The organism is Puniceicoccus vermicola, assembly GCF_014230055.1.
Taxonomy (GTDB): Bacteria; Verrucomicrobiota; Verrucomicrobiia; order Opitutales; family Puniceicoccaceae; genus Puniceicoccus; species Puniceicoccus vermicola.
Genome location: NZ_JACHVA010000139.1, coordinates 1 through 96,552 on the forward strand (window position 1 = coordinate 1; position 96,552 = coordinate 96,552).

Annotated in this window: 89 protein-coding genes, 3 tRNA genes, 1 other RNA gene and 2 pseudogenes; 45 read left to right on the top strand and 50 right to left on the bottom strand. The window is 56.1% G+C overall.

Translation table 11 applies throughout. From position 1 onward, the window contains the following. Together H5P30_RS20300 and H5P30_RS20305 are read right to left on the bottom strand one after the other, a co-directional pair. Positions 1–509, bottom strand: a 509-nt coding sequence (locus H5P30_RS20300; RefSeq protein ID WP_185693661.1) for a transposase, incomplete at its 3' end; no start/stop codon positions are given. A 75-nt stretch (positions 510–584) separates the two neighbouring features. After that, positions 585–1,076 (bottom strand): hypothetical protein, encoded by a 492-nt coding sequence (locus H5P30_RS20305; RefSeq protein WP_185694751.1) that lies wholly within the window; start codon positions 1,074–1,076, stop codon positions 585–587. A 47-nt stretch (positions 1,077–1,123) separates the two neighbouring features. On the opposite strand from H5P30_RS20305, the gene pyrE reads away from it, so the two are divergent. The 5 genes from pyrE (at position 1,124) to H5P30_RS20330 (ending at position 5,071) form a co-directional block, all read left to right on the top strand. Further along, on the top strand, positions 1,124–1,690 hold the full coding sequence (gene pyrE / locus H5P30_RS20310; protein WP_185694752.1) for an orotate phosphoribosyltransferase: 567 nt from the start codon (positions 1,124–1,126) through the stop codon (positions 1,688–1,690). Between the two features lie 85 nt (positions 1,691–1,775). Further along, positions 1,776–2,816, top strand: coding sequence for a polyprenyl synthetase family protein (locus H5P30_RS20315; protein WP_185694753.1), 1,041 nt, complete (start codon positions 1,776–1,778; stop codon positions 2,814–2,816). An 87-nt stretch (positions 2,817–2,903) separates the two neighbouring features. Next, complete coding sequence (locus H5P30_RS20320) at positions 2,904–3,530, top strand: RNA polymerase sigma factor (RefSeq protein ID WP_221774422.1); 627 nt, start codon at positions 2,904–2,906, stop codon at positions 3,528–3,530. A gap of 9 nt (positions 3,531–3,539) precedes the next feature. After that, positions 3,540–4,076, top strand: coding sequence for a hypothetical protein (locus tag H5P30_RS20325; protein ID WP_185694754.1), 537 nt, complete (start codon positions 3,540–3,542; stop codon positions 4,074–4,076). Between the two features lie 11 nt (positions 4,077–4,087). After that, positions 4,088–5,071 carry a S1C family serine protease gene (locus H5P30_RS20330; RefSeq protein WP_185694755.1) on the top strand — a complete coding sequence of 328 codons (984 nt, stop codon included), beginning with the start codon at positions 4,088–4,090 and terminating at the stop codon, positions 5,069–5,071. A 44-nt stretch (positions 5,072–5,115) separates the two neighbouring features. On the opposite strand, the gene ade is transcribed toward H5P30_RS20330, so the two are convergent. The 3 genes from ade to H5P30_RS22145 all read right to left on the bottom strand — a co-directional run bounded on the left by ade (position 5,116) and on the right by H5P30_RS22145 (position 8,205). Continuing rightward, positions 5,116–6,747: an adenine deaminase gene (gene ade, locus H5P30_RS20335; protein WP_185694756.1), complete on the bottom strand. Its 1,632-nt coding sequence runs from the start codon at positions 6,745–6,747 to the stop codon at positions 5,116–5,118. Positions 6,748–6,757: 10 nt separating this feature from the next. After that, positions 6,758–7,648 (bottom strand): 4-hydroxy-3-methylbut-2-enyl diphosphate reductase, encoded by an 891-nt coding sequence (gene ispH, locus H5P30_RS20340; RefSeq protein WP_185694757.1) that lies wholly within the window; start codon positions 7,646–7,648, stop codon positions 6,758–6,760. Positions 7,649–7,752: 104 nt separating this feature from the next. Next, a complete protein-coding gene (locus tag H5P30_RS22145) occupies positions 7,753–8,205 on the bottom strand; it encodes a hypothetical protein (protein WP_185694758.1) in 453 nt (150 codons plus the stop codon). Between H5P30_RS22145 and H5P30_RS22790 the strand changes: the two genes are divergently transcribed. Then, on the top strand, positions 8,158–9,252 hold the full coding sequence (locus tag H5P30_RS22790; RefSeq protein WP_425504940.1) for an endonuclease/exonuclease/phosphatase family protein: 1,095 nt from the start codon (positions 8,158–8,160) through the stop codon (positions 9,250–9,252). The two genes, H5P30_RS22145 and H5P30_RS22790, sit on opposite strands and share 48 nt — an antisense overlap. Here H5P30_RS22790 and H5P30_RS20360 read toward each other — a convergent pair. Beyond that, a tRNA-Lys gene (locus H5P30_RS20360) sits at positions 9,215–9,290 on the bottom strand. The two genes, H5P30_RS22790 and H5P30_RS20360, sit on opposite strands and share 38 nt — an antisense overlap. A 210-nt stretch (positions 9,291–9,500) precedes the next feature. On the opposite strand from H5P30_RS20360, the gene H5P30_RS20365 reads away from it, so the two are divergent. Further along, entirely contained in the window at positions 9,501–10,253 is a 753-nt protein-coding gene (locus H5P30_RS20365; protein WP_185694761.1) for a hypothetical protein, read from the top strand. 1 nt (position 10,254) lies between these two features. Here the strand turns inward: H5P30_RS20365 and H5P30_RS20370 are convergent, their stop codons facing one another. Both H5P30_RS20370 and xylA read right to left on the bottom strand, forming a co-directional pair. Then, positions 10,255–11,823, bottom strand: a complete 1,569-nt coding sequence (locus H5P30_RS20370) for a xylulokinase (RefSeq protein WP_185694762.1) — start codon at positions 11,821–11,823, stop codon at positions 10,255–10,257. After that, positions 11,823–13,130, bottom strand: coding sequence for a xylose isomerase (gene xylA, locus H5P30_RS20375; protein ID WP_185694763.1), 1,308 nt, complete (start codon positions 13,128–13,130; stop codon positions 11,823–11,825). Before xylA ends, H5P30_RS20370 begins: the two co-directional genes overlap by 1 nt. Positions 13,131–13,265: 135 nt before the next feature. On the opposite strand from xylA, the gene H5P30_RS20380 reads away from it, so the two are divergent. After that, positions 13,266–14,378, top strand: coding sequence for a substrate-binding domain-containing protein (locus H5P30_RS20380; protein ID WP_185694764.1), 1,113 nt, complete (start codon positions 13,266–13,268; stop codon positions 14,376–14,378). A gap of 27 nt (positions 14,379–14,405) precedes the next feature. On the opposite strand, the gene H5P30_RS20385 is transcribed toward H5P30_RS20380, so the two are convergent. The 10 genes from H5P30_RS20385 to H5P30_RS20430 all read right to left on the bottom strand — a co-directional run bounded on the left by H5P30_RS20385 (position 14,406) and on the right by H5P30_RS20430 (position 26,739). Further along, positions 14,406–16,067, bottom strand: coding sequence for an AarF/UbiB family protein (locus H5P30_RS20385; RefSeq protein ID WP_185694765.1), 1,662 nt, complete (start codon positions 16,065–16,067; stop codon positions 14,406–14,408). Between the two features lie 94 nt (positions 16,068–16,161). Beyond that, complete coding sequence (locus H5P30_RS20390) at positions 16,162–16,482, bottom strand: phasin family protein (RefSeq protein WP_185694766.1); 321 nt, start codon at positions 16,480–16,482, stop codon at positions 16,162–16,164. Positions 16,483–16,574: 92 nt separating this feature from the next. Then, positions 16,575–17,597, bottom strand: coding sequence for an undecaprenyl-diphosphate phosphatase (locus H5P30_RS20395; protein ID WP_221774423.1), 1,023 nt, complete (start codon positions 17,595–17,597; stop codon positions 16,575–16,577). 22 nt (positions 17,598–17,619) lie between these two features. Further along, a complete protein-coding gene (locus tag H5P30_RS20400) occupies positions 17,620–19,641 on the bottom strand; it encodes an alpha-1,4-glucan--maltose-1-phosphate maltosyltransferase (RefSeq protein ID WP_185694767.1) in 2,022 nt (673 codons plus the stop codon). Further along, on the bottom strand, positions 19,638–20,846 hold the full coding sequence (glgA, locus tag H5P30_RS20405) for a glycogen synthase (protein WP_185694768.1): 1,209 nt from the start codon (positions 20,844–20,846) through the stop codon (positions 19,638–19,640). Before glgA ends, H5P30_RS20400 begins: the two co-directional genes overlap by 4 nt. Before the next feature lie 18 nt (positions 20,847–20,864). Beyond that, the gene (locus H5P30_RS20410; RefSeq protein ID WP_185694769.1) at positions 20,865–21,830 is read right to left on the bottom strand and encodes an acetyl-CoA carboxylase carboxyltransferase subunit alpha; all 966 of its coding nucleotides are present in this window, start codon (positions 21,828–21,830) and stop codon (positions 20,865–20,867) included. A gap of 69 nt (positions 21,831–21,899) precedes the next feature. Continuing rightward, complete coding sequence (locus tag H5P30_RS20415; RefSeq protein ID WP_185694770.1) at positions 21,900–23,123, bottom strand: DUF1015 domain-containing protein; 1,224 nt, start codon at positions 23,121–23,123, stop codon at positions 21,900–21,902. Positions 23,124–23,432: 309 nt separating this feature from the next. Continuing rightward, positions 23,433–24,188 carry a YdcF family protein gene (locus tag H5P30_RS20420; protein WP_185694771.1) on the bottom strand — a complete coding sequence of 252 codons (756 nt, stop codon included), beginning with the start codon at positions 24,186–24,188 and terminating at the stop codon, positions 23,433–23,435. A 21-nt stretch (positions 24,189–24,209) separates the two neighbouring features. Beyond that, positions 24,210–25,640 carry an FAD-binding oxidoreductase gene (locus H5P30_RS20425; RefSeq protein WP_185694772.1) on the bottom strand — a complete coding sequence of 477 codons (1,431 nt, stop codon included), beginning with the start codon at positions 25,638–25,640 and terminating at the stop codon, positions 24,210–24,212. 100 nt (positions 25,641–25,740) lie between these two features. After that, positions 25,741–26,739, bottom strand: coding sequence for a DUF481 domain-containing protein (locus H5P30_RS20430; protein WP_185694773.1), 999 nt, complete (start codon positions 26,737–26,739; stop codon positions 25,741–25,743). Positions 26,740–26,884: 145 nt separating this feature from the next. Here H5P30_RS20430 and H5P30_RS20435 point away from each other — a divergent pair, with 145 nt between their 5' ends. The 6 genes from H5P30_RS20435 to H5P30_RS20460 all read left to right on the top strand — a co-directional run bounded on the left by H5P30_RS20435 (position 26,885) and on the right by H5P30_RS20460 (position 33,374). Next, positions 26,885–28,114, top strand: a complete 1,230-nt coding sequence (locus H5P30_RS20435; protein ID WP_185694774.1) for an ABC transporter permease — start codon at positions 26,885–26,887, stop codon at positions 28,112–28,114. Further along, a complete protein-coding gene (locus H5P30_RS20440; RefSeq protein ID WP_343075457.1) occupies positions 28,107–28,799 on the top strand; it encodes an ABC transporter ATP-binding protein in 693 nt (230 codons plus the stop codon). Before H5P30_RS20435 ends, H5P30_RS20440 begins: the two co-directional genes overlap by 8 nt. A gap of 332 nt (positions 28,800–29,131) precedes the next feature. Further along, entirely contained in the window at positions 29,132–29,611 is a 480-nt protein-coding gene (locus H5P30_RS20445) for a hypothetical protein (RefSeq protein ID WP_185694775.1), read from the top strand. A gap of 404 nt (positions 29,612–30,015) precedes the next feature. After that, on the top strand, positions 30,016–31,311 hold the full coding sequence (murA, locus tag H5P30_RS20450; RefSeq protein WP_185694776.1) for a UDP-N-acetylglucosamine 1-carboxyvinyltransferase: 1,296 nt from the start codon (positions 30,016–30,018) through the stop codon (positions 31,309–31,311). Between the two features lie 59 nt (positions 31,312–31,370). Next, positions 31,371–32,417 (top strand): GDP-mannose 4,6-dehydratase, encoded by a 1,047-nt coding sequence (gene gmd, locus H5P30_RS20455; RefSeq protein ID WP_185694777.1) that lies wholly within the window; start codon positions 31,371–31,373, stop codon positions 32,415–32,417. A gap of 9 nt (positions 32,418–32,426) precedes the next feature. Next, positions 32,427–33,374, top strand: a complete 948-nt coding sequence (locus tag H5P30_RS20460) for a GDP-L-fucose synthase family protein (RefSeq protein WP_185694778.1) — start codon at positions 32,427–32,429, stop codon at positions 33,372–33,374. Between the two features lie 378 nt (positions 33,375–33,752). On the opposite strand, the gene H5P30_RS21925 is transcribed toward H5P30_RS20460, so the two are convergent. The 6 genes from H5P30_RS21925 to H5P30_RS20490 all read right to left on the bottom strand — a co-directional run bounded on the left by H5P30_RS21925 (position 33,753) and on the right by H5P30_RS20490 (position 41,108). Continuing rightward, positions 33,753–34,337: an OmpA family protein gene (locus H5P30_RS21925; protein WP_221774424.1), complete on the bottom strand. Its 585-nt coding sequence runs from the start codon at positions 34,335–34,337 to the stop codon at positions 33,753–33,755. Between the two features lie 194 nt (positions 34,338–34,531). Then, positions 34,532–35,725 (bottom strand): tRNA guanosine(34) transglycosylase Tgt, encoded by a 1,194-nt coding sequence (gene tgt, locus H5P30_RS20470; protein ID WP_185694779.1) that lies wholly within the window; start codon positions 35,723–35,725, stop codon positions 34,532–34,534. Then, positions 35,722–36,486 carry a queuosine precursor transporter gene (locus H5P30_RS20475; protein ID WP_185694780.1) on the bottom strand — a complete coding sequence of 255 codons (765 nt, stop codon included), beginning with the start codon at positions 36,484–36,486 and terminating at the stop codon, positions 35,722–35,724. Before H5P30_RS20475 ends, tgt begins: the two co-directional genes overlap by 4 nt. 39 nt (positions 36,487–36,525) lie before the next feature. Next, on the bottom strand, positions 36,526–37,518 hold the full coding sequence (locus H5P30_RS20480) for a peptidylprolyl isomerase (RefSeq protein WP_185694781.1): 993 nt from the start codon (positions 37,516–37,518) through the stop codon (positions 36,526–36,528). Then, positions 37,515–40,892, bottom strand: coding sequence for a transcription-repair coupling factor (mfd, locus tag H5P30_RS20485; RefSeq protein WP_185694782.1), 3,378 nt, complete (start codon positions 40,890–40,892; stop codon positions 37,515–37,517). The genes H5P30_RS20480 and mfd overlap by 4 nt, the downstream gene beginning before the upstream one ends. A gap of 3 nt (positions 40,893–40,895) precedes the next feature. After that, on the bottom strand, positions 40,896–41,108 hold the full coding sequence (locus H5P30_RS20490; RefSeq protein ID WP_185694783.1) for a hypothetical protein: 213 nt from the start codon (positions 41,106–41,108) through the stop codon (positions 40,896–40,898). 130 nt (positions 41,109–41,238) lie between these two features. Here H5P30_RS20490 and H5P30_RS20495 point away from each other — a divergent pair, with 130 nt between their 5' ends. Further along, positions 41,239–41,823, top strand: coding sequence for a hypothetical protein (locus H5P30_RS20495; RefSeq protein ID WP_185694784.1), 585 nt, complete (start codon positions 41,239–41,241; stop codon positions 41,821–41,823). Positions 41,824–41,929: 106 nt separating this feature from the next. Here the strand turns inward: H5P30_RS20495 and H5P30_RS20500 are convergent, their stop codons facing one another. The 6 genes and pseudogenes from H5P30_RS20500 to ffs form a co-directional block, all read right to left on the bottom strand. Next, positions 41,930–42,790: a mechanosensitive ion channel family protein gene (locus H5P30_RS20500; protein WP_185694785.1), complete on the bottom strand. Its 861-nt coding sequence runs from the start codon at positions 42,788–42,790 to the stop codon at positions 41,930–41,932. A gap of 153 nt (positions 42,791–42,943) precedes the next feature. Next, a pseudogene (locus H5P30_RS22795) lies at positions 42,944–43,615 on the bottom strand (ABC transporter permease); the annotation flags it as partial. A gap of 515 nt (positions 43,616–44,130) precedes the next feature. After that, positions 44,131–45,087, bottom strand: a complete 957-nt coding sequence (locus tag H5P30_RS20510; RefSeq protein ID WP_185694787.1) for an ABC transporter permease subunit — start codon at positions 45,085–45,087, stop codon at positions 44,131–44,133. Positions 45,088–45,306: 219 nt separating this feature from the next. Next, positions 45,307–45,525, bottom strand: a complete 219-nt coding sequence (locus H5P30_RS20515; protein WP_185694788.1) for a hypothetical protein — start codon at positions 45,523–45,525, stop codon at positions 45,307–45,309. A gap of 42 nt (positions 45,526–45,567) precedes the next feature. Further along, positions 45,568–46,938 carry a ribonuclease Y gene (gene rny, locus H5P30_RS20520; RefSeq protein ID WP_185694789.1) on the bottom strand — a complete coding sequence of 457 codons (1,371 nt, stop codon included), beginning with the start codon at positions 46,936–46,938 and terminating at the stop codon, positions 45,568–45,570. Positions 46,939–47,029: 91 nt separating this feature from the next. Further along, positions 47,030–47,128: signal recognition particle sRNA small type (ffs, locus tag H5P30_RS20525), an RNA gene on the bottom strand. 146 nt (positions 47,129–47,274) lie between these two features. Between ffs and aroC the strand changes: the two genes are divergently transcribed. The 3 genes from aroC (at position 47,275) to H5P30_RS20540 (ending at position 49,364) form a co-directional block, all read left to right on the top strand. Beyond that, entirely contained in the window at positions 47,275–48,381 is a 1,107-nt protein-coding gene (gene aroC / locus H5P30_RS20530; RefSeq protein ID WP_185694790.1) for a chorismate synthase, read from the top strand. Positions 48,382–48,482: 101 nt separating this feature from the next. After that, the gene (locus H5P30_RS20535; RefSeq protein ID WP_185694791.1) at positions 48,483–49,259 is read left to right on the top strand and encodes a hypothetical protein; all 777 of its coding nucleotides are present in this window, start codon (positions 48,483–48,485) and stop codon (positions 49,257–49,259) included. 18 nt (positions 49,260–49,277) lie between these two features. After that, positions 49,278–49,364: transfer RNA gene (locus H5P30_RS20540), tRNA-Leu, on the top strand. Positions 49,365–49,753: 389 nt separating this feature from the next. On the opposite strand, the gene H5P30_RS20545 is transcribed toward H5P30_RS20540, so the two are convergent. The 3 genes and pseudogenes from H5P30_RS20545 to amiF form a co-directional block, all read right to left on the bottom strand. Beyond that, positions 49,754–49,978, bottom strand: a complete 225-nt coding sequence (locus tag H5P30_RS20545) for a type II toxin-antitoxin system PemK/MazF family toxin (protein ID WP_185694792.1) — start codon at positions 49,976–49,978, stop codon at positions 49,754–49,756. Between the two features lie 119 nt (positions 49,979–50,097). Beyond that, a complete protein-coding gene (locus tag H5P30_RS21930; protein WP_221774425.1) occupies positions 50,098–50,454 on the bottom strand; it encodes a hypothetical protein in 357 nt (118 codons plus the stop codon). Positions 50,455–50,729: 275 nt separating this feature from the next. Further along, positions 50,730–51,056 (bottom strand): annotated as a pseudogene (gene amiF, locus H5P30_RS20555) (formamidase); the annotation flags it as partial. 158 nt (positions 51,057–51,214) lie between these two features. Between amiF and H5P30_RS20560 the strand changes: the two are divergent. The 6 genes from H5P30_RS20560 to H5P30_RS20585 all read left to right on the top strand — a co-directional run bounded on the left by H5P30_RS20560 (position 51,215) and on the right by H5P30_RS20585 (position 56,002). Beyond that, a complete protein-coding gene (locus H5P30_RS20560) occupies positions 51,215–51,547 on the top strand; it encodes a hypothetical protein (protein WP_185694793.1) in 333 nt (110 codons plus the stop codon). 182 nt (positions 51,548–51,729) lie between these two features. Next, on the top strand, positions 51,730–52,929 hold the full coding sequence (locus tag H5P30_RS20565; RefSeq protein WP_185694794.1) for a nucleoside monophosphate kinase: 1,200 nt from the start codon (positions 51,730–51,732) through the stop codon (positions 52,927–52,929). Positions 52,930–53,059: 130 nt separating this feature from the next. Beyond that, positions 53,060–53,611, top strand: a complete 552-nt coding sequence (gene hpt / locus H5P30_RS20570) for a hypoxanthine phosphoribosyltransferase (RefSeq protein ID WP_185694795.1) — start codon at positions 53,060–53,062, stop codon at positions 53,609–53,611. Between the two features lie 217 nt (positions 53,612–53,828). Beyond that, positions 53,829–54,494, top strand: a complete 666-nt coding sequence (locus H5P30_RS20575; protein ID WP_185694796.1) for a prepilin-type N-terminal cleavage/methylation domain-containing protein — start codon at positions 53,829–53,831, stop codon at positions 54,492–54,494. Between the two features lie 36 nt (positions 54,495–54,530). Continuing rightward, positions 54,531–55,085 carry a type IV pilus modification PilV family protein gene (locus H5P30_RS20580; RefSeq protein ID WP_185694797.1) on the top strand — a complete coding sequence of 185 codons (555 nt, stop codon included), beginning with the start codon at positions 54,531–54,533 and terminating at the stop codon, positions 55,083–55,085. Further along, positions 55,085–56,002 carry a PulJ/GspJ family protein gene (locus tag H5P30_RS20585; protein ID WP_185694798.1) on the top strand — a complete coding sequence of 306 codons (918 nt, stop codon included), beginning with the start codon at positions 55,085–55,087 and terminating at the stop codon, positions 56,000–56,002. Before H5P30_RS20580 ends, H5P30_RS20585 begins: the two co-directional genes overlap by 1 nt. 99 nt (positions 56,003–56,101) lie before the next feature. Here H5P30_RS20585 and H5P30_RS22585 read toward each other — a convergent pair whose 3' ends face one another. From H5P30_RS22585 to H5P30_RS20620, 7 genes are all read right to left on the bottom strand, one after another. Beyond that, entirely contained in the window at positions 56,102–56,356 is a 255-nt protein-coding gene (locus tag H5P30_RS22585; protein WP_185694799.1) for a GIY-YIG nuclease family protein, read from the bottom strand. Positions 56,357–56,464: 108 nt separating this feature from the next. Then, entirely contained in the window at positions 56,465–56,719 is a 255-nt protein-coding gene (locus H5P30_RS22590; protein ID WP_185694800.1) for a GIY-YIG nuclease family protein, read from the bottom strand. Between the two features lie 109 nt (positions 56,720–56,828). Further along, positions 56,829–56,903, bottom strand: a tRNA-Cys gene (locus tag H5P30_RS20600). Between the two features lie 122 nt (positions 56,904–57,025). After that, positions 57,026–57,574: a fasciclin domain-containing protein gene (locus H5P30_RS20605; RefSeq protein ID WP_185694801.1), complete on the bottom strand. Its 549-nt coding sequence runs from the start codon at positions 57,572–57,574 to the stop codon at positions 57,026–57,028. 128 nt (positions 57,575–57,702) lie between these two features. After that, positions 57,703–58,560 carry an energy transducer TonB gene (locus tag H5P30_RS20610; RefSeq protein WP_185694802.1) on the bottom strand — a complete coding sequence of 286 codons (858 nt, stop codon included), beginning with the start codon at positions 58,558–58,560 and terminating at the stop codon, positions 57,703–57,705. Positions 58,561–58,592: 32 nt separating this feature from the next. Next, positions 58,593–59,003, bottom strand: coding sequence for a biopolymer transporter ExbD (locus tag H5P30_RS20615; RefSeq protein WP_185694803.1), 411 nt, complete (start codon positions 59,001–59,003; stop codon positions 58,593–58,595). A gap of 12 nt (positions 59,004–59,015) precedes the next feature. Then, a complete protein-coding gene (locus H5P30_RS20620; protein ID WP_185694804.1) occupies positions 59,016–59,702 on the bottom strand; it encodes a MotA/TolQ/ExbB proton channel family protein in 687 nt (228 codons plus the stop codon). 274 nt (positions 59,703–59,976) lie between these two features. Here H5P30_RS20620 and H5P30_RS20625 point away from each other — a divergent pair, with 274 nt between their 5' ends. The 8 genes from H5P30_RS20625 to H5P30_RS20660 all read left to right on the top strand — a co-directional run bounded on the left by H5P30_RS20625 (position 59,977) and on the right by H5P30_RS20660 (position 67,256). Continuing rightward, entirely contained in the window at positions 59,977–61,107 is a 1,131-nt protein-coding gene (locus H5P30_RS20625; RefSeq protein ID WP_185694805.1) for a carbohydrate kinase family protein, read from the top strand. A 194-nt stretch (positions 61,108–61,301) separates the two neighbouring features. Then, positions 61,302–61,961, top strand: coding sequence for a dTMP kinase (tmk, locus tag H5P30_RS20630; RefSeq protein WP_185694806.1), 660 nt, complete (start codon positions 61,302–61,304; stop codon positions 61,959–61,961). Continuing rightward, positions 61,954–62,886, top strand: a complete 933-nt coding sequence (locus H5P30_RS20635; RefSeq protein ID WP_185694807.1) for a DNA polymerase III subunit gamma/tau — start codon at positions 61,954–61,956, stop codon at positions 62,884–62,886. The genes tmk and H5P30_RS20635 overlap by 8 nt, the downstream gene beginning before the upstream one ends. Before the next feature lie 48 nt (positions 62,887–62,934). Beyond that, the gene (locus H5P30_RS20640; RefSeq protein WP_185694808.1) at positions 62,935–63,318 is read left to right on the top strand and encodes a VOC family protein; all 384 of its coding nucleotides are present in this window, start codon (positions 62,935–62,937) and stop codon (positions 63,316–63,318) included. Further along, positions 63,315–64,217: an alpha/beta fold hydrolase gene (locus H5P30_RS20645; protein WP_185694809.1), complete on the top strand. Its 903-nt coding sequence runs from the start codon at positions 63,315–63,317 to the stop codon at positions 64,215–64,217. Before H5P30_RS20640 ends, H5P30_RS20645 begins: the two co-directional genes overlap by 4 nt. Before the next feature lie 167 nt (positions 64,218–64,384). Continuing rightward, the gene (locus H5P30_RS20650; RefSeq protein WP_185694810.1) at positions 64,385–65,869 is read left to right on the top strand and encodes a sodium:solute symporter family transporter; all 1,485 of its coding nucleotides are present in this window, start codon (positions 64,385–64,387) and stop codon (positions 65,867–65,869) included. Positions 65,870–65,875: 6 nt separating this feature from the next. Next, positions 65,876–66,763: an NAD-dependent epimerase/dehydratase family protein gene (locus H5P30_RS20655; RefSeq protein WP_185694811.1), complete on the top strand. Its 888-nt coding sequence runs from the start codon at positions 65,876–65,878 to the stop codon at positions 66,761–66,763. A gap of 25 nt (positions 66,764–66,788) precedes the next feature. After that, positions 66,789–67,256 (top strand): EVE domain-containing protein, encoded by a 468-nt coding sequence (locus H5P30_RS20660; RefSeq protein WP_185694812.1) that lies wholly within the window; start codon positions 66,789–66,791, stop codon positions 67,254–67,256. Positions 67,257–67,314: 58 nt separating this feature from the next. Here the strand turns inward: H5P30_RS20660 and H5P30_RS20665 are convergent, their stop codons facing one another. Together H5P30_RS20665 and H5P30_RS20670 are read right to left on the bottom strand one after the other, a co-directional pair. Continuing rightward, the gene (locus tag H5P30_RS20665) at positions 67,315–68,613 is read right to left on the bottom strand and encodes a YcjX family protein (RefSeq protein ID WP_185694813.1); all 1,299 of its coding nucleotides are present in this window, start codon (positions 68,611–68,613) and stop codon (positions 67,315–67,317) included. A gap of 81 nt (positions 68,614–68,694) precedes the next feature. Next, positions 68,695–69,774 carry a potassium channel family protein gene (locus H5P30_RS20670; RefSeq protein WP_185694814.1) on the bottom strand — a complete coding sequence of 360 codons (1,080 nt, stop codon included), beginning with the start codon at positions 69,772–69,774 and terminating at the stop codon, positions 68,695–68,697. 118 nt (positions 69,775–69,892) lie between these two features. Between H5P30_RS20670 and H5P30_RS20675 the strand changes: the two genes are divergently transcribed. The 4 genes from H5P30_RS20675 to H5P30_RS20690 all read left to right on the top strand — a co-directional run bounded on the left by H5P30_RS20675 (position 69,893) and on the right by H5P30_RS20690 (position 75,816). Further along, positions 69,893–70,843, top strand: a complete 951-nt coding sequence (locus H5P30_RS20675) for a transposase (protein ID WP_185694815.1) — start codon at positions 69,893–69,895, stop codon at positions 70,841–70,843. A gap of 69 nt (positions 70,844–70,912) precedes the next feature. Beyond that, the gene (gene gdhA, locus H5P30_RS20680; protein ID WP_185694816.1) at positions 70,913–72,250 is read left to right on the top strand and encodes an NADP-specific glutamate dehydrogenase; all 1,338 of its coding nucleotides are present in this window, start codon (positions 70,913–70,915) and stop codon (positions 72,248–72,250) included. 58 nt (positions 72,251–72,308) lie between these two features. Then, positions 72,309–74,498: an ATP-binding protein gene (locus H5P30_RS20685; RefSeq protein WP_185694817.1), complete on the top strand. Its 2,190-nt coding sequence runs from the start codon at positions 72,309–72,311 to the stop codon at positions 74,496–74,498. A 76-nt stretch (positions 74,499–74,574) separates the two neighbouring features. Further along, positions 74,575–75,816 carry an aminotransferase class V-fold PLP-dependent enzyme gene (locus tag H5P30_RS20690; RefSeq protein WP_185694818.1) on the top strand — a complete coding sequence of 414 codons (1,242 nt, stop codon included), beginning with the start codon at positions 74,575–74,577 and terminating at the stop codon, positions 75,814–75,816. Here H5P30_RS20690 and H5P30_RS20695 read toward each other — a convergent pair. The 3 genes from H5P30_RS20695 to H5P30_RS20705 form a co-directional block, all read right to left on the bottom strand. Further along, positions 75,813–76,379 (bottom strand): hypothetical protein, encoded by a 567-nt coding sequence (locus tag H5P30_RS20695; protein ID WP_185694819.1) that lies wholly within the window; start codon positions 76,377–76,379, stop codon positions 75,813–75,815. The genes H5P30_RS20690 and H5P30_RS20695 overlap by 4 nt on opposite strands. Then, positions 76,333–76,653, bottom strand: coding sequence for a DUF983 domain-containing protein (locus H5P30_RS20700; protein ID WP_185694820.1), 321 nt, complete (start codon positions 76,651–76,653; stop codon positions 76,333–76,335). Before H5P30_RS20700 ends, H5P30_RS20695 begins: the two co-directional genes overlap by 47 nt. Before the next feature lie 83 nt (positions 76,654–76,736). Beyond that, positions 76,737–77,549 (bottom strand): cytochrome c oxidase assembly protein, encoded by an 813-nt coding sequence (locus H5P30_RS20705; protein ID WP_185694821.1) that lies wholly within the window; start codon positions 77,547–77,549, stop codon positions 76,737–76,739. Positions 77,550–77,714: 165 nt separating this feature from the next. Between H5P30_RS20705 and H5P30_RS20710 the strand changes: the two genes are divergently transcribed. Then, on the top strand, positions 77,715–78,449 hold the full coding sequence (locus H5P30_RS20710) for an N-acetylmuramoyl-L-alanine amidase (protein ID WP_185694822.1): 735 nt from the start codon (positions 77,715–77,717) through the stop codon (positions 78,447–78,449). A gap of 55 nt (positions 78,450–78,504) precedes the next feature. On the opposite strand, the gene H5P30_RS20715 is transcribed toward H5P30_RS20710, so the two are convergent. Continuing rightward, positions 78,505–78,999: a response regulator gene (locus H5P30_RS20715; protein ID WP_185694823.1), complete on the bottom strand. Its 495-nt coding sequence runs from the start codon at positions 78,997–78,999 to the stop codon at positions 78,505–78,507. Positions 79,000–79,208: 209 nt separating this feature from the next. Here H5P30_RS20715 and H5P30_RS20720 point away from each other — a divergent pair, with 209 nt between their 5' ends. The 3 genes from H5P30_RS20720 to dxr all read left to right on the top strand — a co-directional run bounded on the left by H5P30_RS20720 (position 79,209) and on the right by dxr (position 83,518). Further along, positions 79,209–80,642, top strand: a complete 1,434-nt coding sequence (locus tag H5P30_RS20720; RefSeq protein ID WP_185694824.1) for a cryptochrome/photolyase family protein — start codon at positions 79,209–79,211, stop codon at positions 80,640–80,642. Between the two features lie 5 nt (positions 80,643–80,647). Further along, positions 80,648–82,195, top strand: a complete 1,548-nt coding sequence (locus H5P30_RS20725; RefSeq protein ID WP_185694839.1) for a cryptochrome/photolyase family protein — start codon at positions 80,648–80,650, stop codon at positions 82,193–82,195. A gap of 174 nt (positions 82,196–82,369) precedes the next feature. Then, complete coding sequence (gene dxr, locus H5P30_RS20730) at positions 82,370–83,518, top strand: 1-deoxy-D-xylulose-5-phosphate reductoisomerase (RefSeq protein ID WP_185694825.1); 1,149 nt, start codon at positions 82,370–82,372, stop codon at positions 83,516–83,518. Between the two features lie 807 nt (positions 83,519–84,325). Here dxr and H5P30_RS20735 read toward each other — a convergent pair. Further along, a complete protein-coding gene (locus H5P30_RS20735) occupies positions 84,326–85,828 on the bottom strand; it encodes a PEP-CTERM sorting domain-containing protein (protein WP_185694826.1) in 1,503 nt (500 codons plus the stop codon). A 255-nt stretch (positions 85,829–86,083) separates the two neighbouring features. Between H5P30_RS20735 and H5P30_RS20740 the strand changes: the two genes are divergently transcribed. The 3 genes from H5P30_RS20740 to H5P30_RS20750 all read left to right on the top strand — a co-directional run bounded on the left by H5P30_RS20740 (position 86,084) and on the right by H5P30_RS20750 (position 90,291). Continuing rightward, a complete protein-coding gene (locus tag H5P30_RS20740; RefSeq protein WP_185694827.1) occupies positions 86,084–87,445 on the top strand; it encodes a TIGR02597 family protein in 1,362 nt (453 codons plus the stop codon). A gap of 62 nt (positions 87,446–87,507) precedes the next feature. Next, a complete protein-coding gene (locus H5P30_RS20745; RefSeq protein ID WP_185694828.1) occupies positions 87,508–88,104 on the top strand; it encodes a hypothetical protein in 597 nt (198 codons plus the stop codon). Positions 88,105–88,368: 264 nt separating this feature from the next. Continuing rightward, the gene (locus H5P30_RS20750; protein WP_185694829.1) at positions 88,369–90,291 is read left to right on the top strand and encodes an ATP-binding cassette domain-containing protein; all 1,923 of its coding nucleotides are present in this window, start codon (positions 88,369–88,371) and stop codon (positions 90,289–90,291) included. A 41-nt stretch (positions 90,292–90,332) separates the two neighbouring features. Here the strand turns inward: H5P30_RS20750 and H5P30_RS20755 are convergent, their stop codons facing one another. Next, the gene (locus H5P30_RS20755; protein ID WP_185694830.1) at positions 90,333–90,476 is read right to left on the bottom strand and encodes a hypothetical protein; all 144 of its coding nucleotides are present in this window, start codon (positions 90,474–90,476) and stop codon (positions 90,333–90,335) included. A 150-nt stretch (positions 90,477–90,626) separates the two neighbouring features. Further along, the gene (locus H5P30_RS20760; protein WP_185694831.1) at positions 90,627–91,244 is read right to left on the bottom strand and encodes a transposase; all 618 of its coding nucleotides are present in this window, start codon (positions 91,242–91,244) and stop codon (positions 90,627–90,629) included. A gap of 327 nt (positions 91,245–91,571) precedes the next feature. Here H5P30_RS20760 and H5P30_RS20765 point away from each other — a divergent pair, with 327 nt between their 5' ends. Together H5P30_RS20765 and mgtE are read left to right on the top strand one after the other, a co-directional pair. Then, on the top strand, positions 91,572–94,433 hold the full coding sequence (locus H5P30_RS20765) for a bifunctional fucokinase/fucose-1-phosphate guanylyltransferase (protein ID WP_185694832.1): 2,862 nt from the start codon (positions 91,572–91,574) through the stop codon (positions 94,431–94,433). A 227-nt stretch (positions 94,434–94,660) separates the two neighbouring features. Beyond that, positions 94,661–96,022, top strand: coding sequence for a magnesium transporter (gene mgtE / locus H5P30_RS20770; protein WP_185694833.1), 1,362 nt, complete (start codon positions 94,661–94,663; stop codon positions 96,020–96,022). A gap of 236 nt (positions 96,023–96,258) precedes the next feature. On the opposite strand, the gene H5P30_RS21935 is transcribed toward mgtE, so the two are convergent. Beyond that, a partial coding sequence (locus tag H5P30_RS21935; RefSeq protein WP_221774427.1) for a hypothetical protein occupies positions 96,259–96,552 on the bottom strand: 294 nt, incomplete at its 5' end.

The window sequence follows — 96,552 nt, forward strand, 5'->3', positions numbered from 1 at the left end:
ACCGTCCGCAGCGCCCAACGATCCCCTTCCACCAGAACACTCTTAAACCGCTCACACCAAAGCGGTCCAAAACGATCCCGCGACCGATTAAACCAAAGCGTGAATCGTTGCTTGAGGGTCTTCATCATCCAGGAAACATCCCCCATCCGTCGCAACAGACTCTTCCGCAAGTCCATCCCTTCCAAAGTATGATCCCGAAGGTGCCCCTCCAAAACCTCAGCCCGCATCGGATTCCAAGGCGTAGGCTTCGGATAGAGCCGACGATACCGACGCACCAACTCCTCATCCGAAATACTCACCTCCGCCGGCACCTCCACCAAAACATGGAAGTGGTTCTTCATCACCGCATAGGTAACCACCCGAATCCCCGAGAAATCAGCCACCTGCCAAATCATCTTCCGCAAAACCTCCCTCTCCCGATCCCCAAAGAGAGCCTCCCCATTCACCGTTCGACTCATCACATGGTAGTAGGCTGTTTGCCCATCAAGACGCATCCGTTTTCTTCTCATGGTCTCCAGTTAAAGCAGATACTTAGATATTGAACAAGAATAATCAACCAGGTTACTAAAAAAGATATTTTAAAATTAGATCTCCTGTGAGAACCTCTCAAACTTCCAATTCCCTTCGGAGTCTTTCCCTAGGGTGATGTATAGGGTTTGAGATTCGTTCTGCTTGGTTCCGCTGCTGCGGGTCAGGGTGGCCTCCACGGTGGTTTTTACTCTAGCTTCTTTTTCGTTGGGGAACGATATGGATGGGGAGCGGAATTGTAGGTCTACGGTTTGGCCGGATTGGATTAGGCCTAGGTAGCCTATCGCGAGTTCTTTGGGGCTCCGGACGCCTTGGGCGTTGGGGTAGCGGCTTTCTAGGACTACTGGGTTGGCGAGTAGGTCTTGGAAGGTGCTGATCAGTTTTGCTTTTCCGAGAAGGCCTTCGGAGGAGGAGTTTGAAATGGTGTTGGAGAGTTCTTCTAGCTTTTCGCGGATGATGTCTTCTTCTGATGATCTGAAGCCGAAGTACCAGATCGCGGTTCCGATGAGAAGAGCCAGGAAGGCAAGGAGGGGGCGAGGAATTTTCATGAAGATCGTGGCTTGCAGATTTTTCGCTGGTCAGGCTAACCTGAGAAATGAGCGTAAACGAGACAGTTCTGCAAATTTTTCGGGACAGCGGTGCCCTTCTGGACGGGCATTTTATTCTGCGGTCTGGGCTCCGCAGTCGTCAGTTTTTCCAATGCGCTCAGGTCTGTCAGTATATGGACAAGGTTACGGCCTTGGCGGAAATGCTCTTGAAGAAGCTTGAGGGATATTCTTTTGAAACGGTCATTGCTCCGGCGATGGGTGGTTTGGTGATTGGTCAAGAGGTGGCCCGTCAGGCCGGAGTGCGATTTATTTTTGTGGAGAAAGAGAACGATCAACTCGTTCTGCGTCGGAATTTCAAAGTTTCTCCGGGGGAGAAGGTTCTTATCGTTGAAGATGTTGTTACCCGTGGGGGACGGGCAAATGAGGCCATTGCGATTGCGCAGGAGTTGGGTGCAGAAGTCGCCGCTCTCTCTGTTCTTGTGGACCGTAGCAGTGGTAAGGCGGATTTTGCGGTGCCGTTCGTTCCGTTGATCTCGATGAACGTTGAAACCTTTGATCCGAACAACCTTCCAGAAGACTTGGAGAAGATTCCGGCGGTGAAGCCGGGGTCTTGAAGCTTGGGGAGCGGGGAAATTTGGTGTCTGATCCTGTCAGCCTCAGCTTGCCTTTCGAGGGGTTTGTTCTAGCTTCTTATAGGTAATGCCAGTGTTCGCCACAGCAAAGGCCGGGGGGTCGCCAAAATCTGCCGCGAGATTTTTCTCGGCGGCGGCACCATTTTTGGAGGCACTCGACCAGTTTTTTTCAGATCAACGCAGCGAGTTTGAGCCGGAGTTGAGAGAGTTGGTGCAGTATGCGCTGTCCCATAGCGGGAAGCGTTTGCGTCCCATTTCTCTTTACCTGACCGGTGCCTCTGCAGATGGGGGATTCAATGCCGACATGGTTCGGGCTGCGGCGGTGGTGGAAATGGTTCATTTGGCGACCTTGGTCCACGACGATATTCTCGACGGGGCGGATTTACGGCATAAGCAGGAGACTGTTTCCCGCAAGTATGGGGTGCCTGCAGCGGTTTTGCTGGGCGATGCTCTCTTTGCTCAGGCCTTACAGTTGGCCAGCGGATTTGCGACCACGGAAGTGTGCCGTCTGGTTTCGGAGGCGACCCGAAAAGTGTGTGCCGGAGAGATTGAGCAGACCTTGGACGGCAAGGCTCCCGACGATGACACGCAGCGGTATTTTCGAATCATTGAACGCAAGACGGCCGTTCTTTTTCAGGTTTCCTGCCGATTGGGGGCTCTCCTTGGGGCTCCGGGGCCCGATATGGCCGAGACGGCTGGAGAATTTGGGCGCCATGTCGGCATCGCTTACCAGATTTACGATGACTTGGTCGACGTTATCGGTTCGGAGAAAGCGATCGGAAAGACGTTGGGCACAGATTTTGCCAGCGGCAAACGGACCCTCCCTTTCATTCTTCTTTTTCAGGAGTTGGAAAGTGGCGAGAGGGAAAACCTTTTGGCCAGTTTCGCTGGAGGCGACGAATCGGCGCCCGATGGCGTCGATATTGGGAAGTTGATGGTCGAGAAAGGCGTGGCCGAGAGAGTTGGCGAATTCTTCGGTCTGGAGATCGGGAAAGCGAAGGCCGCCGCTAAAATTCTAGCGGAGTCCGATGGAGGCGAAGGGCTCTACGATCTGGCAACTTTCATAGAGGGGCGTTTCGCTGGATTGCTCGGCGACGAGAATTCCTAAATTCCGGCAGGAAATCTGCTTTCGAAGGATTGGCTCGCCCGTCTTTGACCTTGCGTTTTAAGGCATTCTCGGGTGATCTTCAGAATTGTGAGTGATCGATCAACAGCAGCGGCGGCAGGAGTGCAAACGGGTAAAGTCGGATTGGCTGACTCGGATGCGCGTCTGATTGAGAGCGTCCGTTCCGGAAACATCGCGGCCTTTGATCAGCTGGTTAACAAGTATAAACAGCGCATTTTTGCGATCATCTACAATATGACCTCGAACCGTGAGGACGCCGCCGATTTGACGCAGGATTGCTTCATTAAGGCTTTTCGTTCTCTCGACCGATTCAAAGGTCGCTCTCATTTCTTTACTTGGCTTTATCGCATCGCCGTCAACGCGACCCTCAGCCACATCAAGCGGAACCGGTATCGCCGCTTTTTCAGCTTCGAGAATCTGAACGAGGAGGGCGTTAGTCCTGACTTGGCAGAGGCTCTGGCTTCGAAAATGCAGACCGAAAGACCCGTAATGTTGGGGGAATTGCAGGAAAAATTGAACGAAGCTCTCCAATCGCTGTCTCCCAAACATAGAACTGTCGTAGTTTTGTTTGAGATTGAAGGTTTGAGTCATGAAGAGATTTCTGAAGTTTTGCACACGTCGGTGGGAACAGTCCGTTCCCGGCTTCACTATGCAAAGCGTCAGCTGCAAGCATCTCTTCAGCCATACCTCGGTTAGCGAGGAACGATGCTAGAGCTTAAAGACGAAGATAAAAAAACATCCTTAGAGGATCTCCTCCGGGTCAAGCGGGCTGAGAAGCCTGATGATGCCTTTTGGCAGAAGTTTGACCGGGATCTGGAGAAGAGGATTGTTAAATCGGTGGTCCATCGGGAATCGCCGGTACAGTCCGTTCTGCAATGGGTCTACCATCACGGGAAGAGCATCACAGCGATTTCCTGTGTCTCGGTGGGAGCCTATTTTCTTTTTTCGGATGCTGACGTTGCTCCTGTTAAAGAAACTTATGTGGCCGATGTGAGGCCAGCTCCGGCGGCAACGGAAGCTCTCGCCAAGGTGGATACCTGGTCGAGCGGAAGCGCACCCTCGTTGAAGGGTTCGGAGCAGGATTATGTGATTGAAGTGCTCTCGAGTGGAGCAGGGCCCTCTAGTGGCGCCGGAAGATCATGGTTGGGAAATTCCTCGCAGGAGGATTCAGGCTCTTATTATGTAGCCGACCAATTATCTTCCAGCGAATTGGGGTGGTCGGGCGAGCGGTTGCCGTTCTAATTTAGGCGTCCATGTGGCGTTTCGCTTTTATTTTTTTAGGGCTTTTGAGTCCTCTTGCAGTTCCTCACCTCTTTGGAAGTGAGGCCCTGGCTCTGGAGCGGCGTCTGACGACGGTTTTTCGGGACAATAACGCGAAGGTCGTCCGGATCAAGGCTGCCTACGAGAGCGAAACGGAAAACGGGAAGGTTTCCCTTCGAGTGGGGACAGGATTTTTCGTGAGTTCGGATGGGTTGATTCTAGCGAACTCGAGTGTCACGGAGGGTGCGCGCCGGATCTGGGTGGAGCAGGGAGATACAAGCTATGTGGCCGAGATGGTCGGGTCGGATGCGGAGACCAACATTGCCCTCCTCCAGGTCACGGACCAGCCCAAGGGCAGTTTCGACTTTATTCCCGTGGATGAGCAGCCTTATCCGGACGTCGGGACCCTCTTGCTCTCGATCGGTTGTGCACTGGAGTTCGATCCGGCCCCGCGCCTGGGCTTGGTCAGTGGGCAGGACTCGAATTTCGGGCAACGCGTATTTCCGACGGCCTACATTCGCACGACGATTCCGGCCAATCCGGGGGAGGGCGGTTCGCCGGTTCTCGACCTCAATGGACGGTTGCTGGGAATGATCGTTGCCTCTCTGCCGGAGGTCGGTGCTTCGTATGTGATCCCGGCAAGTGCAATCGGACGGGTTCGCGATGATCTAATGCTCAATGGATCCGTGCAATACGGTTGGATCGGGGTTGAGGTGGAGAGTCGACCTCGCGGTGCTGACGATGAGGCTCCGCTTCTTGTGACCAGTGTCGTTCCCGGAGGTCCGTCCGATGTGGCGGGGATTCAGGAGGGAGACCGGATTCAGAAGATCAACGGTTTGTCGGTACCTACGATTAACGTCATGAGGCATCGTTTCTTCCTCGCGCGCATCGGGCAGTACATTGATTTCATGATCGAGAGAGAGGACAAGGTCCTCGATTTAGGGGTGCGCGTCGGCGAACGCCCGGCGGCCGAGTAGTTTCTTCGGGAACGGAATCCTATCCTTCTGAGGGCTGACTTTTTTCAGCGGATCCAAGGATCGACGAGGGAGAACGAGCCCACGTCGAAATGTCCTCGATCCCCGATTTTCAGCGAGGGGATGACCAGTAGGGGCATGAAGGACAAGGTCATGAACGGCGAACGCAGGGGGCAACCGTCGGCTTTTGCCAGTGCGGTGAGCTCCTCAAAGGCGTGAGCGGCCTCCCAGGCGTCGCCTTCTCCCATCAGGCCTGCGATGGGCAGAGGATAGCCCTTCGTGGTCTCTGGAGAGCTGAAGGCCAGCCCGCCCTTGGATGAGATCACCTCATTAATCGCTGCCGCGAGCGATTGATCGTTCGCGCCGACAGCGACCACATTGTGCGAATCGTGAGCGACGCTTCCGGCGACGGCTCCGGTTTTGAGTCCAAAGTTTTGAATCAGCCCCACCGCTGGCGGTGCATCTTCATAGCGGTTGACGACGACAATTTTCAGCAGGTCACGATCCGGGTCTGAAACGACCTCGCCGTCCTTCACGGTGGGGAGGAGGTCCTCACGGCCGGTGACCAGTTGGCCATCGACAGCCAGCATGGTGGCAAATTTTGCTCCGTCGACCGCTTTTAACTGGAGTCGCTCTTCACGGATCGGTGAGGCGGCAAATTCATTGATCGGAGGGATTTCGCTTGGGCTGAGGAGGGCTTTGCCATTTTGGGCAACCGGTTGGCCATCGATCCAAGTGCCTTGCACGTGAAAATCGTGGATGCCGCCCACTCGGATGAAGTCGGCAGGGTCTCCCGGTTGAAGAAGTCCGGCTGGGAGCCGATAGTGTTCGATGGGGTTGCGGGTCGCGGCGCGAATGGCCACCATGGGATCGACTCCGTTGTCGATGGCGCGTCGGATCAACCCGTCGATGTGGGAGACGACCAGATCATCGGGATGTCGGTCGTCACTGCAGAAAAAGCAGCTGTCGGGAGACTCTTGGAGCAGCGGCCAGAGAGCGTCGAAGTTGCGGGCGGCAGAACCTTCCCGAATGGCGACTTTCATCCCGCAGGCGACTCGCTGGCGTGCTTCATCGAGGGTGACGCACTCGTGATCGGTCTGGATGCCGGCGGCAGCGTAGGTCCGGAGGTCCTCGCCGATCACGCCGGGGGCGTGTCCGTCGATGGGAAGGTCGCGCTTTTTGGCTTGTTCGATGATGTCGAGCATCCGCAGATCTCCGCCGATGACCGCGGGAAAGTTCATGACCTCCGACAGGTAACTGACTCCATCGAGGTCGAGGAGTTCGGCGACCTCTTTCGGTCCGAAGGAAGCACCTGCAGTCTCGAAGGGAGTAGCCGGTACGCAGGACGGGGCGCCGAAGGCGATCTTGAGAGGAGTGTCTTGGGCGGAGCGGATCATCCACTCGACGCCGGCCTTCCCGCAAACATTGGCGATCTCGTGAGGATCGCTGACCGTGGCTACGGTGCCGTGGACGGTTGCGGCACGGGCAAATTCAGCGGGGGGGAGCAGGGAGCTCTCGATATGAATATGGGCATCGACGAGCCCCGGGAGGTAGAGGCAGTCGCTCGGGGCCGATTCGTCTTCGATGACACTGAGGATGCGACCGTTTTCGACGGTGAAGCGGCCGGGAAAGATCCGGCCCGTTTTAACATCAGCTATCTGACCGGCGAACTCGCTCATAATCCAGCTCCTAGGCTTCGGCGGGAACCGGCTCAATTCCCCGGAGGGTCTTGCAGACCGAATCGATAATGAAGTCGGGGGTAGAGGCCCCGGCGGTGACCCCCACGGTTTGGTACTGGCTCATGATCTGGGGATTAATCTGCTCGGCGGTCTCGATATGGTAGGTGGGGCGGTCGTGCTCCATGGCCAATTTGGCAAGCTTCCGGGTGTTGGCGGAATGGTGGCCTCCGATGACGATGATGGCTTCGGCACCCTGCTGAACCAGTTTTCTCAGGTCGGTTTGGCGCTCTTTGGTCGCGCCGCAGATCGTGTCGTAGATTTCGGCCTCGGGATATTTCTCGCGGAGCAGATCGGAGAGACGCTGGAATTCGTGGACGAACATGGTGGACTGCGAAACCATGGCAACTCCGCCTTCCATCTCGGGGAGAGCCTCAATGTCTTCCTCGTTTTGGACGACGTAGCCCCGTCCACCGGCGTAACCGAGAAGCCCGATCACCTCAGGGTGTTTGGGGTCTCCGAAAACGACGGTGTTCTTCCCCTTGCGAGCGCCCGCCTTGATCCGGCCGGCGATGACGCCAACGTCAGGGCAGGTGGCGTCGCGAAATTCCATTCCAAGATTTTTCAGGTACTTGCGGCGTTCGGGGGAAATCCCATGGGCGCGCACGACCAAAACGGAGCTCTTCTTATCCTCTTCACTCAGCTGGAGCTCCTTTTCGCTCGTGTAATCGCCGACCTCACGAACGCCGGACTTCTCGAGCTTCTCCATCATTTGGCTATTGTGGATCAACGGGCCGTCGGTCAGGACTTTCCCGCTGTTTTTCTCGGCGTAGTTCTCGGCAATCTTGATTGCACGCTCGACTCCCCAACAGAAGCCAGCACTCTTGGCCCGGATCACTTTCATATCTTTCAATAAGAAGGGTATGCTTCTACGGTCAACCGCAGACATCGATCGACTCGTTTATGAAAATTGTATTTTATTCGTTGGTCGCCTCCATTTTCCTGGGGCTAAGCGTGCAAGTGGGGGCGAAGACCTTCAGTGTTCTCGCCTTCAATGTGGAGAACCTCTTCGACGTCGACGGGACGGCTCTGTACGAGGATTACGGGATGGAGCCTTCCGGTGGTGGCATTCCCTACTCGGCGAAGTTGCTCGGCAAAAAACTCGAATTTGTCACGGAAACCCTTTTGGCCGTGAATGAAGGGGAGGGCCCTGAAGTCATTCTCTTCCAAGAGCTCGAGCGCGACCAGACGCCGGAGAGCACGATTGCGAGCCTCGAGGAGTTCTTGGCTGAGTTCGAGGGGATCTCGCTGGAGGAAATGCTGGCAAATTCCGACGATTCCCGGATTCGAGGTCTTCCCTCCTATGCTTTCCTTGCAAAAGCGATGGAGGAAAAGGGCCTCGACTACCCGTTTATGGCTCTCGGGGCCGATCCGCAGATCATCGAAGGTCGTCCAGCTCACGTGAATGTGGTCTTCAGCCGCTTTCCCATTGTCGGGGCGGATTCATTTCCGACAGAGAGTGCACGCGAGATCCTCGTCGTGAAAATCGACGTCGATGGCCATCCCTTGTTTGTCATCGACAATCACTGGAAGTCGGGAGCCTCGCGTCCGGAGACGGAAGTGATTCGCCTTCTGAACGCGAGAACCGCCCGCAGTGCCTTGGACGGCATTCTCGCCGTTGATCCCCGGGCAGACGTAATTTTCGCTGGCGACCTGAACTCTTACTACGACCAGATCTCGCTCTATCCCGAAATGGAGCGGACCGGAGTGAATTCGGTCCTCGGTTCTCAAGGTGACGAGCAGGCAGTGGCTGATGGAGAGGAAGATCTATACAATCTTTGGTTCGAATTGCCGGTCGACGAACGTTTCTCTGAGGTCTGGAGGGGGCGCAAGGGGACTCTGATGAATATGCTCATCACCCCGGGTCTCTACGACGATCGAGGGATTCGCTATATCGACGGTTCGTTCGAAGTCTTGCGGCTTCCCGGCCTGAATATGGACGAATGGGGCCGACCCGCCCGCTTCCAGTTCGAAGGCGAGGGCCGTGGCGGGAGCGATCATCTTCCCATCCTGGCCCGTTTTGAGACGGTCGATGGCGATGGTTCGGAAGTCCTCGAGTTGACGAATCCCGGGCGTGACGAAGATCAGCCGCGCGAGGTTCTCTATCTCGATTATGATCTCGATCACTACGCGGGGGATCCGCCCGAGCCGATGAAGAATTTGATGAGATTGCCGAAGAGCGAGTGGTCCGCCCACCTTGGCCAGCTTTATGAGATCGAAGGTCGATGGGTTTCGCGGAACCCGCCCACCCTCTTAACCGGCGAATACGAGATGGAGGTTTACTGCCCCGATCGGACGATCTGGAAAGAAGTGGGGAACATTTCCCAAGGCAAACCATTGCGGGCCGTAGCCGAACTTGGCACTTGGGAAGGGAATTACCAGTGGGTCATTCGTGACGCTTCCTGGTTAATGGTAGGCCGTCGGGGACTCGAACCCCGAACCAATTGATTAAAAGTCAACTGCTCTACCGATTGAGCTAACGACCCCCGGAAAAGAAATAGTCCATGAATTCAACGCCGCGGGGTCAAGTAGACTCTTGCCCGAAGTGAACTTTTTCGAAAACGCGAGATTTGTTCCTTTTTCGGATCTTTTTGCCTTCCTGGATGGGAGGTTTCGGGGAGGTGGTTTCTGAGCGCATGGATTCCGGTTTACACTGACGATTCTTTTACCTATAGGTAGTGAGCAACCATTACAGGATGATTGAGAAAAAGTTTAAGGATCTGGTCTTGGTCTTTCTGCAGGGAGAGATTAGCCCGGCTGAGATTGAGTGGCTCGTTGGGGATCTTCACGCGCGCCGAGATCGCCGTGATCTTTTTGCGGAAGCGATCGAGTATTATCTGGAAAATGAGGCGGGCCCTGCCCGTCGTGTTTCGGATCAGAGATTGCGCGACATTCTCTTGAGAGACCTCTCGAAAATCGAGGTGCGGGACTTGGAATTAGCCATGCCTCGCCGCAGGGCCTCTAACTTTTCTCCAGAGGAGCGGGAGGCGAAATTACAGGAAGGAGAGGCGGTCGCGGAGCCGAAGCGGACGGAAAGGGTGGCCGAGATCCTTTTCGATAAGCCTCCCCCGCCGTCTGACGACCGATCCATGGTCCTCCCCATCGTCGGGGTACTTATTATCGTCCTGACCTTCTTCCTGATGGTGCGGTTTTCCTCTCTCAAAAACGATGAAGAGGTGGCCGACGCAGCAGAGTTGAAAAAAGCTCGCGAGCTATCCGATGCCGCAGCTTTCCGCCAAGCAAACGAATTTATTTCGGAAAGCAATCTTGATGAGGATAAGGAATCCGCCGACGAGGGGGAAGAGATAGAAGCCGTTTCCGACAAGAAGATTGCCGACGAGCCGCCGGTTTCCCTCGTGGATTTGGTCGGTGGAAAGAAAGAGGCCGAAGACAGCACTAGCGATGCGGCCGAGGTCGGTGACCAGATTCTGATTTTTAACAATCCTTAGTCTACCGGCGCGGAGATTTCCCAGCGAGAGCTTGAGAAAAACTTTGGGCAAGTCGCTGATAGGCCGGTAGGGTTCCTTCCGCAGGATAGCGCCGGGAACCGTCGACGGGAGAACAGAGATGTTCCTGGATCGCTGAGAAATTGCCACCGAGAGGACGAGCCGCCCGCAGGACTGCACCAGTCGCTACCGAGCCGGAGGTCGCTAGACGATCAACGGGGATGCCCATCACATCAGCGATTGTTTGGGCGATTCCATCGTTGGAGGAAGCTCCTCCGGTGAGAAGGATTACTTCAGGCTTTGCCCCGATCCACTCCGTCTGCAGGCGCATGTTGATGAACTGGCCTTCCAAGCAGGCACGAACCAATTTGTTCGGATCTGGATCCTTCTGAAATTCTTCCGATCCGAAGAGAAGCGGCTCATGGAAATCAACACGTGGATTGATCTCGGGTCCGAAGAAAGGGATCATCCCGTCACCATCGTTTCCGATCGGCGTATTCTGTAGCCCCTCACAGTCGAAGGCTGTCCATTCGACTCCCAGTTGCTCTTTAACTTTTTCCCGGGCCAGAGAACCGTTGCGAAAGCAAACGAGGCTCATGAATCCGCCGAGAGGATTCCCAAAAACATGTCCGTAGCCATTGGGATCCGTTTTGACTTCGGGCATCGCGGCAAAAAATGTGTCACTGGTTCCCAAGCTGATGACGACCTTCCCGGGCTGGGCCGCTCCCATGCCAACGAGACTGCTCGGGTTGTCCCCAGTGAAGGCGACGACTTGGGCGCTGCCAGGGATTCCGTATTTTTGCTGGAAGTAGGGGGCAAGCGGTCCAACAACGGTTTCCGCCAGTACTGGGTCGGGTAGCTTATTTGCGAGTTCAGGAGCGGTTGCTTCGAGCAGTTCCTCGTCCCATGTCAGGGTTTCGAGATTGAGGAGATTCATCCCCGATCCATCTCCATGGTCGATGGGCGCATCTTTGCCGGCTAGAACACTGGCGAGAAACGAGCTGACCAAATGAATTCGTGTCGTGCGGGCATAGGCGTCCGGATCTATTTTGGCGAAGCGTCGGATCTGAGGTCCGCTGAAACGTTCAATCGGAACGGATCCTGATCGCCGGCACACCTCCATCGCTCCTCCCAGTTTCTCGGCGATTTCCTCACATTCCTGTCCAGTGGAAACGTCCATCCAGATGGGAGAGGTTGCCCGGGAAATGCAGGGGCCGATTTGTTTGGCCAGGTTTTTGTCGCTGCTCAACCGTGACAGATGTTTTTCCCAATCTTCGTTGAGATAGACCGTGCCATGTTGTTGTCCCGCGCCGGAAATGCCAACGACTGAGGAAAAGTCAGCGCCGCCTTCGCTCATGCGTTGGAGGCAAAGGTCGAGTGCGTCGAGCCACATAAGTGGATCGGCGTGAAACTCTCCTTCTGAATTGCCCTCGATGAATCCCTGCGGGGCGTTATACTGTGGGAGGTCGCGGCCGAAATTGACTTCTTCCTCCGAAAGAATATTGCCTGAGTCATCGACCAGCAGAGCCGAAAGGCTCTGGGTCGAAGCGTCGAAGCCCAACCAGCTGTTCATCAGATGAACTCGTTGATGAGGTTTTCGAGCATTTCCTGGCGTCCGGAGCTGATGACCGGTTCGCCGCCGGCGAGGGCTGCCTTTTCCAGTTCTTCGAACGAGGTGTTGCCCGCTGCGACCTTGGCGCCAATGCCTTCATCGAAGGAGGCGTAGCGTTCTTTCACAAAGTCGCTGAGTCGACCGTCTGCGCGGATCGCCGCGGCGATTTTGAGCCCTCGGGCGAAAGTATCCATTCCGCCAATATGAGCGTGAATGAGGTCGATGGGTTCATGGGACTCGCGGCGGCGCTTGGAGTCGAAGTTGAGGCCACCGGTGGTGAAGCCTCCCATCCCGAGGATGACCAGCATTACCTGGGTCGTTCCGTAGATGTCAGTGGGGAACTGGTCGGTGTCCCAGCCGAGGAGGGTGTCGCCCCGATTCGCGTCGACGCTGCCGAGGAGTCCGGCGTTGGCGGCCACGGTCATTTCGTGCTCCATCGTGTGTCCGGCCAGGGTAGCGTGGTTGGTCTCGAGGTTGAGCTTAAAGCGATCAGTCAGTCCGTATTCGCGGAGGAAGTTCAGGCAGGCGGCTGCGTCCGAATCGTATTGGTGGGTGGCGGGCTCGCGTGGCTTCGGTTCGATGTAGAAGGGGCCAGTGTAGCCGATCTTGTCCGCATGATCGATCGCCATGTGGAGGAAGGTCGCAAGGTTGTCGAGCTCCCGCTTCATGTTGGTGTTGAGCAGGGTGGAGTAGCCTTCGCGTCCTCCCCAGAAAGTATAGCCGAGTCCGTCGAGCTCCTTGGTGCATTCAAGGGCCTTTTTTACTTGGGCGGCAGCGTAGGCGTAGACGCGGGCGTCCGGGCTGGTCGCGGCACCCTGCGAATAACGCGGATGATTGAAGAGGCAGGCGGTCCCCCAGAGGAGTTTCTTGCCAGTCTCGTTTTGCTTCTCTTTTAGTTTGGCGACGACTTTGTCCAAGGCGGCGTTGCTCGCGGCGAGGTCATTGAGCTCGGGAGCGATGTCGCGGTCGTGCCAGCAGTAGAAATCCATATCCATCTTTTCGAGAAACTCGAAAAAGACGTCGACGCGATTGAGGGCGTTCTCGACGGAGTCGGAACCATCGTCCCAAGGCATCTGCGCAGTGCCGGCACCGAAAGGGTCCCCCAGGGTGTTCCGCATCACGTGCCAGTAAGGAGCGGCGAAGCGAAGGTGCTCCCGCATGGTTTTGCCTTCGACGATTTCGTCCGGGTTGTAGTGTTTAAAAGCGAGAGGGTTCTTGGAGCTAGCGCCTTCGAACTGAATCTTTGAGGTGGGGAAGTACTCTTTCATGGGTATCTTTGGGTTAGGGAAAACTAAATAATATCCGATTTCCGGTTCGCGTGGAACCGCAAATTGCGTAATTATTTTTTCGATTTGCGACAAGGTTTTTCAGAAAAGCTTCCTTCCAAGCGGGTGGCGATTGTGATGTCGGAGGTATTCCTGCGGCGCCTGTCGCCCTCACTGGCACACTTTGTCCGGAGGCAGTTGGACTTTCGGATTCTCTCGATTCATCGTCCGAAGGAAGAGTTGCGGGCGTCCTTGGAAACCATGCGCCCTGCCGGGCTGATCACGGAATGGTTGCCGGACATTACTGAGTTTCTGATCGGATTGGGCTATCCTACCGTGGTGGCCGATTCGGACGAAGAGGTCCCGGGCGGAGCTGCCATCGACATTGATGATTGGGAAGTGGGCCGGGAAGCCGCACGTTATTTCTTGCGGGGAGGTCATCGCAATTTTGCCTTTCTCGGCAACTCTCTTCCCTATTCTGGGCAGCGCTACGCCGGATTTTCAGAAGAGCTGCAGCAGGCGGGGATCGACCCGCCGACTTCATACGTCGAGGAGGAGCCGAGTGGGAAGCAGTATCTTGAAGACTTGCGGGAGCCGCAGGCAGATTTCTTTCACTGGCTCGAAGAGCTGCCAAAGCCGGTGGCGGTTTTTGCGGCGCATGATCCCCTCGGACGTTTTCTCTGTGAGGCCTGCAGGGTGCGGAAAATCAGGGTGCCCGATGAGGTTTCGGTTCTGGGAGCGAATGATGACCCGCTGGTGGGTGCCTTGAGTTTTCCCTCCCTCTCGAGTGTGCAGATCCCTTGGGAGCGAATCGGGATCGCGGTGGGGGAGGCCATGAACAATTTATTGGCGAAGGGAGGACAGGGATCGAAACCTCTGTTGCTCTCGCCGGGCGGGGTGGAGGTGCGGCAGTCCAGCGATACTTTTCACGTAGAGGATCCGGTGCTCCGACGGGCTTTGGGCTGGTTGCAGCAGCATCACCGAGAGTCTGTGGGGATTGAGGACCTGTGCCGCGGACTGCGGGTATCAAGGAGGTCACTCGAAAGAAAATTCAACGAGTATCTACGCAAGACTCCGTATCAGGCCCTTTCGGAATTGCGGGTCGAGACGGCACGTCGACTTCTCGTGGAAACCAATGAGCCCATGCCGCTGGTGGCTGAGCTTTCAGGATTCGGTGATGCGGAACGTTTGTCAGTGGTCTTCCGCCGGGTAACCGGGAAAAGACCGTCGGACTTCCGCAAGCGGTTTTAGTGACGCCTTACACCCCCGCTCTCCGGGCTACTTGTCGTAGCGTCGGCTGCGGCGGAGGATCGAAATGACAAGATAAAATCCGAGGCAGCCGGAAGCCATGAAGCCAAGCATGCCGATGGCGGGATAGCCCCAGAGGAAGGGGCGGACGCCGGTGGTAATAATGAGTGAGGAGCCAATGATGAGGGCGGCCGTGACGACGCCGACAGTCAGGCGGTTCATCGAGTTCCGGAAAGTTTCTTGAAGGCCCTCGGTCCCTGTGTGGTTAAGATTGATCTGAACATCTTCCTCCTCGAAGCGGCGGATGAGTCGTTGGAAGTCACTGGGGATTTCCTGGAGGCTTTTCATGGCCCGCAGGAGCGGCCAGAAGTTCTGTCTAATGAGCGTTTTTGGATTCCAGCGCTCGCGATTGAGTTTGACCAAGTAGGGTCGGGCGCAGGCTTGGAGGTCGAATTCGGGGTCCAAGCCCTTGGCGGTTTCCTCGACGCAGAGAATGGCCTTGGCCAGCAAAGCATAGTCGGAAGGGACATCGATACCGTTGATGCCAAAGGTGTGGATGAGCTCGAGCCCCATTGTCCCGATCTCCGTTCCTGCTGGGCCCACCTTGGTATTGCGGTTTAGCAGCAGTGTGACCGCTTGTTCGATCTTGCGGCGGCTGACGGGGCGATTGCTGGTGGAGATTCGTTCCGCGACATCGACGACCTTGTCCGGGTTGCGGGAGGTAATGCCCGCAAACAAGTCTGCGAGGTTGAAGCGCATGTTCCGCGTGATCTGCCCGACTTGACCCCAGTCGAGTAGGCAAATGCGGTTGTCGGGGGTGACGAGCATGTTTCCGCTATGCGGGTCAGAGTGGAAGAAGCCGGCGACAACAATCTGGTGGAAGACGCTCTCTCCGCCGACGATTGCCAAATCCCGGGCGATCTCGGTTCCGGACGGGACTTCATCGGGGGGAATACCCTCGACCCATTCCGTGATGAGCAGTCGTTTCGTGGTGAACTCGCTGTGAACCTCGGGCGCGAAGACTCGCTCCGGGTTCTCATTCATCATCTGGAAAGTTTCGGAATTTCGTGCCTCGTTGCGGAAATCGAGTTCCTCTTTGACGCGTTCGTAAGCCTGCTCAACCAGAGATGGGAGATTATAGGGGCGAAGTCCTTCGAAGCGCTGGTGAATCTGGCGGGCGAACCAGCCGATGATTTCAAAATCGGAATTGATCGTTTTGGCCGCATCGGCCCGTTGCACTTTAACGCAGACGATTTCTCCGGTGCTGCGCAGCTTCGCTCGATACACTTGCCCGAGGGAACCTGAGGCAACCGGTGTTTCGGGAAAATTGACAAATACCTCCTCGATCGGGCGGTCCAGTTCCTTGGCAAGGATCGGTTGGATCCTTTTGAAGGTCTGAGGCTCGACTTGGCTCCGGAGCTTTTTCAACTCGATCAGGAGCGGCTGCGGCAGTTTGTCCGGGCGGGTGCCGACAATCTGCCCAAATTTCACAAACGTGGGGCCTAATTCTTCGAGAGCATTGCGGATGCGCTCGAAGGTCGAGAGGTGGGCAACCTTGTCGCGAACCAAGTTCTTGAGTAAGAACTGCGGCGTATCGAGTTGGAGCAGAAGGTCTTCAAATCCCCAGCGAACGAGGATGGCGATGATTTCCGGAGCCCGGACTGCGTTTGAGAGGAAGTGGAATGGCTTCACGTTAGAATAGGGCGGCCCAGCAGTGGTCTTGCTCGATCTCCAAAGACAGAAGCCGTTTTACCCGTGTGGCTCGTAGGGGCCCAGAGGTGGCGAATCAGGATTCGCCGTCGTTCGGGAATTCCCGATGCCAGCGGCCTTCCAGGTCACGAACTCTCTTTTCGAGAGACTCTATTTGGTCCTGAGTGACTACTTGGGCGCGGTTGAGCATGTCAGTGAAGAGACGAGTGGCTTCGTTGCGGGCCTGCTCTGTCTCTTTTTCCCCGGCTTCGATGATCTTGCTGGAGAGATCCTTTGCCTCGTCGGCGGTCATCTTCCCCTTGTCGACCATCTCTTGGAGATTCTTTTCGACTTTGTCTTTAGTGATAACAGCAGCGCCTACGCCTGCGAACATAGCTTTTTTAACGAGATCGAACATACCCAACATTCTAGGAAGTTCAGGTTGTAGGACAATGGAAAACTCTTGTGACCTCAGGATGAGGAGTCTGCCCGTTTTCCCCGCTCTGGCGATTACCAGAAGAGCAGGTTCACCACGGCAAGGGCGAGAAGGATACGATACCAGGCGAAGATCCGAAGTCCGTGCCGCGTCAGGTAGCTCACAAGCCATTTGACGGAGAGGGCGGCGAAGACGAAGGCGATCAGGATTCCCACCAGAACCGGCCCGATGTCGAGCGTTTCATACATCCAGCGGCCTTGGGTGACGGCCTTGTATCCGGCTGCGGCGGATAGGGTGATCAGCCCGAGGAGGAAGCTGAACTCGGCCGAACGCTTGGGGGAAAAACCGGCGAGATAGCCACCGATGATGGTCATCATGGAGCGGCTGGTCCCCGGCCACATCGCCACACACTGCAGAAGGCCGATGAGAAAGGCTTTGGAGACCGGGAGTTCATGGAGGTCCGGTCCTTCATCCTCGGTGTCGACCGTCCGTCTGTCCCGCCATTTTTCGACAATGAGAATCAGCAGGGCGCCGAGAATGAGGGCGTTGATGACCGGAACCGGTCCGAAAAGGTGCTGGTCGATCCATCCTTCAAAGAGGAGTCCGAGGACGGCTGCCGGGACGAAGGCCGCAATGAGATTACGCAGGAGGAGGAGGCCATTTCGGCTTCGACCGAGCATCCCGTAGAAAATGTCGAGGACCCGGCGGCGGTAGATGAGGAGGACGGCAAGGATCGCACCGCCCTGAATGATGATGGCGTAGGCATTGGCGGCATCCCGGAGGGTGCGGCCTTCGGCTGCGGATGAAGAGGAGCTGCCTTCGATGGGGCGATCGCTGTCCAGGCCGAGGAATCGGTTGGCGAGGATGAGGTGCCCCGTGCTCGATACGGGGAGGTATTCGGTCATTCCTTCGACGATGCCGAGGACGATGGCGTCCGTATAGGTCAGAGACGCCGGGCGTTCATCAACAACCTCGGGCAACTCCACCGTTTCCGGCGAGGCCGAAAAAACGCAAACGGGCGAGAGGAGAAGAACGGCCATCCACAGATGCTTCAGCCATGCACTGGGCAGTGGCTTCTGGGATGATGTTTCTCTCACGACAGTTGAGTCTGATCAGGCGTTAGAGCCAGTAGTCGAAATCTTCCTCATGTCTTTGCTTGCGGAAGATTCGGAAGATGTGAGCCGGGCAGACGTGAGGATTGAGTTTGATGAAATTTCGCGGTCCGTTCCAGAGATAGTTCGCGCGTGGCATATCGCCGTCTGGCTCGGGGAGGAGGTCCTGAACGAGGAAGGGATGGGTCGAGTCGACGCCGTACTCCTCGAGAGGGAGAACGATCCAGCCGCTTTGCTCGTTGTAGGGGTCGAGGTTGACGACAGTGAGGATGATATCGAGCCCGCTCGGGTCGTGCTTGATGAAGGCGATGAGCTGGGGGTTGTCCGTCTCGACAAAGCGAATGTTGAAGGTTCGCTGGAGGGCGGCGTGATCGCGGCGAATGTGATTGATGCGGCGGATGATCGGCCGGAGATTCCCGGGAGCGGAAAGATCCCACTGCTTGATCTCGTATTTCTCGGAGAAATTGTATTCCTCTTTGCCGGGGAAAGCCTCGTGAACGCACTGCTCAAAAGCGGGACCATACATCCCGTAGTTCGACGAGAGGGTTGCGGCGAGGATGAGTCGCTGCACAAAGGCGGGACGCCCGCCGTACTGGAGGACTTCCGGGAGAATGTCGGGTGTGTTGGGCCAGAAGTTGGGCCAGAAGGTCCGCTGCCGTTCGGGGGCGCAAAGTTCCTTCATGTAGCCTTCCAGTTCCTCTTTGGTATTGCGCCAAGTGAAGTAGGTGTAGCCGTGGGTGAAGCCCGATTTGCCTAGCCGGTATTTTAACTTCGGACGTGTGAAAGCTTCGGCGAGGAAGAGGACGTCGGGATACTGGGTCTTGATTTCGCGAATCGCCCACCGCCAAAACTCAAAGGGCTTGGTATGCGGATTATCGATACGGAAAACGCGGACGCCGCACTCGATCCAGTGGACGAGAACGGATTTGAGTTCGTCCCAGAGCTCGCGCCAGGTTTCGCATTCGAAGTCGAAGGGGATGATGTCCTCGTATTTCTTCGGAGGGTTTTCCGCAAACTGGACGGTGCCGTCTGGCCGCCACTTAAACCATTCGGGGTGCTCGTTGACGTAAGGGTGGTCGGGAGAGCATTGAAAGGCGATGTCCATGGCCACTTCCATGCCGAGTTCGCCCGCCTTCCAGATGAAGTCGCGGAAACTCTTGAGGCTGCCGAGAGCCGGATGAATATCCTTGTGGCCGCCTTTTTTCGAGCCGATGGCCCATGGGCTTCCGACGTCGGTGGGGGTGGCTTCGAGACTGTTGTTTTTGCCTTTGCGGTGAGTGTGGCCGATGGGATGGATCGGCGGGAGGTAGACCACGTTGAAGCCGAGCGAGGCCACGTTCTCCAGCATCGGTTGGGCTTCGTCGAAAGTGCCATGCTGCCCGGGAGTCTTGGCCCAGGAGCGCGGAAAGAATTCGTACCAAGAGCTGAAGGCGGCGCGCTTCCGCTCGACCCAGATTTCCCGGGAGGGCAGAACCGTCTCGTGCCTCCGGTCCGGGAAGTCCCGGGCGAGGTCGGTGAGTTCGTCTCCGAGAAGCAGGTGGATCTTCTCCCCCATCGGCACGCCCGGCTCGCGGAGGAGGGAGGCCATTTGGCGAAGGGCGTCGCGGCTGCTCGAGTTCGCCCGATTCTGCAGGTCTTCAATCAGATCGATTCCGATCTCGATCTCGACGTTCAGAGGTTGCGCCGAGTCGACTTTCTTGCGGAAACCATTCTGCCAGCTGAAGAAGGGATCGACCCAGGCGGCGACGGAAAATTCATGGATGCCGATGACCTCGGGAAAGATGCGGGTGCTCCACTCGTCATTGGGCTGCTGTTCCAAAGGTATCTCGGCCCAGGTCTCCGTGTTGATCAGGCGATAGCGGAAGACGGCGCGGATTGTGTCGTGGCCGTCGGTAAAAATGTGGGCCGAGACTTCGACCGGTTCTCCTATGATCGTTTTTACGGGGAAGAGCCCGTGATCGCAGGAGGGCTCGACGTTCTCGATGATGACCCGGTTGGCACCGGAGGCGAGGGGATCAGTAGGTGTCATGAATGTTTCCGAAGGGAATCGTAGAGCTTTGCGGTTTCCTCGGCAATGGATTTCCAACTGAAAGTGGACTCGGCTCGTTTCCGTCCTGCCGTCCCGTAGGATTTCCGTAGACTCGGGCTCGCCATGATCCGGTTGATCGGTCGCGCGAGGTCGCGCGAGAAAGTGTCAGGGTCACGGGGGGCGAAGGGAGCTTCCTCTTCTTGAGCGAGCGGAACAAGGTGTCCGGTTTCGCCATGGACGACCACCTCCGGAATCCCTCCCACCGAGGCCGCGACAACCGGGGTTTCGCAGGCCATCGCTTCGAGGTTAATGATGCCGAAGGGTTCGTAAATCGAAGGGCAGCAGAAGAGGGCGGCGTGAGAGTAGACTTGGATCATCTGGTCCCGGGGGAGCATCTTCTCGATCCAGACCAAGTGCTCGCGTTCAGTGGCGGCACGGCCGAAGGCTTCCTTCATCTCGGCAGCGATTTCCGGTGTGTCCGGCGCACCCGCACAGAGGACCACCTGAATCTCGGGATCCAAATATTTCAGGGCGTTGACGAGGTGGATGATCCCCTTTTGCCGGGTGATTCGGCCGACAAAGAGCACGTAGGGGCGGTTCGGGTCGATGCCGTTGGCGGTGAGGGCGTCGCTCTCCGAGACTTTATGATATTCCTCCGTGTCGATGCCGTTGTAGATGACCTTGATTTTGCCGGTGTCGACCCGGAAGTTGCGGAGAACATCGTCGCGGGTGCCTTTGGAGACGGCGATGATCGAATCGGCCATCTCGATCGCGGTGCGTTCCACCCAGAGGGAGAAATCATAACCGCCTCCGAGCTGCTCTCGTTTCCAAGGGCGGAGAGGCTCCAGGGAGTGGATCGTAACTACGAGCGGGATACCGTAGTTCAGTTTCGCGAAAATCCCGCCGAGGTGAGTATACCACGTGTGGCAGTGGACAACGTCAGCATCAATGCCTGCCTGGTTGAAACCGAGGCAGCGCTGCGATGAATCGAGAATCGATTTGAGGTTTGGAGGGAACTTCATGTCCCCGCTGATCCCCGGAAAGCCCTGCACCTGAAGATTGCCCGAATCGATGTTTTGATCACCAAAGCAGCGCACGTCGACCTCGATGTGCGAGGCGAGGTGACGACTCAGGTAATCGACGTGAACGCCAGCTCCTCCATAAACGTTCGGGGGATATTCGTTTGTGAGGAGGAGGGTTTTCATTGTCGGGGCTAGCGTATTCTATTGCTCGGAATAAACGCCCAGCTTGCGGAATCGGTCGTAACGATGCTGGAGCAGATTTTCGGTTTTCATCTTTCCGAACTTGTTCAAATGGCGCCCGATGGCCGTGCGCAGGCTCTCGGAGGTCTCCTTCGGGTCGGATTGAGCTCCGCCGAAGGGTTCCGGGATGACTTCATCGACGACTCCGTGTTCGAGGAGCGATTTTCCACTGAGACCGAGGGCCTCGGCGGCTTCCGGGGCAAATTTGCGATCCTTCCAGAGGATGGCGGCGCAGCCCTCTGGAGAGATGACGGAATAGTAGGCGTTCTCAAGGATGAGGACGGAGTCCGCCAAGGCGACACCCAAGGCGCCACCGGAACCTCCTTCACCGATGACGATCGCGATGATCGGCACCTTGAAGAGGCTCATTTCCCGGATGTTTACTGCGATCGCTTCTGCGACGTGGCGCTCCTCGGCACCGATCCCGGGGAAAGCCCCCGGAGTGTCGATGAGGGAGATGATCGGCATGTCGAACTTTTCCGCCATCCGCATGAGACGCAAGGCCTTGCGGTAACCTTCCGGATGCGGACACCCGAAATTGCGGCGTAGGTTGCCTTTTGTGTCGCGCCCCTTCTGCTGGCCGATGACCATGACGGGACGACCGTTGAAGAAGGCTGGACCACCGACAAAGGCCGGATCGTCTTTGAAAAGGCGATCGCCGTGGATTTCCTCGAATCCGGTGAAGATGTTGGCGATGTGGTCGAGGGAGGTCGGACGCTTGGGGTGGCGGGCCAGTTGCACCCGCTGCCAAACGGTCAGACCAGAGTAGACCTCACGTTTGGTCTTCTCGATCTTTCCTTCGATCGCCTGAATTTCTTCAGACACATCCATGTTGCTCTGCTCGGAGGTTTCCTGCAGGCGCCGTAGCTGGCCTTCGAGTTCGCGGAGGGGTTTCTCGAATTCCAGAGTAAACTCGGACTTTTCCATAAAAAGAGCTAAAGGGTCGGTTTTCGTGGTGTCAATGGGGATGGCGTCGCTTCCTCGCCCCCATTTCGGTCAAATGTCAAAGGTGTGAATCGCAAATCCGGAACGGAGTTTCGGCTCAAACCATGTGCTCTTTGGCGGCATGACCGCATCGGCGTCCGCAATATCCATTAGTTGTTCGACAAGAACTGGATAGAGGCTGAAGGCAATGCCAGCCTTGCCGTCGTCGACCCGTTGCTCGAGGAAACCAGTGCCCCGGATTCCGCCAACGAACTCGATACGCTCGTCGGTGCGGGGATCGCCGATTCCGAAAATGGGATCGAGGATGCGGTCTTGAAGCAGGCTAACGTCGAGAGAAGAGACGGGGTCCGCGCCCTCCTCGGGCTCAAGACGGATGCCGTACCATTTTCCGCCAAGATAAAAACGAATCTCACGCGGTTCGGTGGGCTCGGCGTCGGCGTCGGCACGGACCTCGGCCACGGCTCCAATCTTGTCGAGGATTTCCTCGTCGGAGAGGCCATTCTTGTCGAGGACTAGGCGATTGTAGGCGAGGATCTTCAGCTCTTGAGCTGGAAACAATACGGAGAGAAACCAGTTGTAGTCTTCTTCGCCAGTATGGTTCGGATTCGCCTCGCGGGATTCGCGGCCGACTCGTGCGGCACTAGCGGCGCGGTGGTGCCCGTCGGCAATGTAGAAAGCGCCCACATTCTTGAAGGCTTCGACAAATTCGCTACCGCCCGGAACCCGCCAGACCGTGTGCTGAATGCCATCCGGTGCCGTTAGGTCGTAGAGGGGAGTTTCGCGGCAATGTGCATCGACGAGGGAGTGAATCCGAGCGTCGTCGCGGAAGGTAAGGAAAACCGGCCCGGCATTGGCACCCATTTCCTTGGTGAGACGAGTGCGGTCATTTTCCTTGGCGACCCGAGTCCTCTCGTGACGCTTGATCTTTCCCGCATCGTAATCGTCGACATGGCTCACCGCCACGACTCCAGTCTGACTGTGCTCGCCCATCTTCTGACGATAGAGAAAGAGGCAAGGCTCACTCTCGCGAACCAACGCTCCGCTCTCCTGGAGTTTCTTAAAGTTCTCAACCGCTTTTGCGTAGACCTCATCCGCGTAGGGGTTCTGCCCCTCCGGAAAATCAATCTCGGCGCGGACCACATGCAGCATGCTCTCCGGCTTCCCCTCGGCGAGTTCGCGAGCCTCCTCAGTGGAGACCACATCGTATGGAAGGGAAACGACGTTGGCTACGGCTTCAGTGGAGGGACGGAGCCCCTGAAAGGATCGGATACGCATAGGGGGTCGCTTCTAGCCAATGATACACCTTTCAGACGAGGCTTAATTTTCCTTTTTCGAAGATGGGATCCAGAACTCCATGAAAGAAAGGGACTTCCGTAATATAATTAACCAGGTTAAAAAAACCTTTACATTGTCAATGATCCCGGTCTTCTTGAGCTGAAGTGGAGGGGTGGGTGAAGGTCTGCGGTTCGGTGAACTGGGGAGAAAGCAGGTTGCGATGGACTGGCCGATGATCCGCGATGGCTGAAGGCGACTCGATTCCTACTGGGCGGCGGCATGCTTTCCCAAGCACCCTCACGGAGCCCTTTAATGACTGGTGAGGCGAGCCCAGGCTCTGCCGTAGATTTCGTGGAAGAGGCGTTGCCAGTTGAGCCAGGCGTTGGCGCTGGGGAGGAAGTCGAGTAGGTCGGTGGAGGACTCGTCGGCGAGGAAATCGGTGGGGGCGGGGATGGGGTTGAATCCCGTTTTGGTAAAGAGGACGGCGGCCCGGGGGACGTGGAGGGCTGAGGAGACTAGGAGGATTTTTCCGGGTTCGATTTCTTGGGCGGTGCGCTGGGCCTCTTCCCAAGTGGAGGTCGGGGAGTCGAAGGCGAGGATGCGGTCGGGGCGGATTCCGAGTTCTCGGGCTAGGGCCGCCATGGCGGCGGAGGAGGCGGGGCGTTGGCCGATGGTTCCTCCGGTGAAAATCAGGGGGATGTCGGGGTAGTGTTTGGCGAGGCGGATTCCTTCCATGGCCCGTGAGAGGCTCGATGAACTGAGCTGGCTGGAGGGCGGGGACGGGGAGTCCCAGGCGTTGACGCCACTACCGAGAACGACGATGGCGGTTACATCCTCCGGGGGATTATTGTCCGGCTCACTCTCTATCCACCGAATGAAGGGTTGCTGGAACGCGGGAATGGAGAGAAATAGAAGACCGAGGAGGCCGATGCCCAAGAGGACTGTGCCGGTTTTGAGAAAACGGCCGCTGACCACGAGTAGAAATCCCGCGCAGGCGATGAGGAGGCAAAAGGTCGGGGGATATAGAAGAGCCGATATCAGTTTGCGGAGAAGGAAGGTGGTCATCGGGAGAGTTGATTGCCGCGTTTACCGATGGTCCCAGGGGAATCGATAAATCTCCTTCTTCTTGTTCCAGACCTCGTAGGGTTCGAACAGCTTTCCGGGATTGAGGATGCCGTTGGGGTCAAAGGCGTCCTTAATCTTGCGCATGATCGCGATCTCGGCCTCACCGAGCTGGAGGCTGAGGAAAGGGCTTTTGGCCAGGCCGACCCCGTGCTCGCCGCTGATGGCTCCATCCAGATCGACGACGCTTTGCATGACTTCGCCGAGGGCTTCGCGGGCGCGCTTCGACTCCGCAGGGTCATCGCGGTGGTGCATGATGTTGACGTGGAGGTTTCCGTCGCCGGCGTGGCCGAAGACGGCGATCGCAACCTGATGCTGGGACCGAATCCGTTCAACCTCGTCGATGAGTTCAGCTTGTCGGTGGATCGGAACGACGACATCCTCGTTTAACTTGCTGTCCCCCAGTTCGAACATGGCGCTGGAGCAGGCGCGGCGAATGTTCCAGAGTTCCTCCGCCTCTTCCGGGCTGGGAGCGGGGCGGAAGGCTTCTGCTTCCTGTTTGGCCCATTCGAGGAGTTCTTGTTGGGCGGTGGTGACCTCAGCTTCCGATCCATCGAGTTGGATGAGGAGGAGGCTGCGGCCGGGCATTCCGTCAAAAATGGGTTGGTTAAAGGCGGCCTCGGCACCACGGACACTGGGGCGGTCCAGGAATTCGAGGACAGCGGGGCCGATCCGTCTTCCGATGATGGATTCGACGGCCTTTAGCGCTTCTCGTTCGCTCGGAAAGGCGGCGAGGAGGCTCCAAGTTGTTTGGGGCACTGGGATCAGCTTGAGGGTTGCCGCCGTGACAATTCCCAGAGTGCCTTCGCTGCCAATCCACAGGTCCCGGACATTGTAGCCTGTGGCAAATTTTTTGGTGTCGCAGCTCCAAGAGACCGATTCTCCGGTCGGGAGGTATCCTTTCAGGGCGACGACATAGTCACGGGTGACGCCGTATTTCAGGCAGCGCATTCCACCGGCGTTGCAGGCGATGTTGCCGCCGATGGTGCAGTAGCGGACGGAGGACGGGTCGGGCGGGTAGAAGAGGCCTTCCTGCTTGGCGGCCTGCTGAAGATCGTTCACGACGACGCCGGGTCCGACGTGGGCAAACTGGTTCAGCGGATCGATTTCCAGGTCGTTGAGGCCGTCGAGCCGCAGCACCCACCCCCCTTTCGCGGGACTGGCGGAGCCGGTTAGAGATGTGCCGGCACCGCGCGTCGTAACCGGCACCCTATATTGATTCGCGAGGCGGAGAACCTCACCGATCTGCTCGGGTTGGTCGACTTGGATGTCTGCCTCATGGGCAAACGCCAAGCGCATGCCATCGAAGGAATTTCGGTAAAGGCTCTCTTCGTCGGTGCGAACGCGTTCTCCTAGAGTCTCTTTGAGAGACTGCAGCGCTACTGAATCAGGCATGGTGCAAGAAAGTCAGGTTCTGGTGAGATGACCACTCCCAATTCGGATTTTCCAACACGGCCTCTCTTCGATAGAAAGGCGCGCGGGTCAGCTGATCCGATCAGAAAGGAACGGCCAGAGCCACGAGGAGCGACTGCTCCCGCTTGATCCCGCCAGCACCCACTGTCGAATCGTAGGAGTTGCGGTAAATGATCTTAGGCTCGGCAAATGAGGTCAGGCGGACGGAGGCGGAAACTTCGAAGAGGAGGCTGTATGAGCCGGTGTCCGAGGGATCGACGGAATAGTCGATCTTCTCGTCGAAGCGCATGGATTGGTTGAACTGGTAGAAGGAGCTTTGCAGGAAAGTTACGAGAGGATCCCACTCACCGGAAGTGTTAGGAGTCTTCTGATATCGAGCGCCCGGCCCGACCGCGAAGTCGAGGGAGAGTTTCTCTTGGTCCAGCGCGCGCCATCCGAGGAGGGCGTTGATGTCGTTCTGCGGTTCGAGTTTCTTAACACGGTCGACGAGATACTTCTCGGAAGCGCGGAAGAAGAATGGGTCCTGGATGTCGTATTCGTAAGCAGCATTGAGGCCGTGCTTGTCGGTTGGCTTGGTGACATTTCCATCGGCATCCTTTTTGCGAGTGTAGGCGTAGAAAACGTCGCCCGTGACGGAGTGCTTGCCGTTCACGTATTTACCCTTCAGCCCGAGTTGGATCCCGCTCTGAATGTCAGAGGATTCGGAATAGTTGTAGCCGAGGACGAATTCTCCGGTGAATCCTTTCGGGAAAATGGCGCTGGTAAAGGCTTCCCAGTAGCGTTCGGAAACGCTCATTCCCGGTTCGATGTCGGCACCTGGAACTTCCTCGGCCTCTTCCGTCTTCTCGACGGTCTCCTTGGTTTCCTCTTCGGCATCCTTCTGAACTTTCTGCACCTGTTCCTTGGGAAGGGTGACCTTACCGAGGATCGGAGAATCAAGAACTACCTCGGTAGCGCTCTCTTCGAGAACTTTGCCGGAGATGGAATCTCCATTTTTCAGAGTGACGACGTCTCCTTGCAGTTGAGTGATTGCCAACAGCGAGAAACAAGACGTAAGGAGAGCGAGAACCGATACTTTCATTCTAGAACTATGGTTTTTGTAATCGGAGCGGGTTTGCAACCCTTTAAGTCCCAGTGCGCCTGAAAATCATCATGGGAGTCCGGTAGAATTTGAAATTTACGAAAACCCACTTGGTTTTGGGAGAAACCGCAGCTAGCTTCCGCCCATGCCTTGGTATTTCTATGCAGCGCTGAAGCAGATTTTTCCTTCGGGAAGGGTCTTGTCGTTCTTCGCGCTCATTTCTGTGACCGGTGTGGCTTTGGGGGTCATGGTCCTTCTCGTGGTGCAAAGCGTCATGAACGGATTTGTTCATGATATCCGGACCAGCCTCGCCAAGACCAATGGGGACGTTCAGATCGTGAGCAGTCATCCAATTATGGATTGGGAAAGCTGGGTAGAGGATCTGGAGGAACGTCCTGAGGTCGCGGCGGCGGCCCCACTGGCTTACGGGGTGGTGATGCTTCAGTCGGTAAATCGGCCTCTTTTCCCTTATGTTTGGGGCCTCGACTTGGAGAAGGGACCGGATGTGTTGCCCTTCGAGGAGTTCCTGTATTCGGGAACCTTGGATGATTTGGATGACCGGTCGATATTTGTCAGCTCGGGAGTTTCGCGTGAGCTAGGGCTCGGGGTGGGGTCTGAGGTATCGGTCTACACGCCTCTGATGCTGGACAGGATGAAGGTGGATGAGGTCATTCGACCGATCAACTTGCGGGTAGCGGGGATTTTTGAGACTGGCTGGAATGAGGTCGATTCGCGGACGGTCGTCGTGACTTTGCGGACAATGCAGGAGCTTTACGGTCTCGAAGACAGTGTTCATGGGATCATCCTGAAGCTTGATCCTTCGGCCGATCCGACGACCTTTGCCGCAACCCTGAATGACCAGTTGAGCGACAGTTTTCGGGCAAAGACCTGGATGGAGATGAACAGCAACTTCCTTTTCGTTCTTCGGCTGGAGAAGACGATGATGTTTTTCATTATGATTTTCATCGTTCTCGTCGCCTCCTTCTCGATCGCGATCTCCTTGATGATGGCGGTAATCCGGAAAACCCGGGAGATCGGATTGCTCTCGGCGATGGGGGCTTCGCGTTTTGGAATTGGGGCCTGTTTTTGCCTTCAGGGATTTTTGATTGGCACGGTTGGAACGATTATCGGGATCGGACTGGCGCTTTTGGCCCTTCATTTTCGCAACAACATTTTCCACCTCTTTGCCCAGATCACGGGCCGGGGGCAGGCCTTGGTCGATGCCTATGGGTTCTCCTATCTGCCCTCGCACTACATTCTTTCGGATTTTATCATCGTGACCGCGTTCTCGATTCTGGTCTCCACCCTTGCCGGACTGATTCCGGCCTGGCGGGCGGCCAAACTTCAACCGGCGGAGGCTTTGCGCAGTGAGTGAGGAAGCCATGGATTCGGTGCTCAGTGCCCGCGCGGTTCGCAAGTCTTTCCTGATTCCAGGGGGGCAACTGGAAGTGTTGCGGGGTCTGGATTTCTCCATCCGCAAAGGAGCTTCGGCCAGTATTCGCGGCGAATCGGGGTCGGGTAAATCGACCTTGTTGCATTTGTTCGCGGGATTGGAGGGGATTGACTCCGGAGAAATTTCTTGGGGAAACGACGCGATTAGCGGGTGGAATGCCCGGCGATTGGCCGCCGAGAGAGCGGTCCGGCTCGGGCTGGTGTTCCAATCCTACCATCTGGTCGGAGAGATGACCGCTTTGGAGAATGTTCTTTTTGCGGCTCGGATCGCGGGAAGGGTAGACGCGCAGGTGAAAGACCGTGCCCGCTTTTTACTCGACCGAGTCGGGCTCGGGAATCGGGAGCGTCAGTTGCCCGGGAAGATGTCGGGAGGAGAGCGCCAGCGTGTGGCAGTCGCGCGGGCCATTCTCAATAATCCTCCCATTCTCCTCGCCGATGAACCCACCGGGAATCTGGATGAGAAAACCGGAGAGGCGACGATGCAGATGTTGTTACAATTGGTTGAAGAGCAAGGGGTTTCGCTTGTTCTGGTGACGCATAGCCCCCATTTCGCCAAAGCCTGTGACGAGCACTGGCTCTTACACGACGGCGTATTGACGAAAAGTTGAGTTTCGTTCGCAATTCGCAGTTCAGGTCTATTCCGGAGCTAGATTTTTCTTGTGGCAAACATTGATGCTGGTCGATCATATCGTAGATATGCCCGATTTTGAAGATGCCCGTCCTCACCGGCCGGAGAATGTTACCGAGACTTACAGCCCCAGTCGCAGTAAAAGACGGAGTCCTGGTCCTGACCGAAAAAAGAGCAGTTCCGACCGTCCTCGTTCGAGCCGATCGCCTCGTCCCTCGCGGAGATCCTCGGTATCTCTTCCGAAAGAGGAAACGTTTCTGGGAATGATCGGAGGATTTTTTCGGGCTCTTTTCGGCGGAGGTTCGCCGAAGAGTGAACGTCCAGGTCGTCCGCAAGGACGCTCCAGTTCCCAGAGAGGGTCCCGTTCCTCCTCTGGCTCTGGAAGCCGCAGCTCCTCACAAGGAAGGGGTAATGGATCACGAAGTCGCGGAGGACGTCGATCTGGTTCGCGCTCGGAAAGCTCGCGATCGGAGGGTTCCCGCGCGGAAGGATCCAGGTCGCAGGGTTCTCGCTCGCAGGGAAGTCGCTCGAGAGGGGGCGAGGGTGAAAATTCCTCTTCGTCGGATTCGCAACGCTCTTCGGGCCAAAAACGTCGCCGCTCCCGGAGCCGCCGCCGCAGTGGGGATCGTCAAAACAGTGGGGATCGTCAGAAAAGTGAGGGGCGTGATTCTTCGCCTTCGAGTCCTTCTCCGTCAGCGAATGCCCAAAAATCTTCGAAAACGTTCCGGACGGGAGAATTGCACCCGGCAGTCGAGGAACGAAAGATATCTGAGGCTGATTCGAGTAGTGTAGCAGAGCGCTACTCCCGCCCTTCTGCTAAGCCCGTTCCTCCAGCAAAGCCTGCAAACGAAGAACTGACTCGAAAGGATGCGGCCGAGAAATCGGGCGATTCCGGTTCTGATTCTCGGGAAAAACGGCCCCGCTCGGATTCGTCCAGAAGATCCTCCTCGGGGAGCCGGGGATCAGGGTCCTCCTCCCGGTCCAGGAGGCAGGGGTCCGGTTCGAAGCCAGCACGTGCTCCTAGTCCGATGATCGACGTCGTTTCCGATCGGAGCTTGAACGATTCCGTGGAGGTTCCGGGGCGCTATGCCCGCCGTTCGCTGAGGGATTCCCGTTCGGCCCGCAAGCGCCGAACTCCGGGTGAGTTTGAGAAAAAAGACTCTAGGGAGTCCTGATCTTCCGGTTTATTTTTCAGTATGGATGTTATTCGGATTAAGGGCGGACGCCCGCTGAAGGGTCGTATCACGGCGGGAGGCGCGAAGAACTCGGTGCTCCCGATATTTGCGGCCTGCCTGCTCACGGAAGAAGAATGCATCATTCGCAATGTCCCGGATCTGAGCGATGTCCGCTACATGGGGCGTATCCTCGAGCATGTGGGGGCATCGGTCGTTGAGGAAGGAGATGGGGTATGGCGGATCCGAGCTCAAGAAGTTCGCTCCGAGGCTCCCTACGAGTTGGTGCGGAAGATGAGGGCGTCCATTTGCCTTCTCGGCTCCTTGGTTGGGCGTCTGGGAGAAGCGAAGGTTTCCATGCCCGGAGGCTGCGTCATCGGGCCTCGACCGATTGATCTGCATTTAAAAGGGCTGCGAAAACTTTCGTGCAAAGTCGATGTCGAGGCCGGCTACCTGCAGGTAGACGGATCGAATCGCCGGGGTGGAGGGGTTTTCCTCGGGGGGCGTTACGGCAGCACTGTGACGGGTACGGCGAATCTTCTCATGGCAGCAGTGACCACTCCGGGAACGACTCGAATCGAGTGTGCCGCCTGCGAGCCAGAAATCGTCGACCTCTGCGCAGTTCTCGGAAAAATGGGGGCGCAGATTGAAGGCGTCGGGAGCCCGACTCTGATCGTGCACGGGATCGATGCTCTCCGCGGCGTCGACCACACCGTGATTGATGACCGTATCGAGACCGGAACCTATCTCATCGCGGCCGCGCTCACGGGCTCCGATTTGGAAGTGAAAGGAGCCCCTCCCTCGATGTTGGGAGCCCTGCACGACAAGATGGAGGAGGCCGGTGTCGATTTGATTTACAGAGAGGGGCTTTGGACTGTCCATGCCTCGGGACCACGCATTCCAGTAGACCTGATTACGCTGCCGCATCCCGGCTTCCCGACCGACCTCCAAGCGCAGATGTGCACCCTGATGGCGGTGACCCCGGGCATCAGTGTGCTCACGGAACGGATTTACCCGAACCGCTTCATGCACGTGTCCGAACTCCAGCGAATGGGTGCGGATTTGGCCATCGAAGGGGCCTCCTGCATCGTAAAAGGGGTGAAGAAACTCTCCGGTGCGCCCGTCATGGCTTCGGATCTGCGGGCGAGTGCTGCATTGGTCCTCGCGGGCCTGGTCGCCGATGGGGACACTTGGATTCAGCGGGTTTACCACTTGGACCGAGGGTACCAGCGCATGGACGAGAAGCTTCGGGATGTTGGTGCTTCGGTCGAACGTCTACCTGCGGCAGAAATGCCTAAGCACTTGCTCGGGGAGGATTAGTGTCAGAGCATTTGCCTCTCGCTTTCACCACTCTTTCAACAATATAAAAGGATTTAGTTATGGCTAAAAAAGTTGCTCTTTTGACCGGAATCACCGGTCAGGACGGTTCATACCTCGCAGAATTGCTGCTGGAAAAAGGGTATGAAGTCCACGGGATGGTTCGACGTTCAAGCTCGTTCAACACTGGACGAATTGATCACCTCTTCAATGACCCTGAGGTGCACGGACAAACCCTTTTCCTCCATCATGGAGATTTGACGGACTCCAGTAATCTGAACCGACTCTTAGAGAAAGTTCAGCCGGACGAGATTTATAACCTCGGGGCCATGAGCCACGTGAAAGTCTCCTTTGAGGTGCCGGAGTATACGGCTGACGTGGATGCGATCGGAACTCTTCGTTTCCTCGACGCGATCAAGGAGACCGGATTGCGGACTCGTTTTTACCAAGCCTCGACCAGTGAACTCTATGGCAAGGTGCAGGAGGTTCCACAGACAGAGAAGACCCCGTTTTACCCACGTTCACCTTACGGGGTCGCCAAGCTTTACGGTTTTTGGATCATTGTGAATTACCGTGAGTCCTACGGAATCCACGCCTGCAACGGGATTCTCTTCAATCACGAATCCCCGCGTCGTGGGGAGACCTTTGTGACCCGCAAGATTACCCGCGCGGCCGCCCGAATCGCTCACGGCCTTCAGGAAGACCTGAAGCTGGGGAATATGGATGCCAAGCGCGACTGGGGTTATGCCCCCGAGTATGTCGAAGGCATGTGGCGCATCCTTCAGCACGAAGAGCCGGACGATTTTGTCCTCGCGACCAACGAAACGCGAACCGTTCGGGAGTTTGTCAGCGAAGCCTTTGGCGAACTGGACATTACTCTGAACTGGGAAGGCGAAGGTGTCGACGAGGTCGGAATCGATGCGAAGACCGGCAAGAAAGTCGTTGTCGTCGATCCGAATTATTTCCGCCCAGCCGAAGTCGACCTTCTGATTGGAGATGCGACCAAGGCCAAGGAAAAGTTGGGCTGGGAAGCGAAGACCAAGTTTGCCGAATTGGCTCGATTGATGGCCCGCGCGGACTACGACAAAGTCGCCCGCCGCGGTTTCTGATGATTTCGCATGACTCCTGACTCGAAAATTTTCGTGGCAGGCCACCGGGGGATGGTGGGGAGTGGTGTGGTCCGCAAGCTCAAGGCGGCGGGCTTTACCAATATCATCACGGTTCGCCGCACTGAGGTGGACCTCACCCGTGAAGAGCCAACGCTTGAGTTCCTCATGGATCAACGGCCCGATGTGGTCGTGAATTCTGCCGCAAAGGTCGGAGGCATCTACGCCAATAACACCTATCCTGCGGAGTTTCTTCACGAGAACCTAGCCATGGGGCTGAACCTCGTTCACGGTTCCTACAAAGCGGGAGTAGGGCGGCTCTTGAATCTCGGGAGCACCTGTATCTATCCGCGGGAAGCGCCGCAGCCGATCCCTGAGGATTCGCTCCTGACCTCTCCTTTGGAGAAGACCAACGAAGCCTACGCTTTGGCGAAAATCGCGATCCTCAAGCTCTGTCAATATTACCGCAAACAGTATGGGGTGCTCTTTCACTCGGCGATGCCGACCAACCTTTATGGGACGGGAGACAACTATCATCCGGAGAACTCCCACGTTCTCCCCGGTTTGATCCGCCGTTTTCACGAGGCGGCTGAGGCAAAGAAGTCCGAAGTCGTGGTTTGGGGAACGGGAACGCCCTTGCGCGAATTCCTTCACGTCGATGATCTGGCGGAAGCGGTGCTTCACCTCCTCTCCCTCGAGAATCCGCCCGATTGGGTGAATGTGGGGACGGGAGTCGATTGCTCGATTCGCGAACTCGCCGAGACGATTGCCAGTGTCGTCGGGTTTCAAGGGGAGTTGGTCTTTGACCCCTCTAAGCCAGATGGCACGCCTCGCAAGCTAACCGATATCTCCCGCATCCGGGAAACGGGCTGGGACGCCAAGATTTCTCTCAAAGAGGGACTCGAACGCACCTACCGCGAGTTTTGCGAGGGTCTAGCTGACGGTTCCGTCCGCTTGTAGCCTTCTTGGCTGGGGCCCCTCTTCTTACTTGGACCGTAGAGCAAGGGCTGAGTAGCTGGCTAAAACATGACCCCTCCGCTTCCGATGGAAGCACCTCCCCTGCTTGCATGGGAGGAGTTTTATAGTCCTCTTACGAGGAAGAGGTTCCGCCAAAGCTGTCCATCCTCGTCGACTGGGTGGTGGGCGCTTAAGCAACCCACCCACAAAAAGTAGTGAGAGCTTCCAGCTCTCTCAATTACGTAGGAAAGGAGAAGAGCTTCGTATCGGCGAGAGGAAGCTCTTCTGTCAAAGCTGTCGATCCTCGTCGACTGGGCGGTGGGTGCTTAAGAAACCCACCCACAAAAAGTAGTGAGAGCTTCCAGCTCCGGCGGGATTTCCTTAGCGAACGATGACCAGCTCGGCCTTACGGTCGAGGGCACGGCCTTCGGGGCCGGCGTCCGGAGCGGCTTCAAGATCCCCTTTGGAGAGAATCTCGACCCGGGAAGGGTCGATGCCGAGGCTGATGATATAGTCCTTCACGCTGGTCGCGCGGCGGTCACCGAGAGCGAGATTGTACTCCGTTGTGCCTTTCCAGTCGCAGTATCCTTCGATGAGAAGATAGTCATCGGGAGCGGCGCGCAGGGCGTCAGCAACTTGCTCGAGAGTGGAGCGATCGACCGGGCGAACAAAACTCTGGTCAAAATCGAAATAGATGGTGGGGAAAACGTTACGGATCTGTTCGCCTTCGAGAATGTTGAAGGCCGAGTCGCGTGGCATCAGGCCTTCACCGGAGAGGTCTTCGTTGTAAGCAGATGCGCCAGGATTTGTGCTAAATGACGGATCCTTGGGAAGAGTATTAAAGTCCGGGCGTGTCGGGCTTTGTCCAATCACCGTGGCGCTCGGATCGGGCTTGGGAGTCTTGGTACAAGCGGAGAGGGCAGCGAGAAGAGCGATTCCGAGGCAGATACGATGGTGAAGACGCATGGTTCGTATGGTTGGAGAAATTCCCTACAGCGTAAAGCCTTTCTTTAGCAGGGAAAGAAAATCGTTGGTGAAAAATGAAAAATGCAAGGGTGGAGTTCAATCCACGGTAAAAAGGTGGATACTAATTTCTTGGAAAAGTAAAGGAACCTCGACGGGCTCCCGCGAAATCTTTTGCGGCGAATCCAAGCATTTACCTATGATTTTCCGGTCCAACGCCGATATTCTTCGGCAAAGGTTCCTTCCCGAATGGATCGGCGGATCTCGCTGGCCATCCAAGTCATGAAAGCAATGTTGTGGATGGCGAGAAGTTGTCCGCCGAGAAGTTCGCCCGCCTTGAAGAGGTGGTGCAGGTAGGCGCGGGAGTAATTGCGTGAAGCCGGTGCGATGAGACGGTCATCGAGGGGGGAGAGATCTTCGCGGAAACGGGAATTCTTGATGTTGATGTGTTCTTTTCCGTCGTTTTCCCAGGGGCGGCAGAGGGCTCCCCCATGGCGAGCGAGTCGAGTAGGGTGCACGCAGTCAAAGGTGTCGATCCCCATGGCAGCCCCTTCCCAGAGGTCGCGAAGGCCGCCGATTCCGAGAAGGTGAGTGGGGCGATCGTCGCGGAGATGGCGGCGGGCCCATCCGGTCACTTCCCGCATCTGGGCTTTGTCCGAGCCGAGCGATCCGCCGATGGCCTGGCCGAAGAAAGGTTGCTCGGCGACAAACTGGGCGCTCTCGCGGCGGAGGTCTTCGTAAACGCCTCCCTGCACGATACCGTAGAGAGCTTGGGTGCCGTCATCCCCGCGTTCGAATTCTTCGCGGCTCCGCACGGCCCAGCGATGACTCATCTGCATCGAGCGGGCCGTGTACTCCCGTTCGACGTGGAAGGGAGTGCATTCGTCGAGGACGACAATGAGATCCGCTCCGAGTTTCCGTTGGGTCTGAATCGAGCTCTCTGGGGTGAGAAGGATCTTCTCCCCATTGACGTAAGAATGGAAACGCGCGCCTTCCTCCGAGAGTTTGACCCCCGGGCCCTGGGCACCGATGCGGCGGCGGCCCTTGATTTCGTCGGCGATCCAACCATGGCCAATGCTGAAAATCTGGAATCCACCGGAGTCGGTCAGCATCGGGCCATCCCAGTCCATCATTTTGTGGAGACCGCCATGGGCGGCTACGATATCGGGACCGGGTTGCAGGAGCAGGTGATAGGTGTTGGACAGGATGATGTCGGCGCCCGCCTCGCGCAGCTGGTCGGTGGTGACTCCTTTGATGGCCGCCTTTGTGGCACAAAAGATGAAATTGGGAGTCTCAATGGTGCCGTGTGGGGTGCGCAGGAGTCCAGTGCGGGCGGCGGTTTGCGCATCACTTTGTTGGATGTCGAAGGAGAATTGGGAATCGGCGCTCATGGCTGGGAAAGGGTTTCGGATTTTGGTGGTTTGGCCCAGTAGACGATCGGGCTGTCGAGAATGGCGACGGCGACGCGAAGCCCATAGGTTCCGAGTATATAGGTAAAGATCAGCGGTTTCCAGCCGACGGGATCGGGGGAGAAAACGACGAAAGCAAGAACACTGAAAACGACGCTGTCGACCAGTGCCGAAATCCAGGTGGAAAGGTTATTGCGGAGCCAGAGATACTTGCCATGCGTCACGGCGCGCAACCGGCTGAAGACCCAGATGTCGTTGAACTGGCTGATGAGATAGGCGGCAAGACTGGCGATGAGGATCCCCGGTGCGGGGAGGAAGATGGCCTCGAGGTTTTCCTGCATTTGCGCGGCTGAGGCTCCGAGAGCTCCGTCAGAGGGATCGAGCGGACGGAAGGCGAGGGCCGCGAAGAGAAAGAGATCGAAGAGAACCAACCCGGCAAATCCGAGGATCACCCCTCGGCGGGCCGCGGGGGCACCGTGATACTCCGTAAGAATATCAGTGCAAAGAAAGGTGGTGGAGAAAAGGATGGTCCCCAGCGCGACCGGATCGGGAAAGACTGAAAATTGGGTCAGCTTGAGGACATGAAGATTCCCTCCGATGATCGCGACGGCCATGTAGACATAGAGGCCTGCGGGGCCCATCCAGCGGTGGAGGACGAGGATCACCGCGAACGCGGTGAGCAGAAGGCAAACCCAGATGATCTCCGGTGGGAGAGCCTGGAGGCTGTCGAGAAGTTCCCTCACTGCGGGACTGGCTGATGGTTGGACCGAAAGTCGGTCCGATCAGATGAAGTACTCGATGTAGGCTTTCTCACGAAGCCGCTGAAGCCAATTTTCCTGGGCTTCACGAGCGATCTGGTCGGAAAGCATTTCTTCAATCGTGCCTCGGACTTCTGCGAGAGGAATTGGGCCGGGCTCGCGGATCTTTTCGACGTAGAAAAAGAAAATGCTCTTCTGAAAAGAGACCGGATCACTGACCGCGCCTTCCGGAAGGGCGAAAACGACATCACTGAGTTCGCGGCGGAGGTCCGAGCTGCCAACCCACCCGAGGCTACCCCCACGGCGGGCCAGGCCGTCCATGCTCATCTTCCGGGCGACCTCTTGGAAAGAGGTGCCATCGGCGAGCATTTCTTCCACGGTGGCGGTCTTCTCCTCTACCGTTTCTCCCTCACTGCTGGGAGTCAGGGAGATTTGGAAGAGTTTGACCTCCTTGCCCCGTTGGAATTGCGCCTGGTTCTCCTCGTAAAATTCTTTGATCATCTGCGGGCTGATCTCGGCCTGATTGCGTCGCATCTGCTGTTTCATCACCTGCACGATGATTTTGTCTTTCAGATCATCGCGAAAATCACGCACCGTTTGGTCCTGACTACGCAGGTAGGTGAGGAAGCGGTCCCGTTCGCCGTTGAAGTCTTCTTGGATCACATCGTTGAACTCACCCTCAATGTAGGATTTCGGAATCGTCATCCCCTTGGTGTGGAAATTCTCCACGATCAGAATCTGGTCGATCAGGTTTTGCAGCACATCCCGTTGCAGGCGGTTCAGGTTGGCGTTGTATTCCTGCTCGTTTGAAGAAATGCGGGAGACCTGCCGGAGGAGGGGCTCCATCTCGCGGCGAACTTGCTCAAAGGTGATGATTTTCCCCTCAACCTTGGCGGCGATCGCGTTGGGGCGATCGGGTTCCCACATCTGGTCGACGCTTTCCTGAGCGGAAAGAATCGAGCCTGCGAGGAAAAGAATCAGGCCGATAGGCCGAAGAAAAAGGTGGTGGAGGTTCATAGACGCGCAATCATCCTAGTGATTTCTGCCAATCTGGAAAGGGGCTTTTTCTGGGTCAAGCGGGGAAAGCGCGATCCGATTTTTACGTAGCTCCCTTCCTTCCCGGTTCTTTTGAGCCGGAGAAGGGGTCCTTCGGTCGCGACAGAGGCGATTTGGTGATACTCGGCTTCGAGGCGAATCCGGGTGACGGCGAGGAGAATCTTCACGGATTCGGGCATTTTGCCGAAGCGGTCGGCGATCTCCTTTTCGATCCGGTCCATCTCTTCCCGGTTCGAAACGAGTCCGAGGCGACGGTAGAGGTCGACGCGGATGCGTGACTCGGGAATATACTCGCCCGGGATCTCGGCGGCCACGGTTTTGATGCGGCCAGAGTCCACGGCCTCTTTGCGGAAAACTTCGAACCGGGCTTCTCCGACGGGCCTTGCCCGCACTCCACCCATACCGCGGTTGATGAAATCGAGCCGCACCTCGGCCCGGACGTGGGAAGCCGTGACCTCTCCTTTGAGCCGAGCGATGCTCTGGCGGAGCAATTGGCAGTAGAGGTCGAAGCCGACTCCCGCGATTTCTCCACTCTGTTCGGAGCCGATCAAATTCCCGGCTCCGCGAAGCTCCAAATCTTTCATCGCAATCCGGTAGCCGGCTCCAAGCTGGTTGTATTGGCGGATGGCCGACAACCGTTTGCGGGCCGATTCGAGGACGCCGGTGTGGCGGTGGAGGAGGAGATAGGCGTAGGCTTGCCGATTGAATCGTCCTACGCGGCCTCGCAACTGGTAGAGTTGGGAGAGTCCAAACCGGTCGGCCCCCTCGATGATCATCGTATTGCAGTTCGGGATATCCAGTCCGGACTCGATAATGGTGGTGCAGAGGAGGAGGTCGTAGCGTCCGGCGACAAACTCGGTCATTACCTGCTCAAGTTCGCCTTCTTCCATCTGCCCGTGCCCGACGGCGATCCGGAGGCGCGGAAACATAGCGCTGAGTTTTTTTTCGACGGCGCGAATCGTTTTCACCCGGTTGTGCAGGTAAAAGACTTGGCCGCCGCGGCTGATTTCCTGATCGACGGCCGAACGGATGAGACCCTCGGAATAGGGGTGCACCATGGTCTCGACCGGAAGTCGATCGCGGGGTGGGGTTTCGATCACACTCAGATCGCGGGCGCCGGCGAGGGCGAGGTAGAGTGTGCGGGGGATCGGGGTCGCACTCATGCTGAGTACGTCGACGTGGGTGCGCATCCGCTTGAGCTCCTCTTTCTGTCGGACTCCGAAACGATGCTCCTCATCGATGACGAGAAGGCCGAGGTCTTTGAACTTTACCGATTTACTCAGCAAGCTGTGAGTTCCGACGACCACGTCGATGCGTCCATGCTTCAATTGCTGCCGGATACGTTTCTGTTCGCTTGGAGTGCGGAAGCGGCTGAGCATTTCCACACTGAGTGGGAAATCGGCGAATCGGTCGCGAAAGCTCTGAAAATGTTGCTGGCACAGAACCGTGGTCGGCACGAGGAGGGCCGCTTGCTTCCCATCCATCACCGCTTTGAAAATGGCGCGGATGGCCACCTCGGTTTTGCCGAAACCGACATCTCCGCAGACCAGGCGGTCCATCGGGCGATCTTTTTCCATGTCGCGTTTAGCGGATTGGATGGCGGCCAGCTGGTCGGGAGTCTCTCGAAAAGGGAAGGAGGACTCGAAGTCTGTCTGCCACGGGGTGTCTTCGGCGAAGGCGTGGCCAGGGGTGGTGACTCGCTTTGCTTGGATCTCGAGGAGCTGGGCCGCGAGGTCGAGGGTGGAATTCTCGGCAGAGCGGCGGGCCTTCTCCCAAATCCCCGATCCCGGCTTACCCAGCTTGGGAGTGGACTTACGCAGGCCGACATAGCGGGAGAGGAGGTGAGCCTCCGTCAGGGGCAGCGAGATACGAATGCCCTCGGCGAATTCGAGGGTGATGAGTTCGCGGGTTTCCCCGTCAATCTCCTTCGGGGCGATGCCGCGGAAGATACAGATCCCGTGGGTGAGGTGCACGAGGTGATCGCCCTCGACCATTTCCGAAAAATCGAGAAGGCCATCGACGGCGTTGCGGGTCGGCAGGGCCCGTTCAGAAATCTTTTCGAGGCGAGTGCGGTCACGGCCGAAGATTTCCCGGTCGGTGATGTAGAGTTCGTCGCCGGTTTCAGTTTCCCGCCAAGCGCCTTTCCGAAGATTGCCGTGGAGGATGGGAGGATCGAAGTCACGGAGGATGGCGTCCTGAGCCATCCACTCGCGGAATCGGTTCTCCTCGCTCTCTCCGGGAAGTACTAGGTGGACTTTGGCGCCTTCGGAGGCGAGTTGGGCGACTTTGTGGAGGAATCGTAGGCGGGTCGATTCCTCGTGGGCGGTGCGGTCGGCCCCGAGGAGGCCGCGGATGAGTTCGCCGCGGAGAATCTCGGGATCCTTGGTCGTGAGCGGAATATTTTCGGAGACGAGAGCCAGGGGCAGCACCGTTTCGACTTCGGACAGGAGGAGGGCGGAATCCTTTTCCGCGCCCGGTCGCTCAAAAATGCGGGCGAGAGTGGGGGCTCCGCTTGAACTCGGTGCAGGCAGTTTCCCCTTTCCGTGGGTTGGGCGTTCTGGCTTTTCGAAAAGTATGGGGTGCTCGCGGCGAAGGGTATCGGGCTCCTCCAGAATCCAAGTGGTCGGGCGGTCGAGGTAATCGGCGAGAGCTCCGTCGGAGACTCCCTCCGCACTTCCTTGTGTCGGTCCGATCCAGACCTCCCGTAAATTTCCCTCCGAGAGCTGACTGGTGGGATCGAAGGGGCGGATGCTCTCGACCTCGTCGCCAAAGAAATCAATGCGCACCGGATGTGCGAGGCTGACCGGATAGACATCCAGCAGGTTCCCCCGAACAGCAAATTCCCCGGGCCGCTCGCAGACGGGTTCGTTGTCGTAGCCCAGTTCTTCCGAAAGTCTCCGGGCCAGTTCGGCCGGAGGAATTTCCTCCCCCGTGCGGATGGCCAGCCGCTGCGCCCGCAATTGGCTTCGGGGAATGACTGGGTCGAGCAGGGCGTCGGGAGTGGTGACAAAGAGGAGGTTATCCCCTTTCTTCCGGTCGAGGAGAGCTGCGAGAGCCGCAGCGCGATCCCACTCCGCCTCGACTCGGGCACCATCGCTGGCCCCCGATTCCTTGGCGAGAGGAGGGAAGGGGAGAATCCGAAAGGAAAGTCCCAGCTGATCCCGGAAAAAACTAATTTCCACGGCCCGTTGCAGGGCGGTCCGGAATTTGGGCGCGAGGAGAAAGGACTGGGTGCTCCGATGTTCTCGGAGCCAGTCCGCAGCCATCCAGCCCAGAGCGGATTCCACCACCCCGGAATAGCGATCCAGATGGCCTGGAAAATGGACCGGCTCCATCTCCTAAGCGGGAACGGGAGAAGCCAAAAACGCAACTGGAAATGATCGATCGCCCTGAGCGAAGTAGCCGATCTTCTTGGTCAAAGTGAAAATGGCGAATAAGTAGGTCGATCCGGTGTCCGGCAATCCCTGGAGCGGAAGCGCGATAGCGATTTCGATGATCTTCGGCGGGAAGCGGTCTCCTCTGCGGACTCCGTTAGAAATGGCTCTCGCCATTCCTCTACGCAATGCACGGGGTCCGGCAATCCCTGGAGCGGAAGCGCGATAGCGATTTCGATGATCTTCGGCGGGAAGCGGTCTCCCCTGCGGTCTCCGTTAGAAATGGCTCTCGCCATTCCTCTCCACAATGCATGGTGTCCCGCAATCTTTGGAGCGGAAGCGCGATAGCGATTTCGATGATCTTCGGCGGGAAGCGTTCTCCCCTGTGGTTTCCGTTAGAAATGGCTTTCGCCATTCCTCTCCACAATGCACGGTGTCCGGCAATCTTTGGAGCGGAAGCGCGATAGCGATTTCGATGATCTTCGGCGGGAAGCAGGCTCTTCTGCGGACTCCGCTAGAAATGGCTCTCGCCATTCCTCTACGCAATGCACGGGTGTCCGGCAATCTCTGGAGCGGAAGCGCGATAGCGATTTCGATGATCTTCGTACGCAATGCACGGGTGTCCGGCAATCTCTGGAGCGGAAGCGCGATAGCGATTTCGATGATCTTCGGCGGGAAGCGTTCTCCCCTGTGGTTTCCGCTAGAAATGGCTCTCGCCATTCCTCTACGCAATGCACGGGTGTCCGGCAATCTCTGGAGCGGAAGCGCGATAGCGATTTCGATGATCTTCGGCGGGAAGCGTTCTCCCCTGTGGTTTCCGTTAGAAATGGCTTTCGCCATTCCTCTCCACAATGCACGGGGTCCGGCAATCTCCGGAGCGGAAGCGCGATAGCGATTTCGATAGCGTCGCCGGACCTCAAAAAAAGAGCCCAGATCCGAGATCGACTCGGTCCGGGCTCTGGCGAATCGCTTGGGATTCGCGCGTTTGAAATGGAGGGTTAAGAAGCGGCTTCTTCGGGTTCTTCCGAATTGTCCTTGATGATGTGGATATCCTGTTGCGGGAACGGGATGGAGATTCCGTTTGCATCGAAGGCTTTCTTGAGCTTTTCGCGACTTTCGGAGAGGACGCCCCACCAGTTGGAGGGGGCTACCCAGGCGCGGGCCACCATGTCGATGGCGCTGTCGCCGAAGTTCATGAGGGCAACGGTCACGGCCGGATCGTCGAGGACGCGCTCGTCCTTGCTCAACATATCGAGCATGATCTCGCGGGCTTGGTCGACGTCGTCGTCGTAGCTGATCGAGAACTCGATGTCCACGCGGCGGCTTGGATAAGCGTTGATGTTGGTGATGACGCTGTCGAGGAACTTGCCATTCGGGACGATCATTTGCTTTCCGTCGAAGCTCTTCATTTCGGTGGTCAGCATGTCGATGCCCACGATCACTCCGACAACCCCGCCGCCGTCGATGACGTCACCGGTTTTGAAGGGGCGGAAGAGGAGGATCATCACGCCAGCCGCAAAGTTGGAGAGAGAGCCTTGGAGGGCGAGACCGACGGCCAAGCCGGCGGCACCGAGAATGGCGACGACCGAGGTGGTGGGAACGCCGAGCTTACCGAGGGCGGCGACAATGACCACGGCCATCAAAAGGTAGTATAGTACGCTGGCGGCAAAGCGGCTCAGGGAAGCCTCAATGTTCCGCTTTTCGCAGACCTTGGTGAAAACGGTGCGGGCGACACCGGCGAGCCACTTTCCGACAAAAAAGATAATGGCGGCGGTGGCTAGATTGAGAGCCCATTCCGCGACCATGTTGTCGATGTTGTCCATCGTCGGCATCTGCGCCAGGGAGAGAAGTTGATTCATTGTATTTCAGTGTTGGTTTCGTGATTTGAGAACGTCGGAATAGGTTTTTCCTAGGATGCAGAAGGTCAATCACTTATTCGCCCTATCCACCGAGGGATAACGGTTTTGAGACAGACAGATTTTTCTGCCGGTCGGGTGTCCCGGATCGCCCGCTTAGTGACGGGATTTCGGATCGAGGAGATCGCGGAGGCTGTCGCCCAGAAAGTTCAAACTGAGGAGGGTGAGGGCGAACAGAATCGCGGGGAAGATGAGCATCCAGGGGTAGGTCTGCATTCGCTCCGCTCCTTCGTTGAGGAGGACGCCCCAGGAGCTGTTGGGTGGCTGAACCCCCAAGCCGAGAAAGCTGAGCACGGATTCGAGGAGGATGACCGTGGGCACGGTGAGAGTTGCGTAGACAATCACCGGGGGAAGGGTATTGGGAAGAATATGGCGGCAGAGGATTTTTCCGTGGCTCAGGCCAAGGCAGCGGGCGGCGTCGACAAAGGGTAACTTTTTGAGGGAAAGGACTTCGCCGCGTACAATGCGGGCCGTGGTCAGCCACTCCACGGCTCCGATCGCCAGAAAGAGGAGGAGGAGGGATTTGGGGAAGACGACCATCAGGAGGATGACGAAGATGAGGAACGGCAGGGCGTAGAGAATGTCGACGCAGCGCATCATCAGTGAGTCGACCTTTCCGCCGACGTAGCCAGCGATGCCGCCGTAGAAGATTCCGATGGTGACCGAAACGAGAGTCGCGGCGATGCCCACGGCGATGGAGAGCCGTCCGCCGACGAGGGTTCGGGCGAAGAGGTCGCGGCCGAGTTCATCCGTGCCGACGAGAAAGCGCAGGGGAGAGGGCTGCAGGGTGAAGCTGCTGACGAATTGGTCTGGAGGTCCGGGGAGAGAGGCCAGCCCATCGGGAAGACGGGAGGCGAGCTGGGCGAAAAAGGGGTCGACGGACGAGGGGTGTATCCATACAGGGCGGACGGGCCCTCCTTCGTCGGTGCGAATGATTGGCGGCACCTCGATCCAGGCCAGAGGTTCGCCTGCCTGCAGAGAGACGGCGGTTTCGTCCGGGAGAGAGCTTCTCCCGTTCTCGATCAGGCGGGTCGCCCGGGATTGGTCGATGAGGCGCTCTTCTACGGAACTCTTGGAGGTTGGGATCAGCTCGTAGATGGGGGCGAGAGGGGCGGTGGCCCCGAGTGAGAGGCGGGTCTCATTGGGGTCGTGGGTGCCGAGTGCCGGGATCAGCCAGCAGGAAAGGGTAATGAGGATAAAGACTGTGAGGGAGAGGACTGCCGGGGGGTGGCGCAGGATTCGCCGACCAATGCCGATCTCTGGATTTGCTGGGGTAGAATTCTTCATTGTCCCAAGGTCTCCCGGATGCGTGGGTTGAGGGCGGCCTGTAGCAGGTCTACCAGCAGATTCAGGAGGAGGATGAGGGCGGCGTAGAAGACCACGAGTCCGAGGAGGAGCGGGTAGTCGCGGTTGATTGCGGCCTCGATAAAGAATTGGCCGAGTCCCGGGATGTTGAAAATGGTTTCGACAACAAAGGATCCGGTCAGCATCCCGGCGAGGGCGGGTCCGAGGAAATTGATGACCGGCAGGAGGCTCACCGGTAGAGCGTGGCGCCAGAGGATTCTTCGGCCCGGGAGCCCTTTGGCCCTTGCGGTGCGGATGAAGTCGCTGCGGAGGGTCTCAATGAGGCCCGAGCGGGAGAGGCGGGTGACAAAAGCGGCGTAGAGGATGGCCAGCGTCAATGCCGGGAGGACCACAAAACTCCAGGGTGAGAATCCTTCAGTAAACTGGGCGGCGCTCATCCAGCCGACAGAGGGAAGGATGCCGAGGACCCCACCGAAGAGCAGGGCCAGGAGCGGGCCGATGACAAAGGTGGGAAGACAGATCCCGACCATGGCAAAGCCCGATGCTGCCCAGTCGCCGAATTTGCCGTGGCGGATGGCGGCAGTTGATCCGAGAGGAATGCCGATGGCCAGAGCGAGGAGGAAGCCGGGTACGGCATAGGCGAGAGTGATGGGGAAGTGGTTCCCAATGATCTCGGTGACCGAATAGCCGGGGTGCGAGTAGGAATAGCCGGGATCGAGTCGAGCGATGTTTCCGAGGAAGCGCAGGTATTGATGCCAGAGCGGAAGATCGAGTCCGTAGAAGGCGACGATTTCTTCCCGACTGGACTCGGGGATCTTCTTTTCATCGGCAAACGGATCCCCTGGAGCGGCGCGGACGAGAAAAAAGGTCAGGGTCGCGACCGCGAAGAGTATCGGGATCGAAATGAGAAGGCGTCTGACGAAGAAGCGAAGCACTTTCCGCTACGCTGTCTCGCCTCTGTCGCTTGGGCTAGGAAAAAATCAAGGAGGATGCGTGGGGGGCCTGCGAAACTAGCGGAATTTGGGGGAGAGGAATTACGAAAGCCATTTCTAGTGGAGTCCGCAGAGGAGCCTCTTTCCTTGGGGGATTATCGAAATCGCTATCGCGCTTCCGCTTCGAGAATTGCGTTGCGACGGATCGACCCTATACCGAATTTAGTAAGTTTTGACCGTTATGGTGCAGCGCAGAATCGAAGCAGCGCAAGGCGCAGGGATCTGATTCGTATCGAGATACGCTCCGATCCCTGCAACGCCGCGACCTTCGATTCTGGGCGCATCCCCCTGGGACGGGCGGGAAATGAGCCTGAGCAGCGTTAGCTCAAATGGCACGGGTCGCAGACCCGCCTCCAATTGGGCCGCCTCGCTCAGGCTCATTTCTCATCCCGCCATAACTATCAAAACTTCCTAAATTCGGTATCACTTCGCGGTTTCGCAGAAGCGGGACTCCCGGATCACGGTCACCTTGATGGTGCTGGGATACTGGAGCTCGTTCTCGATGCGATGGCGAATCTGCAGGGCGAGACGCTTGGCCTGATCGTCGGGTACGTTTTCCGGATCGACGATGGCGCGGATCTCGCGGCCCGCTTGGAGGGCGTAGCAATCTTTGACGCCTTCGAAGCCGCGGGCCAGGTTTTCCAAAGAACGCACCCGCTGGATGTAGCCCTCGGTCGAGTCGGCGCGGGCTCCGGGGCGAGCGGCGGAAATACTGTCCGCCAGCATGACCAGTCCGGCGTAGGGGCTCTCGGCGGCGACCTCCTCATGACTGGCGGCGACCGCGTTGATCACTTCGGGCGGCTCGCCGTGGTGACGGAGGATTTTGGCGGCGGCCGAAGCATGGCTCCCTTCAAATTCGTGGCTGATCGCCTTGCCCAAGTCGTGGAAAAGCCCCGCGCGCTTGGCCAGAACCGGGTCGAACCCGATTTCCGAAGCGAGCAGGGAACAGAGAAAAGCGACTTCGATGCTGTGATCGAGAGTGTTCTGGCTGAAAGAGTGGCGGAAGTGGAGTTTACCGAGGAGGGAAACGATCTCGGGGTGGATGGAGGAGAGGCGGAGTTTGCGGATCGCTTCTTCACCGAGGCTGATAACGGCCTTATCCATCTCGGCCAACGCTTCTTGGTGTTTTTCCTCAATGCTCGCCGGATGAATTCGCCCATCTTTGATCAAGGCTTCCAAAGTGACGCGGGCGATTTCCCGGCGGACCGGGTCGAATCCCGAGAGGAGGACCGTGTCCGGCGTTTCGTCGATCAGGAGCGAGACCCCGGTCACGGATTCAAAGCTGCGAATGTTGCGGCCTTCCCGCCCGATCAGGCGTCCCTTCATGTCGTCGTTGGGCAGGGAGACGGTCGTCGAGGTTTCTTCCGACATCGGGGTGGATCCGACGCGTTGCATGGCAGCGAGGAGGACAGCGCGGGCGCGGGCCTCGACTTGAGCCTCGGGCACGTCGAGTAGATCGTGGCGCAATTCTTCGAGATACTCCTCCGAGCTCTCCTTCATCTGGGCCGTGAGCTCGGCACGGGCGTCTTCGCGGCTCATCCCGGCGATTTCGAGGAGGCGTTGTTCGAGGTTGGCACGGTTTTCCTCGGCTTCCTTCCGGGTTTCTTCGGTCTCTTGTTGAATGGATCGGACGCGCTCGATGCGTCTTTGCAGTTCCTCAGAGGGTCCCTGCTGGGCGTGACTTCCCCGCTTGGCCCCCCGGGGAGGCCAATACTTGAGGGCAATGATCACTGCGGCGGCGGCTAATGTCGCTGCCGAGAGAGCAATACCCACTTCGGTCCAAATTTCAGTCATATAGAGAGAATCGGGAGGAAGTGGGGTGGATCCTCCGGTCATCCAGTGTAAAAAATTTACGGCTGGAGAGTCCTGCGAAGCAAATAAAAAAAAAGGCCAGGCACCCTACGGCACACGCGGACATCAGCTACCGTTGCTCCCTTCCGGGCCTGGCGGGGTTCACTGGTCCTGCGTTGCATAGGACCCGGCCAGAAAGAATCCAACACCCGAAACCTCCTCGATGCAACCGAAAACCCCCTCCATTTTTCGAGACTTCTGCTGATGCGGCCCGGGAAGCGACGTAGATCCGCAAAAGTTGCGGTTGTCTGAATGCAGAAAGCTGCTAGGAAGGGGGGAATGAGCAGTATTTTCGGCACGCTTTTCCGTATTTCTTCCTGGGGTGAAAGCCATGGGAAGGGGATCGGAGTCGTCATTGATGGATGTCCCCCGCTTCTTCCTTTGTCGGAGGCCGACATCCAGCAGGCCCTCGACCGTCGTCGGCCCGGGCAGAGCTCGATCACGACCCCCCGCAAGGAGAAGGATGGAGTGCAGATTCTTTCCGGGGTTTTCGAGGGGGAAACCACAGGAACCCCGATTTCGATGGCCGTCTTCAATGAGGATCAGCGTTCTTCGGATTACGGCGAGATGAAGGAAAAGTTTCGCCCCTCGCATGCGGATTTTACCTATCAGGAGAAGTACGGCATTCGCGATTATGCGGGCGGGGGCCGTTCCTCAGCTCGTGAAACGATCGCTCGGGTCGCGGCCGGTGCGGTGGCGGAGAAAATCCTCCAGCTGAGCAATGGGGTTCAGATCAGCGCCTTTGTTCGATCGATTCACGATGTGGACGCTCCTGCGGATTTGCCGTTTCCCTCCCGCGGATCGGTTGAAGCCAACCCCGTGCGCTGCCCGCATCCCGAGGCGGCCGAGCGGATGATTGCCCGCATTAAAGAGGTGCGCGATAAGGGCGATTCGGTCGGAGGGGTGATTGAGTGCCGGGTCAAAGGCCTCCCCGTGGGCTGGGGTTCTCCTGTCTTCGATCGTTTGGAAGCCGATTTGGCCAAGGCCATGCTCTCCCTTCCGGCCACCAAGGGTTTTGAGGTGGGTTCGGGTTTTTCGGGCACCCTGCTCAAGGGCTCCGAGCACAATGATCCCTTCGAGATGCAGGACGGAGTTGTGCGCACCAGCAGCAACCGTTCGGGCGGAGTGCAGGGCGGGATCTCCAATGGGGAAGAGATCGTCTTTCGCGTAGCCTTCAAGCCGACGGCAACCGTCCGCAAGAATCAAAAGACTGTCTCCCGGAGCGGGGAGGATACCGAGCTCGCCGCCAAGGGACGTCACGATCCCTGTGTGGTTCCCCGGGCGGTTCCCATTGTTGAGGCCATGACAGCCCTCGTTCTCGTAGACCATGCCATGCGTCATCACGCCCAAACGGCAACTTTTGGTTCCTTTGCGCCCGAAGAGTGAGTCCGGGAGGGGTTGGTATTCTTCTCCACCTGTTTCGAACAATTTTGTCCGATTCCAGCCTGTTCATCGGGCCGATTTCTTGTTAAAAATCCGATCTGTATATGAGTGAAAGTCCGCTCTGGTTAAATCTCCTCCTTTCGGGGCCGAATCCGGATCGCTGGAAACTGGTTCGCGAGACCGTTTCTCATGCTCTTCCCAAAGACGAGGGCCTTACCATTTTTGTGTCGGCTGACGAGCTGGAGGAAGCCCGGGAAGCGTTTGCGACCGACCGCTACACCGTCGCCGAATGGACCATCTCCGACGGAGCGATGGAATTTTCCGAGCCCTTGAGCGAGGAAGAGGGGAATTTACTGATTTACGGACGTCCGGATTTCCCGGACGACCTCATGGATGCACTCATCTCCGGGTTTCGCGCTGAACATTTCGAAATGGGGCGGATCGTTACCCACGTTCATTGTGGATGGTGTGAGAAAACGGAGGAAGCAAAGGCCTGGTTTGAGGGATGCATTCATTTTTCGGACCTCGTCCTCCTCGACGCCCGTCACGAAGTCGAGGATGCTTGGGTTCGCGACTTTCAGGAGAAATATCGCAAACTGCGCTATCCCTGCCATTTTGATCTGGTTCGCAAAAACCTCCCCAAGCACCCGCAATGGTTTTTCGATAGTCAGCCACGCCGCCTCTCTCTGGTCTTCGACCCGGACGACCTTTCCGGCCTCGGTGGCGAAGAATACGAAATCGAGGGCGATCCGCCGGACGAAGAAGACGATCCCGAAGCCGCCGGTGATCCTTACCTCCGCCGCAACGCCGCTGGCGAGCGTGAGCGAAAAGTGCGTCCGCTTCCATTCGCACTTGACGGCTCCACGGATTCGGAGAAATAGTCATCGCTTCTGTTCCTCGCTCGGGTGGCGGAATTGGTAGACGCGCTAGATTCAGGTTCTAGTGTCTTAACGGACGTGCGGGTTCAAGTCCCGCCTCGAGCACCAGTATTTTAAAGACCGTCCTCTGGACGGTTTTTTATGTCCGCACGTCCTCAAATCTTGAGCAAGACCGAGACCGAACCTCGTCCATTTCGTTCGCAACCAACGAGAAGCCTCCAAGGAGCGCGGTGCTTCAGCCCGCGTGCGAAATTGCGAGAGAGCATCGAAAACGCGGGCTAAAGCACCGCGCTCCCCAAACAGGGCCTTTGGAAATTGGGTATGCCAATGTTCTACGTTCGATTCGGAACTTTCACTTACTCCTTGAGAAAGAACTTGATTCGGTGCGCCCGGTCACTGCGATTCGCGCATTCACTCATCGCCCCCGGAACTCCCTCCCTTTTTCCGAGAGTGCGCATGAGAAGCCGCAGGAAAGCTGTTTAGGTGCAGCAACGAGGTCAGCCAGGCGCAATCCATCCAGCAAGCTTGGTGCGGACGGCAGCGAATAGCTCTTGCGGATTGCTTCCGATCTTTCCTTCGAAAATAGCCTCATCGACAATTGCGATGCGACTGGATCGAATCAGAGAATCCTTTTTTAGGCCAGTGGCGGAAAAGGCGGGATCCGAGGACCGAAGAACGATCTCCAAGTCTTCGATTTGCCGCCGAATCTGGGTGCTAATCATTCACACGAGCCAAGAGTCGAATTCTCCGGGAATTTCGCGAATCAAAAGAACGGGTCGGAGCCTTCCTTGCTGTAGGTCGGTTTGGGGAAACCGAACCAAGACCAGATCGCCTTCGGAAATCATCCAGCCTGCTCGATGATGTCTTCCGGGCCGTAGAGGTCTTCCTCTTCTTCCATCCCTCGCATGGCACCTTCCAAAGAGAACGCAGCAAAGTCCTTCAGTTCCTTCTTCTCTTCACGAGTCTTCAGAAACTCGACGAATTCGAGAACCTCCGCCTGCTGGCCGGGAGCCAAACTCCCCACTGATGCAGCGATCTTTTCTGCGGTGCTCATGCAGAAACATTCGTTCAAAGCTGGCTTTTTGGCAAGTGGATCTTTCGGACCGGCTACACCGGAAATCTGAGTAGCGTTTGGACCGATCAATTTATACCCGAATTGAAGGTTGGTTCCTCGTTTGTGAACGGATGCGCTTCCCATTGATCGAAAAGAATGCCTCCGATTCCATTCATCATTCTTTCGAGTTCAGAAGAATGAAACCGTTGCTATAAGCTGCACGGTACGAGTGAGTGAATGCTGGGTAGTCGGGACGCTACGGCTCTTGCCGGACTGTTTAAGAGCCGAAGCTCGCTCGGGTTGCGGAATTCATTCCGTCCATTAGGATCGGCAAGTCAAAAAAAAGGCCCCAGGGCGTTAAACCCTGAGGCCTGTGTAGATAAGGGAAAATTGAGTGGTTTAGCGAGATGCCGACCGGATTACTTCGGGAGGGGGCCGAGTTTTACTCCCTCCGGATAGTATTTCCATCCATCACGGATCTGGATATTGTCATCCCAGGGGAGCTTGTATTTGCCCTCGGCAAGATCTTTCACCCACGTGAGATAATTCTCTTTCTCGCCTCCGGGTTTGCCGACGTAGGCCCGGCATCCAAGATTGAAGATATTGTTCTCGAGGGCCCAGTTCTCCCGTGCTTTGTCCACGAGCCTAGGGAAAAGTTCCGCGGTCACGATTTCCCACGGATTGCGGTGGCCTTGTTGCAAGACGTTTCCGTCATAGTTGCAAACGGTTCCTTCGCCAAAGAAGAAGGGAATTTTGATCCTGGGTAGGAGCGTTTCGCTCTGATACCGATGAGACTCAGGTTTTTTAGGGATTCAAACGATGCAGAATTGAGTCAAAAGATTAATTTTAGGCCGTGATTTTTGAGCCGCAGTGCTTGATTTTGGGTCTTCATCTACACTTTCGCATGTTCATCCCCCTTTCAGATTTGCTCTACCTATCTTCGGGGCAGGGCGATCCTTGGGTTCTGCTCCTCATGGGGCTGGGATTTGTTTTGTGCTATCCGGTTCAGATTCTCCAGTGGGCGCAGTCCAAGGGGTGGCTGGAGGTCGAGTGGAAGCATGTGATCCTCTTCTTCGGGGTAGTGCTGGGGCTCTATTTATTGGCCGCTTTTTTGGCAGTCGAGATTGGAGATGAAGAGCCAGCGCTGTGTTTGCTCGTGCCGTTGATCGTGCTAGCGCTGAAATTTGTGATTCATTGGGTCCTCTGGTTCACCGGTGTAGACAAGTGGCGGTATTGAAAGGGTGGGTTCCTTTGCGGGGACGAGGCGTTTGGTGCACCTGAGAAGCGGAGAGAGCCCTTGGAATTAGGCGTGCTCATCGTCGTCGGGGAGGGCTGATTGGCGATTAAATCGACAAGATCTGACAAGGATGCGCCCTTCCGCATTGCCTGTGGCGGGAGTTTTCCTCAACTTTGCGTGTAATGAGTCCTCCTAATTCCTCTGCATCCCCTCAGGTTCAGGACCTTGAGGTGAAAGATCCGCAAATTATTTTCGAGCGGGTCTGGTCCCAGCTCGAGGACGATATCGGGCAGGAAAACCTGATCTTTCCGAAAGAGATTTTCTGGCTCAACGGGTCGCCGGGAGCCGGTAAAGGCACGAATACCGGTTTCATTATGGAGACCCGGGATTTAACTGCGGACCCGATTACCGTGAGCCAGTTGTTGAAGAGTCCGGAGGCCCGGAAGCGGATGGATGCTGGCCTGCTGGTCGGCGACCGCGAGGTGACCGAGTTGGTTCTTCGGCGTCTGCTCGATCCGGAGTATCAACACGGTGCGATTGTCGACGGTTTCCCGCGGACGAAGGTGCAGGTCGAGTGTGTGAAGCAGCTTTATGCAAAGCTGGACGCTCTTCACCAAATGCATTTCGAAGGGACGAAGAGTTCTTTTCCCAAATGTCGGTTCCACATCATTGTGCTCTTCATTGACGAAGGGGAGAGCGTCAAGCGTCAGCTCAACCGAGGTCGTCAGGCGATTGTGCACAATGAGAAAGTGCGTGAGTCGGGAGTCGGTGAGGTTCGTGAAGTTCGCAAGACCGATTTGAATGAAGACGCCGCGCGCGGACGTTATCGGACTTTTAAGGAGATTACCTATCATGCACTTCGCGAGCTGCAGGAAGTCTTCCATTATCATTATATCGATGCGCAGGGTTCCCTGAAAGAGGTTCAGGACCGGATTATCGAGGAACTTCACTATCAGAGTTCGCTGGAACTTGATGAAGGGACCTATCGGAGGGTCGGGAGTTTGCCGATTGCTTCGAGCATGGCCATTCATGCCCGGCAGGAGCTGGTGGACCGTCTCGACTCCTATGAGGAGGGACAGAACGAATTGTTCGCGAAGGTGGTCGAGGATATTGAGAAGTATTTCCTGCCGATTATCAAACGCCATGCAATCTCGGGGATGGCTTTAATCAATACCGAGAACGAGATGTATCGGAACGATATGGCGATTGCGATGTTGATCGATGTCTTCTCCGAGCGCGGTTTTCACGCCGTGGTCGATATCCGCAAGGAATCCGTGCCCGTGCGATTTGATCTGGAGACGGGAGAGGTGCATCTCAAGGAGAAGCGTATTTACCGGGTGCGGGTCAATTTTGGCGGTTCCGATATTCGTAAGGGACGCTGACCCCGGAAATGGCTCGTTGAAGTGCTCGGCAGTGGCTGAGACTGGACGGTCAGCGCGGCGGGACTAAAGTAGTTGGCGTTTTTTCGAGTTTTTTATAGCGGATCAATGGGGACCTCGGCAGGGTAGTCGCATGGAGTTTGATCTGCAGAAAGATTTGAAGTCGGTTCTTTTCTCGGCGGAGGAAATTCAGGCACGGGTAAAACAGTTGGCGCAGGAGGTGGAAGAAACCTGTGCGGGCGATGAGGTGACCGTCATCTCCATCATCAACGGAGCCATGATTTTCACGGCGGACCTGATTCGCCGCATCCGGCTGCCGCTCCGGCTCGATTGCATCCGCGCTTCCTCCTACGGGGATGAAACCCGGCCGACTCACGCTCCCAAGCTTTTAGACTCGGTGCGTCTCGACGTCGAGGGGCGGCATGTTCTCCTCGTCGATGACATTCTCGATACCGGAAACACTCTCAAAACCGTTCGCGACGAGATGCTCGAACGGAATCCGGCCTCGGTCAGGACTTGTGTTCTTTTGGATAAAAAGGCCCGTCGGGCCGTGGAGTTTGAAGCGGATCTAGTCGGATTCGTGATTCCCGACGAGTTTGTCGTCGGGTACGGCCTTGATTTCGCCGAGCGGTACCGCCACCTGCCTTGCATCGGAATTCTCAAGGAAGAGAATCAGAGCGTCTGAGGCGATTCCTCAGGAAAACTGGATTTGGCCAGCGGCCGATTCCGGGAAGAAGCTGTCGCTCTTTCAATGAGAACGTTCTAAACCTCGAGCGATTCTGGATGGACTCGGTGGTTCGCTCAGGGGCGATGGGTTCCGTTTCGGGAGCCAAGTTCTGGTCCTGCTTTCCTCTTGTCAGAACGAAAAGGAATGCCTAGTTTTGCATTCTACGCTTTTCTATATGGCTTTCCCCCAGAAATCATCTCGTTCTGCCTTTACCCTGGTGGAGCTCCTCGTCGTCCTCGGTGTCATGGCTCTGTTTGTCGGTGTTTTTGCCACCGCTCTCCGGCCCGGTAGTCCGACTGTTGCCGTCGAAGGCGCGCAATCGCAGCTCGCCTCGCTTCTGACTCAGGCACGCGGGGTGGCGGTTTTGAAGAACGCTTCGACTAGACTCATCATTCATAACGACAGTGCAGGGGACGATGACCGGTATCTTCGTTTCGCCGGAATTGTTTACGCAGTCGATACCAGCGTTCCTGCGGACGGGAAGATTGACGAATGGTGGCCAGCAACGGACGGGATTACATTACCGCAAGGTGTTTACGCTCGCATCGACGACTGGGGGAATATGGAAACGGGTTTTAATTTGGAGTATATTTCCGACACTACGGAAGAATATGCTTACATCGAGTTTTACACCAACGGGACTGTGGCGAACGTCAGTGGCGGGCCGATAGGTTCCCCCATTTTAGCGGTCAGTACGGGTGAGCCCAATCCGAATGCCACTGGTGGGTTCGATGATCCAACGTTTAACGACGATAACGTGAGAGGCGCGATTGTTCGCCGCTACGGTTCGTTCGTCCTCTTGAATGAGCCCAACGCCTTTCCGACTGAGGTGCGGCCCTAGTTTTTGTGGAGGCTGAATATGGTAGTTTGTCATTCCATGTCTAATAGATCGAACAATTCTCAGCAGTCGGGCTTTTCGCTCGTAGAAGTCATTCTGGCCATTGGGGTATTTGCCCTCACGATTGTTGCCGTGATCGGTCTTCTTGGTCCCATCGCTCAGCAGGTTCGCGATTTGCAGGATACCAAGGTTGCGAACAGTCTGCCAGCTCCGATCCGCGAGGAGTTGAACCGGATTGGTTTTGAGTATTTCGTCGATGTGAAATCGGACGGGACCGCTCTCAAAGGTGTGTTTCCGACTGTGCTGTTTGGGACGATGGATGGATCGCGTGTGATTGGTTATACTGCTCTCGACGGCACGGTGATCACGCGGGACGGCAATTCGCCTCCGGGAATTCCCGAAGACGAGCGCTATTTTCTGATCGAATTAACGGCTGCCACTGGCAATCTCAATTACAACGACGGGGATGCGCATGTGGCGTTCCAAGTGGACATCTCTTGGCCTTATCGTTTGCCGGATGGATCCACGGTCCAACCAGAGGATCGCAAAAACTTTGAGTATTTCACCGCAATTGTTGTTGGAGAACCTTTCTGATGAAAAAACGAGCTACCCAAGGCTTTACCCTAATCGAACTTCTCGTCGCATCGGGTGTTACTGCTATCATCGTTGGACTGATGATCACGATGGTGAGCAATTTGCTCACTGCGTACAACCGGAGCAGCGGAGCTCTTTCGGCTCAGAGTCAGGCGGGATTCGTCCTCGACCAGCTGACGACAGAATTGGAAAGCCTAGTGGTGAGGAATACCGGCGATGTTATGCTTGCGGCGACGATCAGGGGGGGCACACAGACCGGCAAGGAATGGGGGCGTTCGGCCAAGCCGGCGGGGACTTCTTTGGTAATTCCCACAGAAGCGGATCCTGCAGGGGCACTAACTCCCATTGAAGATCTTCGCTTCGGAGTCGGTGGGGTATGGTTGCGGTTTTTTACGAGCGCACCGACCCTTTCCGGTGATCCAAATGGCGGAGTGCGGGCGGTTGGCTACCGGATGGAACTGGATAGAGTTACCTCGGCGGAGGATGCTCCGATTCAGTATATGCTCTATCGCGGTGAGGTCCGGGCTCAAGATACATTCAATCAAGGATACGATTTGAGTCCGGGAAGTGGAGATTACACGGCTGAAGTCGTTTTGTTGAACCCGGGTGACGACCAGATTATTGCCGGCAATGTAGTCGATTTCGGTGTTCGTTTGTATGACACCAATTCGGACCGTGAGAGAGAACTTGTCTTTCCTCTGAATTCCGGGGATACGAGCTATCTGGCTAGTGGAACGGGTACGGAGAAATATCCTCGTTCGGTGGAGGTGATGGTGAGAATATTGACACCGGAAGGAGTCCGATTGGTGGATGCAATGCGTAGTGGTAATTTGACTGGCCAAGATTGGTGGACAGTAGTTAATCAGAATTCCTCAGTATTCTCCAGGATGATCAATATTCCCTCGCGTCCGCTCTGAGCGGGTTGATTTCCCGAATCCGGGTGTCGTAATCCGGGGTTGGGTCAGTCCAGCCGTCCATCGGGCTGGTTTTCGTGGCAGCTGTCGCTCTAGCGAATTTCAGAAGTGATTTTTCGTAAAAGCTCGGCCCGATCCGCTCTTCAAATATTTTTCAAAAGTCCTCGCTTTCGCTGGGTCTCGGAAACTGATGGCGGTTTCAATGAACCATGGCCGAAATTTTGCGGTGTGTGGAACTGCGCCTTGATTGTGCTTGTTCAGGCGTGCCGGTAAATCTTCGGTGCATCCGGTGTAGTGAATCTCGGAGTGGTTCTCGCTCCTAAGAATATAGACGTATGTGAATTTTGGAGCTGGCATGCCAAGCCGTAGCTGAAGCCACTCTTGAAATTTCGATGCGGAAAGCCCGCCGCCGTCTTCCGGACTCTGGCGTGGCAGCCTTCGCTTGCGCTGTCGCTTTAGCGAATTTCAGAAGTGTCTTCTGGCGAAAGCTCGGCCCGATCCGCTCTTCAAATATTTTTCAAAAGCCCTCGCTTTCGCTAGGTCTCGGAAACTGATCGCGGTTTCAATGAACCATGGCCGAAATTTTGCGGTGTGTGGAACTGCGCCTTGATTGTGCTTGTTCAGGCGTGCCGGTAAATCTTCGGTGCATCCGGTGTAGTGAACCTCGGAGTGGTTCTCGCTCCTAAGAATATAGACGTATGTGAATTTTTGAGCTGGCATGCCAAGCCGTAGCTGAAGCGACTCTTGAAATTTCGATGTGGAAAGCCCGCCGCCGTCTTCCGGACTCTGGCGTGGCAGCCTTCGCTTGCGCTGTCGCTTTAGCGAAGGCTGGAGGCGCGGGACGGAATCGAACCGTCGAATAGAGGATTTGCAGTCCCCGGCCTTACCACTTGGCTACCGCGCCGTCACAAAGTAGAAGAGCCTTGCGGGAATTTCCTCAATGACAAGAAAAAAGGCCCAGAGAGTTTGATGGGCGACACGGAATCTCGCCGGGCCCCCTTGGCTATTGGTCTCCGGACGGGTCGGTTAAAAGGAAAAATCCGGCGGGAGGAGGACTTCGTCGATCTTTTGGATCAATCCGTTGGTGGTTTCGATGCCGGCATCGATAAACTGGGCGCCATTGATCGAGATGTCATTCTCCGCCACGTTGATGGTTACTGCCGATCCTTCGATGGATTTCAGCGAGCCTAGCTGAAACGACTCAGCGTATTCCTCTTGGGGCGCGATGTGGTAGAGTAGCAAAGCGACGAGAGCGTCGCGGTTCCGTGGCTTGAGAAGGGCGCGGATCGTGCCGTCCGGTAAGGACATAAAGGCAGCGTCCGTAGGGGCGAAAAGGGTGATGTGGTCGGCGTTGTTGAAGGATTCGGATAGGTTGGCCGCTTTAATCAAGGTAAACAAAATCTCCAAATCCTCCGTTCCTGAGAGGGTCTCGATCATTCCTGATCCGATCGGGGTCGCGGAGTCCAGAGTCTCGGCGGAAGGAGTAAGGTCGGCGGGAGCCGGGGCTTTCCCTGCCTCGCCAAAATGGGAAAGGATGACCAGAGGAACAAGGAGGAGACCAGTGCAACGGTTCATGGCAAAATATTCTTGGAAGATGCGGCGAACGAGGTGAATGCAGCAGAGAATATCATCTACTGGCTGCGAGTATAGCCTAAACTGGTCCCGAATTGGCGAAGGGGAGCGGACGTCAGTCGAGGTTCGGCTTAGGGGGCTACAGTGTTGCGGAAGGGAATCTCGTAGGTCCGGACTGCTTGAGCGGGAGGGCGGTCGACACGGGTCACGGTGCGAAACACTTGGAGGACTGATTGGTCGAAGAGGGAGTTGCCGGAGGAGCGGACAATGCGGGCGTTGGAAAGAGTCCCATCCCGGTTGACGCGGAAGCTCGCCACGGCGCGTAGTTCGCGTCCAGAGAGGCTGGGCGGGCGAATCCAGGCTGCGTTGAGGCGGGCTACGAGTGCTTCGCCATAGGTTGCGATCACGCGTTGTTCTGCTGCGCTCAGTCCTGCGGCAAGGCTGCGATCCGAGCTCGCGAGGAGGTCGTCGAGGCTGCTGCTGTCAAAACGGATATCGGGGACGTCGACGGGTCGGGGCCGGGGCGCTGGCTGAACCTTGCGGGTTGGCTCTGGTTTTCCTTGTTGTTTGATGAACTCCTCGTAGGAAATTTTTTTGGGCTTGGGCTCGGGTTTTGGTTCGGGCTTGGGTTCCGGTTTGGGTTCTGGCGGCTTCGGTTTCGGCTTGGGTTCCGGTTTTGGCTTGGGTTTGGGCTCCGGCGGTTTCGGAGGAGTGTTTTTCGGCCTCGATGCCTTGAGGGCATCCGCGGGCATGAGGATCAAGGACGAGAGATCGAGGTCCAGCGGCTCATCTTGGATTTTTTTCTTCTGGTTCTGGTCCTCGATGGTTTGTTGCGGGGGAGGGGGCATCGGGGGCGGTGGACTCCCGGCCATTTGCACGGCTTTGATTTCCTCTTCGCAGGAAACTAGTGAGACCACGAGGATAAGCAGCAGTAGCCCGGCATGGGTCCCGGAGACCCATTTCAAAACCTTTTTGTAGAGCGGGCTCATTGCTGCAAAGAAAGCAAAAATTGAGGAGGGGCTCAACCTTCTGCGTAAGAAACAACGACTCGCGTGAGTCCGAGGTTGCGCAGGATGTCCAGCACCTCGGCGACACTGCCGTACCGCACTTCACGATCTCCCCGGACGATAAAGATCCGGTCGTTCGTGTAGCCGCTGAGGATCTGCGAGAGGGCTTCTGTGTCGACCGCTTCGTTGCCGAAGAAGTAAGTGCCCTCACTGTTGATTGAGATCTGCACCGGATCCTGAGGTGCCTCGCGGACGATCTCTTCCGACTGGACGAGGCTCGGTAATTGAACTTCTACCGGTTGCTCCAGCAGGGGCGTGGTGATGATGAAGATGATGAGAAGGGCGAAGGCGAGATCGAGCAGTGGGGTGACGTTGATCTCCGACATTGCGCCGAGTTCGCGCTTGCTCTGAAAGCGTCTTGCCACGGTCGTCTCAGTTTAGCGGGATTCAAGTTCGAGGCGGTCGGCCACGGAACTTGCAAAATTTTCCAACTCCATCGTCATCCGGCGGACCCGGGCGAGGAGATAGTTGTAGCCGAAAACGGAAGGGATCGCCACTCCGAGTCCGGCGACGGTGGTGAGGAGCGCGCCCGAGACCCCTGGAGCCAAACTCTTGAGGGTGGCGGAGCCCGCCAGTGCCACGCCCCCAAACGAGTCCATGACCCCCCAAACGGTTCCGAGGAGGCCCAGAAATGGGGCGCCAGTCACAATCGTAGCCAACATGACCATCTTGCCTTCGTAGTTCACGGTCTCCCGGGCGATTACGCGCTGGAGAGCGTTCTCCACTTGGTTCATACGCTTCGGATGTTCGCTCTCGGTGGCCCCATCCCAGCGGTAGAATGCCTGGATCGCCGCGACAACCAGTGTGGCGTACGGGTTTTTCCGCGTTTGCAAGGTAGTCAGGTCGAGATCGATGAGGGGCTGTCCACGGTTGAGCGACTGTTCGAAGCGGAGATTGCCCGAGCGAATTCGGTTCAACTCGAAGCCCTTGGCGATCATGACCGTCCAGGCCACGACGCTCCCAATTGCCAACAGGATGATGATCCCTTGCCCGGCTAGGTTGGAAAGGAAAAAGTAAGTGAAGACCGACGGATCGGCAGCGGCGAGAAATTCAGTGGCGATCATTGTGGAAAGGCTCTTCGAGTGGATATGGCAATGCCTGCCCCGGGCTCAACTGTAAATTCTTCACAGAGCGATAATTTGCAGGGAAATCGATCGGCAGGCGTCCCAGCTTTCCCGTTTTTTGCCCGAATGGGTCTCAGGAGAGGGCGGAAATTTGATTAGAATCGCTGGAGTCATCGTTGAATATTTTTAATTGTATGCGCAGATGCGCAAAAATCGGTAAGGGAGTGAGGGGAAATGAGTTGCCGGACGATGGCGGATTCGCTTTGTTCGCGAGATGGATATCAAGCAGACTGCCATTGAAGAACTCTCGGCTAAGAGTAGTGAAGCATCGAGTCGTTCGGTTCTTGTAGGACTGGACGGATTTGTCGATATCATCATCAACCCCGTCGATCAGCGTTTTGGTCCCGGCGATAATTATCAGCCGATCCGTGATATGAGCACCTTCGGGAAGCGTATCCTCGCGGCCGCCGGGAAGAGCACCAACATCGAGATGGGCAAGAAGATGGAGAAGCTCGGCGGGAATGGCCCCATCCTCGCCAACGCAATTCTGAATGCTGGATTTCCTACCCGCTACATCGGTGCCCTCGGCGACCCCTTAATTCACCCTGTTTTCGAAGATTTTGCCAAACGCACGGAAGCTGTCTCTTTGGCAGAACCGGGCGTTACCCACGCCCTCGAGTTCCGCGATGGGAAAATCATGCTCGGCCTGATGGACTCGCTGGAAAAGGTGACCTACTCCAGCATGGTAGATAAGATGGGTGAGGGTGCCTTCATTGATCTGCTGTCTCGCACCGATCTCTTTGCGATCGTCAACTGGACGATGCTGCCTTACTTGACACAAGTCCTGCAAGCGCTCGTGGATCAAGTCTATCCGAATCTCGGCCCCCGGGATCACCGGAGCTTCTTCTTCGACCTCGCCGATCCGGAAAAACGCTCCGACGACGATCTCACTGCAGTTCTCCGCCTTCTTCATCGATTCTGCGCCTTCGGCTCCACCACCCTGGGTCTCAACCTGAAGGAAGCCCAACACGTTTCCCGTGTTCTGGGTCTGCCCGTGGGTGAATCCAATGCCGAGGACATTATGGGAATGGCCCGGGATATCCGGAACGAGCTCAGCCTCGACTGCGTGGTGGTGCACCCGACCGATTCGGCTGCCTGCGCGACGAAGGACGACACTTTTTATACCAAAGGGTTTTTCACCCCCGATCCAATGATCACCACCGGGGCCGGCGATCACTTCAACGCCGGATTTTCCGTCTCCCGGTTGCTCGGCTTGTCGCCGCAATCCGCACTGATCGTGGGATGTGCTTTCTCCGGATACTACGTTCGCTCCGCAGAGAGCCCCTCTCTCAGCTCCATTGGATCCTTCCTCCGCAAAACCGAATTTGCGACTTTGGAGGACTGATTTCTTTTGCCGGTAACGATTTGAATGTCGGCGCCTTTGCATTGCGGAGGCGCCGATTTTTTGAGCTCGTGCATTGTCAATCAATTTTAACCAGACAACTGATATAACCAGAAATGGAGGATTCCTGCTCATTTTCGATGGGGGAGAGGTTTTGACGCTCGTCAATCGAAGGAAAGATTTGCTAGAACATCTTTATGTCGAAAGAAGCTCCTGAACGTAACGGATTGCTGATTTCCTTCGAAGGTTCGGAGGGAAGTGGTAAGACGACCCAGATCAGTCTCCTCTCCGATAAATTGGAGGACGCGGGGTATGATGTGGTGGTGACCCGGGAGCCGGGAGGCACGGAACTCGGTGAAGAGATCCGCCACCTGCTCAAGCATTCAAAAAGCGGGAATGGAATGGTCCCTGAGGCGGAATTGCTCCTCTTTGCCGCCGCGCGAGCCCAGTTGGTGCGGGAAAAAATTCTGCCCGCGCTGGACGAAGGGAAGATCATCATCTGTGACCGCTTCCTGGATTCGACGACCGTTTACCAAGGAGTGGGACGCCAGCTCTCCAAGGAGCCCGTCACTGTGATCAACCGATTCGCAGTCGGTGATTTTATGCCCGATTGGACGATCATTCTGGATGTGCCCGCAGAGGTCGGGATCGAGAGAATTCGTCACCGGGCCTCGGATATCCCGGACCGCATGGAGTCCGAGAACATCGAATTTTACCGGGCGGTCCGTGAGGGCTACCTGCTTCTCGCCAAATCGCTGCCGGATCGCTACTCCGTTTATGACGGTGCGCAGCCGAAAGAATTGGTTGAGGACGAAATCTGGGAAGAAACTCAGGAGCGGTTCTTCCGCAATGACTGATACTATCGAAGCCCCCAGGGATCCGCACCGCATTCTGACTGAGGCCTGGGAGAAAGGCCGCCTCGGCCATGCCATCCTGCTCTATGGTCCGGCTTCGAGTTCTCTGGAAAATGTGGCTTTCGCATTAGCCTCCCAAATCCTCGGAGTCGACGGTGTCCCTACGAAGCATCCCGATTGTTCGGTTGTCCGCCCAGTCAATAAAATGCGGCAGATCGGTGTCGATGCGATGCGCCGTTTGGTGCGGACTGTGAGTCACTCGGCCAATCAGGGTGGGCGGAAGGTCGGAATCGTTCTCGATGCTGATCGGATGAATTTGCAGGCTTCGAATGCGTTCCTAAAGACTTTGGAAGAGCCACCCTCGGATACGACCCTGTTTCTGCTGAGCACCCGGCCAAACGACCTGTTGGATACGATTCGTAGTCGTTGCATGAGTTTTAAAATCTCGGGAGACTCCGTTGCCATTGAGGGGCCGGAGTGGGAATCGTGGAGTCGGGATTTTGAAGAATGGCTTTCTCGCATTGAGGTCCCCCCGGCAAATCAGAAGGATGTGGCCGAGACGGTCATGCGGCTTTACGGGCTGGTTCAACGTTTCCAAGAATGCTTGAGTGCCCTCTCGGCACGCCGGCTTGAGGCGGCAGTCGCTGATTTTCCTGAAGATGTTGAAGATGAGGAGAAAGTCGCAATTGAGGCGGGAATCGAGAGAGGGGCTCGGCAGGATCTACTTGCTGGGATTGAGGCGGTTCTCCGCGATTGGGTCGTGAGCCGTACAGCTGAAGGTAACGCGATGGCCGATCGTGCCCGTAAGCTAGTCCTCGCCGTTGAGGAAACCGAAGGAACCTCTGGATTGCTGGCCTTGAATTTCAATGGAGTCGCGGCAGTGGAGCAGTTGATGATTCGCGTTCTCCGAATCTGGAGCCGCCAGTAGCGAAATTTCCTCTGGTCACTCGCCAATCTTCCCAGATAGAAAGAGTTTATGCTTATTAAGTTTCTTCATACCCGTATCCGGGTCAGCGACCTGGAAAAATCGATTAATTTCTACTCCTCAACCTGTGGTTTTGAGGTCTTTAAGCGGAACGACAAGTCCCCCTCGGGCAATCAGATCGTTCACCTTCAACTGCCAGGCAATGAGCACATGCTCGAGCTGACCTACTCGCCGGATTACAAAGTCGAGTTTCCTGAGGACTTGATGCACACCTGCATCGGGGTCGACGACATCGTTGAATACTGCGGGAAGCTGGAGGATCTTGGGGTCGAGGTTTGGCCTGGGGATTGGAAGGATAAGTTTACCTCTGGTGGCAACAAGATGGCCTTCATCACGGATCCTGACGGATACGAGGTGGAGATTCTGGAGAATTGAACGCGGAGTCCAGGTCAGGGCCGACGGAGGTCTTTCCCCCGTCGTTGCGGCTTCTCTATCCCTTCAACCCGCAGCGGATTTCCACTAATACGGGTGAGATCTCAGTCGTGGTCGAGGGTGACGGTCCAGCGGTCGTCATGGTCCATGGAAACCCCTCTTGGTCGTTCCTTTTTCGGGATGTTATCCTCGCGCTTCGCGATCGCTTTCGGTGCATAGCCCCGGATCATCAGGGCTGTGGGTTCTCCGCCCCTCAACCGCACCGGATGCGCATGGCTGAACACTCGCGCAATTTGGGCACAGTTCTCGACGAGCTCGGAGTTGAAAAGTTTATCCTCATCGCCCACGACTGGGGAGGGGCGATCGGAGCTCACCAGGCCGGACTTCATCCGGACCGAGTCGCCGGGATTGTATTTCTGAACACTGCGGCCTTTCCTCTCCAGAGGATGCCTTGGCAGATCCGGCTGGCCCGCGTCCCGCTGCTCGGACGGTTCCTGATGGAGCATTATAACGCCTTTGCCCTGGGGGCAGCGAAGCAGGGTGTGGTATCTCCTCTGCGTCCGGCTGCGGCCGATGGATTGCTCTATCCGTGGTTGGAAAAAGACTCTCGGAAAGCGGTCTCCGCCTTTGTCGAAGACATCCCTTGGACCTCTAAGCATCCTTCTCGGAAAACGATCGAGGAAACCGAAAAAAATCTGGAAGGCCTTAAGGATAAACCCTGCCTCCTCGCGTGGGGGATGGAGGATTTTTGCTTCGATGAAAAGTTTTTGGAGGAGTGGATTCATCGCTTCCCCAATGCAGAAGTGGAGCGATATCCGCGTGCGGGACACTATGTCTTCGAAGACGGAGGTGGCCCTCTGATTGAGCGCATAGAAGCGTTCGTTGATTCTGTGGCTTACTGAGCCTTCCCGAAATCAGGGTCCTAGGACTCTCTCAATGCCCTGTTGTTGGTAACCTGGTCGAGAATAATTGACGCAATCGTTTTTGATCCTCTCGTCTCGGGGCTGGATTTCTCTTTGCCATGAAGGGTGGCTCACCTCAGCGTCCCGATTGAAGATTTATTTTGACGATGCAACTTCTGGGTCCATGGGAAATCACTTTTGTCGCCATCTATTTGGCGGCCGTCCTTTTCGGGGGCTGGGTAGTGTCGCGGCGCAAAGGGGGGACCGAAGATTTCTTTCTCGGGGGGCGTTCGATTCCTTGGCCCGCTGTCCTCTTGTCGATCACTGCCACGGAGATTAGCGCGGTCACATTTCTGGGGATTCCGGGGACCGGATATGGCGAAGATCTGAGCTATCTGCAGTTGGGGGTGGGGTCGTTGCTGGCGAGGTTTCTTGTGGCATTTTTGTTTCTCGGAGCCTTTTACCGGAGCCAGTGCGTTTCCATTTATCAGTATTTGGGAGAACGGTTCGGGAAGGTTTCGCATCGGACCTCCGCAGTGTTTTTTCTGGTTTCCCGAATCAATGCCTCAGCTATCCGTCTGTTGCTGGCGGCTGCAGGGCTGTCTTTGTTTTTTGGCGTCCCGATTTGGGTCGCTGTGCTCGTCTTTTCCGGGGTTGCCTTGGTCTATACAAGTTCCGGAGGGATCCGGGCCGTGATCTGGACGGATTGCATTCAGGCCGCTGTTTTCATTGCCGGAGGAATTGCTGTCTTCGTTTACCTCACGAGTCAGGTCGGTTTTGGGGAATTCTGGGAAATGGCCCAGGAATCCGGAAAACTCCAGATCTTTCATTGGAATGTCTCCCCCGGAGAAAGTTGGTTTTCGGATTGGAACCTTTTTTATCTGGCAGCCCTAAATGGGCTGGTGATGACCTCGGCTGCTTTGGGATGCGATCAAGACCTGACTCAGCGGATGTTAACCTGTCGTTCCGTGGGGCGGGCTCGCTGGAGCGTGATACTGAGTGGATTTCTCGGGATTCCGATAGCGGGACTTTTTCTCCTTTCTGGGGTGGCTCTTTGGGCTTGGGTACAGGCAGAGGGAGTCGTCGTGCCGGCGGAGGTCGGGACGAACGACATTTTTGCCTGGTTTATTGCCGAGGTCGCTCCGTCGGGTCTGCGAGCTTTGCTCTTTATTGGGATTCTGGCGACCGCAATGTCGAGTCTCGATTCGGCACTCAACGCCCTGAGCTCGTCGGTGGTCTACGATCTCGTCGGGGAACGTTTTCGCCAATCGGTGGCTTTCTCCCGCTGGGGGATTGTTTTCTTCGGGTGCGCCTTGGCAGGTATTGCCATTTTACTTTCTGACTATCAGGAGAGCTTCGTCTGGCTTGGCTTCAAGATAGGGGGAGTTACCTACGGAGCTTTACTCGGGATCTTCCTGCTCGCGCTGACCACCCCCCCGCGAGTTGGTCATGATTGGGGTAACGTGATTGCGATGCTTTTGGGGACGGTGGTGTCCGCAATTCTGCTTTTGAGTTCGGAGATGGATTGGATTTCCCTTGGCTGGACTTGGATCCCGCTCATCAATGTGGCCATGACCTTCCTCCTTGCATTTTGTTTTCGCAGTGATCGCGGCGATTCTTCGGAGTGGTCGAGTTCGAAACCGGTAAGCTAGATTGATATGGGTAAGATTGGTGTAATTTTAGGATGTGGATACGTCGGTTCGGCCGTAGCCCGGCAGTGGATGGCAGAGGGCGTCGAAGTGTGGGGCGTCTCTCGCAATGCCGAAACTCTCTCCCAGATTCAGGGAGAAGGTTTTCATCCAGTTGTAGCCGAGGTGGATGACGTGGAGTGGCATGATCAAGTGCCAGCGGAGCCAGACTTTGTTTTGAACTGCGTGAGTTCGGCCGCGTTGGGGATTGAGGGCTATCGAAAGTCATACCTCGGGGGCAATGAATCGCTCCTCCGTTGGGCTCGGAATAGGAAGCCGGGAAAGGTAATTTATACGGGATCGACGGCGGTCTATCCTTTTACGGATGGGCGTGAAGTCTGGGAGGATGACGCCGGTGGTGATTTGTCGGATACGGGCGAGGTTGTTCTCGAGTCAGAGAAAATGCTTCTCGAGGACGCAGAGCTGGGGCCGCGTGCGAGTGTGCTGCGCTTGGCGGGCATTTACGGGCCGGGTCGGCACCATTTGTTGGATCAAGTCCAGAAGAGCTCGGGAGTCCTGCCGGGGAGAGGGGATTACTATCTGAACTTAATCTTCCTGGATGATATTGTCTCTGCGGTGATGGCAGTCTTCGCGTCCGGAAAATCTGGCGGACGGGTCTATAATTTGGCGGATGGAAATTCACCGACCAAAGAAGAAATGGTCGCTTGGTTGGCGGACAGAATCGGCTGCCCGGTTCCGGTTTTCGATCCGAATGCAACAGGGGGTCGCCGCATGCGCGTAAACCGCGCTGGAGGTTCGCCGAATCGAAGAGTTAAGATTGATCGGATAAGATCTGAGGTCGGCTGGGAGCCCGCCTTTCCTTCTTTCCGCGAAGGGTTCACAAAACTCGGATACTGATCGAACGAATACAAAAGGAACAGAAATGAAAAACTATTGGTTGATGAAGTCGGAGCCCGATGCGTTTTCGATCGAGGATCTGGAGAAACGCGAAAACGGAACCGAGCCTTGGGATGGTATTCGCAATTATCAGGCCCGCAATTTTATGCGGGACGATATGAAAATCGGCGATGCCGTACTTTTTTATCATTCGAATTGTAAAACTCCAGGAGTTGTCGGCGTGGCGGAAATCGCCTCGGAGGCCTATCCCGACCCGACGGCCTTTGATTCTAAATCGAAGTATTTCGATGAAAAATCCGATCCGGAAAATCCCCGTTGGATTCTGGTGGATGTGCGATTCGTCGATAAGCTTCCTCGCACAGTATCACTTTCGGAAATGAAAGAGACGGCGGCATTAAAGGATATGAAAATCTTGCAGAGAGGAAACAGACTCTCCATCACTCCCGTCGCGAAAAAAGAATTCGATCACATTTTGAAAATGGCGAAGTCCTGATTGGGCGAGGAATCATTTTGCCCGGAATTCAGCAGAATTTCCGAGCAGGATGAATCTCTTAGGATTCGAGGATGGAGCGGACGAGCCGGTCCAAATGGATGTGTGCCGGAGGGTAGAGACCATGTCGGGAGACGCGCGGGTCTAAGCGGGGGAATTGGTAATCCTTTGGATCCCACCGGTCGGGCCATTCATCCGGAAGTTTGGGAGGAGCGATTTCGACAGGCTGACCACTGCGGAAGCCCCGAAGGTATCCAGGCTTACTCTCGTGATCGGTGGTGGACCGGATGGCCGAGCAGGCGGTGAAGAGAACCTTGATCCCATGGAGGCCTGCGCCTCGAAAAATGGGCTCGGCGATCCTGCGAACGAGGTCTTCCAAGAGCGAACGATCTTCCGGGCGGAAGAGATCAATCTTGGTCGCACAGAGGACGACACTTCGTAGGCGGCCTGGGAAGAAGGCATCGTCGAGCGGAGTAAAGGAGCGTCCGAGGAAGGATGCCATGCGGGACCAGATTGTGTCGATCCGGGCGAGAAGGCTACCGATTGCCGAAAGGAGGGCATGTTGGTCGCGTAGGAGTGGGGGGCCACCGGAAAGGATCCATCCGACGTCGATCGGGATGACCAAGGCGTCCGCCTCGGCGAGAAGTCTTTCGAGAGGGCGGATTCGTTGTTCGTGGTATTGGCGGAACTTCTCTCCGAAGTAGCTGCCAGTTTCGGAGGTAGTCGTCTGAAGAGAAGTAGGGACAGGAGCGAAATCTTCGTTCGCTACCCGGTGATCGGGCTCGAACACACGAGTGCAGAGGGTGGCCGGGCTCGTGAGATAACGACCTCGCCGAGTCGCCTCGATCATCATCTGCGCATAATGATCGGCGATTTCCTGAGCCGGAGAGTTTTTTCCGATCATTTCCCGAAGATTCGTGATCCCTTTGACCGAATCGGGATCGAGATGATCAGGGTAGAGATTGAAAATGGCGTTGCTCCAGCTTTCGTAGTCCCCGGCTCCGAGAAAGTCTGCGATATTCTCTCCGGGGAAATCGATAAAATCGAGAGTGAGGTCCCGCTTCCAAGGTTTGGGATGAGCGGCGCGGAAGCGAAGAGCTGCCGGTTTGACCGTAATCTCCGGCCAGAGCGCTTCTTCGGAGGCCTCACGGAGAATCCGATCCAAGGGGATCTCGGGTAGATCAGCGGGATAGGGGTGGACGCTGTGACTCGTCCAGCCCTCGTTGGTCCCGAGGAATCGATCTGGATTCTTCCGGAGGTGATCCAAAATCGACGAAAGAAGAACCGATTTTCCCGAATGCCTCGGACCAACCGTGACGATGCGGCGGTAGCGGCTTACTTTCGGAAAGGGGGAACGCATAAAAGATTCGATCCTCCCTAGACTGACCGAACTTCCCGTTTCATCAACGGTTCTTTTTGCCGGGAAAGGAAAGGGAGATCTTCAAGCCAGCTCCCTTTTTCGGGTGTGGCTACTGAGAATCGGGGTAATATTGGCAGGATTGCTCAGAATGATCAGATTATCTCCCTCATTCAGAATCGTGTCATGGGCGGGATGCTGGACGATGGACTGATCGGACCGTCGAATCGCCAGAACGATGAAATTCGCCTGTGATTTTTGTTCGAACTCCCGAATCGAGTGCCCCACGAAATCATCCCCTTGGTTGAGGGCAAGTTCATCCAGCTCGACCCCGAGAACCTTGAGATCGTTAGAGAGAAGGGTCATCCGGCTGCTGTCCCCGAAGAGTTCCATAATCGTGGGGCGAAGAATGCTCTCGGCCATCCGCGAGGCACCAATGGCTGCAGGAAGCACCACCTCGTCGGCTCCCGCCTGCTCGAGCTTCTTCTTCGTGGAAGGCTGTTCGCCGCGGGCAATAATACGAATCTGTCGGTTGAGGTTTCGTGCCGTGAGCGTGATGAACACATTGATGCTGTCGATCGGGAGAACCGTAATGAGCGCCTGCGCCCGTTTGATTCCTGCATCGATTAAAACGGACTCCTCCTCAGCAGAACCTCGCACAGTCAAATATCCCGAGTCGCTGGCCATTGCGATCCTCTCTTCATCACTGTCCACGATCACGAAAGGAAATCCTTCCTCGTTCAGTTCTTGGGCAATGATGCGCCCAATGCGTCCGTATCCACAAATGATGGTATGATCTTTCAAATTTTCGATATTTCGTGATTTCATAAGATTCCCGACTGCCCGGTTAATTTCCCCCTCCGCGATGATCCGAATAAACCCCCCAGCGATGTAAAGGCCGATCGTCGTCCCGGAGAGGATGAGCCCCATGGTAAAAAAGCGCTCGTAGTTGGTATCGATCCCCGTGTCTCCATAGCCCACGCTGAAAATAGTGATAATCGTCATATAGAGGGCTTCGGTGTAGGAAAATCCTCCGATCAATTCGTAGCCCACGGTCCCAATGAGAAGGATGCAGCAAAAGAAGAGTAATCCCCGTTCCATCTGCTGGATACCGGGACTTCTTTCCAGTCGCTTTCGCCGGATCGACTTCCATTGGCTTTTCATTCAACGCTTTCAGCAAGATCGGTGCCTTCGTGCTTTGATACCATAGTTAAGTAGGCTAATCTATCAACCTGGTTAAAAAAGTATCGCCATAGGTATGGCTAACTGTTTCTATCAAAGCATGAGAAGAAAACGGATTCAGCTCGAGGGACAAACGGCCTACTACCATGTGATGAGCCGGACGGTGAATGGGGAGGCTCTCTTTGGGGACCGTGAGAGGGAGGTTTTGCGGAAGATGATCTGGCAGGTGGCTGATTTCTCGGGGATTCGGGTGGTTACTTACGCAGTGATGAAGAACCACTTCCATATCCTAGTGGAAGTGCCGGCGGAGGTTAATATTTCGGATGCGGAGTTGGTGCGTCGGTATCGTCGGCTTTATCCGAAGCCTACGCCTTGGAATCCCATGCCGGCGGAGGTTTTAGAGGAGCATCTTCGGGAGAATACTTCGGAAGGGAGGGATTTGCGGAAGAGCCTTTTGCGCCGGATGGGGGATGTTTCCTGGATGATGAAGACTCTGAAACAGCGTTTTGCGATGTGGTTCAATCGGTCGCGGGACCGTTTTGGACCGCTTTGGTGTGAGCGGTTTAAGAGTGTTCTGGTGGAAGGGGATCGTTGGGCTTTACGTACGGTGGCTGTCTATATCGACTTGAACGCGGTTCGGGCGGGGTTGGTTGAGGATCCTAAGGATTACCGGTTTTGTGGGTATGCCGAGGCGCTCGGTGGAGGCCGGATGGCTCGGGGTGGGCTTTCGGTTGTGGACAAGGATTTGGCCGGGTATCGCCAGACTTTGTATGGAGCCGGGGCCGGGGAGAAGGATGAGAAGAAGTCGATCTCTCGGGAAGAAGCGGTGCGGGTGTTGGAAGAGGAGAAGGGGAAATTGCCTCTGTCGGTGGTTTTGCGGTGCCGGGTGCGGTATTTTACGGATGGGATGGTGCTGGGATCGCCCTCGTTTGTGGAGGCGCAGGTTCAGGGAGGTCCGGGGAAGCGTCCCAAGCGGGTGCATGCGATGACCGGGACTGATTGGGGTGGTTTGGCGGTTGGGACTGGACTGCGATCCAAGCTGTTTCGTTAGGTTTGCAAGTGTAACGTCCACTCCTTTTGGAGCTGGCCAAAATTGCTAGTGGACTGCTAGAAATAGGGCATGATCCACTACCTCGAATCTGTTCTCGATATCGTCCGGAAGCGTAATCATAGCGAGCCGGTCTTCATTCAAGCGGTTGAAGAAGTTTTACCTTCTCTGGAACCGGTGATTGCGGAGCATCCGGAGATCGAATCGTTGAATCTTTTGGAGCGGGTCTGCGAGCCCGAGCGGCAGTTCATTTTTCGAGTGGCTTGGCAGGACGATGCGGGGGATGTTCATGTGAATCGAGGGTTTCGCGTTGGATTTAGCAGTGCACTGGGCCCGTTCAAGGGTGGGTTGCGGTTTCACCCGACGGTGAATCTGGGCGTGATTAAGTTCTTGGCCTTTGAGCAGATTTTCAAAAATAGCCTGACGGGGCTTTCTCTCGGCGGGGGAAAAGGTGGCTCAGACTTTGATCCTCGAGGGAGGTCGGATCGTGATGTGATGCGTTTCTGTCAAAGTTTTATGACGGAGTTGCACCGTCATATCGGGCATCAGACCGATGTCCCGGCTGGGGATATCGGTGTGGGGAGCCGCGAAATTGGGTATTTGTTTGGACAGTACAAGAGGTTGACGAATCGTTACGAAATGGGGGTGATCACCGGAAAAGATGCTTCTTGGGGTGGATCTTTGGCTCGGAAGGAAGCCACAGGGTATGGATGCGTCTACTTCGCGGAAGCGATGCTGGCCGAGAGAGAGGAATCTCTTGAAGGGAAAACTGCGGTGGTTTCCGGATCGGGGAATGTGGCGCTCTACACCATTCAGAAACTTCAGCAGAAGGGAGCGCGGGTGATTTCCTGTTCTGACTCGGATGGATCGCTCCATGCTCCGGAGGGAGTTGATTTTGATTGTTTGAAGAGTTTGAAGGAGATTGAGCGTGATCGCCTCTCCAACTATCCGACAAGTCGAGGCGGCGTAGAATTCCGTTCGGGGCAGAACGTCTGGGATATTCCCTGCGACATGGCTTTTCCTTGCGCCACCCAAAACGAGTTATCGGCAGAGGATGCGGAGAAATTGATCGAGAATGGCTGTAAAATGGTTTGCGAGGGCGCGAACATGCCTTGTGAGCCGGGTGCGGTCGCCCGTTTCCACGAGGAGGGCATCCTCTTCGGTCCGGCGAAGGCGGCCAATGCTGGCGGGGTGGCAGTGTCCGCTCTGGAGATGCGCCAGAATGCCTCTTTGGAGCACTGGACTTTCGCTGAGGTCGATACCATGTTGCAGGATATTATGAAGGGGATTCATCAGCGCTGTAAGAACTTTGCCGGGATTTATGCCACCCCGGAGAATTATCAAGTAGGTGCGAATATCGGGGGATTCGTTCGGGTGGTTCAGTCGATGCGAGCCTTCGGATTGTCCTAGTTTCTACGGACTTGCATTTTATGGTGTGGGAATCAGAGTACGGTTTCTGCCAATCCTAATGGTCGATTCCCATACATTCAGTCTTCAGGGCCAACTCCTTCACCGGGAGCTTCGCGAATTGGCGCGCCCGGAAACAGTGCTCTCTCTCTTTCAGGTTTTGGAGAGCTACCAGCATGCACTTCAGTCGATCGATAGCCCGGAAGAGATCATTGGTCTTACCACGGAGTATTTACAGGGTATCGGAATGTTTCGGTCGATGGGATTTTATCTTGGAGATCTGAATACAGGGGAGTGGACCGATACTCGCTGTGAGCCAAAATCCCTCAGTGAGGAGATCTCTGACTTCCTCAGGGAGCAGATGGGGAATGACCGGTTCAAGGTGGCCCTTCGACAGAGTCGGTTCGTCCCTATCTCTCTAACCAACTCCAATTTGGGGAAGGTCGCGATCTTTCAAAGGCTTTACACTCAAGACACGACGCACGGTATCTTTGTCGGGATCCTGAAATCGGATATTGATACCCAGGTGCAGACAGAGTTGAGCCTTTTGTCTTTCTTCCTTTCGGAAGCATCCAATCTTCTCGAAAATCTCCGATTGCGGGGGGAAATCGAGAAAGAGAAATCGCTTCTCGAGAATCGGGTGGAGGAACGGACGGTGGAGCTGAGTGAGGCCAAGGAAGTGGCCGAAGCGTCAAGTCGTGCAAAGAGCGAATTTTTGTCGGTGATGAGCCATGAGCTCCGAACCCCGATGAACGGGATCATCGGATTTACGAATCTTTTGCGAGATTCGGAGCTCACGGAGGTGCAGTCGGAGCAGTTGGACCGGATCGACTCCTGTGCGGAAGGTTTGCGGGAGATCATCGATGACATCCTCGATTATTCGAAAATTGAATCAGGTCGTTTGGATATCACTTCAGAGCCGTTATCGGTCCGCGATTTGGTTGAAAGTGTTCTTGAAGTCCATGCTTGGCCTGCGGTGGTGAATGGGAACGAGGTGGTTTCCCGCTTTGCTCCGGACGTCCCTCGCTGGATCCTTTCCGATAGCTCGCGGCTCCAGCAGATCCTTTCCAACTTAGTCAGCAATGCGATCAAGTTCACGCGCAAAGGCGAAGTCACCGTCCAGGTAACCCGGGCGGACATGCCGGAGATTGAGGATAATCCGGATCTGGTCGGTTTGCGTTTCGAGGTTGCGGATACGGGCGAAGGGTTCGATCCGGATCGGAAGGAAGATATGTTCCGACCCTTCATCCAAGGAGACTCATCGGATCGCCGGCGACATGGTGGCACAGGTATTGGTCTGGCGATTGTCAACCGGTTGGTCTCTCTCATGGGAGGGACGGTAGAAGCCTTATCGACCGTGGGGGAGGGGGCGACTTTCTCCTTTTCCATAATAGCGTATCTAACGGAGCCGATGGAAGAAGCACCGCGGTCTCCGGACCTTTCCGGCGACCGGATTGTGGTCTACTCGGCCTCCAAGCCGATCCGGGAAAGTCTGGATTCCTATTTGGTGCATTGTGGGGCTGATTCCTTGTCGGTCGATAGTGTGGAATCGGCTCGGCAAGCGTTGAAGGAGTCGGCTGATCTCTTGGTTTTCGATGTTTCAGAGAGTCCACCTACTGGAATGAACGCCTTAACTTCGATTCTTTCCGATTTCGGGGCGAATCCGCCTCCGGTTATCGCGGTGGGAACGGTTGAAATTTTTGAGGAAGAGTTCCGCCCTATCGGAAAAGCCTTGGTCGGGCGCATCGTGAAGCCGATCCGCGAGCGGGAAATCGCCCGTATCCTGCGGGTTTGGAAAAATGCGGATGAAGATCCGGCGGAGAATGTGCGATCTGAAAAGCCAGATGTGGATCACCAGATCGCGAAGAAGCATCCCTTGAGTATTCTGGTCGTGGACGAGAAGGCGATCAGTCGTAAGGTTCTGATGATGAGCTTAGCCTCTTTCGGATATCGCGCCGATGGGGTGGAAGCCCCTGATCTTGCGCGGGATGCGATGCGTCGGCGGGCGTATGATTTGGTTTTCATCGGCGAGGAAAAGTCCCAACCCTTCTCGCATGAGAAGGTCATGACTTTGAAGAAATTTCACAGCGATGAGATGGGATGGCCGAAGCCAGTCTCCGTCTATCTCTGCAGTGCTCAGCCCCCAGAAACTTTTTCGGAAGAAATGGAGAGCGGCTTGATTCAGGGCGTTCTTCGCCGCCCCACTCGGTGGCATCTGCTGCGAGAGTTGTTGTCGGACCACCGCGGTTAGCCCATTTTCGGGAATTCCTGAGGGATTGGGCGCCGCGGCGTTGCGTTCCTCCAGTGAAGCACTATTCGTGTACGGTATGGAGTCTTCCACCAAATTTCCGGATTTCGATTTGCAGGCAGTCCGAGCGGATTTTCCGGTTCTTGCGCGGGAAAAGTATGGCCGTCCGCTCGTTTATTTTGACAACGCGGCTTCGACCCAGAAGCCGCAATGCGTGATCGACCGGATTGCCCGGTTCTACTCCTACGGGTATTCCAATATCCACCGCGGTCTCCATTTTCTCAGTGAAGAGGCTACGGCAGACTATGAAGCGGCACGGTCAACGGTAGCGGATTTCCTGGGAGCAGCGTCTCCAGACGAGATCGTTTTCACTCGCAATGCGACGGAGTCGATCAATCTGGTAGCGTCGACATTTCTCGCCGATCACGTGCCGACGGGATCGTCCATCGTCCTCACGGTGATGGAGCATCACGCCAATATCGTTCCCTGGCAGCTGGCCGCAGAGAAACTGGGGTTGAAGGTTCGACCCGTGAAGATCACGCCTTCGGGTGAGGTGGATCGGGAGGATTTCCGGAAAGCCTTGGATGAGAACGCGGGGATGGTGGTATTTTGCCATGTCTCGAATTCCCTGGGGACGATCAACCCGGCGAAGGAGATGGCTTCGGAGGCGAAAGCCAAGGGGTTACCAGTGCTTATCGACGGAGCTCAAGCTGCGCCCCATATTCCGGTGAATGTTCAGGATCTTGACTGCGATTTTTATGCCTTTTCAGGGCACAAGGTTTTTGGCCCGACCGGAATCGGAGTTCTCTACGGAAAGGCGGAACGGCTGGCATCTCTCCCTCCCTATCAGGGCGGGGGCGACATGATCGAACGGGTTTCGTTCGAGGGGACGACCTTCGCGCCGCCTCCGGCTCGTTTTGAGGCCGGTACTCCCCACATCGCGGGAGCGATCGGGCTTGCCGAGGCGATCCGGTATTGCAAGAAGTTGGGCTACGCGGCGATGGAGGCTCAGGAGCAGGCCTTATTGGCCAAAGCGACTGCCGGATTGCGTGAAATTTCCGGGGTCCGGATTGTTGGGGAGGCTCCGAACAAAGTCGGCGTGGCCTCTTTTGTCGTAGATGGGGTGCATCCGCATGACCTCGCCACATTCCTGGACCGGGACGGTGTGGCGGTGCGGGCCGGACATCATTGCACCATGCCGCTGCTCGAGTTTTTGGGGCTCACCGCCACGACGCGTGCCTCCTTTGCGTTCTACAACGATCTGCAGGAGGTGGATGTTTTTCTCGAAAGCCTCCAGAAAACGATCGATCTCCTGCGTTAGGCTTTCCGGATGCGCAGGTATGCGATCCCGGCGGGAATCGATCCCGCCGCTACGAGAAGGATCGCAAACAAGGTGAAGGAAATTGTGGGCGGGGTGAGGAGCGAGACCAAGGCTCCAAATGTCCAGATAGCGGCGAGGAATTTCACCGGAATGGATCGGTAAAAGTGCCCGAGCACAAACGCGGCGACCGCTAGAAGAATAGAGATCGACGCGGGGACCAAGACGGAGGGGAGTTGTCGGACGATACTAAAGGAAGCAGTCATCCAGATGAGTCCGGCCGGAATAAGAAAATGACGGGATCGCCAGTATGGGTGGAAGCGGGAGCCGGGGCCTGCGATGTAGAGCAGGCAGATCAGTCCTCCGAGGATTAAAGACGGCAGCCAGATGAAAAGCGCGGTGTTCACGGCGAATTCGTAGTGCATTCGCAGGGCTTCCGATGCTGCACATTTGGCGGCGATCAGGGTGCCAAAGCATCCGAGAAACAGCAGTCCGCGAAGACTTGCCGTATCGAGGACTTCAGGAATGGGGGGATTCCGCGGGTTCATGTTCTTGATTGAAGGCATCGGGATGAAATCCGAACCATGTTGCGAGAGTGATCCGGAGGAGGACTGGGTAGATCAGAGCGGGGAGTAGAAAAGAAAAGACCACTCCCAGCGAAATGGCCAGCCAGGCTGGAATCCAGCCGAGGGAGATCATCAGCAGGATGGGGCAGACTACGAAGAGGACCACCAAGACATAGCCGACGACGGTCGTCCCCAGCGTGACTCCACTTTCTTCCTGGAAGCGCAGTCCGCAATAAGGGCATTCGGGACTCAGTCGGAATCCCCATAGGGGCATGGTTTCGGGCTGGGAAGCGTCGCCTCGAAATAATCCCGGTCCTCCACATTGGGGGCAGCAGCCGGAAAGGCAGTTGTGAATCACTACTTTTCGGTCTGGGGGGAGGACGGGTTGGGATCGATCTCCATCTCGTCGGATTGTGTCGTCTTCGACCATTGGTAAAAACAATAGCCGAAAATCGGGAGAACGAAAAGCATTCCTCCCACTTTCATGAAAAGTCCTCCGAGCACCTGATCGTCGATCGGGCTCAGATCGATGATTCGGGGAGCCCATTCATAGGTTGGGTAGAGCACATTGCCGGACATGGTCAGGATGCCGAAAACTGGAAGCTGGGCGATCATGAGGATGAAAAGCATCAACAGCCGTCCCGGATAGCTGACAGTGGGGAGAACTTTGGAGGGGGAGAAGAGGTTCCAGGCGATTCCCAATCCGGGAACCCAGATTGTTATGTGCTCGACGATATGGATCGTCTTGTTCGCTAAAGCGGCTTCATACAGGGAGGGAACGTGCCAGAGGCTGAACGTGAGGGAGAAAATGGCTCCCGTGACCACCGGATTGAGAATTTTACGGAGGAATTGAACCAGGCCCGGATGCCGATTGAGAAATTGGTCCAGAAGCTCGGGAGGAAGGCCGATGATGGAAAGCACGGGGGTCACATACATCAGGATCAAGTGCTGAATCATGTGGACGGAGAACAGGTAATCTTCCCCGATTTGATCCAGTGGTGATCCAACCGCGAGATAGCTGAGAATCAGCGCGGTAAAAAAGCAGACGACTCTCCATACAGGAACGGTGGCACCCGAGGGGCGAAACGGTCCGATCCACAGGGCGTATAGCCAAGCGGGAATCAGGAGTCCGGCCAGCAGGAGGGGTTCGGTATGCCAGTGGAGGGTCATCTAACTGCGCAGTGTGGCACGAATCGCGCCTTTGGCAAAGTGGAAGTCAGGACCTTTCTGGGTTCAGGCAGCTTTCGTCAAAGAATTTAGCCAGATAACAGCTATTGGAAGTCACTTGCTTCTACGCTTGAGGGATTAGGCAATCTGTGCTCTCATTTGGCTACTATGGATCGTCGTCAATTTTGCCAGCTAGTGAGTGCCGGAATTACTACCGGTGCGCTCGGGCTATGGCCGTTGAGATCCTTCGCTGCGTCGGCGGGCACCTATACGGTGCGCAAAGGCGACACTCTTTCGGGCATCGCTAAGCAGTTCGGCACTTCAGTGCAATCGCTGCGATATGAGAACGGTATCAACGGGGACCTGATACGAGTGGGCGATGTTTTGCAGTTACCCGGTGGCGGTGGAGATATGCTAACCGAGGTGCGCCGGGTTTCCGAACCCAAGCGGGGCGGCCTGCGGACCTGGCGTTACATTGTGGCGCACCACTCAGGCGTAGACACCGGGAATGCGGAGATTTACGGCAACTACCATCGAAATAAGGTCGGGATGCGTAACGGACTGGCCTATCACTTTGTCATCGGCAACGGCTCCAAGTCGGGAGACGGTGAGATTGAGATTGGGCCGCGTTGGGATCGTCAGCTCAATGGGGGTCATGTGAAGAGTGCCGAAGTGAACAATCACGGGGTGGGAATATGCCTAGTGGGGAACTTTCAGAATGGCCGTCCGAGCCCTCGGCAGATTGCAGCTTTGACCTCTTTGAGTGGATACCTTCGGGAGCTGATTCCGAACCGAACCAAATATGCGGTCCATAAGGAAATCGATGGTCGCAATCATACGGTCTGCCCGGGTCGCTATTTCCCAACCTCTCAGATGCATGAGAAATTTCCCGACGAGTGGTGATTGAGATCCGCCCGGTATTCGGGAAAGTCGGACGGGGATGAGCCCGAGGCCTTTTCTATCTTGAAAGGTGTTTTCCTTTGATGGTTTGGAGGATGTCCGAAACCTTGGGCGGACGGATGGGTTTGGTGAGGTGTCCGTCAAATCCGATCCCGTTGGTGCGGTCGCAGGCTTGTGGAGTTTCGTCGGCAGTTTGAGCGACGACCAGAGGTAGCTGACCCGAGCGCTTGGAAATGATTTTTTCACCGACCTCAAACCCGCTCATCGTGGGCATATGGAGGTCGAGAAGAATCAAGTGGTAAAGATTTTTGGAGTTGAGTTGGAGAGCTTCTTCTCCGCTTGCGCAAGTCTCCGGTTGGGCACCGAGCTTCTTAATGAGATGTTGGAGAACTTTGCGATTCGTCGGCATATCATCGACGATAAGGACCCGTATTTCACCATAGTCCTCAGGATTGGCCTTTTCCTCTTCCGTTGAAGACGCCAGTTCCTCCTTGCTGCTTGGCTGGGCCAAGCGAGCATTTTGGCTGAGGGTTTCCTGAAAATGGGATTTCATCGGTTAGTCTTGTATTAGAAATACAACCAGCTCGACTGACACAATGGGGAAAGAGGGAAGCCGTCGAAAAGTCGTCTTTTTGATAGAATGTTAACGATGGTTTTACGAACAATAAGGTTCACTGCTTCCCCACGACCGAATCAGTCCACGTAGACGATTGCGTCTGTAGCAGTTGCAATCCTTGGGGACTTATTAACCGTTAAGACTAGATGCCTGCACCCAAGCCTATTCTTCTCTGGTTTCGAAAAGATCTTCGGTTACGCGATAACGCCGCCCTTGCTGCCGCGATGGATGCGGGTCGAGAGATCATTCCTGTATTCATTTGGGATGACGAGGGAGAAGGGAATTGGACGCCGGGAGCTGCCTCGCGGCTCTTTCTGCAGAGAGCGTTGGAGTCTTTGAAGAAGGATTTGGAGGAGCATCGTCTGAAGTTGGTTCTGCGGAAAGGGGACAGTCAAAAAGCGTTGGAGAAACTGCTGGAGGAGACGGGGGCTATGGGGGTTTATTGGAATCGTCGGTACGATCCTGCTGCCGTTCAGCGTGATTCTGAGATAAAGCGATGGCTTCGCGAAAAGGAATGGGAGGCGGAGAGTTTCAATTCCTCCCTTCTTTATGAACCGTGGGAAGTGTCGACGCAGCAAGGCAAACCATTCCAGGTCTATACTCCCTTCTGGAAGAGAGTTGGCGCCCTCGATCGTCCCACTCCTATCGAGGTGGATTTGCGTAAATTGCGAGTGCCGGAGAGTTTTCCCGAGACGGACTCCGTCGCCTCTTTGGGGCTCGTCCCCGATCATCCTTGGGTTGAGAAAGTCGACCGCTACTGGAAGGTGGGAGAAGCTTCGGCGGAGAAGATTCTATCGGACTTTTTGGAGGATGCTGTTGATGACTACAAGGAAGCGCGGGATTTCCCTGCTCAGCACGGAACTTCGCGTCTCTCGGCCTATCTTCACTGGGGATTGATCGGGCCGCGGCAGATTTGGGAGGCGATCGTGGAAGCCGGGAGAGAGAAGTCCTCAGGAGGGCAGTGCTTCATCTCCGAGATTGGCTGGCGTGAATTTGCTTATCACGTTCTGTACCACTTTCCCGATACGCCGGAGAGTCCACTGCGGGAGAAGTATGAAGATTTTCCTTGGGAAGAAGACGAGGAGGTTTTGCAGAGATGGCAGCGCGGGAAGACAGGGTATCCTATTGTCGATGCAGGCATGCGACAGCTCTGGGAAGAAGGGTGGATGCATAATCGGGTGCGAATGATTGTCGGCTCGCTCCTCGTGAAGCATCTGCTGCATTCCTGGTCTCACGGAGCCCGTTGGTTCTGGGATTGTCTGGTCGATGCTGATTTGGCCTCGAACACTCTTGGTTGGCAGTGGTCCGGAGGATGTGGGGCAGACGCGGCACCCTATTTCCGGGTTTTCAATCCGATGACCCAAGGCAAGAAATTCGATCCGGAGGGGGACTACGTGCGTCGCTACGTGCCGGAGCTGGCCGATTTGCCCACGAAGGTGATTCATGAACCGTGGGAAGCTTCCGAGGAGGTTCTCAGGGAGGCCGGGGTGCGTCTCGGAGACAATTATCCGAATCCGATCATCGAACATAAAAAAGGGCGCGAACGGGCCCTGGCGGCCTTCGAGAAAGTAAAGGGGTGAGCCGGATGAAGATTCGTCAGTTGGTCGTGGTTCTTGGGGATCAGTTGGATTCCCGGGCGAGCTGGCGCCACGATTTCGACTCAGAACAAGACGCTCTCTGGATGGCCGAAGTGGCGGCCGAGTCCCGTTACGTTTGGTCGCACAAGCAACGGATTGCCTTGTTTCTCTCCGCTATGCGGCATTTTGCCCGGGAGCGGGAGGAAGAAGGGCTCAATCTTTTCTACACAACCTTGGAGGAAACGGACCCCCGGAACACTCTGGGTTCACTCTTGGAGAAGTTCCTTAAGGATCACGACGTTGGGGTGGTGAAGATGGTTCTGCCCGGGGAATGGCGGGTGCTGGACCTTCTGCGCAAAGCTGTCGATCGGTCAGGCGTAGACCTCGAGATCCTGCCCGATCATCACTTTTTCTCGTCTCCGGAGGACTTCGAAGAGTGGGCGGCGGGGCGGAAGCAACTCCGGATGGAGTATTTTTACCGGGAGCTGCGGAAGAAGGAATCGGTCTTGATGACCCAGGACGGGGATCCCCTTCAAGGACGTTGGAATTTCGATGAGGAGAATCGGGAATCCTTCGGCAAAGAGGGACCAACCGACGTGCCCAAGCCCTATCAGCCCCGACAGGACGACATCACCCGCGAGGTGTTTGCCCTCGTCGAGGAACGATTTGGCGATCACCCCGGTTCTCTCGAAGACTTTTCCTGGCCGGTTACGGAGGCCGAGGCGGGTCGCGCTCTCGAGGATTTCATTGAGCACCGACTTGAATCTTTCGGGAATGTCCAGGATGCCATGTGGACCGGAGAACCCTTCCTCTTTCACTCGCGAATCTCCTCCGCTCTCAACCTCAAGCTGCTTGATCCGCGCCGGGCCGTGGAAAAAGCCGAAGAGGCCTATCGCTCGGGCATGGTTCCTATCGCCGCCGCCGAAGGCTTCATCCGCCAGATCCTCGGCTGGAGGGAATACGTTCGCGGCGTTTACTGGCACCTCATGCCCGAATACCGGGACCGCAACGAGCTGGAGGCTGAGGAGGAGCTCCCAGAGTTCTATTGGACGGGGAAGGCTCCCATGCGATGTTTGAGCGAAGTCGTCGATCAGACTCTCCGCTGGGGCTACGCTCACCACATCCAGCGCCTCATGGTCACGGGCCTTTATTCACTCCTCCTTGGAGTCCGCCCGCAGAAAGTGCACGAATGGTATCTCGCCGTTTACATCGATGCAGTGGAATGGGTTGAGCTTCCGAACACCCTCGGAATGTCGCAGTATGGTGACGGCGGAGTGATGGCCTCGAAGCCCTACATCGCCAGCGGAAAGTACATCCAGCGAATGAGCAACTATTGCCAGGAGTGCCAGTTCAACCCTGTCAAGGCCGTGGGAGAGGACGCCTGCCCCTTTACCACCCTCTATTGGGATTTTCTTGACCGGCATCAAGACCGCCTTCAGGACAATCGTCGGATGCAATTCCAGGTGAAGAACCTCTCACGCAAAACCTCGGACGAGCTCGGAAAAATTCGTAAAAGGGCGCAGGAGATCCGGCAGAATAGTGGTATTCCGGCGTAATGGTAGAAGAGTTGTGTGAATGACGTCTATTAACGGCGTTGAGCTTCGCTTCTCACTCCCTTGTCAATTTAATAAGTAACCAGGTTAAAAAGAATTGACCTTTCACGCGGGGATCTCGGGGAGGGGCGAGAAAAACGTTTCCGGTTTTGGTTTCTTCTGTTTGGCTGCTGGCCAATGGACGAACCGCGCAGGGTCATTCTTCTCGGAGCAACTGGGAGTATTGGGGAGAGTACTCTCCGGATTCTTCGTGCGCACCCGGATAAGCTTCAGTTGGTCGGGGTGGCGGCTTCTTCGAGTGCGGCCGAGTTGGCGGCGATTGTTCGGGAGTTTGGGGTGCCGCATGCGGCGTTGACGAATGACGAGGCAGCCAATTCCGCGGTGCGGGACGGATTGTTCCCGCCCGAGTGTGAGCTGCATTGCGGCGAAGCGGGGCTTACGTCGATCGCCACGGTGCCGGAGGCTGATATGGTTTTGGTGGCAGTAGTGGGGACGGCCGCGTTGCAACCGACTTTGGCGGCGATTGAGGCTGGACGGGATATTGTTCTGGCGAGTAAGGAGATCCTTGTTCTGGGTGGTGCCTTTGTTATGGAGGCGGCTCGAAGAGCCGGGGTTCGTCTGCTGCCGGCTGACAGTGAGCATAATGCGATTTTTCAATGCCTGGAAGGTCATCCAGAGAGGCATCTCGACAAGCTGATTCTCACCGCCTCGGGCGGACGGTTCCGAGACCGTGATCCTGCCACTTTGGGCGAAGTGACTCCTGAGGAGGCGACTGATCATCCGAACTGGTCGATGGGGCCGAAAATTACTGTCGATTCTGCGACTATGGCCAACAAGGGCCTGGAGCTGATTGAGGCCCGTTGGCTCTTCGACCTCCCGGCGGATCGGCTCGAGGTGGTCCTGCACCGCCAGAGTATTGTCCACTCGTTTGTGCAATATGTGGACGGGTCGATTCTCGGTCAGTTGTGTCCTCCCTCGATGACCTTCGCCATTCAGCATTGCCTGCTCCATCCGGAACGGGCGCCGGGGGTGGATGAGACCCTCGATTTCTCCCAAGCGCTGACCCTCGATTTTGCGCCAGTTCCTGCCGGACGTTATCCTTGTCTCGACCTTGCCTACGAGGCCTTGCGTTCCGGTCCGGTGGCGATGGCCGTTTTCAACGCCGCCAACGAGGTCGCCGTTGCTGATTTTCTCGCCCGGAAAATCGGGTTTCTGGAGATTCCCAAAGTCATCCGCCGAGTCCTGGAACAATGTGGGGATCGTTTCGCCGATTCTCTGGGAGACCTGCTCGGCATTGACGGCGAGGCGCGGCGCTTGGCGCGGTAGTCGGTTTTCGGTGTGTCGGTGTGTCGGTGGACGGTATGTCAGTGGTCAGTGGTCGGTAAGCCAGAGGTCGGTGGACGGTAAGTCAGTGGTCGGTGAACGGTGGTCAGTGGTCAGTGGTCAGTGGACGGTGGTCGGTGAACGGTGGACGGTAAGTCGGTAGTCGGTGGACGGTAAGTCAGTAGTCGGTGAACGGTAAGTCGGTAGGTAGGGAAGGGGTTTGGCCCTTTCAGGGCTCTGGTATTTTGTGAGGCTGTTTTACCCAGGGCGATACCCTGGGCTCTGGGGTTTAGCACCTTTGGTGCGGGCGAGGCAGTGAGGTTTCGCATTGTTGGAGCGGCTTGAGATCAAGGTTTTGAGGATCTTCGGTGCTGCTGCGGGTTATGGGTTTGAGCACCTTGGTGCTGTCATGAGCCGGGGAAAAGGGCCGTTGGTGTCGCTTGGAGGCAATGTTTTGTGTGTCTGTGGCACTGCCTGGGCGCTCAGTGGTTTTTCCGCGCCGAAGGTGCATTGACTCGAGAGCCCAGGGCACCGCCATGGATGCGGGGAGCAAAGATTTTGAGGATCTTCGGTGCTGCTGCGGGTTATGGGTTTGAACACCTTGGAGGTGTCATGAGCCGGGGAAAAAGGGTCGTTGGTTTCGCTTGGAGCCCGTGTTTTGTGCATATTCGGCCCTGTCTGGGCGCACAGTGATTTCTCCGCGCCGAAGGTGCATTGATCCGAGAGCCCAGGGCACCGCCCTGGGATGTGGGGTGGGCCTGTGCCAGAGCCCTGAAAGGGCGTAACTTCTCTTATTGCTTGTTGCCGCGACTAGTTCCGGCGGCGGCGTGACGCGGCGAGGCTACAGGCGCCAAGGCCGAGGAGGAGTCCTGCTGTTGTCGGTTCAGGAATGGTCCCGGGAACGTCGACTGGGTCGCCGAACCCTACGATCCACTTGTCGATGTCATAGCTGGTACCGCCTTCGGTGTATTGGACGCTATTGACCAGCGGGCCACTGCCCAAACGGTCCGAGAAGGGAATACTGTATGATCCGTTGTTGGAGGCGTCGTAGATGATCTGTGCCCACTCATTGTAGAACGGGTTGTCAGGCTGAATTTCGTCGAAGGCCTTCATCGGGTCCAATTGCCACCATTGGTTACTTTCCATCGTGTCGAGGGCCGTTCCGTTGACTTCATTGGTGTTGCCGAAGAAGCCCATGAGAATCGCGGTCGTGATCTCTCCGATTGCGGTGCGGGTCAGCGTGAGGTTGTCGAGTTCGGCGGATGGGGGGAAAGCGTCGGTCAGATCGTTGTCAGGATTCTGCACGAATGCGGCCCAATCCTGCCATCCTTGGCCGTAAGTCACTTGGGAGGCGAGATCATCGGGAACGGCTGTCTGCCCGTAGATGATTTGGTTCATCTTTTCTTCGTCTGATCCGGAGATGGTAATCGAGGCATCCGTGTAGGTGGTCCCGGCAGAGGTGCTTCCACTGGCATTGTCTTTCACTTCGGTCGTGATGTTTCCGGTAAGAACGATGTCGCCGTCGGCGTTGACGGCCGAAGTCAGGTTGAAAGTGAAGTTGTAATTGGAGCCAGTTGTTGAGGTGGCTCCGTTGGTGTTGAAAGCATTGCTGTTCTTGATGTTGTTGCTCACTCCGCTCGTGTTAACACTGTCGACGTAAGTCTTGAAGCTGGGGAACGGGGCATTTTCGGTGTAAGTGGAGGGCCCGACGAAACGGCGAAGCTTGCCTCCCTCATAGACGGCACTGGAGGGGGAAAGTTGGTCGAGTTTCCGGGCGATTTGCGCAGTAGTTTGCGAAAATCCAGTGCTCTGGAGGGCGGTGTTGCCGCTATTGTAGGACGATGAGTAGCTGGAAATGCTCATCGGTGCGGTGAAGTAGTTGATATTGGTGAGATTGCCTTGGTCACCCGAGCCGCCGGTACGGGTGATCTCAAAATTCTGGTACGTGACATCGGATCCAGGTGATCCGGAGAAGAAAGAGGGGGAGGCGGTCAAGTCGGAGAACTTGCTGCCGTAGCTGACGAAAACCGCGACACTGCTCACCGAGTTGATGGTGAACTTGTTGCCGGTGACATCGGAGAGTCGGATTCCACTGGTTAAGTGGTTGGTGTTGCCTCCGGTGGTGCCAAAGGTGACCGCCGTGCCGCCGTTGTAGGTGACATCAAATGGGGTAGCTCCCCCGCCATTATCGAAGCTGATCCAGACGTCACTGGTATCGTAGTAGGTAGAGTTGTTCTCAAAGACCAAGTCGAGCGCCGCTTCGGCGGTGAACGCGGATAGGGTTAGAGCCGAGAGAGTTAAGATAGATTTCATGTGGCGTGGAGAATTTATCTGGATTGAGAAGAAGTCGTGAGTCACCGAACTTCAAAAAGCTAGTGCCTTCGTGGTTTGGACGCGCGATTGAATCACTTTATTCCAAAAAACCGAAAACTTTTGCGAAGGATCCGCGAAGGACCGCGATTTTGACAAAATTTAGTCTTTTCGACATGGGGCGGGCCAGTTCCCGCAGGCTCCAGGTATTTTGGACCATTGCTCCAAAAGGATAGTAGAATAAAAGCTGAAGTGAAAATGGGATCCATTCGCAAAAATATCGACAAAAAGAAATGGAGATGGTGCTTTTTCGTGGGCGAAAAAGTCATTTCTGGTATGATTTTTGAGAATGAAGCGTATTTAAATTGTGGTGCAAGTTGCTGGCATCCAACACTCTGGAGGAAACGATTTCGTTGCAAACGGCCAGTTGAAACCTCTTCGGAGCGAATCTCAAGGTCACTAGAGATTTCCAGCTTGCCAAAACCGATTCGGCTGACGATAGTCGGGCAATCTAATAAATTGCCTATGTCCTCAACGAAATTTCTCTCCTTCGTCGCCGGAGCCGCGGCTTTCCTATCTTTTAACCTGAACGCCGCTGAAACCGATCCCGTTGGAGCTATATCGCTGACTTTCAAAGCAAACTCAGATACCGCCTTCTCTGTCCCTCTTCATCGGTCCGCAGAGTTTTCTGGCGTCATCGCGGATGCAGGTGTTGATGGCTTTACGTTGAGTGCGGATGGAACTCCAGGGTGGTCGACAGGTCAGTTCGTTGATGCTCCCTATTATGTCCTTATGATGGATGGACCGATGGAAGGGATGTATTATACTGTCTTGGGTAATTCTACAGGAGAAGTAACGGTTGAAGATATCGGTGCGGGTGATCTTGCGGGCCAAGGAATTGCTGCTGGGCAAAAGTTTCAGGTTATCCCCTACTGGACACTGAATAGCTTGTTCCCTGACGGAGAGGGTATCCCGGCATCTAGTAATGTTGGGAGTCCTCAAGGGTTAGTTCTCTTTACGAATCAAAATTCCGCTGGCACGAATATTCCGCTTGGACTTAGTTATTTGTATCATGATGGTTCACAGGGCCCTGAAGGATGGTATCTTAATGGTAATATTGCGGAGGGTTTACAGAACGACGTGGCATTTACCCCCGATAGTTTTTATGTCGTCAGAAATCTTACTCCATCCGATGAACAATTCAATTTGGTAGGGGCAGTTCGGATGGCTGATCATAAGACTATTTTGTCGAGGATTCAAACTGGACTGAGGCAGGATAATTTCGTGGGATTTACTTTTCCAGTCCCGACGACTTTGGCGGAGTCGGGGCTTCAATCTTCCCCTGCTTTCGAAGCCTCTTCTGATGTTGGAAATCCAGCAGATGTTTTGTTAGTCTATAATAATTCTTCGGTTGGATTCAATAAGCCGCCCAGTCTCGGGTATTTATATCATGACGGAAGCCAAGGTCCCGCTGGCTGGTATATTCTTGGGGATATCGCAGCTGGTGTTCAAAATGATACCGAAGTGTTTATTCCTGGAAATGGTTACATTGTTAGAAAAAATGTTGGAGAGAGCGGATCTAACATTTGGTCGGCCGATCCTTCTTACGATTCAAACTAAGTTTTCGATTATATTTACCTGTTGGTAAGATCATTCACACATTTTCCACTCAAATTATGGACATGAATAAATTTAAGATATTTTTATTAGGATCTATCGTTTCTGCGGCCAGCTCGTTATCGGCGCAGATAACTGTTACTTTCGTTGCGACGGCTGGTAATGCAGGAGATCCTCTATACGAATCTGACGGGACTACCGAAATTGCGGACGGAACCTTGGGCTTAATCATTGTAGACACGGGCGACGATGGAGTGGCTCTGTCGGCTGGAAATCTAATAGATGAGTCATTTTTAGGTTCTTCTAACGATTGGCTTGTTGGTCGAATTTCTTCGTCTGATATTTTCGGAAGTTCTGTTGCCGGAACATCTGGAATTGAAGTAACAAGTTCTGACATTTCGCCGGAGCAAGATTTTTATATTGTTTGGCTTCCAGGTTTGGTATTCTCCTCTGACACTAGTATATCTGCCGGTCAGAAATATGGTTTATCGAGAAATTCGAATTGGGAGGTGCCGAATGATGGTGGTTCGACTGCTGGCATTGTTTCGAATAGTCCCGGAGGCTCAGCCAACCTAACCGTAGTTCCCGAGCCCGAAGCGTTCGCCTTCCTCGCCGGTCTCCTCGGTCTTGGCCTCGTCTTCGTTCGTCGCCGCCGGAGTTAACTTTTTTCTCCCTCCCAATAAAAGCGTCCGGGCCTTCGGGTTCGGGCGCTTTTTATTGGAAAGAGAGAGAAGTTGTCCGGTTCCCGGTTGGTCCGTTTTCGGTTGGGGTTTGCGAAGTTAGAGGTGGAGAGGTTGCGATTGGTCGGATTTGAGCCGACTGTGTTTTTGCCCCTGCTTTTTCTCTCTATTACTTGGTCCCACCTTTTGCCCACTGACTGGATTAGGCTTGTCGTTCTGGGGCAGGGATTTCATTGAGGTGGATACATGGCTCTTTTGACGTACCGGAATCTGACGGTTTCCTTTGGGGGACCCAAACTGCTCGACAACGCCTCGTTGATGATCGAGGAGAAGGAGCGTTTGTGCCTGGTGGGTCGAAACGGCGAGGGGAAGTCGACTTTGTTGCGGATTCTGGACGGAGTCGTTGCTCCCGATCATGGGGAGTTGGAGACGAAGCCGGGGATCTGCATTCGGAAGTTGGATCAGGAGATTCCGACGATCCCGGGTGAAACCGTTTTCGAAGTGGTGGCGGCAGGACTGGGCGAGGCGAGTCGCACGATTGCCGAGTATCACCGGGTGGCCCGGGACTACGCGTTGGATTCCTCGGACGAGGAGTTGGCCGACCGGCTCGATGAATTGCAAAACCAGCTCGACCACTCCGATGGATGGGAGATCGACCGGAAGGTGGAGACCGTGCTGGACCGGGTTGGGCTCGATGGCGATATGGCTTTTGAAGCCTTGTCGGGGGGCAACAAACGCCGGGCACTTCTGGCTCGCGCTTTGGTGGCCGAGCCGGATCTCCTGCTCCTGGACGAGCCGACCAATCACTTGGATATTCCGGGAATTCGCTGGCTGGAAGAGTTTTTTCGCAAGACCCCGATTGCCCTTTTGTTTGTCTCGCACGACCGGAGTTTTGTCCGCCGGATGGCCGACGGCATTCTCGACCTCGACCGGGGTCGTCTGTCCCGCTGGGACTGCAACTACGACACCTATCTGGAGCGGAAGAGCGAGTGGCTGGCCGGGGAAGCGAAGCGGAACGAGAATTTTGATAAGAAGCTATCGGAAGAGGAGGTTTGGATTCGAAAAGGAATCCGAGCCCGACGGACTCGCAATGAAGGTCGTGTTCGGGCTTTGCAGGAAATGCGTCAGAAGCGGGCGCAGCGTCGGGAGCAGAGTGGTGCGGCTCAGTTGGAGATGAACGACGCCCAGATGTCCGGTCGCAAAGTGATCGAGGCAAAGGGGATTGGATTTGATTGGGACGGCTCGCCGCTGATTCAGGATTTTACGACGACAATCTGGCGGGGCGATAAGATCGGAATATGCGGACTGAACGGCTCGGGAAAAACCACCTTGTTGCAATTGCTCCTCGGGAAACTGACTCCGCAGGAAGGGACCGTCACTCACGGAACTCGTTTGGAGGTGGCCTATTTCGACCAGCACCGCGCCCAGCTCGATCCCAATCTGTCGGTGGCGGAAAATGTCTTTCCGGGAGGGGATACGGTGACGATCAATGGGCGGAGCCGGCACATTCTTTCCTATTTGCAGGATTTTCTCTTCACCGCGGAAACCGCACGCGCTCCGATCCGCAAGCTATCGGGAGGGGAGCGGGCGCGCCTGTTGCTGGCACGCCTCTTCTTGCAACCAGCGAATCTCCTGGTCCTCGACGAGCCGACGAATGATCTGGATATCGAGACCGTAGAGCTCCTCGAGGAGCGTCTGCTCGAATTCGATGCGACCCTTTTGCTGGTCAGTCACGACCGGGCCTTTCTCGACAACGTCGTCACGAGCACGCTGGCCCTGGAAGGGGATGGGCAGGTGCGGGAATACGCCGCGGGAGCCGATCAGTGGGTGGCCGATTTTGAGCGACGCCAAGCTGCGTCAGCTGCGAAGTCCACTAAGCCTACCGTCAAAACGGAGGCGAAAATCCCACCGAAGGACACTTCGAAAGCCAAACCTCGCAAGCTCTTGAATAAAGAACGCGAGGCCCTAAAATCCCTTCCCGGCCAGATCGAAACGTTGGAGGCCGAACATTCGGAGCTCGCAGCAAGGATGTCGACGGCCGACTATTACCAAGACCCGAAAAATGATCCCGCCGCCGATTCCGAACGTTTGGCTAAGCTGGAAGAGGAGACTCTGGAGGCGTACGCGCGTTGGGAGGAATTATCGGAGCTTGAGGCAGGGGCTCGGTGAGTCGGTGAGTCGGTGAGTCGGTGAGTCGGTGAGTCGGTGAGTCAGTTGTCGGTGAGTCGGTTGTCAGTGAGGCATGCGCTGACGCGGGATCCGCGGTCCCGGGGGAGGTCTTTGCGGAGCGCGGAATTGATTCCGCCCCGTTGGAGAAGTTGCGTCGTTGAGAGGTGGAAACCTGATGGGGTCATGATCGGTGGTCTCGGTGATCGGTGAATCGAAATTGCTGAGGAGGGGGCATGCAGGGCGGATTGAAATCCGTGGGCCGGGGGAGGTCTTTGTGGAGCGCGGAATTTATTCCGCCCCGTTGAAACGAGCGCGAAGGAAATTTAGGAATCTCGTTATTCCCGATTGTAGGCACTGCTGAACTGCCAATCTTCAGCACGAGGAACTAGTCCGGCTTTTACGGGATTTTGTTCGATATAGTATCGGGTTTTGCGCAGATGTTCCTCGTCGCGAATCATCCGATCAAAATAGTCGGGAAACCAGAAAGTCCCTCGACGGTTGAGAAGCTTATTGGCTCCTCGGGCAGTCTTTCCTTTCAGGTTCTTGATCTGAAGGCCTAATGATGGTTCCGGGGCTGGTCGGAAAAGAAAATGAATGTGATTGGGCATGATGACCCAATTTCCGACATTTTCGAGGTCTTGGATGAGTGTCTGCGCCGCAAAGCGGGAAACTGTGGGTTCGAGGAAGAAACACTCTCCATGGCCACGATCTTCAAATCGAGCGATTCGTCGGACCAGTTGGCGCTTTCGCTCTTCAGAGTCTTCGGAAAATTCAGAGGTTTGTGCCAATTCCTCCTTCCATCTTTCAATGAGTTGGGTGGGAACCGCGTCGAATAGTCGAAGGGTGATGAATTGGGTAATGCCGGAGGAGTCGATGTGGGGAAGATATCCTCGGCTGTGTCGGCCCTTGTGTGGCATGGTGGTGATCTTTGAATTGATCTTTATTCGGCGCAAATTGTTTTTCCTTTTCAGTGGGGTTCGCTGTGGGATAGATCGGCGGAGAGGCACACGGGGCGGACTTTGCGGAGCGCGGAATTTATTCCGTCCCGTCGGAGTCGTTGCGTCGTTGAGCGGTGGAAATCTGGCGAGGTCGTGTGAGGAGGTCTGGCTGATCGGTAGTCGGTGGTCGGTGAATCGAAATTGCTGAGAGGCACACGGGGCGGACTGAAGTCCGCGGTCCGAATGGGGGCTTTGTGGAGCGCGGAATTTATTCCTCTCTTATCCTTTTCGGTGATTTGGCTCGGCTTTCTCTTTTTGAAAAGAGAGGGTTAGTTTCACTTCATGAAAACATTGCTTTCGGTTCCGCCTGCTTTATCCCGTGTCGCCTCTTCCCTGATCCCTGCAACGTTCGGGGATTGTTTTGTCACTCATGATCCTGAAGGGGCAAAGCTTGGGTCGGGCGGGGGGACGGCTCATCTTCTGCGGGAGGCCTGGCGTGCGGACGGCGAGTCTCAGTCGTTTGCGGAGTGGCTCCAGCGGGACGATCGGGTATTGGTTCATGCTGGGGGGCAGAGTCGGCGTTTGCCGGCTTATGCGGCCTTGGGCAAGGCTTTGTTGCCCGTGCCCGTCTTTCGGTGGTGTGCGGGGCAGCGGCTGGATCAGACTTTGGGGGAACTGCAATTGCCGCTGCTACAGAAGATTTTGGAAGCTGCGGGAGCGCAGTCCCATACCCTGATCGCGAGCGGGGACGTCCTGATATGGAACGATCGCCCGCTCCCGGAGATTCCCGATGCGGATGTGGTCTGCGTCGGGCTCTGGGACAGTCCGGAGACAGCGGCGGGTCACGGGGTGTTCTTTACCCCGCGGGCACACCCTGAGCAGTTTGACTTCATGCTGCAGAAGCCGGATCCCTCACGCGTGGCCGAATTGTCGAGCACCCATCTCTTCTTGCTCGATATCGGCATCTGGCTTTTGAGTGACCGGGCGGTTGAGGTCTTGATGCGGAAATCAGGATGGAATCCCCAAACAGGGGACGATGGCGAACTGTCGGAGTACGATCTCTATGGCGAGTTTGGTTTGGGGCTCGGAGAGAATCCGACGGTCGAAGATCCAGAGTTGGCCGAGCTCACTTGTGCGGTGCTCCCTTTGTCGGAGGCCGAGTTTCATCACTTCGGGACGAATCGCGATCTCATTGGCTCCTCCTTGGCCCTGCAAAATCGGGTAAACGATCAGCGGCGAATTTTCAGTCCATTGATCAAGCCGCATCCCTCGATTTTTATTCAGAATGCGGAGGTTGCCTGTTCGCTCGGTTCGGAGAATCAGGAGGTCTGGATCGAGAATTCTTCGATTCCTGATACTTGGAAGTTGAGCAAGCAGCACGTGATTACGGGAATCCCGGAGAATGACTGGATCGTCAAGCTTTCCGAAGGCACCTGTCTGGATGTGGTTCCGATCGGGGGCGAGTGTTTCGCGGTACGGGTGTACGGATTTCATGACCGCTTCCGCGGGGATCTGAATCTCGACTCAACGACCTGGATGGGGAAGCCGGCGGCGGACTGGTTTCGTCGGCGCCGGTTGCCCATTCCCGAGGGGGATGACCTGCAAAAGGTCCCTCTCTTTCCAGTGCTCCGTCGGGAAGAAATGAACGGCAAGTTTATGCGGTGGATTGTTGAGGAAGAGCCGCGGGAGGATCCGGGGTTTGCACGACTCTATCGCGACGCCGAAAAGCTATCGGCGGAGGAGTTGGCAAATCGCTGCGCCATGGAGCGAGTGGACCAGGATCGCAAACGCCGGCTCGTGGAGTCGTTGCCGGTTTTGGCCCGGCATGCGGGCCGCAGTGTTTTTTATCAAAGTGATCTCTATCGTGCCGCTGAGTTGGCTGCTCCTTCGGATGTGGTTTTTGACGAAGTTTCGCCCGCAGCGAGTGAAAACCTCTACGCATGCGTGCGTAGCCGGATGTTCCACTCCGCCCTGGAGCGGATGCGGGGTGGCGATGGTTCGGAGCAGGAGGCTGAGGCGTTTCGGGCGATGCGTAACGCGATTGTCGATCCCTATCGGCGGACCGCTCCTGTGCCGCGAAACTCGGTTCTCTCGGATCAGGTGATTTGGGCTCGCTCGCCTGTGCGGCTCGATCTCGCCGGAGGTTGGACGGATACCCCTCCGTATTGTTTTCTGAATGGAGGCCGAGTGGTAAATCTTTCGGTCGAGTTAAATGGTCAACCTCCTGTGCAAATTTTTGCACGAACCTCCGATCGCCCGGGAATTTCCCTGCGTTCGATCGATCTTGGTTCGGAGGTATCTCTTCGCAGCTATGAGGATATTGGAGCCTATGCCGAAATCGGCTCCGACTTTGCCATTCCGCGAGCCGCTCTGGCTCTCTGCGGGTTCCATCCGGATTTTCAATCCGGTACGGGATATCCCTCTCTGGATGCCCAATTGGAAGAGTTCGGCGGTGGATTAGAGATTACCCTCTTATGCGCGATCCCCAAAGGTTCTGGTTTGGGGACGAGTAGTGTTCTTTCTTCCGCGCTCTTGGCCTGCCTCTCGGAACTGGCGGGCTATGGATGGGATTCGGTAGCCATCGGCAACCGAGTGTTGGCGCTTGAGCAGATGCTGACTTCCGGCGGCGGATGGCAGGATCAATATGGGGGAGCGGTTCGCGGGTTGAAGATGTTGGAGACTGGCCCGGGGCTCGACCAGACTCCCGACATCCGCTGGTTGCCGGGACATCTTTTTACGGATCCGCAGTTCCAGGGGTGTCGCTTGTTGTATTACACAGGCGTAACCCGGGTGGCCCACAATGTCCTTTCCGAGATCGTTCGGGGAATGTTTCTCAATCGCCAGGAACATCTGCGATGCCTCGAGGATCTATCCGATCATGCCCTCCGAATGTATGAATGCTTGCAGAAGGGAGATTTCGAGCGCATGGGCCGTTTGGTTGACCGGACGTGGGAATTGAATCAGCGTTTGGATTCAGGGACCTGCACTCCGGTCATTCAAAAAATCCTGGAGCCGCTGAATGATTGGCTTTTGGGCAAAAAATTGCTCGGTGCAGGTGGGGGAGGCTATCTCCTCATGTTTGCTAAGGATGAAGCGGCGGCGTTGCGGATTCGCCGACACCTCCAGGAGAATCCCCCGAACGCAAGGGCGAGGTTTGTCGATTTCTCACTCTCGGAGACCGGGCTTCAGGTGACGAGGAGTTGATCGGTTGGCCGGTGAGTCGGTGAGTCGGTTGGTCGGTGAGTCGGTGAGTCGGTGAGTCGGTTGGTCGGTGAGTCGGTTGGTCGGTGATCGGCGGCCGGTGGTCGGTGAGTCGGTAGACTGTGATCGGTTGGTCGGCGTTTTCTAAGGGTGGGCGGGGACGGTCATAATTCTGCGGTCTAATGTTCCTTAGAAGTTGAAAGGCGGGCGCTGTGCCCGGAGAGTGCCTCATGGAAGCAAAAGTTGTGGAGTTCGACTTGGGGCGAGTAGAGGCGATTCTCGGAGCGGAAGACCGTGCCGGGGCTGAGGAATATTTACGGGAACTGCCGACTTCGGAACGGGCGCGGTTACTTTCCCGCATGGATGGAGATTCCCGTGAGCACTTGATTGGATTGCTGGATGCGGAATTTGCTGCCGATCTGATTCAAGGGCTGGGAGAAACCCAATCGATTGAGATTCTGGAGTCGGTCGACGCGGATCTGGCGGCGAAAGTCGTCGACCACGTTCCGAGTGATGAGCAGGCCGATCTACTCTCGGGCTGTGATGAGGAGGTCGCAGAGAAGATCTTGGCCGCCATGAGCCCCGAAGAGGCGGTCGACGCCCGGGAGTTGATGCGGTATGAGTGGGATACGGCCGGGGGCATGATGATCACCGAGTATCTCGCCTACCGTGAGACGGCTACGGTCCGCGAGGTGGCAGAGGATATGCGATCGAACCGGGATAAGTACGCCAATTTCGACATTCAGTATGTCTATGTGACTGGCGAAAATCAGCGCCTGCTCGGTGTTTTGCGTCTGCGGGATCTCGTCTTGGCTCGTCAGGATGACACGGTGGTTTCCCTGATGATCCAGAATCCGATCTCAGTGGAGGTCACGGCGGGACTGCACGATCTCTATCACTTTTTTATGGAGCACCATTTTCTCGGGCTTCCGGTCGTGGATTTGAACGGCGCGCTCATCGGAGTGTTGCAGCGTTCGGACGTCGAAGAGTCGATGAGTGAAGAGGCGACCGAAAATTATCTGAAGGTTTCTGGTCTGCAGGGGAATGAGGAGCTTCGCTCAATGCCTTTGATGACCCGCTCAAGGAGGCGTCTGTCTTGGCTCTCAATCAATATTGTTTTGAATGTCATCGCCGCGAGTGTGATTGCGGTGAATCAGGACGTGCTGGAGAAGGTCATCGCCTTGGCGGTCTTCCTCCCGATCATCTCCGATATGAGCGGTTGCTCGGGGAATCAGGCTGTCGGGGTCAGTGTCCGCGAGCTCACCTTGGGACTGGTGAAGCCGAAGGAAGTGCGACGGGTCTTTCTGAAAGAGCTGGGCGTAGGCCTGGTGAATGGTTTTGTCCTCGGGCTCCTAGTGGCCGTGGCCGGAACGATTTGGCAGAATGGATGGTTCGGCTTGGTTGTGGGGACAGCGCTTATGCTGAACACGATCGTTGCCGTCCTCATCGGAGGCTTGGTCCCGTTGATCTTGAAGGGATTCAAGATGGATCCGGCTCTAGCTTCGGGGCCTATTCTGACGACAATCACGGATATGTGCGGGTTCTTCTTTGTGCTGTTCTTTGCCGGAACACTGCTGGAGCGGTTGGTTTAGAAAAGTTGGGCACAGCTTCAGCCTTAGTGGCACTAGATTAAGCCGAGTTAGGAGGCTTGGTTGCAGACAAAAAGACTGGGTTGGAACCCCTCCACCCTCGACATCGTCGGGAGTCCCCCTCCCCTGCTTGCAGGGGAGGAGTCTGTATCAATTTATAGAATTCCCCTCCTACTCGTAGGAGGGGGGGACTAGCTTCAGCTGGTGGGGAGGTTCCGCAGTTCGGATTGGTCCTTAATCTAAAGCCATTCTGGCATGAGGCTAGCCCGGTTGAACGCGGATAGGGTCCCGAGTGTCCTGAAGCGGCATTTCTTGGGGGGTGTTTGGTCCTGCCATTGCGCGGTGGGTGCTGAAGCGACCCACCCACAGTGGGGCATGGCTTCAGCCTTGCCCGGTTGGACGCGGAGAGGGTCCCGAGTGTCCTGAAGCGGCATTTCGTGGGGGGTGTTTGGTCCTGCCATTGCGCGGTGGGTGCTGAAGCGACCCACCCACAGTGGGGCATGGCTTAAGCCTTGCCCAGTTGGACGCGGATA

What these genes read in the sequence shown, in the direction of transcription:
- H5P30_RS20305 (WP_185694751.1), bottom strand. Translation starts at nt 1,076, where the DNA reads ATGAAAATTCCTCGCCCCCTCCTTGCCTTCCTGGCTCTTCTCATCGGA.
- pyrE (WP_185694752.1), top strand. Translation starts at nt 1,124, where the DNA reads ATGAGCGTAAACGAGACAGTTCTGCAAATTTTTCGGGACAGCGGTGCC.
- H5P30_RS20315 (WP_185694753.1), top strand. Translation starts at nt 1,776, where the DNA reads ATGCCAGTGTTCGCCACAGCAAAGGCCGGGGGGTCGCCAAAATCTGCC.
- H5P30_RS20325 (WP_185694754.1), top strand. Translation starts at nt 3,540, where the DNA reads ATGCTAGAGCTTAAAGACGAAGATAAAAAAACATCCTTAGAGGATCTC.
- H5P30_RS20330 (WP_185694755.1), top strand. Translation starts at nt 4,088, where the DNA reads ATGTGGCGTTTCGCTTTTATTTTTTTAGGGCTTTTGAGTCCTCTTGCA.
- ade (WP_185694756.1), bottom strand. Translation starts at nt 6,747, where the DNA reads ATGAGCGAGTTCGCCGGTCAGATAGCTGATGTTAAAACGGGCCGGATC.
- ispH (WP_185694757.1), bottom strand. Translation starts at nt 7,648, where the DNA reads ATGAAAGTGATCCGGGCCAAGAGTGCTGGCTTCTGTTGGGGAGTCGAG.
- H5P30_RS22790 (WP_425504940.1), top strand. Translation starts at nt 8,158, where the DNA reads ATGGCTCTCGGGGCCGATCCGCAGATCATCGAAGGTCGTCCAGCTCAC.
- H5P30_RS20365 (WP_185694761.1), top strand. Translation starts at nt 9,501, where the DNA reads ATGATTGAGAAAAAGTTTAAGGATCTGGTCTTGGTCTTTCTGCAGGGA.
- H5P30_RS20370 (WP_185694762.1), bottom strand. Translation starts at nt 11,823, where the DNA reads ATGAACAGCTGGTTGGGCTTCGACGCTTCGACCCAGAGCCTTTCGGCT.
- xylA (WP_185694763.1), bottom strand. Translation starts at nt 13,130, where the DNA reads ATGAAAGAGTACTTCCCCACCTCAAAGATTCAGTTCGAAGGCGCTAGC.
- H5P30_RS20380 (WP_185694764.1), top strand. Translation starts at nt 13,266, where the DNA reads ATGTCGGAGGTATTCCTGCGGCGCCTGTCGCCCTCACTGGCACACTTT.
- H5P30_RS20390 (WP_185694766.1), bottom strand. Translation starts at nt 16,482, where the DNA reads ATGTTCGATCTCGTTAAAAAAGCTATGTTCGCAGGCGTAGGCGCTGCT.
- H5P30_RS20400 (WP_185694767.1), bottom strand. Translation starts at nt 19,641, where the DNA reads ATGACACCTACTGATCCCCTCGCCTCCGGTGCCAACCGGGTCATCATC.
- glgA (WP_185694768.1), bottom strand. Translation starts at nt 20,846, where the DNA reads ATGAAAACCCTCCTCCTCACAAACGAATATCCCCCGAACGTTTATGGA.
- H5P30_RS20410 (WP_185694769.1), bottom strand. Translation starts at nt 21,830, where the DNA reads ATGGAAAAGTCCGAGTTTACTCTGGAATTCGAGAAACCCCTCCGCGAA.
- H5P30_RS20415 (WP_185694770.1), bottom strand. Translation starts at nt 23,123, where the DNA reads ATGCGTATCCGATCCTTTCAGGGGCTCCGTCCCTCCACTGAAGCCGTA.
- H5P30_RS20420 (WP_185694771.1), bottom strand. Translation starts at nt 24,188, where the DNA reads ATGACCACCTTCCTTCTCCGCAAACTGATATCGGCTCTTCTATATCCC.
- H5P30_RS20425 (WP_185694772.1), bottom strand. Translation starts at nt 25,640, where the DNA reads ATGCCTGATTCAGTAGCGCTGCAGTCTCTCAAAGAGACTCTAGGAGAA.
- H5P30_RS20430 (WP_185694773.1), bottom strand. Translation starts at nt 26,739, where the DNA reads ATGAAAGTATCGGTTCTCGCTCTCCTTACGTCTTGTTTCTCGCTGTTG.
- H5P30_RS20435 (WP_185694774.1), top strand. Translation starts at nt 26,885, where the DNA reads ATGCCTTGGTATTTCTATGCAGCGCTGAAGCAGATTTTTCCTTCGGGA.
- murA (WP_185694776.1), top strand. Translation starts at nt 30,016, where the DNA reads ATGGATGTTATTCGGATTAAGGGCGGACGCCCGCTGAAGGGTCGTATC.
- gmd (WP_185694777.1), top strand. Translation starts at nt 31,371, where the DNA reads ATGGCTAAAAAAGTTGCTCTTTTGACCGGAATCACCGGTCAGGACGGT.
- H5P30_RS20460 (WP_185694778.1), top strand. Translation starts at nt 32,427, where the DNA reads ATGACTCCTGACTCGAAAATTTTCGTGGCAGGCCACCGGGGGATGGTG.
- H5P30_RS21925 (WP_221774424.1), bottom strand. Translation starts at nt 34,337, where the DNA reads ATGCGTCTTCACCATCGTATCTGCCTCGGAATCGCTCTTCTCGCTGCC.
- tgt (WP_185694779.1), bottom strand. Translation starts at nt 35,725, where the DNA reads ATGAGCGCCGATTCCCAATTCTCCTTCGACATCCAACAAAGTGATGCG.
- H5P30_RS20480 (WP_185694781.1), bottom strand. Translation starts at nt 37,518, where the DNA reads ATGAACCTCCACCACCTTTTTCTTCGGCCTATCGGCCTGATTCTTTTC.
- mfd (WP_185694782.1), bottom strand. Translation starts at nt 40,892, where the DNA reads ATGGAGCCGGTCCATTTTCCAGGCCATCTGGATCGCTATTCCGGGGTG.
- H5P30_RS20490 (WP_185694783.1), bottom strand. Translation starts at nt 41,108, where the DNA reads ATGGCGAGAGCCATTTCTAACGGAGTCCGCAGAGGAGACCGCTTCCCG.
- H5P30_RS20495 (WP_185694784.1), top strand. Translation starts at nt 41,239, where the DNA reads ATGCATGGTGTCCCGCAATCTTTGGAGCGGAAGCGCGATAGCGATTTC.
- H5P30_RS20500 (WP_185694785.1), bottom strand. Translation starts at nt 42,790, where the DNA reads ATGAATCAACTTCTCTCCCTGGCGCAGATGCCGACGATGGACAACATC.
- H5P30_RS20515 (WP_185694788.1), bottom strand. Translation starts at nt 45,525, where the DNA reads ATGAGCCTGAGCGAGGCGGCCCAATTGGAGGCGGGTCTGCGACCCGTG.
- rny (WP_185694789.1), bottom strand. Translation starts at nt 46,938, where the DNA reads ATGACTGAAATTTGGACCGAAGTGGGTATTGCTCTCTCGGCAGCGACA.
- aroC (WP_185694790.1), top strand. Translation starts at nt 47,275, where the DNA reads ATGAGCAGTATTTTCGGCACGCTTTTCCGTATTTCTTCCTGGGGTGAA.
- H5P30_RS20535 (WP_185694791.1), top strand. Translation starts at nt 48,483, where the DNA reads ATGAGTGAAAGTCCGCTCTGGTTAAATCTCCTCCTTTCGGGGCCGAAT.
- H5P30_RS20545 (WP_185694792.1), bottom strand. Translation starts at nt 49,978, where the DNA reads ATGATTAGCACCCAGATTCGGCGGCAAATCGAAGACTTGGAGATCGTT.
- H5P30_RS21930 (WP_221774425.1), bottom strand. Translation starts at nt 50,454, where the DNA reads ATGGGAAGCGCATCCGTTCACAAACGAGGAACCAACCTTCAATTCGGG.
- H5P30_RS20560 (WP_185694793.1), top strand. Translation starts at nt 51,215, where the DNA reads ATGTTCATCCCCCTTTCAGATTTGCTCTACCTATCTTCGGGGCAGGGC.
- H5P30_RS20565 (WP_185694794.1), top strand. Translation starts at nt 51,730, where the DNA reads ATGAGTCCTCCTAATTCCTCTGCATCCCCTCAGGTTCAGGACCTTGAG.
- hpt (WP_185694795.1), top strand. Translation starts at nt 53,060, where the DNA reads ATGGAGTTTGATCTGCAGAAAGATTTGAAGTCGGTTCTTTTCTCGGCG.
- H5P30_RS20575 (WP_185694796.1), top strand. Translation starts at nt 53,829, where the DNA reads ATGGCTTTCCCCCAGAAATCATCTCGTTCTGCCTTTACCCTGGTGGAG.
- H5P30_RS20580 (WP_185694797.1), top strand. Translation starts at nt 54,531, where the DNA reads ATGTCTAATAGATCGAACAATTCTCAGCAGTCGGGCTTTTCGCTCGTA.
- H5P30_RS20585 (WP_185694798.1), top strand. Translation starts at nt 55,085, where the DNA reads ATGAAAAAACGAGCTACCCAAGGCTTTACCCTAATCGAACTTCTCGTC.
- H5P30_RS22585 (WP_185694799.1), bottom strand. Translation starts at nt 56,356, where the DNA reads ATGCCAGCTCCAAAATTCACATACGTCTATATTCTTAGGAGCGAGAAC.
- H5P30_RS22590 (WP_185694800.1), bottom strand. Translation starts at nt 56,719, where the DNA reads ATGCCAGCTCAAAAATTCACATACGTCTATATTCTTAGGAGCGAGAAC.
- H5P30_RS20605 (WP_185694801.1), bottom strand. Translation starts at nt 57,574, where the DNA reads ATGAACCGTTGCACTGGTCTCCTCCTTGTTCCTCTGGTCATCCTTTCC.
- H5P30_RS20610 (WP_185694802.1), bottom strand. Translation starts at nt 58,560, where the DNA reads ATGAGCCCGCTCTACAAAAAGGTTTTGAAATGGGTCTCCGGGACCCAT.
- H5P30_RS20620 (WP_185694804.1), bottom strand. Translation starts at nt 59,702, where the DNA reads ATGATCGCCACTGAATTTCTCGCCGCTGCCGATCCGTCGGTCTTCACT.
- H5P30_RS20625 (WP_185694805.1), top strand. Translation starts at nt 59,977, where the DNA reads ATGGATATCAAGCAGACTGCCATTGAAGAACTCTCGGCTAAGAGTAGT.
- tmk (WP_185694806.1), top strand. Translation starts at nt 61,302, where the DNA reads ATGTCGAAAGAAGCTCCTGAACGTAACGGATTGCTGATTTCCTTCGAA.
- H5P30_RS20635 (WP_185694807.1), top strand. Translation starts at nt 61,954, where the DNA reads ATGACTGATACTATCGAAGCCCCCAGGGATCCGCACCGCATTCTGACT.
- H5P30_RS20640 (WP_185694808.1), top strand. Translation starts at nt 62,935, where the DNA reads ATGCTTATTAAGTTTCTTCATACCCGTATCCGGGTCAGCGACCTGGAA.
- H5P30_RS20650 (WP_185694810.1), top strand. Translation starts at nt 64,385, where the DNA reads ATGCAACTTCTGGGTCCATGGGAAATCACTTTTGTCGCCATCTATTTG.
- H5P30_RS20655 (WP_185694811.1), top strand. Translation starts at nt 65,876, where the DNA reads ATGGGTAAGATTGGTGTAATTTTAGGATGTGGATACGTCGGTTCGGCC.
- H5P30_RS20660 (WP_185694812.1), top strand. Translation starts at nt 66,789, where the DNA reads ATGAAAAACTATTGGTTGATGAAGTCGGAGCCCGATGCGTTTTCGATC.
- H5P30_RS20665 (WP_185694813.1), bottom strand. Translation starts at nt 68,613, where the DNA reads ATGCGTTCCCCCTTTCCGAAAGTAAGCCGCTACCGCCGCATCGTCACG.
- H5P30_RS20670 (WP_185694814.1), bottom strand. Translation starts at nt 69,774, where the DNA reads ATGAAAAGCCAATGGAAGTCGATCCGGCGAAAGCGACTGGAAAGAAGT.
- H5P30_RS20675 (WP_185694815.1), top strand. Translation starts at nt 69,893, where the DNA reads ATGAGAAGAAAACGGATTCAGCTCGAGGGACAAACGGCCTACTACCAT.
- gdhA (WP_185694816.1), top strand. Translation starts at nt 70,913, where the DNA reads ATGATCCACTACCTCGAATCTGTTCTCGATATCGTCCGGAAGCGTAAT.
- H5P30_RS20685 (WP_185694817.1), top strand. Translation starts at nt 72,309, where the DNA reads ATGGTCGATTCCCATACATTCAGTCTTCAGGGCCAACTCCTTCACCGG.
- H5P30_RS20690 (WP_185694818.1), top strand. Translation starts at nt 74,575, where the DNA reads ATGGAGTCTTCCACCAAATTTCCGGATTTCGATTTGCAGGCAGTCCGA.
- H5P30_RS20695 (WP_185694819.1), bottom strand. Translation starts at nt 76,379, where the DNA reads ATGCCTTCAATCAAGAACATGAACCCGCGGAATCCCCCCATTCCTGAA.
- H5P30_RS20700 (WP_185694820.1), bottom strand. Translation starts at nt 76,653, where the DNA reads ATGCCCCTATGGGGATTCCGACTGAGTCCCGAATGCCCTTATTGCGGA.
- H5P30_RS20705 (WP_185694821.1), bottom strand. Translation starts at nt 77,549, where the DNA reads ATGACCCTCCACTGGCATACCGAACCCCTCCTGCTGGCCGGACTCCTG.
- H5P30_RS20710 (WP_185694822.1), top strand. Translation starts at nt 77,715, where the DNA reads ATGGATCGTCGTCAATTTTGCCAGCTAGTGAGTGCCGGAATTACTACC.
- H5P30_RS20715 (WP_185694823.1), bottom strand. Translation starts at nt 78,999, where the DNA reads ATGAAATCCCATTTTCAGGAAACCCTCAGCCAAAATGCTCGCTTGGCC.
- H5P30_RS20720 (WP_185694824.1), top strand. Translation starts at nt 79,209, where the DNA reads ATGCCTGCACCCAAGCCTATTCTTCTCTGGTTTCGAAAAGATCTTCGG.
- H5P30_RS20725 (WP_185694839.1), top strand. Translation starts at nt 80,648, where the DNA reads ATGAAGATTCGTCAGTTGGTCGTGGTTCTTGGGGATCAGTTGGATTCC.
- dxr (WP_185694825.1), top strand. Translation starts at nt 82,370, where the DNA reads ATGGACGAACCGCGCAGGGTCATTCTTCTCGGAGCAACTGGGAGTATT.
- H5P30_RS20735 (WP_185694826.1), bottom strand. Translation starts at nt 85,828, where the DNA reads ATGAAATCTATCTTAACTCTCTCGGCTCTAACCCTATCCGCGTTCACC.
- H5P30_RS20740 (WP_185694827.1), top strand. Translation starts at nt 86,084, where the DNA reads ATGGGATCCATTCGCAAAAATATCGACAAAAAGAAATGGAGATGGTGC.
- H5P30_RS20745 (WP_185694828.1), top strand. Translation starts at nt 87,508, where the DNA reads ATGAATAAATTTAAGATATTTTTATTAGGATCTATCGTTTCTGCGGCC.
- H5P30_RS20750 (WP_185694829.1), top strand. Translation starts at nt 88,369, where the DNA reads ATGGCTCTTTTGACGTACCGGAATCTGACGGTTTCCTTTGGGGGACCC.
- H5P30_RS20755 (WP_185694830.1), bottom strand. Translation starts at nt 90,476, where the DNA reads ATGACCCCATCAGGTTTCCACCTCTCAACGACGCAACTTCTCCAACGG.
- H5P30_RS20765 (WP_185694832.1), top strand. Translation starts at nt 91,572, where the DNA reads ATGAAAACATTGCTTTCGGTTCCGCCTGCTTTATCCCGTGTCGCCTCT.
- mgtE (WP_185694833.1), top strand. Translation starts at nt 94,661, where the DNA reads ATGGAAGCAAAAGTTGTGGAGTTCGACTTGGGGCGAGTAGAGGCGATT.